The following is a 111,652-nucleotide window of genomic DNA, read 5'->3' as shown; positions in this document are numbered from 1 at the left end:
CCATGCGAGCCCCCCGGATGCGGTCCCGTTCCCGTCCCGGTTGGTGCATGGGGACGCCGAAAGCCGTGAACCTTCCCCCCGCCACCCGCACCCCAGGAGGCAGGACACCGAACAGGGCCTGCGCCAGCAGGCTCTTGCCGGACCCGCTCTCTCCCACCAGACCCAGGCGGTCACCGGGGGTCAGGTGGAGGTCCAGCGGCCCGAGCAGGCGGACCCCGTCCACCCGTTCCAGGAGCAGCGCGTCGATGGCCAGGGACATGGCCTGAGAATGGCATGGAAGTGATGGAAGTCAACGGGTTCCATAGAGCCCCCGATTGCCCCTTGACGCCTCCCGGGGGGGTCCTACCCTTGGGCCACCTGATCACCCTGCGGGCCCGGCAGAGGCCCGCCCAGGCAAGGAGGATTCATGGATTTCCTGCGCCCAGATCTCCAGGAGCGCCTGATGAAGGAGCACTTCGAATTCCGCAAGCTTATGGAAGAGCACAGAGCCGCTGACACGCGCCTCTGCGATCTCCAGAGGAAACCTACCCTCTCCGCCAAGGAATCTCTCGAAGAGGTGGAGCTCAAGAAGACCAAACTCCGCGCCAAGGAACGCATCTACTCCATCGTGCAGGAGGCCTCAAGGCACGCCGAACAGTAGGCCTTCCGCACTCGCAGGAGAAGCCCCGGGAATCGGCCCGGGGCTTCGTTATTTGTAGAACCGCGAAATGTGCGAATGCCCTTCGGGCATGCGAAATAAGAAATCTGCATTTGGCGTTCTTTCGCGTCTTTCGCGGTTCATGCTTCCTTCAGGCCAGGAACCTTGGCCGGTAGGGCTCTCCGACCCAGTAGATCAGCTCCAGCATGTCGTCCACGTCCCAGAGCAGCACCTCAGCCCGGGCGCCGGGGTGGAGGTGGCCCAGATCCTCGCGGCGGAGGCTGCGGGCCGGGTGCAGCGTCATGGCCGTGAAGGCCTCCTCGAAGGTCATGCGGAGCTGCAGGCAGCCCAGGCGAAGGATGGTGAGCGGATCCAGGCAGGGGCAGGAACCGGGGTTGAAGTCCGTGGCCAGGGCCACGCGGCAGCCGGCTTCGATCATCTTCCTGGCCGGCGCCCAGTCCCGCATGCCGAGGAACAGCGTGGTCCCGGGCAGCAGCACGGGCGTGACGTTCGAGGCGGCCATGGCCTTCATGCCGGCCTCGCTGCAGAACATGAGGTGGTCGGCGCTGGCGGCCCCCAGCTCCGCCGCCAGCTCGGCGCCGCCGGTCCAGGAGAGCTCGTCCGCATGGACGCGGGGGATCAGCCCCAGGCGCTTCCCGGCCTCGAAGATGCGGCGACCCTGATCGGCGGTGTAGACGCCCGTCTCCACGAACACATCGCAGAATCGCGCCACGCCGGGGTGGTGGCGCACCAGCTCCGGCAGCCACTCGTCCGCCACGGCCCGGGCGTTGGCTTCGGCATCGCCGTTGAACTCCGGCGCCAGGTCGTGGGCCGGGAGCAGGGTCACGTCCAGGTTCCATCCGCGCGCCTTGAGCTGGGCGTAGGCGGCCGTGAGGCGGGATTCCGTCTCCAGCTCCAGGCCGTAGCCGGTCTTGCATTCGAGGTGGACGACGCCGCGCTCGCGGAAGGCTTTCAGCCGCGCCTCACCGGAGGCCACCAGCTCATCGACCGTGGCGTCCCGCGTGGCGCGGACGGTCTCCCGGATGCCGCCGCCTTCCGCCGCGATCTGCTGGTAGCTGACGCCGTGGAGGCGCCGGTTGAACTCGCTGGAGCGGTTGCCCCCGAAGAGCAGGTGAGTGTGCGGGTCCACGAAGCCCGGCGTGGCCCAGGCGCCGCCGCCATCCACCTTGGGCGCGCCCTGCCATTCCACCGGGAGATCCGCCGCCCGACCCAGCCAGGCCACCCGGCCGCCGTCCAGGGCCAGCGCCGCGTCGGGAATGCGATCCACCGCCCAAGCCCGGGCGGGATCGGGGGTCAGCAGGCCCCGAAGGTTCACGAGCACGCGGCGGTCCGACATGGGTCCAGTCTGCCAGCAAAAAATTCCCAAGAGGTCCCTTGCGCCGGGTCGCCAGCTTGATAGCATCGCTCGACACCGGAGGTTCCAGTGCGGGGCAGGGGGCGTGGCATGAGGCGACTCGCGCAGAGTCTGTGTGTGCTTGGAGCGGTCCTGGTGCCTGTGTCGGCCCAGGAAAGCGTGCCGGCCTGGGCCAGGGAGTACGCGGCGCACTGGTCCACCTACCGCACGGATGCCCGTGGCCAGCGGAATTGGCAGGCCGTTCCCTTCGCCCAGATGACTCAGGGCGAGCAGTGGGCGCAGTTCATGGAGCACCTCAAGCAGGGCGGAAAGGCCCAGCGCGCGGCGCTGGCCTTCCTCAGTCAGCGGACGCCCTCGGTCTGGGCCTCGGAGGGATTGAAGACCGGCGATCCGGAAGTCGCCCTTGCCCTGCATCGCCTCGGCTTCCGCCAATCCGGGAGCGATCCATTCGCCTACCTCGGGACGCCGGACCGCGTGGACCGCCCTTGGACCCATGGGCTGGGCCTGCACCTGGACAAGGCCGGATGGCGGTTCCAGTGGATCCCCAGCCCGGCGCTCTTCACCCAGGGTGGGAACGCGGTGTTGCCGAAGGGGCTGGGGCGGGCCGCCCAGCCTGGTGTGCTCATCCACCTGAAGCAGCTGCGCCCCGGCCTCGAGAAGCTGGTGGCCCTCGGCGGCGGTACAGGCCCCGACGCGCAGGGTATCCTGCCGAGGCTGGCTCAGGGCAGCCGGCTGGGCTTCACAGCGCGCCACCTGGAGCCCTGGCTGAAGAAAGCCTCGCCGGCCCTGGAACCTCTGGCGAACCGCGAGGCCTGGGTGCTGCACTATGGCACCGCGCGCCCCGGTGCGGACGAGATCCAGGGAACGCTGGTCTTCATCCCCGGGGACCTGCCGGCGCGCACCCAGCTGACGATGGCCCTGTTGCGCCTGAATCCCTCGAGCTCCGGCGCGCGGTCCCGGATAGTGAAATGGACGGGCCCTGGCGCATCCACGGATGTCCAGCAGCTGCGCGGTTCCGGCGGTGTCTTCCACCTGATCCAGATGGCCGAGGGTACCTGGATCAGCGATCGCGAAGCTCCTCTCCGGGCCCTGCTGTTTCCGGGCCCTGTGCCCACCCTGGGGGAACGCCCGGAATGGGCCCGCGTGGCCCTGTCAGCCATGGCGCCGGACACGGAGCTCTCCTTCTGGCTGGCGCCGCGCATCGGCGCGGATGCGGCCTTCGAGGTCCAGGCCCTCCGTCGCCGACAGGCGAACGCCCAGCAGGGCACCTGGCCCAACCCCTTCATTGCCAAGGCCGCGCCCCGCACCGGGGCCCTGGCGGTCGCCCTGGGCGCCGGGCCCACCGAGAAGCTGATGGAGGCGATCCTCCGCGTGGACGATGCCACGGAATTCCGGATGCCCCAGATGCCCGCATTCGCGGACGGCGGCCGGGCCCTGAGCCCGGACCAGATGAAGGCCTACCAGGAGGCGCTCGCGGCCGCGCAGGAGCGTCAGCGCCAGCGGACGGCCCTGCGCCAGGACGCCCTGGCCCTCCAGGCCTGCCTTGATCTCCGGGGCGCGGCGTTCTTCTGGAACGGCTGGGTGACGGCGCCGTCGCTGACGGGCACGGAAAAGGCGGCCCTGACCGAGCTGGCCAGGCTGCGGCGCGAGGACCCCTGGCGGGCCATGCGGCTCCAGCAGGAGGGGAAGGTGACCGCCTTCGGGGGCTTCGGCGAGCCCGGCATGGCCCCGAGCGTGGCCCTGGCCCTCCCCGTGCAGCCCGCCCGGCGGACGCAGGCCGAGAACCTCCTGAAGAAGGTGCTGCCGCGGCTCTTCAAGGGCCAGAACCAGAAGCAGGCCTTTGGATCGGCGGAGCTGCACCGCATCCTCACGGCCCAGGCCTTCCGCCCGGCCTGGACCCTGGTGGCCGACACGCTGGTGCTGGGCACGGACGAGGGCGCGGTGAAGGCCGTCGCCGCTGGCCTCCAGGGCCAGGCGCCCACCCTGGCGGACCGCGACTCCCGGGCCTGGGCCCGCATGGAAGTGGATGGCGCCCGAGCCTCCTCCGAGCTGGAGAATCTGCTGCTGGCCTTCCTCCGCAGCCGCAGCGGCGGGGGGTGGTGGATCGGCGAAGCTTCGAGCCAGGACGATGCGGCGGCGGAGCTGGCGGCCAGCCTCGGGCCCTTCCTGGGCGCCTTGAAGGCCCTGGGGCCGGTGCGCATCGAGTGGGACTGGACCGCAGCGGGTCTGGAGGGGCGCCCGCGATGACGTCGATCCGCCTTCTGTCCGCGGCTCTGGCCGCGGGGGCCGCGGCCTTTCTGGCCCTGGCCCCGGTGCGTCACCGGGCGTTCCTGGAGGCGGATCCCTCGAACCCCATCGCGAGGATCCGCCTGGACAGCCGCTCCCTGCTGGGCCTGCGCCGGCCGGCCTGGGGCGCGCGGGTGGACGGGGCGGCGGCCTGGGGCGACAGCCGGGACGGCTTCTTCCTTCGCGCGACGGCTCCTGCCCAGGCCGTCATCCACGCCTGGCCGGGATTCCGACAGTCTCTGTCCATTCCAAGGGCCGATGACGGTTCCCTCGCTCTCCTGGATGAAGGTGATCGTGAAGCCTTCCGGGACTGGTTCGTGGCGCTCCTGGAGCAGCAGGTGGAGGCGCCCAGCCCCGCCTGGGAGCCCGCCCAGCGGGACTGCGCCGGCCTGCTGCGGTTCGCCTTCCGGGAGGCCCTGACTCCCCACACCGCGGAGTGGCGGGCGCGGGTGGCCTTCACGGACGGCGCCCCGGGGCAGGATCCCTCGCCGGCCTTCGCGGGGGCCTGGCGCCAGGGGTTCCCCACGCCGGGAGGGCCCCGTCCCTTCGCCAAGGGCGCCTTCCTCCGGCAGCTGTCCTGCGTGCCGCTGGGTCGCGACCTGGCCCAGGCGAAGCCGGGGGACCTGCTCTTCTTCGCCCGGGGCGGGGCCCACGCCCAGCCCGACCACGCCATGGCCTTCGTGCGGCCCGATGTGGATGGCACGCCCATGCTGCTCTACCACACGGGCCCCGAAGGCAGCGGCGCCTCCCGGCAGCCCGGCGAGGTCCGCCGGGCGCGCCTCGACGACCTGATGCACCATCCCGATCCCGACTTCCGTCCCCTGCCCGAGAACCCCGCGTTCCTGGGCCTCTTCCGCTGGCGGGTGCTGGCGGTGGCGGCCTCCGAACCTCTCCCTCCCAGGTCCTGACATGCGCTGGTTCCGTCCGCTCCTCACCCTGCTGCTGCCCGCGATCCTGCTGCTGCCCACCACGGGCACGGCCCAGAAGCGCGGCGCCGAGGCCCCCTGGCGGGAGGGCGGATGGACCGGCGCCTTCGCCAACCTGAGGCCCACGCTGCCCGGGAAACCGGGCCAGCTGGAGGCGGCCGGGCCCATCCCGGCCGAGGCGCGCATCCGCATCTACCGCGTGGAGGATCCCGAATCCCTCCTGAAGAAGGTGCTGGCGGATCGGGGCCGCGCCGTGGCCGAAGGCGGCCGGGGCGTCCAGGATCCCCTCGACCTGCTGCGCGAGGCTGTCCTGTGGGGCGGGCGGCGCGCCTTCGTCACCGTCCACCGGACGGCCACCCAGGCCCTGCGGGATGCCGCCAAGCAGACGGATCGCCTGCGCTCGGCCCGCACCTCGCCGGATCGGATCCGCGAAGGCGTTGCCCTGCCCATCGAAGGCCAGCCGGGGGTCACCTTCGTCACGGAGCTCGTGCCTCGCATCAGCGAGGACGTCGCCGGGAAGAAGGGGCACCCGGACGACGAATCCGGGGACGACGGCTTCCTCAGCCGGGTGGATCTGCCCGCCCAGGCCGCCGGCCTGTACCTGGTGGAAGTGCTGCGAGGCAGCGATGCGGCCTACGTGCCGTGGCTCGTCACGGACCTGGCTCTGCTGGCGGAGCAGGACGGCTCCCGGATCCGCGTGCAGGCGGTGGACGCGCGGGACGGCTCGGGCAAGGCCGGTGTGTCGGGCCAGATCCTCGAGGGTCCCAAGGCCCAGCCCCTGGCCTTCGATGGCACGGGAATGGCCGAGGCCGCGGCCACGCCCGGCGTGCGCCGGGTGGTGGTGGCCCGCAGCGGCGCCAGCTTCGCCCTGCTGGCCAGCGAAGGGCAGGGCTCCGCGGCCGTGCGCCAGCGCCTCTACGCCTTCACCGAGCGGCCTCTCTACCGCCCGGGCCAGGAGGTCTTCGCCAAGGCCATCCTCCGCCGGGTGGAGGACGGCGAGAACCGCGTGGCGGGCGGCGCTGCGGACCTCCCCTTCACGGTGCTCGATCCCGAGGACACGAAGGTGGCAGAGGGCCGCGCCAAGCTGCTGAGCGCCGAGACGGGCACCTACGCCGCCCAGTTCACCCTGCCGGGGGCAGGCCGCCTGGGCCTCTACCGCCTCGTCTTCCAGGGGCCGCAGGGGCCGGGCCAGGCCGAGTTCAAGGTGGAGCAGTTCGTGAAGCCGGCCTTCGAGGTCAAGGTCACGGCTGAGAAGGCCAAGGTGGGCCTGGGCGACACGCTGGCGTTCCATGCCGCTGCCCGCTACTTCTACGGCGCCGCCGTGCGCGGGGCCAAGGCGGACTGGTTCCTCTACAAGGTGGTGCCGCCGAAGTCCCGCTGGATCTGGGATGACGAGGATGCCGGCCCGGCACCCGAGCTGATGGAGAGTGGCCAACTGGAGCTGGACGAGGAGGGCCAGGCGGACCTGCCCACCTTCAAGGCCGAGAGCGACGGCCTCTGGCGCATGGTGGTGAAGGTGGCGGACGCCTCGGGCCAGCGGAACAGCGGGCAGGCCCAGGTACGGGCCGCCGCCGGCGATCTGGTGCTGATGATCGCCTCGGACCGCCAGGTGGCCCTGCCCGGCAAGCCCTTCCAGGTCACGGCCCGGGCGCTGGACCTGGATGGCAAGGAGGTGCCGGGCGTGGCCATCTCCCTGCGCGCCGCCCGCATCGTGGCACAGAAGGACACCGCGTACTGGTGGTCCCGTCCCAACGCCCTGAAGCCCGGCGAGACCGTCGCCTCCGCGCAGGGTCCCCAGGCCATGCTGAGCATCCCGGAAGGCGGCGCCTTCCTGCTGGTGGCCGAGGCCCGCGATTCCAAGGGCCGGCCCGTGACCGCCCAGCGTCAGATCACCGTGGCAGCCGAGGGCACGCCGCTGCCGGCGGTGCCGGATCTCCGCGCGGCCGCGGACAAGCCCGAGTACCAGCCGGGCGACACGGCCCGGGTCCTCGTGCAGCTGCCCCGGCCCCGGCTGACCCTGCACTGGACTCTGGAGCATGAGGACCTCGGCCGGCACCAGAGCCGGATCGTCCAGGGCACCACCGCCCTGATCGAGATCCCCATCACCGCCGCCATGCAGCCCAACGCCTGGGCCGTCTTCGAGATCGTGAGCGAAGGCCGCCGCCAGATGGTGGAAGTGCCGCTCCGCGTGCCGAAGCGGGACCGCCGCCTCCAGGTGGCCGTCACGACCGACAAGGAGCGCTACCAGCCCGGCCAGCCCATGAAGGTGTCCGTGGAAGTGAAAGACTTCGCCGGGAAGCCCTCCGCCGCGGACCTCAGCGTCGGCGTGGTGGACGAGGCCATCTATGCCCTGAGCCAGGAGCTGAATCCCGATCCCGTGCGCTTCTTCCACCCCACGCGCCGCCACGGCGTGCTGCGGTCGGGTTCCACGGACTGGAGCTTCCACGACCTGCTGCGCCGCCAGCGGCCCGTGTGGAGCCTCAAGCAGACGAAGCGGGGCGACTTCAAGGCCGATGACGACGAGAAGGTGCGCCAGAACTTCAAGGACACCGCCCACTGGGCGCCCTTCGTGGCCGCCGGGCGGGACGGGAAGGCCAGCGTGGACCTGGTGCTGCCGGACAACCTCACGGCCTGGCGGGCCACGGCCACGGCCATCACCGCCGACACCAAGGTCGGTGTGGGTCGGGCCTCCAAGCCCGCCTCCAAGCCCCTGCAGGTGGCCCTCACGCTGCCGCGGACGCTGAGCGTGGGCGAGGAGGCCCGGGCCATCGCCCTGGTGCGGAACCTCTCGGGCCAGCCCATCCAGGGCCGGATCCGCATGGAGGTGCAGAACGGCCGCTTCTCGGGAACGCCCGAAGGCACCTTCACCCTGCAGGACCAGGGCGAGTACCGCTTCGCCCTCCCGCTGTTCTCGGACAAGACCGGCCCGCTGACGGTCACGGCCCGCGTGGAGGGCGGCGGCCTGAAGGACGCCGAGCGGCAGAAGGTCACGGTGCTGGACCAGCTGGTGCCGGCCTCCCTGTCAGGCTCCATCCTGCTGGATGGCGGCAGCCAGACGGTCACGATCCCGGCGCCGCCCTCCGCGAAGGGGGAGGCGGCCCTGGTGCTCACGCCCGTAGGCAACCTGGAGCACTTGGCTGCGCCCTCGCTGCCCTACCTCATCGGCTACCCCTACGGCTGCGTGGAGCAGACGCTGTCCAGCTTCGTGCCCAACCTGCTGGTGGCCGACCTGGTGAAGCAGGGCGCCATGCCGGATCTGGACTGGAAGCAGCTCACCAACCTGGATCGCAACATCCGGGACGGCGTGTTCAAGGTGTACGGCTACCAGCAGCCCAACGGCGGCTGGGGCTGGTACGCGCCCAACGACTTCGGCCTGGATGCCAACCCCCACACCACCGGCTACGCCATTCAGAGCTTCGCCACCATGAAGCGCCTGGGCTATGCCGTGGATGAGGGCGTCTACCGCCGGGGCCGCCTGGCCGCCATGAACCTCTTCCAGCAGGTGGCGCGGCAGGCGGATCAGGCCACGGCTGCCCAGCGCCAGCGGAACAGCCACGGGCAGACCGCCGATCCCCAGGCGGATGCGGCCTTCCTGCTGGCCTCCCTGGCCCAGACCGGCGAGCCCATCGCCGGCCTGGTGGACAGCGCCGCGGACAAGGTGCTGAAGGGCCAGTGGTCCGGTGACCACGTGCTGGCCATGGTGGCCCTGGCCGCCGCTCAGGCCAAGCACCCGAAGGCTGGCGTCCTGGCTGAGCGCCTGGAGCAGCGGGCCGTGGTGAAGGGCGGCCTAGCCCGCTGGGAGGGGCGGCGCGACGTCTGGTGGGGCTACGCCTCCGGCGACGTGGTGCCCACGGTGATGGCGCTGAAGGCCCTCTGCCTGGTGCGCCCACAATCGCCGCTGATCCGCCAGGGCGAGACGTTCCTGGCCTCGGAGTACCGCGGCTATGGCTGGTATTCCACCTGGAGCACGGGCCAGATCGTGGACCTGCTGCCCTACCTGCTGAAGACCCGCAAGCTGGACTGGGGAGCGCTCGCGATCCAGGCCTCGGTGCAGGGGGGCCCCACCTGGGACTTCAAGGAGCGGCCGCAGGCCCGTCGCTGGAATGCCCGGGAAGCCCGGGCTGGCACCTTCGCCATGGCCGAGCCGAAGCCCGTCACGGTCAGCGCCAGCGGCAGGGGACTGCTCGTGTGGACCTACGCCTACCAGGTCCCCGGCAGCGCCGCGGGCGTGTCCAAGGGCGACGCGTCCACGGCGCTGCGCATGTCCGTGACCCGCGACCTCTGGCGCCTGAGGACGCCCCAGGAGACCGGCAACGCCAGCCAGGGCTGGATCCGCCAGCCCTGGACCGGGACGATGAAGGCCGGCGAGGAGGCCTGGATGCAGGTGTCCTTCCGCACGGACCGCGACGCGGACTACGTGATGCTGGAGGTGCCGATCCCCGGCGGCCTCAATCCCACCGTGAAGCTGGAGGGTTTCGTGCTCGAAGGGAAGCCCTTCACGGAGGAAGGGGCCTCGGATCGCTGGGTGAAACCGCGGATCGAGGTGCACGCGGACAAAGTGACGTTCCTGTTCCCCCACACCTGGAGCTGGGATACGCAGACCGTCCGGATCCTCCTGCGGGCGGGTATGGCTGGCCACTACCGGCTCAGGCCCGCCAAGCTGAGCCTCATGTCGAACGAAGGGCAGTGGGTCACCAGCGATGGCCTTGACCTGAAGGTGGTGGATGGAGGTGCGCGATGAAGGCCGGGCTGATTCTCTCCCTGCTGCTGTCGACCCCCTTCCTCGGGGCGCAGAAACCGCCCCCGGCCAAAGCTCCCGCCGCGGCCTACGTGCCGGACCTGAAGCTCTGGCGGATGGAGGTGTCGCCGGCCCTGGGCGGCTGGTCCGGCGACCGCACCGTGGCGCTGAAGGTGAAGCTGGTGGACCCCAAGGATCCGAACCCGCCCAAGGACGAGCCCCAGCCGCGCTTCTTCGAGGAAGAGGACGAGGGCGGCTACGAGCCGCCGGCCGAGGACACCCGCACCGCCGATCAGCTGCGCCGGGAGCGGCTGGCGCGGGAGGCGGAGGCCGCTCGCAACGCCTGGCGCTCGCGCACCCTGCTGGTATGGTTCAATGGCGCCTCGATGCGCTGGCAGGCCAGCGTGGGCGCCACTCTGAACATGGAGCTCACCGCCCAGAACGGCGAGAACCGGCTGGAGATCCTGGAGCCGGATTCGGGCTTGAAGGTCGTGCGGAGCTGGTGGGTGTCCACCACCCGCACGCGGCTCCGCGTGGTGAGCCTCCAGGTCAACGACGAGTACGCCAGCGGCAGCCTCCAGGTGCAGGAACCGGACGGGGCCCTGGCGCAGGGCGGTCGCCGTACGCCCTCGGGTGGCATGCTGCGCTGGTCCGGCGAGTACACCCACGACACGCCGCCGCCGGGCACCTACGCGCTGAAGTGGACCGGGGGCTGGCGGGGCGGCAAGCCCGCCCGCATCCACGTGGAGGCGGTGCTCGATGGCGGCACGGACCAGGAGCGCCGCTGGACCTGGGAACGCCTGATCCTGCCGGGTTCCGGCCCTGTCATGCTGGGGACCTTCGATGTGGAACCCTAGGTTGATCGGCCTCCTGCTCGCATCCTGCCTGCTGGCTGCCCAGCCGGCGCCGGAGGCCGGGCCCACGCCCGCGGTGGTGGCCGCCGCCCGGGCACCCATCCTCCGGCCCGGCGAAGGCTTCGCCATCACCCTGGGGGATGGCGAGGTGCATGCCTATGGCGAGGCGCGCAGGGAAGCCCCCATGGGCAGCCTGGCCAAGCTGATCTGGATGAAACTGGAAGGGAGTGAGTGGTCCACCTCCGGCGTCCAGTACCGCTGCAAAGGCGCCGATGGGCCCTTCGTCTGCTGGAACCGCGAGGGCCATGGCCGCGTGGACCTGGCCCGGGCTCTCCAGGAGAGCTGCAACCTCGCCTTCCTGGCCTGGATCGCGGGTTCCCGCGAACGCTGGGTGGAGGACTACGGTCCGGATGCGGCCAGGGCCCGGCTCGAGGAGGCCTTCGAGCCCTTCCTCGGGCGCCGGATGCCACCGGGCGAGGGGCTCCCGCCGCTGACGGCGGCCTGGGTGGGTGATGGCGACCTTCTGCGCACCAGCCCCGAGGCCTTCCTGCGCTGGCTCATGGACCCAAGCCAGGCGGAGGTCGTCACCTTCGGCAAGCGCTATCTGGCGGGTTTCTGGGTGGAGGTGAAGGACCTGTTCGGCAAAGAGGACTGGTGGTTCAAGACCGGCACGGGCCCGGTGCCCGGCGATCCGTCCGCCACCAGCGCCTGGGTGGCGGGCGGCCGGCGTTCCGTGTTGGTGGTGCTCCACCTGCCGCGGGGACGCGGCAAGCAGGAAGGCATGACGCGCATCCGGGAGATCCTGGGGCTGAAGCCTTGATCCTGCTGGTCGCCCCGCCGCCCGCGCCGCCGTTCACGCCACCGTTGATCGAGGGAGATGGGGCCGACCATGGCGCGCTGGAGGAGGCCCTGCGGACGGCCTTCGCGTCCACGGTGGGTTTCGGCCCCTGGCCCGCGGGGCCCTGGCGGGTCCGCATCCACCCGGACGCGGCCGCCTTCGAGAAGGCCACGGGCGCACCTCCCGGCCGTAGCGGCCAGTGGCTGGGAGACACCCTCCACCTGCGCCCCTGGGAGCAGCTGCGACGGCGGGACCTCGGGGTCATCCTGCGCCATGAACTGACCCACCAGCGCCTTCGGGACGCGCGCCTCCGGCGCTGGGTGGAGGAGGCGCGGTGCCTGTGGGCGGAAGGCCATGCCAAACCGCCCAAGACCTGGCCCGCCGCGCCGCCGGCAGGCGTCCAGGCGCGCCTGGACCGGGCCCTGGCGGCAGGCGCCACCCGCGAGCAGGTCTGGGCCTACCGCTGGCTGCGAGCCTGGCTGCGCGGCGGCGCCCTGCCGCAGCCGCCAGGCCGGACCGGTGTCGCCGCGGAACGCTGGGTCAAGGAAGCCCCCATCCTGGCCGAGACCGTCACGGTGGTCTGGCCCGCGGAGCGCCTGCGTGGGCCCATGGTCGTGAATGGACATCGCCTGTCGCATCACCTGGGGAAGGCGTGGCGGTTTCGCGGGACCGTCCGTTTCCAGCCGGGCTTCCCCGTCGGAATCCTCCGGGGCACCGTGTGGCTCCGGGCTGAGCGGCAGGGTTGGCGCCTGGCGTGGACGGCCCCCCGGACCGCCTGGATCGCCGCGGCCACGGAGGGGGAACTTGGCGCCGACTCGCCCTACGAGGCCCGGCGCGCCCTGGCCGCGGTGCTGAGCCGCTGGCTGGACGGCCATCCCCGGCAGCACCCGGGCGGCGTCCTCTGCCCGCTGACCCATTGCGCGGTGGTGCGGGGCGGGGCCGTGCTGGGCACGGTCCAGGCCGCGGAGGCGGCTCCGGCCCTGGATCTGGATCCCCACTGGGCCTTCTTCACGGGTTCCGCCGGTGGGCATCCACTGAGTCCCCGGGAAGTCTGGGGCGACGGACCGGCCGAGGTCGGCGCGGCCTTGGAAGTGCCCGAGGATCGCTGGCTGGCCTGGGAACGCACCCTGGATGCCACGCAGGTCGCGGCCCTGAAGCGGGATGTGGTCCTCGGCCTGAGGCCGGGGCAACTCGGGGTGAAGCTCGGCGCCTCCGGGCCCTTCGCGGTGGAGGCGCTGCGCCTCGCCGCGGGACGGCGGTACGGCTGGACTGCGTGGCCCAGCAATGCCTGCGAAGCCGAGACGCTACCGGACGGATCCCTCCGCCTGAAGGGGCGGGGCTGGGGCCACAATGTGGGCCTCTGCCTCAGCACGGCCCGCTTCCGTGCGGCTCATGGCGCCACGGCGGAACAGATCCTCGCCGAGGCCTTTCCGCCTTCGTGGCGGATGCCATGACCTGGTGGGTGTACCTGCTCCAGTGTGGTGATGGCACCCTCTACTGCGGCATCGCCCTCGACGTGGCGGCGCGGCTGAAGCAGCACCAGGAGGGCCGCGGGGCGAAGTACACCCGCGGCCGGGGTCCCCTGGAGCTGGCCTACTGTGAGGTCTGCGCCTCGAAGGCCGAGGCGCTGCGACGGGAGCGGGAAGTCAAGCGCCTGAGGCGCGGCGCCAAGGAGGCGCTGATCGCTAAAGGAAGACCGTGATCGCGAGGCGGATGCCCGGATAGCGGGGATTGACCAGGTAGTAGCCGTCGCCGTAGTAGTCGATGTACACGCGATCGGCCAGGTACCAGTCATCCACCCAGAACTCCGGCCAGGGATCCACGATGAGGAACCAGTAGCCCCCGCAGCGGAACCGGGGATACCCCTGGTAGATCACCGGCCGGCTGCCGATGAAGAAGGGATGGTTCCCCCCGAAACGGGAGACGAACTGCGGCTCGGGGATGCGATAGCCGCCATAGCCCCCGCGCTGGGCCCAGGTGCGGTGGTCGCGCTCCCAGTGCTGGGCGCGATGCTCACGCCAGCTGGACCGGGCCGGCCAGGCGTCGCGGCGCCAGGTGTCCCGGGACTGCCAGGCGCGGGCGGTCTCGGCGGCGCGCGGAGAGGGGCGCACGTCCCGGCCCTGGGGGCGGGAGGGCTCCCGGCGGTCGGTGGGGGGCCTCATGGCACCGGGGGCCTCGCGCCGGTCCATGCGTCCTTCGGGGCGTCCTTCTGAGCGCCCCTCGGGCCGGGAGAAGCGTTCCGCCCGCTCCTGCCGCTCGGGCCGGGCCTGGCGTTCGGGTCCAGGCATGGGGCGGGCCCGCTCCATGTCTCGCGAGGGGCGGGGCGCCTGGGGCACGGCCCGCATGGGGGACGGCTGCTCCCGACCTCGATCGGGACCTCGCTCAGGGCCTCGTTCGGGGGCGCGGCCCTCGCGCGGGCGATCAGGCCGGGGGCCTTCCTCCCGGCGGTCGTGTTGGGCCGAGGCCGGCATGGCCAGGACTGCCAGAAGCGATAGAACCAAGGTGCTGGACGTTCGATGGCGCGTCATGGGCTCCTCCTTTCCACGTCCTCGATGGAGGCACTGGATAAGATGCGGGAAAAGCAGGATCAGTGCCAGCCCATGCTGCACCATCCTCCGGCCGGGGTGTTCCGGTCCTTTGGAGATCGGTTTTCGCCGGGCCGGAATCAGTGCTGCAGCAGGTTCCGCAGCTCGTCCATCTGGGCTTTCGATGCCAGCGGACGGGCGGGCTGGGCACCATCGATGGGCACCGCGAGCACCTCCGCCGATTCAGCCTTCCGCGCCTCGCTCCGGGTCTCTACGACCAGGTAGGCCGTTCGGCGGAGGCTGTCGTACTGCCAATTGGCGCATGTGGTTCCCGCGGCGGTGACCGCGCGCAGATTCCGGCCCGATGCGTCGCAGAGCCAGATCCGGGCTTCGTCGCCTTCGTCGAGGCGGCCATTCCCGTTCGTGTCCGTATCGACGATGCTCACCAGAAGGCCATCGACCCGGGCGCTCCTGCCCTCTTCCCCATCCTCGAGGGTGTCGTAGCGGAGGATGAGGCTCTTCCGGGCGAGCAGGGGCCGGGAGGCCAGCGTCTTCGCATCCACGAAGAGGAGGTTGAAGAGCGGGACGTTGGGGGCGCCCTTGCTGTAGCTCCCGATGCCTCGGGGCTCCTCGGATTCCTGCGGGAGTCCCTCCACGGGAACGAGCAGGGTGTCCGTGCCCTTCAGGGGCTTCGGGAGGCCCAGGCGCAGGATGGCGGCCCGGGAGGGAGCGTCCGCGGTGGTCGCCGGGACGCCGGCCGGAAGGCTCTGCCCCCGGTCGCGGGAGGGCCAGAGCGCAGTGAGGCCCGTGATCAGCAGAACGATCAGGCCCGCCAGCAGGAGCGTTCCGTTCACGGCCCAGAGCAGGCGGTTGTAGCGCTGAAGGTCGAGACTCATGCCTGCCGCCCGGTGGCCATTTCGTGCAGCAGACCCGCCACGGCGGCCTTCGGATCCTCAGCCTTGAACACGGCGTTGCCGGCCACCAGGCAATCGGCTCCGGCGCGGATGAGGTCCGCGGCGTTCTTCAGGCTCACGCCCCCGTCCACCTGGATGAAGAAGGGCACGCCCCGCTCGGCCCGCAGGGCATCCAGGCGCTTCACTTTGTCGAGCACACGGGGGATGAAGCTCTGGCCGCCGAAGCCGGGGTTCACGCTCATGAGCAGCACGAAGTCGAAGTCGCCCACCAGGTCGACGAGCGTCTCCACGGGCGTGCCGGGATTCAGCACCACGCCGGCCTGGCCGCCCGCCTGCCGGATGGCGGCCAGGGTGCGGTGCAGGTGGGGATCGGCCTCCTGGTGGATGCTCACCCAGCCGGCGCCCGCCTTCACGAAGTCGGCGGCATAGCGCAGGGGCTCCACGATCATCAGGTGGCAGTCCAGGGGCAGGGAGGTGGCCTTCCGCAGGCTCTCCACCACGGGCAGGCCGATGGTGATGTTGGGCACGAAGCGCCCGTCCATGACATCCACATGCACCACCTGGGCGCCCGCGGCGGCGATCATCCCCAGCTCCTCGCCCAGCCGCGTGAAGTCCGCGGAGAGGAGGGACGGGGCCAGCAGGGGGGACGCGGGGCGGAGGCTCATGGTTCCAGTATTCCAGAGGCGGTCTTCATCGAGGTTAAAGACCTCCACGAAGGGCACAAAGGGAAATCCAAGAGCATGAAGATCCATCCATTCGTGCCCTTTGTGCCCTTCATGCCTTGCTTCGTGTCCTTCGTGGAGATCCTTGTTTCAGTGTCCGAGCGGCACTTCCACCCCGTTCACCCACAGCCGAGCGGGCTTCACTTTCCGGAGCGCCTCGGGCGTGAGGGAGCCCAGGGGCACCTGCACCCACAGCAGGTCGGCCACGGCACCCTTCTGGAGCGTGCCCAGCTCCTTGGCATGGCCCAGGGCCGCGGCATTGCCGCTGGTGTAGGCGCGAAGCGCTTCGGCACGCGTGAGGCGCTGCGCGGGCAGGAAACCGCCAGGCGGATCGCCCGCTGGGTCCTGGCGCGTCTCCGCGGCCGCGAGGCTCACGAAGGGATCAGGGTCTTCCACCGGGGCATCGCTTCCGAAGGCCAGCAGGGCCCCGCCGTTCGCAAGGGTCCGCCAGGGGAAGGCCTCGCTCACGCGGTCGGGACCCAGGCGGGCGGGGGTCCAGCTGTGATCGGAGGTGCAGTGGACGGGCTGGATGCTGGCCACGACGCCGAGCTTCCCGAAGCGGGCTGCGTCCTCGGCGGTGACGATCTGGGCATGCTCGATGCGCGGGGGCAGGGCGCCTCTTCCCTTTTTCATGGCCTGGGCGATCAGGTCCAGGGCCGCCCGGTTCGCGGCATCGCCGATGGCGTGGATGGCCGGCTGGAATCCGGCGCGCAGGGTGATCGAGACGTCCAGCGCGACCTTGGCGGGGTCCGTGACCCAGAGCCCGCGGGTCGCGGGCTCGTCCGCGTAGGGTGCCAGGAGACGCGCCCCGCGGCTGCCGAGGGCGCCGTCCAGGTAGAACTTCACGCCCTGCACCTGGAAGAAGGACAGGGACTTCGCGCGGCCCTGCCTGAGCTCGCGGAGCATCAGGGCATGGTCGTGGTTCATGTACGCGAACACGCGGATGGGCAGGGCCCCCGCGGCGGCCAGGCGCCGGTAGGCGGCCAGCTCCCGGGCGCCCACGCCCATGTCGGCCACGGCCGTGAAGCCGTCGGCGCGCAGGGCGGTGAGGCCCGCCTTGAGCCGCGCTTCCAGTTCGGCGGAGCTGGGTTCGGGAATGTGCTTCTCCACGAGCTGCACGGCCGCGTCCAGGAGGACGCCTGTGGGCTGTCCGCTAGCGTCCTTCAGGATGCGCCCGCCCTCGGGATCCGGCGTCTTGGGGCCGATGCCCGCCAGGGCCAGCGCGGCACTGTTCACCCAGGCCGCGTGGCCATCCACCCGCTGGAGGAAGGCTGGCCGGGAACCCGCGATGGCGTCCAGGTCGGCGGCCCTGGGGAAGGCCTTGCCCGGCCACCGGTTCTGGTCCCAGCCCCGTCCCAGCACCCAGCCCTTGGGATGGGCGGCGGCCCAGGCCCGGATGCGCTCCAGCGTGCCGGGCAGGTCCGCCGGCCCTGTGAGATCCGCCTTCCGGCTGAGGGCGCCCAGCCCTCCTACGTGGGCATGGCCTTCGATGAACCCGGGCAGGAGGGTGCCGCCCGGAAGCTCGACCCGCTGCGCCTGGGGATGGGCCTTGGCAAGCACGTCCACGGGACCGACCGCCAGGATCCTCCCCTTCCGGATGACCACGGCTTGGCCGTGCTGCTGGCCCTGGCCAGTCCACAGATCGGCGCCCTGGATCAGGCGATAGGAAACGGGGGGGGTGGAGGGTGGCATCGGCATGAGTGGGTCCCTCGGGGTTTCTGGAAGCATAGCTTCGCGAAGATTCGCCCAGGAGGGGCGTGGAGGAAGGCGTGCCGGAAGGGGGGCGGGAGGACCGGCCGGCCCGGGCGCGAATTGGTATAAAAATGCGATAATTGAGTTATAAAAATTTATATTACACGTATTTAGGCGTATTGGCCGGGTGACGGCAATCACTGACGGTCCCGCCGGGATCGTAGACAGTTGACCATTGGGTAATGAATAAGGAGGCCCGTGCCACCCTGGACCGAAACCGCAGATTGGCTGAAGACCGATTCGGGCGCCTTCCTGGCGGCCGGGCGGATGCCCCTCGGGACCACCCCTTGGACCGACCAGGAAACCCGCGCGAGGCTGGTGGCCATGGCCCGCTGGATCCTGCTGGCGATCATCGGCGCCTATGGGCTTTTCGCCGGCGGCATCCTTTCCGTCAGCGCCTACAGGGTCTTCCTCACCCAAGCCCAGCTGGCCTTTCTGGCGGGCGCCGTGGCGTCCGTGGCTGCCTACAGCCTGGTCCTCCAACAAGGCTGGTTCGGAGTGAGGGGCTTCCGGTACTCGGACCACGCCCAGATCCTGCTGGACCTCTTCTTCATCACGGTCCTGATCCACTTCAGCGGAGGGCCGTCCAGCTGGTTCTGGCCGGCCTACCTGATCGCCACCATGGAGGCGGCCTTCCTGCTGCCCCGTCCGCGAGAGGTCTGGGCCGTCGGCGCCATCGGCGGGACCATGCACGGCCTCATGCTGGCGGGGCACTATTTCCGCCTGCTGCCACCGGTGGCCATGCCGTTCACCTCGGAAGGCCTTGGCGCCAATCCGCTCTACCTGTGCTTGGCCTGGTCCTGGGCCGCGATCCTGAACGCGGCGGTGGCCTTCATCACGGCCCGCCTCATGGGAGTCATCCGGTGGGAGCACCGGGCCCTGAAGACCCGCGAGGCCCAGCTGCAGCAGTTCGTGGACACGGCGAACGACCTGATCGTCTGCCTCACGCCCGAAGGCCGGTTCCTTTACGCAAACCCCCTCTGGACGAGAACTCTCGGGTACGGCCTCCAGGATCTGGAGACCACCACCTTCTTCGATCTCATCGACCTCGACCACCGGGCCCGCCTGCTGAAGGAATTCGGGCGGGCCATGAAGGAGGCGCGGGGGACCGTCATGGAGGCTGACGTCCTGGCCAGGAGCGGGGCCCGCATCTCCGTCGAGGGGAACCTCGCCCCGACCCTCAAGGACGGGCGCCCGGGAATGGTCTGGTGCATCTGTCGCGACGTGACCGCGCGGCGCCAGGCCGAGGAGCAGCTCTTCCGGATGGCCCACTTCGACGGCCTGACGGGCCTGCCCAACCGGGCCTCCCTGCTGGAGAAGCTGAACGGGGCCCAGGAGGCGGCCCGGAGGTCCGGTCGGAGCCTGGCGGTGCTGTTCGTGGACCTGGACCGCTTCAAGCTGATCAACGACACCCTGGGCCACGCGGTGGGCGACGAGCTCCTGCGCCAAGCCGCGCAGCGGATGAAGGCCGCGATCCGAGAAAGCGACACGGTCAGCCGCATCGGGGGCGACGAGTTCATCGTGACCCTGAACGATATGCAGGATCCCAAGGAGGCCTCGGCCCTGGCGGGGAGGCTTCTCAGGCCGCTGGCGCGGCCTTTCCACATCGGCGGCCAGGAGATCTTCGTGACGGCCAGCGTCGGCATCAGCCTCTTCCCGGAGGATGGCGAGGGCGGCGAAGCCCTGGTGAAGAAGGCCGACAGCGCGATGTATCACGCCAAGAGCCGGGGCAGGAACAACTACCAGTTCTACCATCCGGGGATGGACCAGGACGCCGAGCGGAGGCTCGTGCTGTCCACCGGGCTCCGCCACGCCCTGGAGGCTGGCGAATTCCGCGTGCTCTACCAGCCGAAGGTCGAGGTGGACACGGGCCGGATGACCGCCATCGAGGCCCTGGTCCGCTGGGAGCATCCCGACCTCGGCCTTCTCTCCCCCTCCGAGTTCATTCCGCTGGCCGAGGAGACCGGGCTCATCCTCCCCATCGGTGAGTGGGTGCTGCGCGAGGCGTGCAGCCAGGGCGCCCGGTGGCAGGTCCAGGGGCTTCGTCCCATGCGCATCGGCGTGAACCTCTCCGGCTACCAGCTCCAGCAGACCGGCATGGCGGCCACGGTGCGGAGGATCCTGGAGGAGACGGGGCTGGATCCTCAGTGGCTGGAGCTGGAGATCACGGAGACGGTGGTCATGCAGAACCCGGCGCTGGCCGTGGCCGTGCTGGATGAGGTGAAGGCCCTGGGCATCCACGTCTCCATCGACGATTTCGGGACGGGCTACTCTTCCCTCGCGCAGCTCAAGCGCTTCTCCGTCAGCACCCTCAAGATCGACAAGTCGTTCATCCGCGATCTGGAGCACAACCCCACCGACGCCGCCATCGCCACGGCCATCATCGCCATGGGTGCCTGCCTCAACCTGCAGGTGGTCGCCGAGGGCGTGGAGACCGAGGGACAGCTGGCCTTCCTCCGGGAGCGCCAGTGCCACGGCGCCCAGGGGTTCCTGTTCGGCCAGGCGGTGCCAGCCGAGGAAATTGCCAGCGTCCTGGAACAGGAGGACCGGGAATCCCAGATCGTGATGGTGACCTAGGACCCGCCAGGGGCCGCAGTCCCGATGCTATCGTGGACTCCACGGAGGCCCCATGTATCAGAAGGATTTCCTGGACCAGGTGCGCGCGCAGCTCACGGTGGTGGAAGATCCCGCGAAACTCCGCGAACGGGCCTTCGAGACCAGTTCGGGCATCCCGCTGAAGAACAGCTACACGCCCGCGGATCTCGCCGGTCATGATCCCCTGCGCGACCTGGGCGCGCCCGGGAAGTTCCCCTTCACGCGGCATGTGCAGCCCACGGGGTACCGCGGCCGGCTCTGGACGATGCGCCAGTACGCCGGCTTCGCCACCGCCGAGGAGAGCAACGCCCGCTACCGCTACCTGCTGGAGCAGGGCACCACCGGCCTTTCCGTGGCCTTCGACCTGCCCACGCAGATCGGCATGGACCCCGACCATCCCATGGCCCTGGGCGAGGTGGGCAAGGTGGGCGTGAGCATCAGCTCCATCCACGACATGCGGACGCTGTTCCGGGACATCCCGCTGGACAAGGTCAGCACGAGCATGACCATCAACGCCCCGGCCTCGGTGCTGCTGGCCCTCTACCTGGCCGTGGCGGACGAGCAGGGGGTTTCCTGGGACAAGGTGAGCGGCACCATCCAGAACGACATCCTCAAGGAGTACATGGCCCGCGGAACCTACATCTTCCCGCCGCGCCACAGCCTTCGCCTCATCACAGACATCTTCGCCTTCTGCGCGGACCAGGTGCCCAACTGGAACACCATCTCCATTTCCGGCTACCACATCCGCGAGGCGGGCTGCACCGCGGCCCAGGAAATCGCGTTCACGCTGGGCGACGGCATCGCCTATGTGCAGGCGGCCCTGGATGCGGGCCTGAAGCTGGAAGCCTTCGCGCCGCGCCTCAGCTTCTTCTTCAACGCTCACAACCAGTTCTTCGAGGAGGTGGCCAAGTTCCGCGCCGCCCGCCGCCTCTGGGCGCGGATCATGAAGGAACGTTTCAAGACGACCGATGCAAAAAGCCAGATGTTGCGTTTTCACACGCAGACGGCGGGCAGCACGCTGACGGCGCAGCAGCCGGACAACAACATCGTGCGCACCACCGTGCAGGCCATGGCCGCGGTCTGCGGCGGGACCCAGAGCCTGCACACCAACAGCCGGGACGAGGCCCTGGCCCTGCCCACGGAGCAGAGCGCCATGATCGCCCTGCGCACCCAGCAGATCCTGGCCCATGAGTCCCGCGTGGCGGACGTGGTGGATCCCTTCGCGGGCAGCTATCTCATCGAATCCCTGACGGATGAGCTGGAAGCCCGGGCCTCGGCGCTGTTGGCCAAGGTGGACGAGCTGGGTGGCATGGTCGCCGCCATCGAGAAGGGCCTGCCCCAGCGGGAGATCCAGAACGCCGCCTATGCCTACCAGAAGGCCGTGGAGAAGGGCACCCAGGTCGTGGTCGGCGTGAACCGCTTCGCCATCAGCGGCGAGGCCGCTCCGGACCTCCTGCGGGTGGACGAGGCCCTGGGCGGAACCCGGCGGGGCCAGGTGGCCGCCGTGCGGGCAGGCCGGGACCAGGCCGCCACCGCCGCGCGGCTGGCGGAGCTGTCCGCCGCGGCCAAGGGCACGGAGAACCTCATGCCGCGCATCCTGGCCGCCGTGAAGGCCGAGGCGACGGTGGGAGAAATCTGCGACGCGCTCCGGGCCGTCTTCGGGGAGTACCAGGAGCATCTGGTGCTCTAGGTCACATCAGAAGGCCGGAGTGTCGCTTGAAGGGGTGGTCCAGGCATCCGAATTGCAATATCGTGACCAACCCGTCCCGCTCCTGCGGGACCCATCCCGGAGGCATCATGCGTATCGCCATCCTCACCGCCGCTGCGGCGCTGCTCCTCGCTCTTCCCGCCCAGGCCAAGATGCCCTTCGTCAAGAAGGCCCAGGAACTGGGTTTCACCGACGTCAAGGACTGCAAGGCCTGCCACGTGGGCGCCGCCAAGAAGGGTGGCGAGATGACCGCGCGCGGCAAGTTCCTCGAGGAGACCAAGGCCAAGAAGAAGGCCGCCGAGGTCGACCTGAACTGGCTCAAGGATTACAAGGGCAAGTGAGCCGCTGACGCGGGCTCGCGATCTCGCCGGGCGGGTCTCCCGCCCGGTTTTTTCTGTACTCCGGGGGGTGTCCTGTCAATGAATTCCGACATCTGTAGCGACATGTAACTAAGAACATACAAGGATTTCGGATCTGGAATCGGTCCGTGATCTAAATCACCATCAGGTATCTTATTGGGAGGTAACCGCGCTAGGGTGATAGCCGACATGTGAGGTAGCTATGCGTCTGCTGCTCGCTGGATTGCTCTCCGCCTTCCTCGCCGCCGCTCCCCCTTCAGCCAATGACTGTGTCGCCTGCCATGACATCGATCTGGCGAAATTCGCGACCACCAAGCACGGAAGCATGGGCTGCACGGACTGCCACAGCAGCATCACCAAGTTGCCCCACGCGGACAAACCCGCGCCGGTGAACTGTGCGGACTGCCACGCGGACCAGGTCAAGGCCTACAAGAAGAGCGTCCACGGCGTCGCCAAGCAGAACGGGATGACCGACGCGGCCACGTGCGCTTCCTGCCATGGACCGGCCCACGGCATTCTCGGCGCGAGCGATCCCGCCTCGAAGGTGGCCAAGAAGAACCTCGCCGACACCTGCGGCTCCTGCCACTCCAACCCGGATTTCCTCTCCAAGCACCAGATCCCCTTCGTCAAGCCGGTGGAGGCCTATCGTCTGAGCGTCCATGGGCGCGAGGTGGCCAAGGGGAACGCCGCCGCGGCTTCCTGTTCCGACTGCCATGGCAGCCACGACATCCTCGCCTCGCGGGATCCCCAGGCGAAGGTGAACCGGGCCAACGTCGCGGACACCTGCGGCGTCTGCCACAGCGACATCCAGACCATCTACGCCGACAGTGTCCACGGCCTGGCCCTGAAGCGCGGTTCCAAGGACTCCCCCACCTGCACGGGATGCCACGGCGAGCATGAGATCCTGGCGCCCTCGGAGCCCGGCTCCCTGGTGAACTCTGCGCGCGTGTCCACCAGCACCTGCGGCCGCTGCCACGGCGACGAGCGGCTGAACACCCGCTACGGGTTCGGCGACAAGGTCCCCGCCTACCAGGACAGCTTCCACGGCCTCGCGGTCCGCGGCGGAGGGAAGTCCGCCGCCAACTGCGCATCCTGCCACGGGGTGCACAACATCCTGCCCTCGGCGGATTCCAGGTCCACGGTGAATCCGGCCAACCTGGCCCAGACCTGCGGGAAGTGTCATCCGGGCGCCGGGGCTAAGCTGGCGGCAGCCCCCATCCACGTGCGCACAGCCACCATGACGGAGCATGTCTCCGTGCGCTGGATCCGGCTGGCCTACATGGCCCTCATCCCGCTGACCATCGGGTTCATGCTGCTTCACAACTTCCTCGACTGGCTGGCCAAACTGCGGCGCGGACCGCACCACGGGGCCACCCACGAGGGCTTCCCGCGCATGAACCTGACGTTCCGGATCACGCACGGCATGGTGATCGTGAGCTTCATCTCCCTTGTCGTCACGGGCTTTGCCCTGAAGTTCCCGGAATCGGCCTGGGTGAAGCTCTTCCAGTCCTTCGATCCGACCTCCAGCCTCCGCGGCGTGGTCCATCGCATCGCGGCCGTGGTGATGATGGCGGGCACGGTGTTCCACTTCGTCCACCTCGCCCTGTCGAAGCGGGACCGCATCATCCTCGTGGAGCTGCTCCCCTCCTGGCAGGACGCCAAGGACATCTTCAACATGTTCCGGTTCAACCTGGGCCTGATCAAGGAACGTCCCACCTTCGGCATGTTCGGCTACCCCGAGAAGATGGAGTACTGGGCATTCATGTGGGGCACCGTGGTGATGGCCGTGACGGGCGTCCTGCTGTGGGCCGAGAACTGGAGCCTGCGCCACTTCCCGAAGTGGATCCTGGACGCGGCCACGGCGGCCCACTGGTACGAAGCGATCCTGGCCACGCTCTCCATCCTTGTCTGGCACTGGTACCTGGTGATCTTCGATCCCGATGTCTACCCCATGGACCTGGCCTGGCTGAACGGCAAGGCCTCCGCGGACCACATGCGCGAGACCCGGCCCGAGTACTACCGGAAGACGATCGAGAAGCACGGAACCGAACACCACGACGCCTGATGCCACCCCCTTTAGCGCATCACTGACCCCTCCCCACCCCATAGGAACCAACCCCATGACCTGGACTTCTACCGATACTCAGGCTCCCGTCGCCGCCAGGCGACGCGGCGGAAGCCTGCTGCTGGCCTTCGTCGCCGGCCTGCTCCTCGCCTCGGCACCCCTGCATGCCGCTCCTGCCAAGGCGGCCGCCAAGGAAAGCTGCTTCGACTGCCACAGCGATAAGGACATGACCAAGGATGTGAATGGCACGAAGCAATCGCTCTTCGTGGACGGGCAGCGGTTCGCAGCCTCGGTACACGCCTCCCTATCCTGCCGGGACTGCCACGTCAAACTCACGGACAAGCACCAGGAAGGTACTGAGACCTACACAGATGTGAACTGCGATGGATGCCATGCCGAGCAGGCCAAGCACTACGCGGGCAGTATCCATGGCGTGAGCCAGACCCTTGGGGCGACGGCAGCGGCTTATTGCCATGACTGCCATGGGAACCACTACATCGTGCCCGTGAAGCAGACGGACTCGCCGGTCTACAAGATGAACCTGTCGACGACCTGCGCGAAGTGCCACGCCAACAAGAACCTCACCGATGAATACAAGATGAAGTATCCGGCGGTGGCCTCCCAGTACCAGGAGAGCATCCACGGCAAGGCTCTGCTGGTGAAGGGGCTCATCGTGGCGCCGAGCTGCAATGACTGTCATGGCGTCCACGACATCAAGCGGAGCGTGGACCGCAGCTCGCCCATCAACCATGCCAACGTCGCCAAGACCTGCGGCCGCTGCCACGTGAAGGTCGAGGAGGTCTACAACCAGAGCATCCACGGCCAGCTGCTGGCCAAGGGCGATCCCCGCGGGCCGGTCTGCATCCAGTGCCACTCCGCCCACCAGATCGAGACGCCGGTGAGCGGCCACTTCAAGGCCGGCAGCGACATGGTCTGCGGCAAGTGCCACGCCGACCGGCTCGAGCACTACCGCGACACCTACCACGGCAAGGCCATGGCCCTGGGCAAGGCCAACACCGCCAGCGCCGTGGCCGCCTGCTACGACTGCCATGGCCACCATGATGTCCTGCGGGCCGCGGATCCCAACTCCCGCCTCTCCCCCGCGAACATCGTCAACACCTGCAAGCAGTGCCATGCCAATGCCTCGGCCAGCTTCGCGAAGTACGCGCCCCATGCGAACCCCATGGACCGCAAGAACTACCCGGTGCTGCACTACGTGTTCCTGGTCATGACGACGCTGCTGGTGTGCACCTTCTCCCTGTTCGGCGCCCACACGCTCCTGTGGCTGTTCCGGTCCGTCTGGCTCTACCGTCACGACTCCAAGCAGTTCCGGGAGGCCAAGATCAAGATCCAGGAAGACGACGAGCAGTTCACCCGGTTCCAGCCCTTCGAGCGCTTCCTTCACATCCTGGTGGTGACGAGCTTCCTGCTGCTGACGATCACCGGCATGCCGCTGAAGTTCTACTACACCGACTGGGCCAAGGCGATCTTCCGGTTCTTCGGAGGGGCTGATGTCGCCCGCACCCTCCACCACTTCGGGGCGGTGATCACCTTCACCTACTTCGCGCTGCACGTGGGCACCACCCTGGGCCATTTCTGGCGGAACCGGGGCTTCCTGAAGGATCCCGAGACCGGCGCCGTCCGCCTGAACCGGATCTTCAAGGCCATGGCCCATCCCGATTCCATGATCCCCACCAAGCAGGATGTGAAGGATTTCGTGGCCCACAACCGCTGGTTCTTCGGCAAGGGCCCGCGTCCCGAGTTCGACCGCTGGACCTACTTCGAGAAGTTCGACTACCTGGCCGTGTTCTGGGGCGTCTTCGCCATCGGCGTCTCGGGCCTGATCATGTGGTTCCCCGAGTTCTTCAGCAAGTTCATGCCCGGCTGGATGATCAACGTCTCGCTGATCGTGCACTCCGACGAGGCCCTGCTGGCGGCCGGGTTCATCTTCACGGTCCACTTCTTCAACACCCATTTCCGGCTGGAGAAGTTCCCCATGGATACGGTCATCTTCTCGGGCCGCATCTCGAAGTCCGAAATGCTCCACGAGCGGAAGCGCTGGTATGACCGCCTGGTGGCCGAAGGCCGCCTGGACAGCTTCCGCGTCAAGGATGAGTGGGAAGCCTGGAAGGGCATCGCCCGCAGCGCCGGCTACATCTTCTTCGGCGTGGGCCTCGTGCTGCTCTTCCTGATCATCTACGCCATGACCTCCCGCCTCGCGCACTGAGACCGCTCAGCGCCGGAGCCAACCGCTCTTTGGCATACCACGACCACGCAGATCCGCGCCTCGCCCTCCCAGGCGGGGCCGGGTGGTCGCGACCGGAACTCCGGCCGCCCATCTGCCTCTCTCCCCTCACCCTGATCCCCTGCGGATCGGATCACCACCCCTATGAAGGAGCTGACATGCGCCGCATCACCCTCCTCACCACCGCCCTCATCCTCGCGGCCGCCCCGGCGGCCATGGCGAAGATGACCACCGTGAAGGGCGCCAAGTGCACCGCCTGCCACGAGGGCGCGCCGAAGGACAAGAAGTTCAATGCCGCGACCACCAAGATGCTCGCCAAGTACAAGGAAGCCCAGTGCAAGGACTGCCACGGCTGGGCCGAGGGCAAGCTGACCACCTTCAAGAAGAAGTAGTTCTCCTGCTCCTTAAAAGGGCGGCGCCGGGTTCGGCGCCGCCCTTTTTATGGAGGTGATCAAAGGCCGAGCAGGGAACGGGCCTCGGCCTCCAGGCGGTCCAGCTGGGCAGCCTCACCGCGCCCCTGGAGGTAGACCTTCAGCTTGGGTTCGGTGCCGCTGGGGCGGAACGCGGCGAAGGCGCCGCTCTCCAGGCGGAACTTGAGGACGTTGCTCCGGGAGATGGGCAAGGCCACCGCGCGCTGGTCAGGGCGGTCGAGGATGGGTTCCGTGCGGCCGTCGCCATGCCAGAGGCCGGTCTGGAAGTCCTCCCAGCTGACGACCTTCTCGCCACCGAGCGAAGCCAGCCCCGCGGCGCGGATGCGGCCCATGGCCTCGGCGAAGCGCTTGGCGCCGCCGGGCCGGGGATCCTCCAGGTTCACCAGGCGGTTGTGGAAGGTGCCCACCCGCGTCATGAGGGCCTCCACAGCCTGGAACAGGGTCTGCCCCTTGGCCTTGTAGTGCCCGGCCATCTCGGCCACCACGAGCGCCGCGGTGACGCCGTCCTTGTCGCGCAGGTCCGGCGGCAGCAGCATGCCGTAGCTCTCCTCGGCGCCGAAGGCATAGGGCTCGCCCAGCTCCAGCAGGCGGTCCATGCACACGGCGATGTTCTTGAAGCCCGTGAGGGTCCATACGACGGGCAGGCCATGGTGGCGGGCCACCTCGGCCATGAAGTCGGAGGTGACCACCGTGCTCACCACAGCGCCCTTGCGGCCCTTCTGGGTGCAGAGGTACTCCAAGGTGAGGCCCGCCAGGTCATTGCCGGACATGAGCTCCCAGGCGCCGTCGCGCTTGGCCACCACGCCGATGCGATCCGCATCCGGGTCGTTGGCGAGGATCACCTCAGCCCCCATGGCCTCGGCTTCCTTCAGGGGCGCGGCGTAGGCGGCGAGCTCCTCGGGATTGGGGCGCGGGGCGGTGGGGAAGGTGCCGTCCTGGATGCCCTGGCTGGGGCTGAGAGTGAGCGGGATCCCGGCCCGCTCGAAGAGGGCGGGCACGAAGGCCACGCCGGTGCCATGGAAGGGCGTGTAGAGGATGCGGGCGGCCTCGAAGGTCTCGGGGTGCTGGAGCAGGTCCTGGCCCATGGCGAGGTAGGCTTCCTCGACTTCTGCGGGAATGGGCTGGATGCGGCCGGCCGGCGCCACCGGCGGCTCGGGCACCAGGGGCAGGGTGGCCATGTGGGCCTCCACCTCCGTATCCCAGGGCTCCACCACCTGGCCGCCCAGGTCGTTGTATGCCTTGAAGCCGTTGTACTCCTTGGGATTGTGGCTGGCGGTGAGGATCACGCCACAGGCCGAGCCCAGGCGGCGCATGGCGAAGCACAGGAAGGGCGTGGGCAGGGGGCGCGTGCCGAGGAACACCTGGTAGCCCGCGGCCGCCAGCACGGCGGCGCTCTCGGAGGCGAAGACATCCGAGTTGATGCGGGTGTCGTAGCCCACCACGGCCACCTTCTTCCCGGGGGCCCGTCGCTGGGTCACGGCGGCCAGGGCCAGGGTGGCCCGGCGCACGTTGGGACGGTTCATGCGCCGCAGGCCCGCGGCCATGAAGCCCCGCAGGCCGCCGGTGCCGAAGGCGAGGGGCTCGGAGAACCGGTCTTCCAGCTCGGCCGCCGCCTTGGCATCCCCGGCCTCGGCAGCCTTGAGCATGGGCTCCAGCTCTGCCCGGAGTTCCGGCTCCAGGTGGGGAAAGGCGAGGTAGGCGCGGGCGGAATCCAGGCTCATGGAAGGTCCTTAGGCAACATTTCAGGATTGCAGATCAGGTCTGGAAGGTCACGCGGTGGGCTTGCGGGCCACCACCTGCACCACGGCTCCGAGGCCCTGATGGTGGGCACCTTCGCGGATGTCCCGCAGCAGCTCCCGGCCCACCTCCAGCTCCAGGCCAGGTAGGAGGCTCCGCAGCTCGTCGAGGGTTCCGAGCAGATCCGGTTCCTTCGGTCCGCCGGTGCCGTATTCCAGCTGACGTGGTGTGTAGCCTTCCAGGATGAAGACTCCGCCGGGGGCGAGGGCCGCGGCGCAGCGTGGGTACAGATCGCGCCGAAGGACCGACGGCAGATGGCAGAAGATGGAGATGATGCCGCTCCAAGGCGCCGACCCCATGTCGAACTCCGCCAGGTCGGCGACCACGGTGGAGAGGGTCACACCTCTGCTGGTGGCCAGTTCCCGGGCGCGGGCCAAGCCGACCGGCGACTGGTCCACGGCCGTGACCGCATGGCCCAGCGTGGCCAGGTACACGGCGTTGCGACCCTGGCCCTCGCCCAGCCCCAGCACGGGGCCGGGCGGGATGCGCGGCGCCATCTCCTTCAGGAAATCGTTGGGCTCGGCGCCGTAAATCAGCTCGGCTTCCGAATAGCGCGTGTCCCAGAATTCGCGTCCCATCAGGCGCCTCCCAGGGCGATGTCCTCCAGCAGGAGGCTCAGCCCCGCGCTGCCGCCGTACCAGCGGAGATCGCTGCCCAGGGCCACGATGCGGGTGAGGAAGTCGCGGAGGTTGCCGGCGAAGGTGAGCTTGTCCACGGGCTCGGCGAGCACCCCATCGCGGATGCGGAGGCCCGAGGCACCCACGCTGAGGTCGCCGCTGACCGGGTCCACCGTGTGCAGGCCCATGATCTCGGTGATGAGCACACCGTTTCCGGCCATGCGGTACAAGGCGTCAGGAGCCGTGTCCCCGGCCAAGGGGAAGAGGTTGAAGGTGGTGGCGCCCGGCTGGCTGCCGAAGCCGCGGCCGGCGCTGGCCGTGGGCGCCTGGCCGAGCTCGGCTGCGGTCTTGAGGGTGTGGAGGTAGGTCTTCAGGGTGCCGCCCTCGATGAGGACGTTGCGCCGCGTGGGCAGACCCTCCGCATCCCATGGCTCTGTGCCGAGGGCAGGGCGGCCAGGAGCTTCGGCCAGCCTGCCGTCATCCACCAGGGTGAGCAGAGGCGAGGCGATGGGTTCACCCAGCTTGCCGGCGAAGAGGCTGCGGCCCTTGATCACGGACTCGGCGTCGAGCGTGCCGGCCACGATGCCGAGCAGGTCCACGGCCACCTCCGGGTGGAGCACCACGGGGTACTTCCCGGCAGGTAGCCGCTGGGGATGGAGCTTCCGTTCGCCCTTGAGGGCCGCTTCGGCGCCGATGGCGGCGAGATCAAGACCCGGCCGGCGGGCCACATCCCAGTGCCAGGCCGCTTGCCGCTCGTCTCCATCGGCCACGGCCAGCTCGATGGCCGCGGAGCAGCTGGACCACGCGTCCGGCGTCCGAACTCCCTTCTGCGTGAGCAGCAGGCTGGCGCCGGAGCCGTCGCTCCAGGCCGACTCCCGCACGGCGGCGACCTTCGGGGAGGCCTTCCGGGCTTCGGCTTCGAGCTCCAGCGCCCAGGCGATGCGCTGCTCGGGCGTGAGGGCTTCGACGGCCGCATCGAACCGGCTGGGGAGATCGTCCGTGCCCTCGGGATCGGCCTGCCGCAGCCAGGGATCCTCGTCCCCCAGGGCGCTCAGCTCCCAGGCCTGGGCGAAGAGTTCCCGGAAATCCGCCGCGGCCAGGTCCGTGGTGGTGGCCAGGCCGGTTCGGAAGCCCTGGCCGCCGGCCCGGATCACGCGCACCCCCAGGCCCCCGCGCTTGCTGGTGGTGAGGTCCTCGAGCGCGCCGTTCTGCACCTTGGCCTTGCGGCCGCGGGACACGGAGACGAAGGCCTCGGCCCCCTCGGCGCCCAGCTTCAGGGCGTGCTGGATGCCGTCCTGGAGGCGCGCTTCGAGGGACTCGGGAATGAAGGTGCGGAACGGATCGGTCATGTCAGGCTTCCTTCTTGAGGGCGGGCTGCAGGATCGCCAGCGCCGGGCCATCGAAGGCCACGAGGGTGATGGTCTGTGGGAGATCGTGGGCCGCCAGCCACTCGCGGCAGACCCTGATGGCGATGCCGGCGGCACGGTCCGCGGGGAACCCGTAGATGCCGGTGCTGATGGCGGGGAAGGCCACGGTGCGGCATCCCTGTGCCTCGGCCAGGCGGAGGCTCTCGTGGTAGCAGGATGCGAGCAGGTCGTCCTCGCCGGAGTCCCCGTCCTGCCAGACAGGCCCGACCGTGTGGATCACGAACGTCGCGGGCAGACGGTGACCACCCGTGATGACAGCCCGTCCCGTTCTGCACCCGCCCTGGCGGTTCCGGATGGCCTGGCACTCCTCCAGCAGCCCCGGTCCCGCGGCGCGGTGGATGGCCCCGTCCACGCCGCCGCCGCCCAGGAGGCTGCTGTTCGCGGCGTTCACGATGGCATCCACGGCAAGGGTGGTGATGTCGGCCTGCACCACCCGCAGGCGCGCTTCCGTCAAATCACGCTCGGCAGGGGCTCGGCGGTGCCGCCAACCACGAGGGAAGGGCAGAGGATGGTGGGCAGCGCGTCGCTCACGGGCACGCCCTGGCCGTCCTTGCCGCAGGTGCCGATGTCGAAGTGGTGGAGGTCGCTGCCGATGCGGGTGAGCTGCTTCAGCACTTCGGGGCCGCAGCCGCTGAGGGTGGCGTTCTTCACGGGATACCTGGGTTCGCCGTTCTCCACCCAGTAGCCTTCCGTCACCTGGAATACGAAGTTGCCCGTGACGGTATCCACCTGGCCTCCGCCCATGTGCTTCACCAGCAGGCCGCGGTCCAGGTCGCGCAGGATGGCTTCGGGCGCCTCGCTTCCCGCGGCCAGGAAGGTGTTGCGCATGCGGGGGATGGGCAGGTGGCGGTAGCTCTCCCGGCGGCCGTTGCCCGTGGGCTCCGTGGTCATCTTCCGCGAGGTCTTGCGGGACTGCAGGTAGGCCTTCAGCACGCCGTTCTCGATGAGGACCACGCGGCTGACGGGGTTGCCCTCGTCGTCGATGGCCTGGCTGCCGCGCTTGTGGGGCAGGGTGCCGTCGTCGATGATCGTCACGCCGTCGGCGGCCACCTTCTGGCCCAGCTTGCCGGCGAAGGCGCTCATGCCCGCGAGCGCGAGATCAGCCTCCAGGCCATGCCCGCAGGCTTCGTGGATCATGGTGCCGCCGGCGCTGCTGCTGAGCACCACGGGGAAGGTGCCCGCAGGCGCGGGCTGGGCGTCGAGGGCCTGGATGGCCAGGCGCACGGCCTCCTTCATGGTGCGGGCCACTGCCTCGTCCGTGAACAGCTCGAAGCCCCGCGTCTCGCCCAGGGCCTGGTAGCCGGTCTGGAGCTGGCTGCCATCGCCGGCGGTGACATTGGCCCGCAGGACGCCCTGGGTGCGATGGTCTTCAGTTAGGCGGCCGGTCCAGACGCCGTCATTGCGCTCTGCCGCGGCGATCCACACCCGCTGGGTGTTGTCGCCGTAGCCCACGGACACCTGCTTCAGCGCGCCGGGACGCAGAGCCTCGGCCTCCGTCCGTGCCTGGGCCTCGGCGCGGCGCACCAGGGCCACCTTCTCGTCGAGGGGCACCATATCGGGATCCCGCTCCACGGGGCTGGGGGTGGGATGGATCTTCAACGCCAGGGCGGGGAGGTCTGCAGACGAACCGATGCCCGGCGCCGCCAGGGTCCGAGCGGCCTCCACCAACTCCTCGAAGGCGGGGGCGATGAGATCCGCGAAGCGGGTGGTCTCGCCGTCCATCAGACGCAGGCTGGCGCCGAAGGTCTCGGAGGAGAGCACGTCCTCCATGCGGCCGTCGTCCATGCCCAGGGCGTGGGCCCGACGCCGTTCCACGAAGACCTCGGCGTAGTCGCCGCCCCTGTGGAGCAGGGCCGTGAGGACCTCGCGGAGCTGGTCGGCGGTGAAGGGTGCGGGCATCGGCGATCTCCAGGTCCGCGCGCGGCGGATCTTCCAGTTTGACAGAAGGGAGGCCTCGGCTCCTGTGAGGATCTCCGCGAGATCCCTGCCGTCGTTGGGGATCACCAGGTCCGCATGGAGCGCGCGCTCCGGTGCCGAGGCCTGGGCCCGAAGCCGGGCCAGGGCCGCCTCCCGGGGCATGCCGTCCCGGGCCAGGAGGCGCGCCAGCCGCAGGTCTTCCGGAGCGTCCACGGCCCAGAAGGCGTCGAAGTGGTGGGCCCGGCCCCGCTCCACCCACAGCGCCGCGTCCAGCACCGCGCCGCGGGTGCCGGGAGGGAGCGCCAGGAGGCGTTCCGCCAGGAGGGCCTCGATGCGGGGATGGAGGATGGCGTTCAGCCGGGCCCGCGCCCCGTCGTCCGCGAACACATGGACGGCCATCCAGGCGCGGTCCAGGGTGCCGTCGGCCTGGAGGCAGCCGGGCCCGAAAGCCGCCACGACGGCCGCCAGCCCGTCGCTTCTGGGCCGCACCGCCTCCCGGGCGAGCGCGTCGGCATCGATCACGGCCCAGCCCCGATCTGCCATCTGCCTTGCCACGAAGCTCTTGCCCGCCGCGATGCCGCCGGTGAGGCCAAGGAGGGGAAAGGGTGACGTCAGCATGGCGGCTCCCCCCTGATTCTGCGCTCAACCGCCCCGGAACGGCACGGAGCCTGAATCCGGAGTCTCGGCTACACTGGTTCGTTCCTCTTCTTGACCCGAGGTCACATGAAAGACGCGACACCCGAACAGGCCATGGATCTCTCGCAGCTGGAAAAGCCGGTGCTCGAGCTGGAGGCCCAGATCCGGGCCATGGAGATGGACCCCTCCCAGTCGAAAGAACGGGAAAAGCTGCAGAAGAAGCTGGACAAGCTGAAGGCCGAGCTGTTCACGAACCTCACGGACTGGCAGCGGGCCCAGCTCGCCCGCCACCCCAAGCGCCCCTACACGCTCGACTACCTGGAACGCATCTGCGAGCGCTTCGAAGAATTGCACGGCGACCGGCGCTTCGGCGACGACGCCGCCATCGTGGGTGGCATGGGCTGGATCGAGGGCAACCCCGTCATGATCATCGGCCAGCAGAAGGGCCGGGACACCAAGCAGAAGATCCTTCGCAACTTCGGCATGCCCAAGCCCGAGGGCTACCGCAAGGCGCTGCGCCTCATGAAGCTGGCCGAGAAGTTCCAGCGGCCCGTCCTCTGCCTCATCGACACGCCGGGCGCCTACCCGGGCGTCGACGCCGAGGAGCGCGGCCAGGCCGAGGCCATCGCGCGCAACCTGCTGGAGATGGCCAAGCTCGAAGTGCCCGTGGTGGCCATCGTCCTGGGCGAGGGCGGCAGCGGCGGGGCCCTGGCCCTAGGCGTGGCGGACCGCGTGCTCATGATGGAGAACGCCATCTATTCGGTGATCTCGCCCGAGGGCTGCGCCTCCATCCTCTGGAAGGACGCGAGCCAGGCTTCCAAGGCCGCCGAGGCCCTCAAGCTCACGGCCCCGCACCTGCTGGAGCTGGGTGTCATCGACGGCATCGTGAAGGAGCCCCTGGGCGGCGCCCACTCGGATTTCGACGCCGCGGCCGCGGCTCTCAAGGAGGCGGTCATCGAGGCCTTCTCCGAGCTGTCCGAGCTGTCCGCCGAGCAGTTGGTGGAGGAGCGGTACCAGAAGTTCGCCCGCATGGGCAGCGTGGGCTGAGATGGATGCCAAGATCTGGGCTCTCCGGCGGGAGATCCCGGCGGGGCCGTCGCCCTGGAAGGCCCTGGCCGCGGCCTGGAACCTGGAGCCGCGCCTGGCGCGGCTGGCCTGGTTGCGGGGCGTGGACCGGCCCGAGGACCTGGGCTGGCGGCTGGACCCTTCCTGGGCGCGGAGCACCGATCCGCACCTGCTGCCGGGTGTGGATGCGGCCGTGGCGCGCATCCGTCGCGCCGTGGAGGCCCGCGAGCGCATCGTAGTCTACGGCGACTACGACGTGGACGGCGTCACGGCCACGGCCCTGCTGGTGCGGGCCCTGGAGCGGATCGGTGCCGAGGTCTCCTTCTTCATCCCCAACCGGTTCTCGGATGGCTACGGTCTGCACATGGACTGCATCCGGGAGCTGAAGGAGGCCCGGGACCCCGGGCTCATCGTCTCCGTGGACTGCGGCGTGCGCAGCGTGGCGGAGGTGACGGCCAGCGCGAAGCTGGGCCTGGACTGGGTGATCACGGACCACCATGCCCTGGGCCCGGAGCTGCCGCCGGCCTGCGCCGTGGTGCATCCCCACCTCGACGGTTACGCCAACCCCTTCCTGGCGGGCGTGGGCGTGGCCTTCAAGCTGGCCCAGGCCCTGCTCGGCGCCGTGCCCCATCCCACGGGCGCCGACGCGGCCTTCCTGGATGGGATGCTCAAGCTGGTGGCCATCGGCACCGTGGCGGACGTGATGCCGCTGCGGGACGAGAACGCCCTGCTGGTGCGCCGGGGACTTGATTCCCTGGGCGGGAAGAACGGCCCCGGCCTGGCGGCCCTGCTGCGGGCCGCGAAGAAGGAAGGCGCCCTGGGCGGGCAGGACATCGCCTTCGGCCTGGCGCCGCGGCTCAATGCCGTGGGTCGCATGGGTGGGGCCGAAGATGCCGTGCGTCTCCTGCTCACGCGGGACGCCGCCGAGGCCGAGGTGCTGATGGCCCGGGTGGAAGCCCTCAACCAGGAGCGCCGGGCCATCCAGGAGGAACTGGCCTCCCGCCTGCCGCCTCCGGACGGTGTGGCGTTCGACTTGGCGCTGGATCCCACCGCCCACAAGGGTGTCATCGGCATCGTGGCGGGCCACCGCATGCGCGCCACGGGCCGGCCCGCGGGCGTCTGCACGGTGATCGACGGCGTGGCGCACTGCAGCCTGCGGGCTCCGGAAGGCTATGACCTCGGCGAGCTGCTGGTCCTGGCCCAGCCTTTCATCCTGGGCGGCGGCGGCCACCGCGCGGCTGCGGGCCTCAGCTTCGAAGCCTCGCGGCTGGCCTTCGTCCGCCAGGCCCTGGAGCGGGGCGCCCAGTCCCAGGCTGCGCAGGCCCAGGCCGGAGGGCGAATGATTCAGCCGCTCCTGGTGGATGGCGCGCCCGGGGACCTCCCGGACGATGCGGATCTGGCCCGCCTGGAGCCCTTCGGCCAGGGGTTCGCGCCGCCCCTGGCAAGGCTGGAGGGTCCGGTGGCCTCCTCGTCCTCGTTCGGGGCCGATCACTGGAAGCTGCGCCTGGCGGGTCTGGCGGATCCCGTCACCTGGTTCGCCGGCCACGCGCGCCCTGCGCAGCCACGGGTGGGGGATCGGCTCTGCGTGTCCGCCACCCCCCAGGGCAGCGCCCGCTGGGGCCGCTCCTGGCTGGTGGACGCCCCGCTCGGGGAGATGGCGCCATGAAGGTCCGGGCTCTGCTCCAGGATCTCCCCCCGGCGCGGCACCCGCTTTGGCGTGGCCTCGGCTGGGCCCTGGCGGTGGGGACCCTGGGCTTCACCCTGCGCTTCCTCATGGTGGGCAACGAAGGCATGCCCGGACGGACCGCGAGCGGCGATCCCCTCTTCGGCGCGGGCACCAAGGGCACCCTGGGGACGCTCACGGAGCAGCTGGGACCCAACCGAATGGTGCTGACCTACCGGACCATCGAAGGGTCGGAAGAGGATCTGCACCTGGAGACGGTGACCGGCCGCCTGGATGAGCAGACCGGACAGTGGCGCATGTTGTCGCCCAAGGCTCATCGTCAGGCGGGGGTGTGGACGCTCGAGGGTCCACTGGACCTGGAAGTGGCCGACCCGGCCACCAAGGCGCTCCTGGGCAAGGGCCGCGTGGAGAACGCCGGCCCCGCCCTGCGCTGGGTCGGAGGGGAATGGGAGGGCCTGGCGCCCCTGCGCTGGGAAGCTCTGGAGGGCTCCGCCCGGGGCGTCTGGAACCTGCCCGCCGGGTGGCGGCGCGAGGCGGACGGCCGCTTCCGCGTGGACCAGGGCCCCGTGCGCTGGCAGGCCCCTCCAGCCGGGGCCGGGCCGGCCACCCTCCAAGCCATGGAGGCTGAGCGGCTCTGGGCCATGCCTGGCTTCCAGACGGGCCATCTGGAGGGCGTCAAGGCCCGCCTGACCGAAGGATCACTCCAGGCCTCGGTAGCCGACCTGACCCCGGACACGGTCACCTGGCCGGGTCCCCTGTCCTTCGAACGCTCCGATGGCTGGCACGGCGACGCCAAGGGCGGCGTGGCGCCCCGGCCCGCGCCGGGGGCGACCTTCCAGCAGGTGGAGTTCCGCACCTTCCGGGCCCGGCGCGCGGGGCCCGAGGGCGAGGAGCTCCTCTCCACGGAGGGCGCGAGGTGGACGCCCGCCGGGCTGCGCCTGGAAGGCAATGTGGTGTGGGACCAGCCCATGGATGGCCAGCGCCTCGTGCTGCGGGCCCCGCGGGTGCTCATGCGGGAAAAGCCGGGCGGTGATCTTCCTGAGTCCCTGCCCGTGGGCCACGCCGTGGCGGAGGGGCATCCGATCCTCACCTGGGGACGGCGGAACTTGTCCTCCCCCCGCATCTCCGTGGAGCGGGCCACCCGGCGCTGGAAGCTCCAGGCTCCGGTGCTGGGCCGGGGCGAGGACGGGACCTTCAGCGGCGGGGCGGGACAGGGCGATCCCCGCTCCTGGACCATTGAAGGGCCGGTGCAGGTGAACCTGTTCTCTGGAGGCAATCTGCGGGGGGCGCGGCTTGTCTGGGAAGACACGCTCTGGACGCTCACGGGGCGGCCCGCGGCCTGGAGCCGCCTGCGGGAGCGCCTGTCCGGTCCGCGCATCCTCAGGAAGGGCGAGACAGTGGCCTTCCCCGAAGGCCTGAACGGCACCCTGGCCGCGGCGGACGGGGACCTGTACCTGCGCGCCGAGCAGGGACAGAGCGAAGGCCAGAAGATCCTGCTCAGCGGTGGCGTGGAGTGCCAGGGGCAAGGCTGGCGGCTGGCGGCGGACAGGGTGACGGTCGTCGTGGGGCCGGACCGCACGGCGAAGCTGGTCCAGGCCCAGGGTGCCGTCACGCTCAAGGGCCGCCTCGGCGAAGGGCAGGGCGAGGCCCTCGATCTCGAGCCTGGAACCCAGACGGCCAAATGGCAGGGCCGCGTGCGCGGCAAGGGCGCGGGACCCGGGTGGTGAATCCCTGGCCGGTCTCGGGCATGATGGGTTAGACATCGTATTAGGAGGCACCATGAACCGGTTCCGGTCCCTGCCATCCCTGGCCCTTCTTCTGGCGGTCGTGCCGGTGCTGGCGGCCCCGCCGTCCAAGGCCGCGCAGGCCCGGAAGGACTCGCCCCTGGTGGATATGCCCCTCCGGAACCTGGGGCCGGCGGTCACGTCGGGACGGGTGTCGGACATCGCCGTCGATCCCCACAGGCCGGACACCTGGTACGTGGCCGTGGCCTCCGGCGGGGTCTGGAAGACCGTGAACGCCGGCGCCACCTGGACGCCCCTCTTCGACAAAGAAGGTTCTTTCTCCATCGGGTGCGTGACCGTGGACCCTCATGACCCGAACACGGTGTGGGTGGGCACCGGTGAGAACAACTCCCAACGCTCGGTGGCCTACGGCGACGGCGTGTACCGCAGCCTCGACGGAGGGAAGCACTGGGAGAACATGGGGCTCAAGACCAGCGAGCACATCGCGAAGATCCTCGTGGATCCGCGCAACAGCCAGGTGGTCTTCGTGGCTGCGCAGGGGCCCCTCTGGAACGACGGCGGGGAGCGTGGGCTCTACAAGACCACCGACGGCGGCAAGACCTGGAAGGCCGTGCTGACGGTCGACGCGCACACGGGCGTCACCGACGTGGTGATGGACCCGCGGCATCCTGACGTCCTCTACGCGGCCACCTACCAGCGGCGGCGCCACGTTTGGGGCATGATCGACGGTGGCCCGGGCAGCGGCATCCACAAGAGCCTGGATGGCGGCCAGACCTGGACCCGGCTCAAGGACGGCCTGCCCAAGGAGGACATGGGCCGCATCGGCCTGGCGGTTCCCGAAGGCGAGCCGGACACGGTCTACGCCACCATCGAGGCCGCCAACAAGGCCGGGGGCTTCTTCCGGAGCAAGGATGGGGGCCGCACCTGGGAGCGCCGTAACGAGCAGGTCTCCGGCAGCGCGCAGTACTACCAGGAACTCTTCTGCGACCCGAAGGATCCCCAGCGCGTGTATTCCATGGACACCTGGATGCAGGTGACCGAGGACGGCGGCAAGACCTGGCGCCGCGTGGGGGAGAAGCACAAGCACGTGGACAACCACGCGCTGTGGATCGACCCAGCGAACAGCGACCACTTGCTCGCCGGATGCGACGGCGGCCTGTACGAGAGCCGGGACCGGGGCGCCACCTGGGTCTTCACCGCCAACCTGCCGGTCATCCAGTACTACCGGGTGGCCGTCGACAACGCGAAGCCCTTCTACACCATCTACGGCGGCACCCAGGACAACTTCTCCATGGGCGGACCCAGCCGCACGCGGAATCTGCACGGCTCCACCAACCAGGACTGGTTCGTGACCCAGGGCGGGGATGGGTTCTACAGCCAGGTGGATCCGGACGATCCGAACACCGTGTACTCCGAAAGCCAGTACGGCGGCCTGGCCCGCTTCGATCGCCGCACGGGCGAGCGGGTGGAGCTCCAACCCCAGCCCGCACCCGGCGAGGAGCCCTTCCGCTGGAACTGGGATGCCCCGCTGCTGATCAGTCCCCACAGCGGGAAGCGCCTCTACTTCGCCGCCCAGAAGCTCTTCCGCAGCGACGACCGGGGAGACAACTGGGCCGCCGTGAGCCCGGACCTGACGCGGAAGATCGACCGCAGCCGCCTCAAGATCATGGACAAGGTGTGGGGCGTGGACGCCGTGGCCCGCAATACCTCCACCAGCTTCTTCGGCAACATCGTTTCGCTGGCGGAGAGCCCCAAAGCGGAGGGCCTGCTCTACGTGGGCACGGACGATGGCCTGCTCCAGGTCAGCGAAGACGGCGGCAAGGCCTGGCACAAGACGGACCGGTTTCCCGGCGTGCCCGACCTGACCTACGTGTCCTGCCTGTCGGCGAGTCCCCATCAGGCCGGCACTGTGTACGCGGCCTTCGACAACCACAAGACCGGCGACTTCCGGCCCTACCTGCTGCGTTCTCGGGACCGCGGGCGCACCTGGGAATCCATTGCCGCCGGGCTCCCCGAGCGGGGCAGCGTCTACACCGTGCGCGAGGACCCGGCCCGGGAGGGCCTGCTCTACTGCGGCACGGAGTTCGGCCTCTTCTTCAGCCTCGACGCCGGCAAGTCCTGGTCGAAGTTCTCCAAGCTTCCGAGCATCGCCGTGAAGGATCTGGCCATCCAGGAGCGGGAGGGTGATCTGGTGGTGGCCACGTTCGGGCGCGGCTTCTTCATCCTTGATGACCTGACCGCCCTGCGCGAGGCCAAGCCGGAGGACTTCGCGACCGAAGCGCACCTCTACAACCTGAGGCCCGCCCAGGCCTACATCCCCGCTGTCCCGTTCGGCGGGCCCGGGAAATCCTTCCAGGGCGACTCGCTTTTCCTCTCGCCCAATCCGCCCTTCGGTGCCGTCTTCACCTACCACGTGAAGGAGGAGCCGAAGGCCCTGAAGAACCAGCGCCACGAGAAGGAGAAGGAGGCCGCCAAGGCCGGCCAGGATCCCGCCATTCCCGCCTGGGACGCGCTCCGCGCCGAGGACAGGGAGATCCCGCCCGCGGTGGTGCTGACCATCGCCGCGGGCGACGGGCAGGTCGTCCGGCGCCTCGCCGCAGAGCCTGAGAAGGGGCTTCACCGCCTGGCGTGGGACCTCCGCCTCCAGGACCCGTCTCCCATCCGCCTGAAGGCCGCGGGCGACCGGGATCCCTGGGACTACGGCGATCATGGCGCCCTCGCGGCGCCGGGGCGCTACCAGGCCACCCTCTCTTTCCAGGTGGATGGCGTGCTGAAGCCCGTGGCAGGTCCCGTCGCGTTCGACGTGAAACCCCTCGACGCCGACCGCCTCACCGCAGCCCAGTGGACTGAATACAGCGCCTTCTGTGCTCGCATGGGCGAGGCCCAGCGCCGAGCCATGGGCGCTTCCGAGCGGCTGAGCGAGATCCAGACCCGCCTCGATTTTATCCGGAAGGCGCTGCTGGAGACGCCCACCGCCGACGCGACGCGGCTGGAGCAGGCGAGGAAGCTCCATGGGGAGCTGAAGGACCTGCGCACCCTCCTCAGTGGAGACGCCACCGTGGCCAGGTACCAGGAACCCACGGCCCCGGGCATCGTGGGTCGCATCCGCGAGGTGACCGGCAGCGTATGGGCCACCACGCAGCTTCCCACCGGCACCCAGCGCCAGAACCTGGCCTGGGCCGAGGATGGCTTGAAGGCCTTCCAGAGCCGGTTCGACACAGCGCAGGCGGCACTCAGGACTCTGGAAGAGAGCCTGGATGCCGCCAAGGCCCCATACACCCCCGGCCGCGCCCTCCGCTGAAGCTTATCCCTTCCGCGCGCCGGCCCCGGCGCGCGCCTTCGGCGCCATCAGGCGGGGCAGTATGTTCTGATAGAACCATGACAGAGCCCACCCCCTGCCTCGAGGCCGTGAACCTCCAGAAGCGATATGGCGACCGCACCGTGGTGCGGGACGTGAGCCTCTGTGTGGGCATGGGCGAAGTGGTGGGACTGCTGGGGCCGAACGGCGCGGGCAAGACGACGACCTTCTACATGGTGGTGGGTGTGGAGGCCCCGGACCGCGGGGACATCCGGTGGCTGGGCCAGGACGTGACGGCGTTGCCCATGCACCGGCGGGCGCGGCTGGGCATCGGCTACCTGGCTCAGGAATCCAGCGTGTTCCGGGGTTTGACGGTGTGGGAAAATCTCATGGCGCTGGCGGAATTGCAGCCCATCCCGAAGGCGGAGCAGAAGGACCGCTGTGAGCGGCTTCTGGCCGATTTTCACCTGGGCAAGGTGCGCGACACGCTGGGCATGAGCCTCTCCGGCGGCGAGCGACGGCGCTGCGAGCTGGCACGCGCCCTCGTGACCGAACCCCGGATCATGCTCCTGGACGAGCCCTTCGCCGGCGTGGATCCCAAGTCCGTGCTGGAGATCCAGGGCCTCATCGATGACCTCAAGGCGCGAGGCATTGGCGTTCTCATCACGGATCACAATGTCCGCGAGACCTTGCAGATCGCCGACAGGGCCTATATCTTGGCGGACGGGATGATCATGAAACACGGCTTGCCCAGCGAGATCGCAGAGGATCCGGACATCCGCCGGGTCTACCTGGGCGACCGGTTCAGGTTGGACTGATGGCGGCGGGCCCCTACCTCTCCCAGCGGCTGGCCCAGAGCCAGACCCTTGCGCTGACGCCCGCCATGCAGCTGAAGCTCAAGCTGTGGCAGATGAACCTGCAGGAGCTGTCGCAGACCATCGAGCGCGAGCTCGAGGACAACCCGCTGCTGGAGTTGGCCGACGACAGCGACGAAGTGCCAACCCTCGAGGCCATCGAGGAAGGGCGCGATTCGGATGTGACGGAAGCCACCTCCGACCAGGCCGCCGAGGGCGTGGAACTGCCCGAAGGGGTGGACACCATGGATCTGGGACCGATCCTGGATGCGGCGGGTGAGATGAACCCCGAGAGCGACCTGGAGAAGTTCACGGAAGAGGGCGTGGCCCAGGTCCAGGAGACCGAGCTGGGCGCGGAGAACAGCTGGGACCAGGATCTCCCGCGCACCAGCAACCTGCCGGAGGAAGATCGCCTCTCCTGGGAGGACCGCCTCAGCGCCAATGAATCGCTCCAGGACCATCTGGTGGGTCAGCTCTACGAAACCCTGGAACACGAGGATCCCCGCGCAGCCCTGGTGGAGCGCCTGATCGACCGTCTGGACCCCAAAGGTTTCCTGCGCCTGGATCCGGATCAACCCTCCGTGGAGACCACGCCCGCCGCATTGGCGGCGGACATGGGCGTCACGGAAGAGGCCCTGCGCGGAGCCCTCGACGTGCTCCAGGAGTTCGATCCCTCGGGCATCGGCTGTTTCACCGTGCAGGAGAGCCTGCTGCTCCAGCTCCGTCACGCCGGCGCCGAGCCCGACGACCTGGCGGTGCGCATCATCCACGACCACTCCGCCCTGCTGGCCCAGCGGGACAGCGCCAAGCTGCGCCGAGCCCTGGCTTGCACGGACGCGGAGCTGTGCGTGGCCATGGACCAGCTCAAGCACCTCAACCCCTCGCCGGGACGGGCCTTCGATCCCGAGGGCGAGCGGGTGGTGAAGCCCGACGTGGTGGTGCTCAAGGGCGAGGACGGGAACTGGAAGATCTACCTCAACGATGAGGGCCTCCCCCGCCTGCGCGTGAACGGCGACTACCAGCGGTTCCTGGCCTCCAGCGAGGCCAAGTCCGACAAGGATTTCATCCGCGAGCGCTTCCGCAGCGCGCGGGACTTCATCCGGGGCGTGGAGGATCGCAACCGCACCGTGCTGCGGGTCTCCGCGCAGATCGTGGAACTCCAGAAGGAATTCCTCGAGCACGGCATCGAGAGCCTGCGCCCCATGGTGCTGCGCGACGTGGCCGAGGCCACGGGCTTCCACGAGAGCACCATCAGCCGGGTGGTGAAGGCGAAGACCATCCACACGCCCCAGGGCCTCTACGACCTGAACTACTTCTTCTCGGCGCGCCCGAAGGATTCGGACATCTCCGCCACCGTGGTCAAACATCGCATCAAGGCGTTCGTGCAGGCCGAGGACCCTGCCAAGCCGCTGTCCGACGAGGCCATCGCCGGCCTGCTCGAGCGGGACGGCATCAAGGTGGCCCGCCGCACGGTGAACAAGTACCGCGAGGAACTCAAGATTCCTCCGGCCTCCCAGCGTCGACGCCGGTAGCGGGCCGCGGCCCCTCCTGCGCCGGTTCCATGATTCCCGGGCCGCCCGGCCCCTTTCAGGAGTGTCCCATGAAGGTCCACTACACCGGCCGTCACGTGGAGCTCACCGAGCCCCTCAAGCAGTTCACCAAAGAGCGGCTGGATAAGATGGCCACCTATCTGGACGACATCATCGACGTCCATGTGATCCTGGGTGTGGAGAAGCACCGTCATGAGGCGGAGATCACGCTGAAAACCCGCGCCAACGCCTTTGTGGCCTCGGCCACGACCGCTGACATGTATGCCAGCATCACGCAGGCCATCGAGAAGCTCGACGTGCAGGCGCACAAGCACCAAGGCAAGCGCAACGACCGGCCCCACGAAAGCGCCAAGGCCGGCGCCGTCGAAGAGTAGCCATTCCCGCGTTTCCGAATCAAAGGCGGTCCTCCGGGACCGCCTTTGATATCCTGGAGGTTCCGGAGTCCGCCATGCCCGATCCCACCCATCTCTACGCCCCGAAGACCACCACCGAGCCCACCCAGATCTGCGAGAAGTGCCGCAATCCCTACACGCTGGAGCACTTCCAGCACGGCGTCCCTGGTCAGGAGTGCGTCTGCCGCCGCTGCCTCCAGGTCATGGGGTACCAGGTCTAGGCATGCTGAAGACCCTCGATACCCCCGAGGCGATCCTGGAGGGCGTCCTCCAGGGCCGTCGCGTGTCCGCCGCAGAAGCCCTGGTGCTCATGGAGCGGGCGGAACTGCCCGATCTGGCCGTGGCCGCCACCGCCGCCCGGGATCGCCACAACGATCCCCGTCGCGTGAGCTATGTCATCGACCGCAACGTGAACTACACGGACGTCTGCAACGTCTACTGCACGTTCTGCGCCTTCTACCACAAGCCCGGGGACAGCCGCGGCTACGTGCTCACCAAGGAACAACTCAAGCAGAAGGCGGAGGAGACCCAGGCCATCGGCGGCACCGGCTTTCTGCTGCAGGGCGGCGTGAACCCCGACCTGCCCTGGGACTACTACCTGGACCTGGTGCGCTACCTCCACCACGACCTGGGCATCTGGGTCCACGGCTTCTCGCCGGTGGAGATCCAGATGATGGCGAAGCTGAGCGGCCAAACCCTGGGCAAGACCATCGCGGACTTGCGCGAGGCGGGCCTCGGCTCCATCCCCGGCGGCGGTGCCGAGATCCTGGTGGACCGCATCCGCAAGAAGATCGCGCCCCTCAAGGGCGGCCGCGACAAGTGGCTGGAGGTGATGGAGGCGGCCCACGAGGAGGGCGTGAAGACCACGGGCACCATGATGTTCGGCATCACGGAGACGATGGCTGAGCGCATCGAGCACCTGGAGGCCCTGCGCGACCAGCAGGACCGGGCTCTGGCACGGAACAATGGCGGCGGCTACACGGCCTTCGCCGCCTGGCCCTTCCAGAGCGGCCACACGCCCTGGGAAGGCAAGGTACCCAAGCCCACGGACGTGGAGTACCTCCGCACCATCGCCGTGGCGCGCATCTTCCTCGACAACTTCGCGCACATCCAGAGCAGCTGGGTCACCATGGGCCGCAAGACCGGCCAGGTGGCCCTGCACTACGGCTGCGACGACATGGGCAGCCTCATGCTCGAGGAGAACGTCGTCAGCGCGGCGGGCACCTGCTACAGCGTGAACAAGGACGAGATGACCCGCATGATCCGCGCCGCCGGCTACGAGCCCTGGCAGCGGGACAACATCTACGGCGAAGTCCAGGGCTGAGCCCGCCCCCGTGATCAGCTCCGGGGGGCGGGAGCCAGGTCCTCCACGGCGTCCAGGCGCGCCACATCCATCTCGGTCATGCCGTCCGGCCCGATGAAGGCCATGGGCCTGAACCGGGCCGTCCAGCGGACCTCGTCGGCGGTGTATGACGTCCGGGCGTAGATGGTCTGTGAGAAGGTGTCGTCGAAGGCCTTGATGAGGACGATGAATTCCGCCTTGGCATGGCGGAGGTCCGCCTCGGTCATGCCGAACAGGGGGCTGGCCTCATCGATGGGGTGCACGACCGTCCAGCTGGAGGGGAACAGGTGGATCTTCGGACGTTCCAGAGGCAGCAGCATGAAGCGCCGCGTGGTCGAGGCCGGATCCTGGAGAGACAGGCTCACCGTGGCCTCCACCTCGATGAGCTCGTTGCTGCGCATGTTCACGAGACGGAACATGAAGCCGGCGAAGTCCTGGTAGGGGGCCATCACAGCGAGGTTGCTGAACCGCAGGCACGCCTGGGGTCGGGAGAACCGTCCGTAGAGGAGGCCCGTGGCCAGGGCGAAGCTCAGGAGGCCCAGGAGCGATTCCAGCGCGGCGACCGCGTTGGCGAGGAACCCGTGGGGGCTGATGTGGCCGTAACCCACCGTGGTGAGGGTCTGGGCGCTGAAGAAGAATGCGTCCTGCAGCCGCTCCCGGAATGCCATGCCCCCCTGGCGGGTGAACTGTTCCATGCCGATGCCCAGGTAGATCAAGGCGAAGATGGCATTGGTGACGAGGAAGGCCAGGAACAGCAGCCCCAGGAAACGCCCCCAGCCCATGGTGATGAGGTGGTGGTAGAGGTCGTAGGGGCGGAAGCGTGGCAGGCCCATGCGGCGGACGTTGAAGGAGCCGTCCTTGTTGACCCCGCGTTCGCGGCCGGCCTGGAGGCCTAGGCCCAGGTCGTCATCGATGGGCGTTCGGCGGAGGTGGGAGTCCATGGTGTCCTGAATGGGAAATCCCTGAGTGTAGCCTCCGGAACCGGTTCTGGGCCTCCGGGGCTTGATCTGGTCCGGCCGCAGGACTCACCATGGGCTGCGACCTTCCAGGGACGCACCCCTGGATGCCCTTCCCAACTGATTTCAGAGCAACACGGTGAATCGAGCCTTCATCAAGGATCCGGATGACACGGGGCGCCCCGAGGTCCTGCCCGACCGACCCCAGAGCCCCCACACGAACTACGTGACGCCCGCCGGGCTCCGACAGCTGCAGGGCCTGAAGGAGGGCCTGGAGGCGCGCCAGAGCCGGCTGCTGGCGGAGGGCAAGCTGGCCAACCCCCAGGAGCTGGCCATCGTCCAGCGCGACCTGCGCTACTACCAGGAACGCTTGAACCGCGCCGTCCTGGTGACCCCCGACGGCAAGTCGAGGGACCGGGTGCACTTCGGGGCCACCGTGGAGGTCTGCGACGAAGCCGGCGTCATCACGACGTACACCCTTGTCGGTGAGGACGAAGCCGATCCTTCCCGGGGGAAGGTCAGCTGGGTCTCGCCGCTGGGCGAGGCTCTGCTGAACGCGGAATCCGGCGACGAGGTCGTGTGGCGGCGACCTGCCGGGACGATGCGCCTGGAGATCCTCAGCGTCCGTCCGGGTGCATCGGAGTGATCTGCGCCAGATCTAGGGCTTAGCCTTCAGCGCCCCGAGCAGCATCTCCGCCAGGGGACGGATGCGGCCGGGCTCGCTGAGGTAGGCGCCGCGGGCGGCCACGAGGCGGGCGGAGGAGTGGCCGAGGATGGCGGTTTCCACGAGGCCGTGGGCCTTGAGGGTGCCGCCGGTCTGCACCAGGTCCACGATGGCGTCCGCCAGGCCCAGCAGGGGCGCCAGCTCGGCGCTGCTGCTGAGGGGCACCAGCTCGGCGGTGAGGTCCTCGCGGGCCAGCCAGGTCTCCGTGGCCTTGGGGAACTTGGTGGCCAGGCGCAGGTGGGGCTTGGCCCGCAGGTCCTCCAGGCTGACACCCGCCTTGGCGCACAGCGACAGGCGGCAGGCGCCGAAGCCCAGGTCCGCCAGCTCCAGCAGGTCCATGTCCATCTCGTCCAGCGTGTCCGAGCCTACGATGCCCAGCGAAGCCACGCCGGCGGCCACGTAGCGGGGCAGGTCCGCGCCCTTGAGCAGCAGGGCCGCCACGCCGGAGGTGGCCGTGGGGATGCGCAGGACGCGGGACTTCAGCGCCGCCGCATCGAGGGCCAGAGGCGTGCCCGCCAGCAGGGGTACCAGCTCGTCGCCGAGCCGGCCCTTGGGGAAGGCGATGAGCAGGGTCTGGTTCATCGGGGTTCCTCGAAGAGGTCGGGGCGGGTGGCGGCCAGGTCGAGCAGGCGGGACAGGCGAACACAGAAGCCCGCAGCCTGCCAGGGGCGGCCCAGTCCCGGGAAGAGGCGGTCGTAGCGGCCGCCCGCGGCGAGTTCCTGCTGGGCGCCGGGGGCCCACAGCCGCAGGGTGGGACCGGTGTAGAAGCCGAGTCCGGCCACGTCCGCCAGGTCCACGCGAAGCTCCAGGTTGGGCGGGAGGATGGGCAGCAGAGCCTGGAGGGCACGGTCCATGTGGTGCATTTCCTCCTCCAGCAGGGTCGCATAGGGGCTGGAGGCCAGGGCGCCCAGGGTTCCGGGGCCGTCGAGCTCAGAGAGCAGGGCTTCGGCGTGGGCCGTCAGCCGTGCGGCAGAAGGATGGCCGTCCAGGGCCTCCCGCACGCGGTGGGGCGCGCGGCGGGAGAGGGCCGCCACCACAGCATCCGCCAGCTCGCCGAACAGGCCCTCGGCTTCCAGGGGGCGGCGCACCAGGGCCGCGTTGCCCAGGTGGAGGATGGCGCTCTTCAGGCCCAGGAGGCCGGGCACGGCCATGAGCATGCGGGCCAGCTCCACGTCCGCTTCCGCCGAAGGCTCGCCCTCGGGCTGGATGCGCTCGCAGCCCACCTCGAAACGCTCCACCGCCTCCCAGGGCTGCACGGGCCGCCGGAACACGGCGCCGGCATAGGTCACGCGGTCCGGCGGCGCGGGGAAAGTGCGGGTGAGGAGGCCTGCCAGGGCCACGGTGAAGTCCCAGCGCAGGGCCACCAGCTCGTCGCCGTCGAAGAAGCGTAGGGCGCCTTCGGGCACCGCTTCGCGCAGGACGAGGGAGGGATGCAGCTCGCGGTAGCCGTGGGCCGCGAAGTGGCCCATGAGGGTGCCTTCCCAGCGGCGGAGCCGGGCGGCGGAGTTGAAGAGGAGGTCGGGGAAGTGGGGCGTGCGGACGGCCATCAGGCGGGCCCTCCCGTGCGGTCGGCGTGGCGGCGGTGGAGCACCTCCACCACGTCCAGCAGGCTCGCGCCGCGCTCGAGCAGCAGCATGTCGAGGTGGAACAGCAGGTCCGCGGCCTCGCCGAGGAACTCGCCGCGGTCGTCGTTCTTGGCGGCGATGACCACCTCGCCGGCCTCCTCCACCACCTTCTTGGCAATGCGGTCCACGCCCTGGGCGAAGAGCCTCTGGGTGTAGCTGCCGTCCACATCCGCCAGCGCCTTGCGGGAGGTCAGCAGAGCTTCGAGGCGTCCAAGCCAGGGAAGGGTGGCGGGCCACGGGCCGGGGGCCTGGCCTCCTTCGGGAGCGGCATCGAAGCAGCTGCGGGTGCCGCGATGGCAGCTCGGGCCCTCGGGCTCCGCGAGGATGAGCAGGGCATCCGAATCGCAGTCCGGGCGGATCTGGACCACCTGGAGCCTGTTCCCGCTGCTTTCGCCCTTCACCCAGAGGGCCTGGCGGGAGCGGCTCCAGAAGGTGACGAAGCCGGTGTCGAGGGTGAGCTGAAGGGACTCGCGGTTGAGCCAGGCCACCATGCGCACCTCGCCGGCGCGGTCCTGCACGATGCCGGGGATGAGGCCTTGGGAATCGTAGCGGAGCGTATCGAGGTCCATGTCAGATCCGGATGGAGAGGCCCTGCTGGGCGAGGTAGGCCTTGAGGCGGGGGATGGGCAGGATGCCCTCGTGGAAGAGCGTGGCGGCCAGCACGGCGTCAGCGCCGTGTGCCAGAGCCTCCAGGAAGTGGGATTCCTGCCCCGCGCCGCCGGAGGCGATGAGGGGGATGGGCAGGTCCGAGGCCAGGTCCAGCAGCGGCAGGTCGAAGCCGTCGCCGGTGCCGTCCCGATCCATGGAGGTGAGCAGGATCTCGCCCGCGCCCAGGTCGTTGAGCTCCCAGAGCCAGTCCACGGCGGAGCGCTCCGTGGGCGCGGAGCCGCCCTTCAGGTAGACGCGCCACCCGAGGTCGGCGTCACGCTTCACGTCCACGGCCGCCACCACGCACTGGGCCCCGAAGGCGTCCGCGAGCTCGGCCACGAGCTCCGGGCGCAGGGCGGCGGCCGTGTTCACGGCCACCTTGTCGGCGCCGGCGCGCAGCAGGCTGCGGGCGTCGTCCACGCTGGACACGCCGCCGCCCACGGTGAAGGGGATGCTCAGCTCCCGGGCCACGTCGCGGACCCAGGCTTCCCGCGTGCCGCGGTTCTCCAGGGAGGCGGCGATGTCGAGGAAGACCAGCTCGTCCGCGCTCTCCTGGTCGTAGCGCCGGGCCAGCTCTACGGGATGGCCCAGGTCGCGGAGCTGCTTGAACTGGATGCCCTTCACGACGCGGCCGTTCTTCACGTCGAGGCAGGGGATGACGCGCTTGGCGGGCATCAGGCGCCTCCTGCCAGGGCGGCGCGGGTGCGCGGGTCGTCGAGCGGGATGAAGCCCTCCATGAGCGCCTTGCCGCTGATGGCGCCCACCACGCCCGGCAGCGCAGCCAACGCAGGCAGGTCCGAGAGGTCCTTCACGCCGCCGGAGGCCTGCACTCGGAAGCCCTCCCGGGCCACCCAGGCCGCGGCCTCCAGGCCCGGCCCCTCCAGCGTGCCGTCACGGCTCACGTCCGTGACCAGGGCCCGGTCGAAGCCCAGGGTGAGCAGCGCCTCGAAGACGTCCGTGGACTCGCAGGCGCTGGGGGCCTGCCAGCCCCGGGTGACGATACGCTGGCCCTTGAGGTCCAGGGCCGCCACGATGCGGTCGCCCGGGAGGCCCTTCAGGGCCGAGGGCTGCTCCACGGCCAGGGTGCCCACCACGGCATCGAAGCCCAGGGCCAGCACCGCCTCGATGGCGGCGCGATCCCGCAGGCCGCCCCCCAGCTGGAAGCGGACCTGCGGAAAGCGGGCGGGGAAGCTCGTGAAGGCGCCCTGGCGGGGGCCGCCGAAGGCGCCGTCGAGGTCCACCAGGTGGATGCGCCGGGCGCCGGCCGCGACGAGGCGCTCCACCCAGGCTTCGGGCGTGAAGTCGTAGAAGGTGGCCTGGCTGCGGTCGCCGTGCCGCAGCCGCACCAGGCGACCCTCCATCAGGTCCAGGCTCGGGATCAGCTGCATGACGCCTCCTGAGCGGCTGCACCCATCCAGGCGAGCGCAGCGCGGAGCAGCCGCAGGCCGTCGGGCCCGGACTTCTCCGGGTGGGGCTGGAAGCCCATCACCCGGCCTCGGACCTCGGCCGCCGTGAAGGGGCGGCCGTGCTCGGCGACCAGCAGGGTGTCATCCGCGGGTTCCAGGGCGTAGCTGTGCACGAAGTAGAGCCAGGCCCCATCGGGATCCGGGAGGGCTGGGTGCGGACGGGCCTGGCGCACCTGGCCCCAGCCCATGTGGGGGACCTTCACGCCGGGGCCCAGCCGCCGGACGAGGCCGGGGATGAGGCCCAGTCCGGGGATGCCGGGGGCTTCTTCGCTGCCTTCGGCCAGCAGCTGGAGCCCCAGGCAGATGCCCAGCAGGGGCCGGCCGTCGGCCACCAGTCCCGGCAGCGCGGACCACCAGCCCCGGTCCCGGAGGGAGCGCTGGGCGGCCTCGAAGTGCCCCACGCCAGGCAGGACGATGGGGCCCGCTTCCGCGGCCTGATCCGGAGAGGCGGCGCGGACGAAGGGGAAGCCCAGGCGCTCCAGGGCACCCTCCAGGGACGCGAGGTTCCCCGCGTCATAGTCGATGAGGGTGAGGGAGCTCATGCGGACAGGGTCCCCTTGGTAGAGGGCACGCCCGAGCCTTCGGCGCGGGTGGCCTGGCGCAGGGCCCTGGCCAGGGCCTTGAAGAGGGCCTCGACCTTGTGGTGAGTGTTCACGCCGCGGATCAGGTCCGCGTGGATGGCTAGGCCGCCGCGCATGGCGAGCGCGATGAAGAACTCCCGGACCATCTCCACCTGGAAGCCGTCGCCGAGGATCACGGGCGGAAGGTCCGCGTGGAACTCGCACCAGGGCCGTCCCGAGAGGTCCACCACCACCCGGGCCAGGGCCTCGTCCAGGGGCACGTAGGCGTGAGCGAAGCGCGCGAGGCCGGCCCGGTCGCCCAGGGCCGTCTTCAGGGCCTCGCCAAGGCAGAGGCCCACGTCCTCCACCAGGTGGTGGCTGTCCACGGGCAGGTCGCCAGAGGCTTCCACCTCGAGGCCGAAGCCCCCGTGCTTCGCGAGCTGCATCAGCATGTGGTCGAAGTAGCCCAGACCGGTGCGGATGCGGGCTTCGCCTCCATCGAGAGAGAGGCTGAGCTTCACCTGGGTCTCGGCGGTGGCGCGGGTCAGGCTGGCGGTTCTCATGGCTGCTCCTGAGTCAGGGTGGGCAGGATGTCGCGGAGGGTTCCGGATTGGACATCCCCTGTCGCAGCGAAACGGGCGCGATCGGGACCGAGGGCCGCGAAGCGCCAGGCCACCTCGGGCTTCAAGGCCACAGCGGCGCGCAGGCAGCGGGCATCATCGATGGTGTCTCCCGCGAAGACGACCTCTTCGGCCCGGTACGCGTCCGCCAGCTGCAGGAGGCCCGCGGGCTCGGGCTTCCGCAGGTGGGGCGCGGCGTCGCAGACCGCGGGCAGCGAGAAGCCCAGCACCTTCCAGGCCAGGTCCAGCTCTTCGGGTGGTCGCCCCGTGAGTACCGCCAGCTCCCAGCCCGTGGCCTGCAGTTCGGCCAAGTCCACCAAGGGGCGCTCCAGGCGGATAGTGTCGGCGTAGTGCTTCTGCACCAGGACCTGCGCCGAGGGCTCCAGGGTCTCAGTGCGCGCATCCAGCTCCGGGAAGCCGCAGCCGTCCGCTGCTTCGATCACGGGCTGGAGGTCCACGTCGCCATACACCTCGGCCAGGGCCAGGGCGCCGGCTGCGAGGCGGAAGTCGTTGTTATAGCCGCCCAGGCGCTTGAAGGCGCGGTAGGCCCCGTCGGACCAGGGCAGGGCCGGCCGCAGCTCCGCCAGGGCCCGGGCCACGGCCTCCAGGAAGCTGCGGTCGGCGTCGATGAGCACGCCGTCGATGTCCAGGACCAGCAGGCGGCGGCGCGGCTGCGGCGCGGGCTTCGGCAGCGGCGTGCTCAGGATCGCGGCCACGCGGGCCGTGTCCGGTTCCGTGCCGATGGTGAGCCGCGCGGCACCGGTGCCGGGCAGACGGCGCACCTTGATGCCCTCGGCTTCCAGCGTGTCCGAGGGATCCGGCGTCACGTGGATGAAGTTGCCGGCGCTGGGGGCGACGCGGTGCGCGGGCAGGGTCGTCGCCAGGGACGTCGCCAGTCGGTCGCGCCGCTCCGGCAGGGCCCGCACGGCGGGCTCGAAGGCCGGTGCGAAGTCCAGGGCCACGTCCAGGGCCTCCAGGCTGGCGGCGGGGATGGAGTAGGGCAGCTGCAGCGTGGCCAGCTTCGATACCAGGGCAGGGTTGCCCAAGAGGTAGCCCAGGCGCCAGGAGGCGGAGGCCAGCGCCTTGCTGAAGGTGCGCAGCAGCACCACGTTCGGGTAGCGGTCCACGGCCAGGCGGTGGGTGGCCGGGGCGAACTCGGCATAGGCCTCGTCCATCACCACCAGGGGCGGCTCGGGACGGGCCGCGGCGGCGGCCAGCAGAGGTTCCAGTTCCGTCGGAGACACCCAGGCGCCGGTGGGGTTGTTGGGCAGCGTGAGCCAGATCTGCCGGCAGTCGAGGGCCTCGAACCAGGGTTCCAGCGGAAAGCCCGTACCCTGGGGCACCTTGCGCACCTGGCCGCCGTTCCGGCGCACCAGCATGGGGTAGAGGCTGAAGCCCGGATCCGGGATGGCCACCGTGTCGCCGAAGCTCAGGCCAGCCATGGCCACGTGGTCCAGCAGGGCGCCGCTGGAGGGGCCGAGGAGCAGGCCGCCTTCGGGCGCGCCCACGCGCTTCCGCAGGCGCTCGGTGAGCTCTTCCTGGCGCTCGGGGTAGAGGTTGAAGGGCATGGACTGGAGCCGCGCCAGCAGCGCTTCGCGGGCCTCGGCCGGCCAGTCGGACCCGGCCTCGTTCATGTGCAGGCGGAGGCCCGTGGGCGGCTCGGGAGGCCGCCGGTAGGCGGGCAGGTCGGCAAGGTCAGGTCGGAGGAAGGACATGGGCAGCTCGGGATGAGGGTAGGAGGAAACCAGGCCTCTTGGGAGAAGAAGCGGAACGGAGCGCTCGGCGAGGAGGCGCTCCCTAGGGGTGGTGATGGCCGCGCAGGCCGGCGCTGCGGCCGTGGTGGACCAGACCCTCGGCCTCGGCGAGCCGCTCGACCCAGGGGGCCATGGCGGCCGCGTCGGCGGCGGAGAGGCGCAGCAGGCTCTGGCGCTTGAGGAAGGTGGCCACGCCCAGGGGGCTGGTGTAGCGGGCACTGCGGTCCGTGGGCAGCACGTGGTTGGGCCCGGCGCCGTAGTCGCCGAAGGCCTCGGCGCTGGCGCTGCCGATGAAGACGGCTCCGGCGGTGGTCAGCGCGGGCAGCCACGCTTCCGGATCGCGGACGCAGAGCTCGAGGTGCTCGGGTGCCCAGGCCTGGGCCAGGGCGATGGCCAGCTCGCGCTCGGCGCAGACCAGTCGCCCGTGGGCGCCCAGGCTCTGCTCGAGGATGGCGTGGCGGGGCGAGGCCTCCACGCGGGCCCGGAGCTCGGTCTCCACGGCCTTGAGCAGGGCGCGGTCGGCGCTCACCAGCACGGCGGCGGCGTCGGGGTCGTGCTCGGCTTGGGCCATGAGGTCTTCGGCCAGCCAGGCGGGATCGGCGCTGGCGTCGGCCAGCACCAGCAGCTCTGTGGGGCCCGCCAGGGCATCGATGCCGCAGGTGCCGATGAGCTGGCGCTTGGCCTCGGCCACGAAGCGGTTGCCGGGACCGGCGACGAGGTCCACGGCGGGCTCCCCGAAGGCCAGCCAGCCCAGGGCCTGGGCGCCGCCGAAGGGATAGAGTTCCGTGAGGCCCAGCTCCGCGGCGCAGGCCAGCACCAGCGGATCCACACCCCAGGCGCCGGGCAGGGTGGGTTGCTGCTTGGGGGGCGTGACGCCCACGATGCGGCCCACGCCGGCCACCTGGGCGGGGATGACGGTCATGGCGAGGGTGGACGGATAGAAGGCCCGCCCGCCGGGGATGTAGACGCCCGCGGTCTTCAAGGGGCACCAGCGCTCGCCCACGGTACCGCCGCCGGGCAGGGGCAGCTCCAGGTCGTTCAGGCAGCCGCGCTGGCCCTCCGCGAACCGGCGGACATTGGCGATCATCTCCCGCAGGGCGGCCATGAGGTCCGGCTGGCGGCGGTCCAGGTCCGCGCGGGCGGCCTGGAGGGTCGCCTCGGGAATGCGCAGGGCGGCGGGGTCGAGGGCCACGCCATCAAGACGCAACGTCCAGTCGAGTACGGCCTTCATGCCATCCCGGCGCACGTCCGCCAGGATGGCCTTGACGGCCTCCCGCGTGTCCTCTTCCATCTCCCCGTTCCGCGCCAGCGCGGCCACCCAGTCGCTCACCTGCCCGGGCGCGTCTGCCCGGTTCGTCAGGTCACTGAAGGAGATGAAGTAACACCTATGCACCTCTCGGGTGAAGGGAACAGGCTGACAGGTCCCTGTCGTGGGCCGCAACCGTAAATCGGTTCAGGCAGGCTGCGCTGCGGCGGTGAGCCCTGCGGGTTGGAAGAAGAAGCGCACGTTGGCGGGTTCGGCTTCCTCGGTCCACTCCCAGGAGCCGGGTGCCGCGAGGATGGCCTGGGCCAAGGCGACATGTAGTGCGTGGCCGGCCGCGTGGGCCTCCACCAGGCCCAGCAGGGGCGCGCCGAGCAGGGCCAGATCGCCCACCAGATCCAGCATCTTGTGGCGGACGGCTTCGTCCTCGTAGCGCAGGGACTCGTTCAGGGGTCCGTCGGCGCCGAATACCACGGCGTTGTCCAGGCTGCCGCCCAGGGCCAGGCCGCGGGCGCGCATCATGTCGATCTCCTGGGCCAGGCAGAAGGTGCGGGCGGCGCCCAGCTCCCGGCGGTACTTGTCGGGGGTGAGGCTCAGCTCGCGGCTCTGGCGGCCCAGGGCGGGAATGGGGAAGTCGATGACGTAGCGCAGGCGGAGGCCATCGTAGGGGAGGGCGCGAATCCAGCGGTCGCCGTTCCGGACTTCGATGGGCTGGGTGATCTTCATGAACCGGCGACGGCCTTCCAGGCCCTTCACGCCCGCCTGCAGGATGGCCTCTACCCAGGGGGCGGCGCTGCCGTCCAGGATGGGCAGCTCCTCAGCGTCCACCTCGATGCGGAGGTGCTCCACTTCCAGGCCCATGAGCGCCGACAGCAGGTGCTCGATGGTCTGGAGGCGCACGCCATCCTTCACCAGGGTGGTGGCCAGCACCAGATCGCCGGCCAGATCCGCCTTGGCGGGGATCACGGTGCCGGTGGGCGTGTGGACGAACACGATGCCCGTGGGCTCGGCCACGGGGACCAGGCGCACGGAACAGGGGCGGTTGCCATGCAGGCCATGGCCCGAGATGGTGATCTCGCGGCTCAGGGTCTGGGGCGTGGTGCTGCGGGGCATGGTTCGTCCTCGCAGACTGATAAGCCATTTCTGTGCCGTTATCCTAGTCAAATCATTTCACGATTTGACTAGTTATGACAAAGGAGTGGATGTGGGTCCATCCACCACACCCCGTGGTCAACCTGGCCGGGTGCGCTCCCAGTCTTCGGGGGTGGTGAGCTTCAGGTTGGAGCTGGGGCTGGGGATCAGCTTCACCGCCAGACCCAGGCGCTCGAGCAGGGCGACGTCATCCGTGGCGTTGAAGCCCGAGGCGTCGGCGGCACGGAAGGCATTGAGCCAAGTGCCCAGGCGCGCGATCTGGGGGGTCTGGGCCCGGAAGAAGGCCTCCCGAGGTTCGGTGCCGAGCACCCGGCCGTTCTCGTCCACCCGCTTGAGGGTGTCGGTGGAAGGTTCGCCGAGCAGGACGCCGTCGAACTGATTCAGGGCGTCCAGGGCCTCCCACAGGGGCGCCACTGGAGGGAAGGGCCGGACGGCGTCGTGGATCATGACCGGGGCGAGGGGCTGGTCGGGCAGGGCCCGGAGGGCAGCCCACACGGAGGCCTGCCGGGTGTCGCCGCCCGGCACCACCCAGCAGGGCGCGCTGAAGGACCAGGAGCGGGTTTCCTCCAGGTGGCTTTCAGGCACGGCCAGGGCGATGCCGGCGAGGTGAGGCATGCCCGGCGCCAGGAACGCTTCCACCGTGGCCTGGAGCAGGGGGCGGCCGCCCCAATCGCGGAACTGCTTGGGCAGGCCACCGCCCATGCGCAGACCCCGCCCACCGGCAGGAATGACCAGGTAGGGGCGCAGGGGATCAGACGTGGTGAGCGGGCTTGGCCCGGGCACCACGTGGGGGGTCCCGGAGGGGACATCGCGAGCGGAGCGAGCAGGCGGTCCCCCCAGGACCATGTCAGCGCTGACGGGTGATGAAGGGTTCGACACCGCGATCCTTCATGAGCTTGGCGAGTCGCTCGGCCGCCTGCTCGGCGTCCTGGCGGCTGGTGTAGCTGCCCACCCGGACCCGCTTCACGGCCACGCCGCCGCGGGTGGTGGCGCTCTGGAGCGTCACGACACCGAAGGTGTTTTCAAGTTCACGTGTAAGTGACTCGATGTTCTTGGGATCCGAAAGAGCTGCCACCTGCACCACGAAGGGGTCCGCATGGTCGACGGCCGGATCCAGCGCCGTGGGAAGGCCCATGGCATCCACGGACCGCAGGCGGACGCGGGCGGTCCCATGGCCCAGGAACCCCAGGTCCTTGGCCCCCTGCTTGGAGAGGTCCAACACCCTTCCCTTGATGAAGGGACCGCGATCATTCACCCGGAAGACGGCGCGCTTCCGGTTCTCCAGGTTCTCGACTTCCACGAAGCTGCCTAGGGGAAGGGTCCGGTGGGCGCAGGTGTACTGCTCCGGATCGAATATTTCCCCGCTGGCCGTCTGCCGGCCTGCGAATCCGTCGTCATCCCCGCCGTACCAGCTGGCCACACCCTCCTCCACGTAGGCCTGGCCATCCGCTGGCTGGGCGCCATTGCGGGAGCCGGCGGAGGAGGAGGCATAGGTCGCCGGGGGACGGGTGCAGTGGAGGGTGAAGCTGAGGGCGACCAGCGTGGCCACCCTAGGGGTGCTCCAGCGCATGACTCTGAGGAACCCGCCTTTGCCTGGGTCCACCGGCGTCGGAGGGTCGAAGGCGACATGGATCTCGTGGATCCAGAGCGCACAGGCCTTGCTCCAATTGGTGGGATGGAAGGGTGACAGCATCGGGCTCCACAAACAAAGATCAACAGGTCACGTTTAATGGACCAGTTCGTATACATATAAAGTATGGCGAAGCCTAGCCCTTTTGTAAAGGACTGCAAATTGGAATAGGAATATGTGCAGCGAAACCGCTGCTTATGCCTATTGCCGACTGGGGATCTGGTCCACCTTGAACGGCTTTGGACGGTTCCCCTCGGTCAGGAAGGGAGGCGGAAGGCGACGGGCTGCCGCCAGAGCCGCGGCCTCTGATTCGTAGGTGCCGAGGAAGATCTGATGGCAGGTGCGGCCGTTCCGCATGGTCATGGGCAGGAGGAAGAGGTCCGGAGTCTGACCCTTCAGGAGGCTGGCCGCGCGCTGGACCGTATCACCCTGGCACGCGATTTCCAGGCGCAGGGTCCACTTGCCCTGGTTGGCGGCGCATAGGGTTAAACCCTGATTGTGAGCCAACTTCCAGTTGCCCGCCTGGATGGCCTTCAGGCGCTCGGCCTGGGAGGAAACCGAGGGCCTGGGAGCGGGCTTCGACTGGGCCGGAGGAACCACCTTGGGCGCCCGGGCCGGTTCGGAAACCGGTTTCGCGTCGGGTCTGGGGGCGGCTTGGGCCTCAGGCCTGGGCTCTGATTTCACCTCGGGCACGGAGCTGGCCTCGGGGAGGGGTTGCTCCGGCTTTGGTGCCGGCGTGGGAGGGTTCAGCGGAGAAGGCTGGGCAAGTTTCGGAAGAATGATGGGGTTTCGTTGGTACCACCGCAGACCGCCCCACAGGCCCGCAACCAGCAGAAGAATCCCGAACAGGAAGAGGGGACGTCGGGAGGTTCTCTTAGGTTCAAGAGATTCGAAATCAGGAGGTTCCGTGCTGCCTGCGGCGGTCTGATGGATGGGCAGGGAGCGTTCCGGCGAGAGCGGAGGCTGGAGGCCACCCTGGCCGGGCTCCTCCCATTCGTCCTCTGCGCCCAGCTGGTCCAGGGCTTCGGAAAGGTGCTCCAGGTTCGTGGTGGGGACCTGGCTGGCTTCGATGGCCTGGATCAGGGAGGGGACGGCCGGAGAAGGCGGCGGAACCGGCAACGTCACGGGGGGCGCCACAGGCGGCGCGATCAGGATGGGTTCCGGTTCCAGGGCCAGGGGAACTCCCAGGGACGACGGCGCCATCTGCAGGCGGGCCCAGCCCATCTCCCGCAGGTACAGCACGAAGGCCCCAAGGCGGAAGGGCTCGACCCCGGCCTCGCGGCTCAAGTCCAGGAGGGTCCGCTGGCCGCCCAGGAGGCCGGGGAGACGGACCAGGTCGGGGGGGAGGTTGAGCTCGGGAAGACGCGGAACCTCCAGGGCCACCACCTGGTCCAGGGGACCCAGCTCCGCCAGCAGGGGCTCGCGGTCCTGGAGGTTCAGTACGCCCGCCAGCAGCATGCCCGGGGTATCGAAGGGGAGACGGACCGTGGAGGCATCGAGGGCCTTGGCCTCGAAGGCCGGACGTTCCATGGTTTCCGCCATGACCGCCCAGACCACCCGCTCCACCTGGGCCCGGGCCACGTCCAGCAGGTCCCGCTGGGTGATGAACCCCATTTCAATGAGGTTCCGCCCGATGGACATGGTCGGATTGAGGTTCGCCATGGCGTAGTCGAGCTGGACCTGGGTGAGCTTGCCGCGTTCCACCAGCAGGTGGGTCAGGCGGTCCTGGGGGTGGCTGCTGGCGGCGAACACCACGTTCCCGCCTTCGAAGTAGACGATCCGGTTGGGTTCCTGGCCCAGGCGCCAGAGGCCGGTGGCTCCTGTCCGATGCCGGGCGAAGAGGTCCTTGAGGGCCGGAAGGCTCATGAGATCATCCAGCGCTCGAGCTTGAGCTTGCCCACCTTGACCAGGAGGGACTGGCCGGAACTCAGCGCCAGCCGTAAGGCTGGATCCCCGGCCTTCTGGCCATCCAGGCTGACGGCGCCCTGGCCGATGAGACGCTCGGCCTCCTTGCGGCTGGCGGCCAGGCCGCGATCCACCAGCAGGCGGCTGAGGGGGACCTCGCCTTCCGTGGGGGCCATGGCGACCTCGGGAGCCTCTTCCTGACTGCGCTCGGAGAACCGGCGCACCCAGCGCTCCTCGGCCTCGCGGCCAGCGGCGGCGCCGTGGAAATCCGACACGATCTGCCGGGCCAGCGCCTTCTTGGCATCCATCGGATGGCCCTGCCTGAGAAGCTCGATTTCCGCGGGAAGCTTATCCGTCAGCAGCAGGTACCAGTCCCACATGAGGCTGTCGCTGGCGCTCATGGCCTTGCCGAACTGGGTGTCCGGATCCTCCATGAAGCCGATGTAGTTGCCGAGGGACTTCGACATCTTCTCCACGCCGTCCAGACCGAGCAGCAGGGGGACCGTGAGCACCACTTGGGGCTTCTGGCCCGACGCCTCCTGGAGGATGCGGCCCTGCATGAGGTTGAAGAGCTGATCATTGCCGCCCAGCTCGACATCCGCCTGGAGAGCCACGGAATCGTAGGCCTGGGTGAGGGGGTAGAGCAGCTCGTGGAGGGAGATGGGCTCGCGGGCCTCCATGCGCTTGGCGAAATCGTTGCGCTCCAGCATCTGCGCCACGGTGAAGCGCGAGGCCAGGCGGATCCACTGCTCGCCGTGCAAGGGGCCAAGCCACTCGCTGTTGAAGCGGACCTTGGTCTTTTCGGGATCGAGGATCTTGAAGACCTGGGCCTTGTAGGTCTCCGCGTTGGCCAGCACCTCCTCGCGGGACAGGGGCGGACGCGTGGCCTTCTTGCCCGTGGGATCGCCGATGAGGCCGGTGAAGTCCCCGATGAGGAACGTCACTTCGTGGCCCAGCTTCTGGAACTGGGCCATCTTGCGGATGAGCACGCCGTGGCCCAGATGCAGGTCGGGCGCCGTGGGATCGAAGCCGGCCTTGATCCGCAGGGGCCGCCCCTCCTTCAGCTTCGCTTCCAGCTGTTCCACCTTGTGGCAGGTCACGGTGCCCTTCATGAGCAGGGCGAGGGCGTCAGATACGGATCCGAAAGCGGCGGTCATGCTTGAATCTTGGCGGAAAACCTGCTGATCCTCAATCCGGAACGGTCAGAGGGTTTCAGCGGATCCGATCAGCGCACATCCACTTCGAGCACGCGACGAGGTCCCTTGTCCCCGGGATTCCGCGCGCTTTCGAAGGTGACGTAGACAGCCCGCCCGGATTTCGGGCTCCAGCCCACTTCCACCTTGCCGCCCAGATCCCGGTGGATGCGGAGGCCCTGGTGCTCCATCAGGTCCGGCGTGAGATCCGGAACCGGGGCAAGGTCCTTCTGCCACTTGGACGCGGATTGGAGAAAGTCGGATTCGGTGGGCCAGGTCTTCGCCAGGCTGGGGCTGGCCGCATAGAGGGCCCGGCAGCCCTCGGGCGTGCGGAGCTGATCCACCACGACGCGGAAGTCCTCCCAATCAGGGCGGATCTTGTCGAGCGCGAAGCCCATGACCTTGTTCTTGAAGCCTTCGGGATCCTTCTTGGCCTTGTTGGCCACATAGGCCACGCCGCCCACGCAGGTCACGAGGGCCACCAGGAAGGCGATGCCGCAGCCCATGGCGACCTTCGCCCAGAGGGGCAGGCCGGGTTTGAGGGGGACGCCGTGTCCGCCGTTGTCCCAGGAGGAATCTGCCATATGGGGCTCCTAGAGCAGGTTGCTCGCCAATTCTGCCAGCTTGCTGCGCTCACCCTTCATCAGGGTGACGTGGCCGGATACATCGAGATGCTTGAAGTGATCCGCGAGGAAGCTGAGGCCGTTGGTGCTGGAATCCACGTAGGGGTTGTCGATCTGGTACGGATCGCCCGTGAAGATCACCTTGGTGCCTTCCCCGGCGCGCGTGAGGATGGTCTTCACCTCATGGGGCGTGAGGTTCTGGGCCTCGTCGACCACGAGGTACTGCTTGGGGATGCTGCGGCCCCGGATGTAGGTGAGAGGTTCCACACTGAGGTAGCCCGCCTCCTCCAGCTGGCCGGCGGTCATGGTGCTGCGGCGCCGGGCCTCGGTGTTGGCGGCCACGATGAACTCGAGGTTGTCGTAGATGGGCTGCATGTAGGGCCGCAGCTTCTCGCCCACGTCCCCGGGCAGGTAGCCCAGGTCGCGTCCCATGGGCATGACAGGCCGGCTGACCAGGATCTTGTCGTAGGCCTCGTCATCCACCACCTGCTGGAGGCCCGCGGCGATGGCCAGCAGGGTCTTGCCGGTGCCGGCCTTGCCCACCAGGGTGACCACCTGGACCGTGGGATCCAGCAGGAGCTCCATGGCGAACTGCTGTTCGCGGTTGCGGGGCTTGATCCCCCAGGGATAGGCCTCGACGCGGCGCATGGGCCGGAGAAGGGCTTCGCCGGCCATGAAGCGGGCCAGCGCGGTGTGACTGGGGTTGGAGCGGTCCACCAGGGTGACGAACTGGTTGGGCTGGAGGTGCAGTTCCGGGTCAGGTGGGAGGCCACCGTCGTAGAGGAGGTCCACCTGGGCCGGATCCACCTCCCAGCTCTTGTGGCCTGAGTAGAGCTCATCCATCTCCACCCGGTCCGTGGTGTAGTCCTCGGCCAGGATGCCGATGGCATCGGCCTTGATGCGGAGGTTGGTGTCCTTGGTGACGAGGACCACCTTCTCCTTGGACGTGCCGAGGAGCTGCTTGGCGCAGGCCAGGATCTGGTTGTCGGCCTTGTGCTTGTCCTCGCGGAGGATGCCGAGGTCCAGGGGGTGGCTCTCCACATCCACCTTCAGGGATCCGCCGTCGCCCAGAGGCACGCCGCGGCTGAGGCTGCCGCTGGCCCTGAGCTTGTCCAGCATGCGGGAGATCGTCCGGGCGTTGCGGCCGATCTCGGTCTGGTCCTTCTTGAAGTGGTCGATCTCTTCAATGACGACGATGGGCAGCACCACATCGTGTTCCTGGAAGTGGAGGATCGAGTTCGGATCGTGCAGGAGGACGTTCGTATCCAGGACGAAGACTTTCTTGCTGGATGGTGGGACCAAAGAGACCTCCAGGGCTGGCCGGAGCCTACCACCAAGCGGCCAGCCATGCACGGCTGGGAATGGGCCTTTCGTTGGTGGGAGAATGTCAGCCCGTTTGGAGACCACCGCATGAGGATCCTCCCCATGGCCCTCGCCATCACCACTGCCCTATCCGCCCAGACCCCCCTGACTTATCCGCCCACCCGGAAAGGTGACGTGGTGGATGATTTCTTCGGCACCAAGGTGGCCGATCCCTACCGCTGGCTGGAGGACGACAACAGCGCCGAGACCAAGGCCTGGGTGGAAGCCCAGAACAAGGTCACCTTCGCCTACCTCGCCCAGATTCCCCAGCGGGCGACGATCCGGGAGCGCATGACCCGCCTCTGGGACTTCGAGAAGTTCAGCGCCCCCTTCAAGCGGGGCGGTCGCTATTTCTACTCCTACAACACCGGCCTCCAGAACCAGTCGGTCCTGTACGTGACGGAGGACCCCAAGGCAAAGGGAAGGGTGCTCCTTGACCCCAACACCTTGAGCAAGGACGGCACCGTGGCCCTCAGCGGCGCGAGCTTCACCGAGGATGGGGGCCTCATGGCCTATTCCGTCTCCGTGGCTGGCTCGGACTGGCAGACCTGGAAGGTGCGCGACGTGGCCACCGGGAAGGATCTCTACGACGAGATCCGCTGGTCCAAGGCCAGCGGCGCCTCCTGGCTGAAGGATGGCAGCGGCTTCTTCTACAGCCGCTACGAGGCCCCGAAGGAAGGCGGAGCGCTCACGGGCGTGAACAACAACCACCTGCTGTACTTCCACAAGCTGGGCACCCCCCAGTCCGAGGACGCGCTCATCTATCAGCGCCCGGACCAGCCCGAGTGGTACCTTGGCGGCACGGTCACGGACGACGGCCACTGGCTCGTCATCACGGGGAACAAGGGCACCAACCCCGAGACCAGCCTGTTCCTCAAGGACCTCACGAAGCCCGGCAGCCCCGTGGAGCCCTTCCTGGACCGCATGGACGCCACCTACGGCGTGGTCGACAACGAAGGAGACCGCTTCTTCGTCGTCACCAACCAGGGCGCGCCCCGCAACCGCCTGGTGGCCATCCGGAAAGGCCAGACCGAACCCGCCGACTGGACTGAGATCATTCCCCAGGCCAAGGGCCGGGATGTCCTGGAATCCGTCTCCCTCGTGGGGAACCGCTTCGTGACCACCTGGATGCGCGATGCCCATTCCGCCGTGGAGTTCTATGACGTGAAGGGGAAGAAGGCCGGAGCGCTGACCCTGCCCACCCTGGGAACGGTCACCGGCTTCGGCGGGCGGCGCGAGGACACCGAGACCTTCTACACCTTCGGCAGCTTCGCCTACCCCGGAACCATCTACCGTCTGGACCTGAAGACCGCCAAGAGCACCGTCTTCCGCGCGCCGAAGGTCGCCTTCAAGCCCGCGGATTACGAGGTGGAGCAGGTCTTCTACCCCAGCAAGGACGGCACGAAGGTCCCCATGTTCCTGGTGCACAAGAAGGGGATCAAGCTCGACGGCCAGAACCCGACCCTGCTGTACGGCTACGGCGGCTTCAACGTGTCGCTGACGCCCGCCTTCTCCGTCTCGCGGATGGTCTGGCTGGAGATGGGCGGCGTCTACGCCATGCCGAACCTCCGCGGCGGCGGGGAGTACGGCCTCGAGTGGTACGACGCGGGCCGGAAGGAGAAGAAGCAGAACGTCTTCGACGACTTCATCGCCGCGGCCGAGTGGCTCATCGCCCACAAGATCACCTCCACGCCCAAGCTCGCCATCAACGGCGGCAGCAACGGCGGCCTGCTGGTGGGCGCCTGCCTCACCCAGCGCCCGGACCTCTTCGGCGCCGCGGTGCCGGAAGTGGGTGTCATGGACATGCTGCGCTTCCACAAGTTCACCCTGGGCTGGGGATGGAAGAGCGACTATGGCAGCAGCGAGACAAAGGAGGGCTTCGAGACCCTCATGAAGTACTCGCCCCTGCACACCATCAAGCCCGGCGTGAAATACCCGCCGACGCTCATCACCACCGGTGACCACGACGACCGCGTGGTGCCTGCCCACAGCCACAAGTTCACGGCCACGCTCCAGGTGGCCCAGGCGGGTCCGGCGCCCATCCTCACCCGCATCGAGACCAGTGCGGGGCATGGCGCAGGCAAGCCCACGGCCAAGGTCATCGAAGAGCGGGCCGATGTGCTGGCCTTCCTCGTGAAGAACCTGGGCATGAAGACGCCCTGATACGCGTTTCCCGATGCGTTTTCCGATGCAAACATAGTGATGCGAGGTATCCTGGGGACCTCCCCATGTTTCCGGAGGTTCCCAGATGATCTGCATCCGATCCCGCGCGTGCGCGCTGGCCCTGGCGGCGACCGCCCTCATGGCCCAAACGCCGCTGACCTACCCCGCCACCCGCAAGGCAGACGTGGTGGACGACTACTTCGGCACCAAGGTGACCGACCCCTATCGCTGGCTGGAGGACGACCACTCCGCGGAGACCGCGGCCTGGGTTGCGGCCCAGAACCAGGTGACCCAGGCCTACCTGGCGCAGATCCCCGAGCGCAAGGCCATCGAGGCCCGGATGACCCGCCTCTGGAACTACGAGAAGTACGGCGCACCCAGCAAGCACGGGAAGTACTACGTCTACTCCTACAACTCCGGCCTCCAGAACCAGGCGGTGGTCTACCTCACGGAGCGCCTGGAGGAGAAGGGCCGCGTGCTCTTCGATCCCAACGCCCTGAGCCAGGATGGCACCGTGGCCCTGGGTGGCCTGCGCTTCAGCGAGGACGGGACCTTCGTGGCCTACAGCTTGTCCAAGGGCGGCTCCGACGTGAGCACCTGGAAGGTTCGTAACGTGGCCACCGGCGCGGATCTTCCTGACGCCTTCCCGGCCGGGCGCATGGCCGTCAACGACTGGGCGAAGGATGGCAGCGGGTTCTACTACACGGACTATCCCAAGGTGGCAGCCGGCAAGGCCCTGACCGCCGTCTACAAGAACCAGAAGCTGTTCTTCCACAAGCTGGGCGATCCCGTCGAGAAGGACGCGGTGGTCTATGAGCGTCCCGATCAGCCGGACTGGGGCTTCGGCGCCCAGGTTACCGACGACGGCCACTGGCTGGTTATCTCCCAGCGCCAGGGCACCGAGCGGAAGAATCGCGTCTTCCTGAAGGACCTCCGCAAGGCCGGCAGTCCCGTGGTGCCGCTCTTCGACAAGTACGACGGGTCCTATTCCATCCTCGGCAATGACGGCGACATCTTCTATGTGCACACCGACGCCGGCGCGCCGCGCCATCGCATCGTGGCCGTGGAGCTGAAGGACCCGAGCCCGAAGGCCTGGCGGGACATCGTCCCCGAAGGGAAGGGGCGGGACGTCCTGGCGGGAGCCGATCTGTTCGGCGACACCCTGGCCATCACCTGGAAGGTGGATGCCCTCAATGTCGTGAAGCTCTATGACCTGAAGGGCCGCTTCCTCAAGGAGATCAAGCCCGAGGGGCTGGGCAACCTCAGCGGCTTCAACGGCCGCCGCCAGGACACCGAGACCTTCTACACCTTCACCTCCTATAACCAGCCGCCCACGCTCTACCGCTACGACCTGAAGACCGGCAAGAGCACCGTGTTCCGCCAGCCGAAGGTGGACATCAAGCCCGCCGAGTACGAGGTGAAGGAAGTCTTCTATCCCAGCAAGGACGGGACGAAGGTGCCGATGTTCCTCGCCTACAAGAAGGGGCTGAAGCTGGATGGCACCAACCCCACGCTCCTCTATGCCTACGGCGGCTTCAACATCGCCCAGTCCCCCGGCTACTCACCCATTTCCCAGGTCTGGATGGAGATGGGCGGCGTCTACGCCGTGGCCTGCCTGCGGGGAGGCAGCGAGTACGGCAAGGAGTGGTGGGAGGCCGGCAAGCGGGAGAAGAAGCAGAACGTCTTCGACGACTTCATCGCCGCCGCCGAGTGGCTCATCAAGGAGAAGTACACCAGCACCCCCCGGCTGGCCATTCAGGGCGGCTCCAACGGCGGCCTGCTGGTGGGCGCCTGCATGACCCAGCGCCCGGATCTCTTCGGCGCCGCCCTGCCCGCCGTGGGCGTCATGGACATGCTGCGGTACCACACCTTCACCATCGGGTGGATGTGGAAGAGCGACTACATGTCCAGCGACACGTCGCAAGGCTTCGCCAATCTCATCAAGTACTCGCCGCTTCACAACCTGAAGCCCGGCGTGAAGTACCCCCCGACGCTGGTGACCACCGGCGACCACGACGACCGCGTGGTGCCCGCCCACAGCCACAAGTTCATCGCCACCCTCCAGGCCGACCAGGCCGGCCCGGCCCCGGTCCTCACCCGCATCGAGACCAACGCGGGCCACGGCGCCGGCAAGCCCACCGCCAAGCTCATCGCCGAGCGCGCCGACCTGTGGGCCTTCCTCGTCAGGAACCTCCACATGAAGCTGCCCGTCAGCTTCGCCCAGTAGTTGATTCAAACGACCTCCCAGGGCAAACTGGGAGGCCAGCGCCAACTTAGCTCAGCTGGTAGAGCAGCTGATTCGTAATCAGCAGGTCGCAGGTTCGAATCCTGTAGTTGGCTCCAGAGAAAAGGGCCCCCCGCACGCGGGGGGCCCTTTTCTCTGGAGTAATCCCTTCGGGATTCGAACCTGCCCTCGCGGCGCATGCGCCGCGAGGATCTTGGGTCGAGTGGGACCGCCCGAGGCGCGACTAGATGTCGCGCCGCAGAAGGCCGGCACCCGGCGAAGCCGGGCGCGGTTCGAATCCCGCTGGCATGGGTCGGCGCCCAACCTCGAATCCTCGATGAATCCTCGATAGAAACCCAGACGAGCCCCCCATGGACTACCCCCTCCAACCCGGTGACCGCGTGCGGCTCAGCCGCGCGGGTGTGGTGTGCTACGGGGGCGCTTGGCCGCACTTCGTCCCCCAGGCCCAGGGCGGCGGTACGACCGGGACGGTCCTGTTCGCCGGGGAGCGCCCCCACCGGCCTGGGGCGGCCCCCCGACCCTACTACGTCCGCTGGGACAACGGGACCGAGAACAGCTATCGGATGGAGGACCTGGAGTCCGCCCCGGACGGCACGACCGAAGGCCCGGCCAACGTGGTGCCCTTCCGAAAGCCTGACTGAGTACGCCTCAGCTTTCCGCCTCCCGCCCCCACCGCCAGAACAGCCACGCCGCGATCAGCCCATTGAAGATGAGTCCGAAGAGCCCCTCGCCGTTGAAGATCCGGACCTGTCCCCCGAAGAGGCCGGCATGGCCGGTGTAGACATTGCCCAGCAGGATGGGATTCCAGAGGTTCCAGCTGAAGTGGAGGACGGCGCAGGGCCAGACGGAGCGCCCCCAGCGGTACAGCGCCGCGAAAGGCACGGCGGCGACGGCGATGGAGAGCAGGAACACGCTGTTCAGGATCGGGTGGCCCTTCTGGGCCGAGGAGAAAACGATGGGCAGGTGGAAGCTCGCCCAGACCGGCATGGTGATGGCCGCGGCCACGGCAGGGCGGTCCATCCACCGCCGGACCAGGTACCCCCGCCAGCCAAGTTCCTCGCCGAGTTCCCCGGGGAAGATCCCGTGGGTGAGGAAGGTCGGCACGAAAAGGAGAATCCGGAAGGCGTGATGGAGCCAGGCCCACCCTGCGGGCAGGGTGGCGCGCAGGCGCTCAGGCCACTGCCAGCGGTAGGCGGCGGCCACGAGCAGCCAGGGCAGCAGGAACGCCAGCCAGAGGCCGCCGTAGAAGGCGAAGACGAGGGGCCCGTGGAGGACGCGGGTCCGGCTCATGTGCACGCTGACCGCCTCAGGCTGGAAGCGGATGAAGTCCGCCTGGCCCGAAACTGCCCGCCATCCGTAGGCCAGGACCGCACAGAACAGGGCCATGGCCAGGGGATAGAGCAGGGCCAGCAGCCAGGGCTTCCAGCCCGTGAAGGTGAACCCCGCCGCCCGCGGGAGTTCCCGGCGGAACACCCAGGCGCAACCGATCCCGACGAGGGCGGGGACGCACATCAGAAGCCGGATAAGGATGGTCCGGCGCTCATCCAGCAGCCACCAGGCACCGACCCCCCAGCTGAGAAGCAAGGCGAGGACGATGAACCAGATGGTTTCCTTGCGGGTGGGCATGGGGACTCCCTGGAGGTTCTGAGTAGCCTACGCAGGACCGGCCCAGGGGATCAGCTCCCGGCCAAGTTTTCCGCCGGTGGAATCCAGGGGCGGCATCCAAGCCCCGGATGGCCTATATTGCTCCCAAGGAGTGGAACCCGAGATGGACCGACGGACCAGCCAGAGTTCCTGGGCCTACGACCGCGACGCCGGGACGGAGCGCCGCGCGCTGAGATCCCGAGGCGACCGCCGCCGGCACAGCCCCGCGCTCCGGATCTTCTTCATCCCCCTGGGCATGCTGGTGCACAAGCTGCGCACTCGCACCCTGGTTGTCTTCTGAACGACGGGTCCTAGGACTTCACGACCCCGTCGACGTACACCCAGCGGCCGTTCTCCCGGGCGAAGGTGCTGGTCTCGATGTGGAGGGTGCGGCGGCCGTTGGCTTGGAGGCTGGCGTGGAAGGTGACCACGCCGGTGTCGTCGCCCTTGGCACCCTTCTCCCTGCTGATGATCTTGAGTCCCACGCAGCTCACGGACTTGCAGTACTGCAGCAGCTCGTCGCGGTTCTCTTCGGCCCGCTTGGCCTCGGGCCGGGTGGCGATCAGGTAGTCCACCTTGCCCAGGGCGTAGGCGGAGAAGCGGGAGCGCATCAGGGCCTCCGCCGTCTCCGGCGCGGCCGTGCCCGCATGGAAGGGGCCGCAGCAGCGGTCATAGGGCTTCTTGGAGGTGCAGGGGCAGGGACGGGACATGGTCAGCCCTTCATGGGGATGTGCAGGCCGATGGCTTCGGCGTGGTCGCGGGCGCTCTCGTAGCCGGCGTCAGCGTGGCGGAAGACGCCCATGGCGGGGTCGTTCCAGAGGACACGGCTGATGCAGCGGTCGGCGCGCTCAGTGCCGTCGGCCACGATGACCACGCCGCTGTGCTGGCTGTAGCCCATGCCCACGCCGCCGCCGTGGTGGAAGCTCACCCAGGAGGCGCCGCCGCCCACGGCCGTCATGGCGTTCAGCAGCGGCCAGTCTGAAACGGCATCGGAGCCGTCCTTCATGGCTTCGGTCTCGCGGTTGGGGCTGGCCACGGATCCGCTGTCCAGGTGATCGCGGCCGATGACGATGGGCGCCTTCACCTTGCCGGTGCGGACCAGCTCGTTGAACTTGAGGCCGGCCAGGTGGCGCTCGCCGGCGCCGATCCAGCAGATGCGCGCGGGCAGGCCCTGGAAGGCGATCTTCTCCTTGGCGGCCTTGAGCCAGCGGATCATGCCCTCGTTCTGGGGGAACAACTCCATCATGGCGGCGTCGGTGACCGCGATGTCCTCGGGATCGCCCGAGAGGGCCGCCCAGCGGAAGGGGCCGATGCCCTTGCAGAAGAGGGGGCGGATGAAGGCGGGCACGAAGCCGGGGAAGGCGAAGGCGTTCTCGCAGCCGGCCCTCTGGGCCTGGGCGCGGATGTTGTTGCCGTAGTCGAAGGTTACCGAACCGCGGCGCTGGAACTCGATCATGGCCTCCACGTGGGCGCGCATGGACTGGAGCGCCCGCTGCACGTAGGCCTCCGGCTGGTCCTTCCGCATCACGGCCGCCTGATCGAGGCTGAGACCCGCGGGGATGTAGCCGTTGTACTCGTCGTGGGCGCTGGTCTGGTCCGTGACGAGGTCCGGCTGGAAACCGCGCTTCAGGATCTCGGGCAGCACCTCGGCGGCGTTGCCCAGCAGGCCGATGCTGCGGGCCTCGTGGGCGTCCACGTACTGCTGGACCAGGGCCAGCGCGGTGTCGAGGTTGTCCGTCCATTCGTCCAGGTAGCGGGTGTCCAGGCGCTTCTGGATGCGCGTCTGGTCCACTTCGACGCAGAGGGCCACGCCGCCGTTCATGGTGACGGCCAGGGGCTGGGCGCCGCCCATGCCGCCCAGGCCGGCGGTCAGCGTCCAGGTGCCCGCGAGGGTGCCGTTGAAGTGCTGGCGGGCGGCCTCGGCGAAGGTCTCGTACGTGCCCTGCACGATGCCCTGGCTGCCGATGTAGATCCAGCTCCCGGCGGTCATCTGGCCGTACATCATCAAGCCCTTCTGATCCAGCTCGCGGAAGTGCTCCCAGGTGGCCCACTTGGGCACCAGGTTGGAGTTGGCGATGAGGACACGTGGCGCATCCGGGTGGGTCTTCACCACGCCCACGGGCTTGCCGCTCTGCACCAGCAGCGTCTCGTCGTCGTTCAGGTGCTTCAGTTCCTTCACGATGGCGTGGAAGCAATCCCAGTTGCGGGCCGCCTTGCCCAGGCCGCCGTAGACCACCAGGTCCTCGGGGCGCTCGGCCACCTCCGGATCCAGGTTGTTCATGAGCATGCGCAGGGCCGCCTCCTGCACCCAGCCCTTGCAGTGGAGGTGGGAGCCGCGGGGCGCGGAGAGGACGGGGGCATCGGATGCGGTGGTCATGGGGGACTCCGGCGGAGGGCCCCTAGTGTCCCACGGCGCGCCCGGGACGGCGATCAAGAGCGTCGGAGGAGACCCAGGGCCCGTCGCAGGTCGGCCCTCATGGCCGCGGGGGAATCCGCGTGGTGGATGCTTCCGTGTCCCGGCAGCACCCAGGCGAAATCGAAGGCGAGCAGCCTTTCCAAACTGTCAAGCTGCCGCGCCCAGCTGTGCCAGTTGTAGGTGCGGGAGGCGGAGAGGCGCCCCTGGACCGGATTCCACCACAGGTGGTCGCCCGTGAAGAGGACGTCCCGGTACAGCAGGCAGACGCTCCCGGCCGTGTGGCCCGGCGTGGGGATGAGAAGCAGGTCCTCCGCCAGCGAGATGGGCTCGTCGCCTTCCACCAGGCGCTCCAGTCCGGTGAAGCCGTCCGCCACGTGCATGATCCGTTCGCACTGGAACCGGGCGTGGTAGGCCGCATGGTCCGCCACATCATCCCGGTGGCTGAGGACCATGGTTGCGACGCCACCCAGGGTCTCCAGGTTCTTCATGAGCACCTCGGAGGCCCGGGGGGAGTCCACCAGCACATTGCCCCCGGGCCGCCGGATCAGGTAGCTCCAGGCCCCGAAGCTCTTCTCGCTGGTGTAGCCGCAGAAATAGACATCTTCCGCCACGGGATGCGGGAAGGCCTTCGTCGCAGCGGGAACGTCGGTCCGGTCGTCGGTCCCGATGGACCCCACCGGGCAGGCCACCAGGGCCATGGCGGCCCGCAGGCGTGCCTGGGCATCGCCGGGCTGCGCATGCACCCGCGCGCGGTCCTCGCCGCCCTCGAAGGTCTCCGGGGCGAACTGGTAGCAGGTGCCGCAGTCGATGCAGGTGCGGTCCACGAAAAAGGGGCCTGGGACATTGTCAGCTGGGACATCCGTACGGCGGGCCATGGCGCCTCCCGTGTCCTTGGATGCTAGCGGCCCACCAGACGCATCATCGATTCGGGGTAGCGGGCCCCCGCGGCGGCGCCCGGCGGGAAGAGGCCGCCGAGTTCCACGAGCTCGCCGGGGCAGAGCACGTGGTCCAGGGCTCCCAGGTTCTCGTCCAGGCGATCCCGCCGCTTGGTGCCGGGGATGGGCACGACGTCGCCCCCCTGGCCCAGCACCCAGGCCAGCGCCAGCTGGGAGGCAGTGCAGCCCCGGGCGGTGGCCATGTCCTGGAGGCGGGCCACCAGGTCCAGGTTCTTCTGGAAGTTCTCGCCCTGGAAGCGGGGCGAATTCCGGCGGTAGTCGTCCGGCTCGAAGTCCTCGAAGCGCTTGATCTGGCCCGTGAGAAAGCCTCGGCCCAGGGGGCTGTAGGGCACGAGACCCACGCCCAGCTCCCGGCAGGCCTGGAGCAGCCCGCCTTCGGGATCGCGGGTCCACAGTGAATACTCGGATTGCACGGCGCTGATGGGGTGCACCGCGTGGGCCCGCCGCAGGGTGGCGGGGCTCACCTCGGACAGGCCCAGGAAGCGGACCTTCCCGGCCTTCACGAGCTCTGCCATGGCGCCCACGGTGTCCTCCACGGGGACCTCGGGATCCTGCCGATGCTGGTAGTAGAGATCGATGACCTCCACGCCCAGGCGCTTCAGGCTGGCGTCGCAGGAGCTGCGGACGTAGTCGGGGCGCCCGCAGACACCTCGCGCGGTGGGATTGGCCGGGTCGCGCACGATGCCGAACTTGGTGGCGAGGACCACCTTGCTCCGCACCGGAGCGAGGGCCCTACCCACCAGGACCTCGTTGGTGTGGGGGCCGTATACGTCGGCCGTATCGAAGAGGGTGATGCCCCGGTCGACGGCGTGGCGGAGGGTGGCCGTGGATTCGGCATCATCGCGGTGGCCGTAGAAGTCCGACATGCCCATGCAGCCGAGGCCGAGGGCCGACACCGTGAGTCCCTGGGTTCCGAGGGCGCGGGTGAGCATGAGGACCTCCTTGGATGCGGCTGGAAAGCCGCGAAGAAGAAATACTCTCGCAGAGAAAAGAATGAGAAGGCAGAGGCCGCAGCGGAAGGTTATTCCTTCGCCTCTGCATCCTCCGCCCTCTCGGCGACCCTCTGCGAGCGCTTTTGTTTGCCCGCTCAGCGGTGTTCGACGACGTCCTTGGCTTCGAACCGCACCTTGGGGGTGGCGGCGTACTTGTCGTCCGCCGCGCGGTAGCCCAGGGGGCAGGCGCTGATGGTGGTGTAGCCGGTGCCCTTGAGGCCCAGGATCTCGTCGTACTTGGCGGGCTCGATGCCCTCGAAGGGGCAGGCGTCCACGCCCAGCAGGGCGGCGGAGGTCAGCAGGTTGCCCATGGCGATGTAGGTCTGGCGGGCGGCCCATTCCTGGATGACGGCGTGGCGGGGGCCCTTCACCAGGTCGCCCACCATGTAGCCCTTGTAGCCGGCCAGGCTCTCGGTGGAGACGCCACGCACCTCGGCGATGCGAGCCACGAAGCGGTCCACGTCGGCCTCGGTGATGTCCTGCTTGGCGGTGAGGACCACCAGATGGCTGCAGTCCTCGACCTGGGACTGGTTCCAGGAGGCGGGACGCAGCTTGGCCTTGAGGGCTGGGTCGGTGACCACGATGAACTTCCAGGGCTGGAGGCCGTAGCTGGAGGGCGTAAGGATCAGAGCCTCTTCGAGGCTCGCCCAGTCTGCGGGAGAGATCTTCCTGGCAGGGTCGAACTTCTTGGTGGCGTACCGCCAGTTCAGCTGTTGGAGCAGGCTATCGCCTGGAATGATGCTCACGGTTACCTCGGATTCAGATGTGGGAATGAGCTTCAGATGGACCGCTGGATGCGGGTCCGCAGCTGGTCGATGGGCATGGAGCCCACGATCCGGTCGATCGGTTCGCCATCCTTGAAGATCACCAGGGTCGGCATGCTGAGGACGTCGTACTGCTCGGAGAGGGGGGTGAAATCGTCCACGTTCAGCTTGGCGAAACGGACCTTGCCCGCGAGCTCCGCGGCCAGAGTCTCGGTGAGGGGAGCCAGCTCGCGGCAGGGTGCGCACCAGGGGGCCCAGAAGTCCACCACCGTGTAGCCATGGGCGACGCCCTCGGTGAAGGTCTGGTCGGTCAGGTGCTGGATGAGATCGGACATTCGGAGGCTCCTGCGGAACCCCTCCAGGTTAACGGATCTGGAGGGGTTCCCGGTCATGACAATCGCTTCGGCCTCGCCGTGGCCTTCGTCAGGCGCCCTTGGCCCAGCGCACGGAGGCCTCGGCCAGGCGCTGGCCCAGGCGCATCGCGCTCCTGCGGTCCGCCTCATTGGGCTCGACCTCAGGGGCCACCTGGCCGGCCTGGGCCATGAGGCCACTGAAGCTGCCCAGGCGGTTGATGCCCTCCTCGCTGCCGGGCAGGTCCGCCGTGCCGATCCACACCATGCCGTGCTGCATGGCGAAGATCATCAGCGACTGGAGGGTGTTCAGCTTGTCGCCGCTGGGGCTGCCGCTGATGGTGAATCCGGCCGCCAGCTTGTCCTTCCACTTGCGCTCGTACCAAGGCTTGGAGCTGGCGTCCATGAAGGTCTTGAAGGGGCCGCTCACGTTGCCCATGTAGGTGGGGCTGCCGAAGGCGATGGCATCCGCCGCCTCCAGGTCCCCCCAGTGCGCCTCGATGTCCTCGACGGGGATGAGTGTGGCCTTGGCGCCAGGCACAGTCTCGGCGCCGGCCTTGACCTGCTCGGCCAGCACCTTGGTGTGGCCGTAGCCGCTGTGGAACACGATGGAGATCTGGGTCATCTTTGGCTCCTATCTGGACGATTGCATTCAATCCGCCCGTGACCCAAACTTAGGGAGCTTACATTCCAAAAGAAAGTAGGCACTATTTCGGAAGGTAGGAACCTCATGGTTCGTAAAGCCTGCTCCCTCGAACCCAATGTCCTCAGCGCCCAGTGCCCCACGCGGCAAGCTCTGGACCTCATCGCGGACAAGTGGACCACGCTGCTCATCTACCTGCTCGCGAAGGGGAAGCAGCGCTACGGCGACCTGCACCGCCAGGTGGGCGGCATTAGCCAGAAGATGCTGACGCAGACCTTGCGGAAGCTCGAGCGGGACGGACTCGTGTCCCGGCATGTCTATCCAGAGGTGCCGCCCCGTACGGAGTACGAGCTGACAAAGCTGGGTCACACGCTGATCGGGCCCCTCGGTGCCCTGTGCGAGTGGGCCGGCACGCACCTGTCCGAGCTGGAGCAGGCGCGCAAGCGTTACGACCACCTGCAGAAGAAGCCCCCACTCAGCGCCTGATGCTGTCCGGGGGGGAGGCTCCGCCCCTGCGAGCCGCGCAGCGGAAGCAGGCGCCTCGCGGGAGCGAGGCACCAGGCGGAGGCCTGCTCGCTTCGCTCGCGATGTCCCCCCGGGCCCCCGCGCTTCGGCCGGGCGAGGCCCGCCCTCAGCGCCTGACGCTGTCCGGGGGAAGATCCTCCGGGGAGTCCAGGTCGTGGGCGCCCTCGGGGAAGGGGAGGCTCCGTGCGGCTTCGCGCAGGAGGATGGCCTTGGCCCCCGCGTCTCCCCGCAGCGCGAGGAGCTCGGGGAAGCAGCGCCTGGGCAGCACGGCCGGAATGCCGAGGGTGCCCGCGTAGGCGCAGGCGGCGGGGCGGTCGGTATCGGCAATGGCCAGGGCGATGAGGCGGCGCAGGAGGGCGACGTCCACAGCGGGCTGGTCCACCGTGAGGACCAGGACGGCCGGAGCCTCCGGCGGCAGGGCGGCGATGCCCGCCCGGATGGAGCTGGCCATGCCTTCCGCGGCCTCGGGGTTGATGACGGGCAGCACGGCGAGGTCCTCGAGCCCCGGGTTCCAGTCCCCCACCACGGCGATCACCGGGCTGCACCCGGCCTCCAGGGCGACCCGCGCGGCGCGGCGCAGGAGGGTTTCGCCTTCGTAGGGCAGCAGTGCCTTGGGGCCACCCATGCGGCGGCCCGCGCCGGCGGCGAGGATGATGGCGGCGGTCACTGGGCCGACACGGTGGTGCGCGTGGCGCGCAAGGAGCCGCCGGTGCGGCCCTGGAAGGAGGCCTGGATCTCTGCCAGCACCGCCAGGGCGATGGTCTCGGGATCCTCCGCACCCAGGTCCAGGCCCACGGGACTGTGCAGGCGGTCTCCGGGGAAGATCCCTTCCGCGGCGAGTTCCTCGCGGATCTTCGCGCTGCGGGCGCGGCTGCCCATGAGGCCGAGGTAGCCGGCTCCGGAGGCCGCCAGCGCGCGCAGGGCCTCCAGGTCTTTCAGGTAGTTGTGGGTCATGAGGACCACGGCGCTGCGCGCATCCAGTCCCAGCCCAGGGATCCGCTGGGTCGGGTGGCCCGACAGGACCGCGTCCGCCTCGGGGAAGCGCTCAGGCCGCGCGAAGGCGGGGCGGTGGTCCAGCAGGCCCACGCTCCAACCCAGCTCCTTGGCCATCCGCACCAGGGGCCGGCTGTCGTCGCTGGCGCCCAGGATCCAGAGGGCGATCGCCGGAGTGAAGGTTTCGGTGAAGCCGGACGCCGGCGCGTCCGGCTGGGTGGGGATGCTGCGCATCCCCAAGTGATCGGGGGTCAGGTCGGTGTGGAGGGTGAGGGGGGTTCGCGAGCCTCGGGCCTGCTCGACCCAGGCCAGCCACTCGGGCGGCGCGGCGGGATCGATGCGCTCCACCAGGACGTCCAGCAGGCCCTCGCAGCCGCTGCCGCTGCCCCAGACGAGGTCGGCGTCGCCCCGCAGGTCGTAGCGGAGCAGGCGGGGCCGGCCATCGGTCAGGGTCTCCCGGGCACGGGCCATGACCTCGCCTTCCAGGCAGCCGCCGCTGAGGGAGCCGCGCAGCACCTCCTGCCCGTCCGTGAGCAACCGGGAGCCGGGGCGGCGGTAGCTGGAGCCTTCGACGCGGACGAGCGTGGCTAGGGCCACGGGTGTTCCGCGGTCCCGGACGAGCGCCAGGATGTCCTGGAGTTCCTTGTGCATGAGGGGATTATGCCTTGCCGGGCGAAGATCAAGCCTTGCGCAGCGCTGGAGGGAGGAGCGGCAGGCTGCGCAGGCGCTTACCGGTGGCCGCGAACACCGCGTTGGCCACGGCGGGCGCCAGGGGCGGCAGGCCCGGCTCGCCCACGCCGCCGGGCGGCAGGTCGCTGGGCACGATATGGACCTCCACCTTGGGCATGGACGGCAGCAGCAGGATGGGATGCTCCGCGAAGCTGGAGGCGGTCACGCGGCCATCCTTGAGGGTGATCTCGTCGTAGAGGGCCGCGCTGAGGCCGAAGGCGATGCCGCCCTCCATCTGGGCTTTGACGTTTCCGGGGTTCAGCGCCATGCCGCAGTCCACGGCGCAGACCACGCGATGGACGCGGATGCCGCCGTCCGCTTTGGCTTCCACCTCCGCCACCTGGGCCACATAGGTGCCGCAGTCCAGGTAGGCGTGGGCCGCGATGCCATGCCCCCATCCCTTGGGCATTTTCCGCTTCCGCCACCCGGCCTGGGCCGCGGCCAGTTCCAGCACGGCGCGGTAGCGGGCGGGGTCGAAGGTGTGCTGGCCCAGCTTCAGGGACGCCTTCGGAAGGTGCGCCAGCCGGAAGGCCAGGGGGTCCTTGCCGGCCGCGTGGGCCAGCTCGTCCAGGAAGCACTCGGTGACGAAGGGGTTGAAGCTCGCGGGCACGGCGCGCCAGAACCAGATGGGTACGGGCGTGTCGCTCTGGCCCCACTCCACGTGCAGGTTCGGGATGTCGTAGGGCAGGTCCGCGGCGCCCGCCAGCTCCACGGCTTCCGGGGGCCAGGGGAAGTGGTTCGAGGCGGCGATGGAGGGCCCCGCGAACCGGTGCATCCAGGCCACCGGGCGGCCCTTGGCATCCAGGCCCGCCTCCAGCTCGTGCAGGGTGGCGGGGCGGTAGCCGTCGTGCTGGAAATCGTCGGGCCGGGTCCACTGCACCTTCACGGGGGCGCCGACGGCCTTGGAGCAGGCCACCGCGTCCGCGATGAAGTCCGCCATGGCCCGGCGGCCGAAGCCGCCGCCCGCTAGCATGACCTGGATCTCGATCTGGTCGGCCTTCAGGCCCGTGATCTGCTCGACGGCGGGCAGGGCCATGCCCGGGGCCTGGGTGGGTGCCCAGATCATGCAGCGGCCGGACTTCACGTCGGCCACGGCCACCATGGGCTCCATGGTCGCGTGGGCCAGGAACGGCGCATCGTAGGTGGCCTTGATCCGTTTGGCGGCCTTCGGCAGGGCCTGGGACGCGTCGCCCACCTGGCGCACCACCTTGCCGGGCCTCTTGAGCCGCGTCTCGTACTGCCGGCGGATGGAGGCGCTGTCCAGCTTGGCAGCCGGCCCTTCGTCCCACTGCACCTTCAGCGCCTCGCGGCCTGCGAAGGCCGCCCAGGTGTCCTCGCCGAAGACCGCCACGCCGCTGGGCACCTCCAGTACCTGCTTCACGCCGGGTACCTTCAGGGTCGCCGAGGCGTCGAAGGACTTCACCTTCCCGCCGAACACCGGGCAGCGCTCGATGCTGGCCACGAGCATGCCGGGCAGGTGGAGGTCCGTGGCGAACTGAGCCTTGCCTGTGACGATATCCGGGCCGTCCAGGCGCCGGGTATTTTTGCCGAGGATCCGGAAGTCCTTGGGGGCCTTCAGGGGCGGCTCCGGCGGCGGCGTGAGCTTGCCAGCCCGGGCCGCCAGGTCGCCATAGGCCAGGCTCCGCTTCGTGGGTGGGTGCTGGATGTGGCCGTCCCGGGCGAGGCACTCGGACTTGGCCACGCCCCAGGTGTCCGCGGCGGCCTGGAGGAGCATCTCCCGGGCCTGGGCGCCCACCTTGCGCAGGGCCTGGGTGGTGGAGAGCGTGGTCTGGCTGCCTCCGGTGACGCCGAGATCGCCGAATCTCGGTGCGGTGGAGGCCTGGAGGATCTTCACGCGAGACCAGTCCGCCTCGAGCTCTTCGGCGATGGCCATGGTCATGCTGGTGCGGACGCCCTGGCCCATCTCAGTGCGCGTGGCCCAGACGGTGACGGTGCCGTCCGGGTCGATGCGGAGCATGCCGCTGGGCTGGAAGGCGGATTCCGGGGCCTGGGCCGTCGCGCCCTTCAGCCGCACGGGCAGGGCGAAGGCCAGGGTCAGGGCCCCGGTGGTCTTGAGGAAATCACGGCGGGTGGTGCTCATGGGGCCACCTCCTTCCGCTGGCCCGCGGCCCGGTGGATGGCCTCTCGGATCCGCAGGTAGGTGCCACAGCGGCAGACGTTCTCGCCCATGGCCTGGTCGATGTCCTTGTCCGTGGGCTTCGGATGCCTGGCCAGCAGGGCCGCGGCGGTCATGATCTGGCCCGTCTGGCAGTAGCCGCACTGGGCGACGTCCACCTCGATCCAGGCCTTCTGAAGGGGATGGGCGCCATGAGGATCCAGGCCCTCGATGGTGGTGATGCGCTTCGCGCCGACGTCGCTCACCGGCGTCACGCAGGACCGCACTGCCTCTCCGCCCAGGTGGACGGTGCAGGCGCCACAGAGGCCCTGCCCGCACCCGAACTTGGTGCCCGTGAGCTTGATGCGGTCGCGGAGCACCCACAGCAGGGGCATGTCCGGGGATGCTTCAACCGTATGGGATTGGCCGTTGATCGAGAGCGTGTACTCCGCCATGGGCACCTCCATCTGGGATGGCGGCCCCCATGCTACGCCTGTTTGATGGCGAGGGTGCGATATGAAAAACTAGATCAATCCATCCTCAATGGGAACTTTCCGGATCCGCTTTCCCGTGGCCGCGAAGACCGCGTTCAGTACCGCCGGGATGGCCACCGGCACCGGGGGCTCGCCCATGCCGGATGGGGCTTCGGCGCTGGGGATCACGTGGGTCTCGACGAGGGGCATGTCCGCCATGTGGAGCACGGGGAAGTCGTGGTAGCCGGTCTGCACCGTGCGGCCCTTCGCCCAGGTGATCTGGGAGAACAAGGCGGAGAGGCCGAAGGCGATGCCGCCCTCCACCTGGGCCTCCAGCCCGGCGGGGTTCACCACCAGGCCGCAGTCCACGGCGCAGGTCACCTTGTGGACCTTGAGCCGGCCCTTCACCACCGAGACCTCCGCCACCTCGGCGGCGTAGGTGCGGCCGTCGTAGGCGTGGCAGGCGAGGCCCAGGCCGTGGCCCGCGGACAGCTTGCGGCCCCAGCCGGCCTTGGCGGCAGCCACCTCCAGCACCTTCTTCAGGCGCCGGATGTCGGCCTCGTCCCGGCCGAACTTGACGATGCTCCGGTCGCCCAGCAGGTCCAGTCGGAAACGGAGTGGGTCTTTGCCGAGCGCGTGGGCCACTTCGTCCAGGAAGCACTCCCGGGCGAAGACGTTGGGCACGATCTGGATGCCGCGCCACCAGCCCAGGGGCGTGGGCGCCTCCACCTCCGCGAAATCCACCGCGACGGCGGGGATGGCGTAGGGGATGTCGTAGGCGCCGTTGGTCTCCGTGGTGGCCTGCGAGGGCGCCTTCTGGCCTCCCAGCCAGGACCGCAGCACCGCCGGGCCGGCGATGCGGTGGGTCCAGGCCGCGAGGGCACCCGCGCCGTCGATCCCAGCCTTGAGGCGATGGAGCGTCGCGGGGTGGTGGAGGTCGTGGCGCAGATCGTCCTCCCGGTCCCACACCACCTGGATGGGCCCGCCCCCGGCGGCCTGCGCCACCTGGGCGGCCTCGGTGCTGAAGTCCGTGCCGAGCCGGCGCCCGAAGCCGCCGCCGATGAGGGCGACGTTCAACTTCAGCTGCTCCGGCTTGAGGCCCAGGGCGGTGGCGGCCCGCTCCTGGGCCCGGTTCGGCGACTGGCTGCCCATCCACATCTCTGCCGCCCCCTCGCTCAGGGCGGTCGTGGCGTTCATGGGCTCCACAGTGGCGTGGGCCTGGTAGGGGAAGCTGTACTCCGCCTCCAGCACTTTGGCCGCGGCGGCCAGGGCCTTGGCGGGATCGCCTTCGCGGCGGGCGTCGTCGGCGGGGCCCGTGAGGGCGGCTCGCATCTTGGCCTCGAGCGCAGGGGAGCTGAAGTCCCGCGCGGCGCCCTCTTCCCAGGTGGTCGTGGCGGCCAGGGCATCCCGGCCCTTGAAGGCGGCCCAGGTGCTGTCCGCGATGACGGCCAGGCCCGTGGGCACCTTCACCACGGCCTTCACGCCACGCACAGCCTTGGCCTTGGCTTCATCCCAGGCCTTCGGCTGCCCTCCGATCACGGCGCAGCGCAGCACAGCGGCGAAGCGCTGGCCCGGGCGGCGCACATCGAGGCCGAAGACGGCCTTGCCGGTGACGATGGCCGGGCCGTCGAAACGGGGCGTGCGCTTGCCGACCAGGCGGTAGTCCGCGGCCTTCTTCAGCGGGGCGTCCTTCGGCACGGGCAGCTTCGCCGCGGCTTCGGCGAGGTCGCCATAGCCAAGCTTCTTCCCGTCAGGTCCCAGCACGAACCCCTTCTCTGTGCGGCACTGGGCGGCTTCCACCTTCCACCGGGCGGCGGCGGCGGCCTTGAGCATCTCGCGGGCGGCTGCTCCGGCTTTGCGCAGGGGCGTCCAGGTGGTGCTCACGCTGGTGCTCCCGCCGGTCTGCATGGACTTGAAATCCGGGCCGGGCTGGCCGGTGACGACCTCGACCTTGGACCAGTCGAGGTCCAGTTCCTCGGCCACGGCCAGGGGCAGGGCCGTGCGCACACCCTGGCCCATCTCCGTCTTGGGCACAGTGATCTGCGCCGTGCCATCGGGGCGGATGGCCAGGAAGGCGTTGGGATGGAAGACGGTCTTGGCGGCCTCTCCAGGCCGGGGCTTGGCTTCGAGGTGGAGGCCCAGCACGAGGCCCGCGCCCGCGGCGCCGGTCACCTTCAGGAAGTCGCGGCGGCTGGTCATTTCACACCTCCGGCGGCGCGCTTCACGGCTTTGCGGATGCGGAGGTAGGTCCCGCAGCGGCAGACATGGTCGGCGAAGGCCTCGTCGATGTCATGGTCCGAGGGGTGAGCCTTGCGCTTGAGCAGGGCGGCGGCGCTCATGATCATGCCTGGCTGGCAGTAGCCGCACTGGGCCACGTCTTCGGCGATCCAGGCCTTCTGCACGGGATGGGAGCCATCCTTCGACAGGCCCTCCACGGTGACGATGGTGCGCCCGGCGGCCTCCTTCAGGGGCGTCTGGCAGGACTTCACGGCCTGGCCGTCCAGGTGCACGGTGCAGGCGCCGCAGACGCCCTGGCCGCACCCGAACTTGGTGCCGGTGAGTCCGAGGTTGTCCCGGAGGACCCAGAGAAGCGGCGTGTCGGCGTCGACGTCCACGGTGCGGACGCGGTTGTTCACGGTGAGCTGGTAGGCGGGCATGGCAGCTCCCTCAAATATCGTGTGGCGAGGCTTCCACCCTACGCCGCCGGAGGCTCCGCCGCAACGGCTGGCAGGTCCTCTGGCGCACCCGGGGCCTCGTGACGCTATGCTGGGGAACCCCCCCTGGAGAACCCCTGATGCGACCCTTGATCGCCGCCCTCCTGTCCTTCGCCACCATGGCCCTGAGCGCGGGCCCCAAGCCCCAGGTAAAGCTCACCACGTCCATGGGCGTGATCGTGATGGAACTGGAGCCGCAGGCGGCGCCCCGGACCGTGGATAACTTCCTGAAGTACGTGAAGAAGGGTCAGTACAACGGCACGATCTTCCACCGCGTCATCCCCGGGTTCATGATCCAGGGCGGCGGCTACGTGGACTACCTCGGGAAGAAGCGCACGGATGCCTCCATCCCCAACGAGGCCGACCGCGCCCTGGCGGCGGGGCTCAAGAACAAGCGGGGCACCGTGGCCATGGCGCGGACGCCGGATCCCCACAGCGCCGCCGCGGAGTTCTTCATCAACGTCGTGGACAACCCCTCGCTGGACTTCAAGGGCAAGGCCAACGACAAGACCTGGGGCTACTGCGTGTTTGGCCGGGTCATCAAGGGCATGGACGTGGTGGACCGCATCAAGGCCGTGAAGACCAGCAACAAGCGCAGCGACTTCCTGAACCTGCCCGTGAAGCCTGTGCTCATCAAGGAAGCGGTGCAGATCCAATGACGGCCAGGGCCTCCGCGGGCGCACTCAGCTTCCGCAGGCTGCGTTCGAGCCGTCGGCGGTAGCGGGGCCGCAAGTCGGTGCCTGAGGGCTCGAATTGGGCCCGATCCCAATCGAGGACCAGGGCACCGCCGCCGGGAGGCAGGAGGATGTTGGTGGCGTTCAGATCGGGTGACCACAGGCCCCACTCACCAAGCGCGGCGATGGCTCGCCGGATGTCCTCGGCCCGCTCGAGGCTCAGGTCCCACCGGCGCGGCCAGGCTTCGCCTTCGGCCAACCGCGTGAAGAGCACACCTTCCACTCCGAGTCCGCTGGGGCGCCACGCATAGCCAAGCGGCTCCACGGTGGGGAAGCCAGCCTCCCAGAGGCCGCGATGAACCGCGTGCTCCGCGGCGAACCGGAGGTGGGTGCGGTAGGTCCGTTCGTTCAGGTGGCGCAGCAGGCCGCCGCGGCGGTAGGGACGCATCACCAGGTCGCCGACGCGCAGGATCCCCCCGCGGCCGAAGGCGCCCTCCAGGGGGACGGCCTCGCCGGTGATGAGCTGTCCACCCGGCGTGCAGATGCGCCAGCCGCCGCCCAGACCGGGCAAGTCGAGGTTGATGCGGCAGCCCAGAGGCTTGAGCGGCTTGCCGGGTTCGTACGGCCACGAGGCCGGCAGGGGAGGGACGATGTAGGGGTCATGGATCATGTGGATTCCAGCTTGGCGGGTCCGCAGGTGGAAGGCAAAGGATGTGTCTTGATGACGGTCGGAACGAGCCCGACGACAGCTGTCAACTGGCACCGCAGGCGGGAACCTGCCACCAAAAATCAGCACGGACCCAAGTGGCTTGAGATGGAAGGAATTCTCCCGGATTGCAGTCGCGCTTCCCACAAAGGATGTGGAAATCCCATCACCTCTTCACGGTAACGCGGTGAACCCTTTCTCGATTTCTGCACGCCCATCCAGATGGGGTTTCATCGGCGCATCCGGGTCGGCGTCACTATTCTGGAGTCGTGGACCCGCGCACTCACCATCCCTCCATCCCCGCCGAGGCCTTGGCCCGGCAGGTTCGGCTCTCGGCGCTTCTGGCCGCCATGGAGCAGAGATCAGCAAGCCGCGAGCCATCCGCTCTCCGCGCTCTCCAGAATGCCTTGCGCGGAGCTCACGCCGATCCGACGACCCTCGTCCAATCTCTGGTGGAAGAGGACCTGATCGAAGAAGGTGCCTGCCTGGTTCGGGCCGATCGGCAGCTTGCAGACCCGCAATACCTCCAGCAGATCTCCGCGCTCCTGGCGCCCCTGGCGACCCGGGCCCAGAAGCGGCGTGAAGCGACATGGCAACTCGATACCCGGCGCGCCTGTGTGCGCGTGGGCTATGCGAAAGAGGGTGAGGCCATCGACTTCGATGAGGGCGAGGTGCATGTGATCCTCCTCCAGTCCTTCCGCCTGGAGGGAATCCGGCTGGCGCTGGATCTCGGCAAGCGGCCCCGCCCCGCGCTGCATCTCGAACTGCCGCTCCCCTCCGGGGCCGGCGGTCTCTGCGAATGGGCAGAGGCGGTCTTCCGGGTGGAACCCGCGGGTTCGCCCGAGGCTCTGATGTCAGCCCTGAACGAACGCCTTCCGGGAGGCCTGCGGATCCACCGCTGGGAGTCCCATCCCCCGTACGCTTCGTCGCTGGCAGATCTTGCCGAGGCTTCCCATTGGCGCTGGCCCTGTCCGGCGGACCAGGCGGACGACGCCAGGAAGCGGACCGGGGCCTTCCTGTCCGCGACGGAATGGCTCTGGGAGAAAGAGGGACGGATCGAGGGCCGCAAGCAGGTCAAGCCGTTGGATCTGCGGCCGCTTGTGACGGGGCTCCGATGGGAGGGGGACGTCCTTGTCAGCACGACCCGTACCAGGAGTTCCGAATCAGGCAACCCGCTGAAGATCCATGCGGCCATCCTGGGGCTCGAACCGGCCGCCCTCCGGGGTCTCATGCGTCAGACCCTGGACCTGAAACCTGACCCGCGCCTGGCGCAGGCCGACCGTTTCGAGCCCAAGCTCAAGAATATGTACGAGGACGCGGTGCTGCTCGGTGGCGGCTCCAACATCACCCTGGTGGACGAGGATGATGACGAGCCGATCCGGCTAGGCTGAACCGGCCTCCTTGCTGATGGCCAGCAGCAGCCCCAGGCAGACCAGGCTGGCGATGAGGCTGTTGGGGCCGAAGGAGATGAAGGGCAGGGGGATGCCCTTGTTGGGGGCCAGGGACAGCACCACGCTCATGTTCATCAGGGCCTGCACCACCAGCAGCAGCACGAAGCCCATGGCGCACAACTTCAGGAACGGGTCATTCACGCGCCGGGCGATGCGGTGGCCGCGCCAGAGGATCGCGAGGAAGAGCGCGAGGATCGCCACGGTCCCGATCAGGCCGGCCTCCTCGGCGATCACCGCGTAGATGAAATCCGTGTGCGCCTCGGGCAGGAAGAAGAGCTTCTGCTTGCCGCCGCCGAGTCCCACGCCCATGAAGCCGCCGTTGCCGACGGCCACGAGACTCTGGAGCGCCTGGTGCCCCTTGCCCAGGGGATCGGCGGCGGGGTTGAGGAAGCTCGTCACCCGGGCCAGACGGTAGGGCGACAGCACCACGAAGGCGGTCCCCAGCGCGCCCAGGATGGGGATGGCCACGGCGAAGATCCACTTGGGGGCACCGCCAAGGAACACCACCATCAACGTCACGAAGACGATGAGGAACGACGTCCCGAAGTCAGGCTCGCGCAGGATGAGGGCCAGGGGGACCAGCATGATGCCGGCCAGGCCCAGGAGCTTGGGCAGGGCATCGCGATGGCTCGACCAGGCCTCGCGGTGGCGCACCATCCAACCGGCGGCGAGGAGCACGGACAGGGGCTTGAACAGCTCCGAGGGCTGGAGGCTCATGGCCCCCAGGCGGATCCAGCGGTGGGCGCCGTTGACCTTGGGGCCGAAGAGGAGCACCGCCACCAGCAGGAGCACCAGGATCCCGTAGGTGATCTGGAGCGGGCGGGAATGGTCCTGGAGCGGCGCCAGGTCCACCTGGGAGAGCGCCAGCATGAAAGCGATGCCGATGACGCCGCCCATGAGCTGGCGGGTCAGAAAGGCGGTGGCCGCTGCGTGATTCTGGGATGCCTTGATGGCGGAGGCGGAATAGATCCACACCATGCCGACCGCGACCAGGGCCAGCGCGAAGAGCACCAGCCAGCGGTCGACGGGGCGGCGGACATCCGGGGCCATGTCCGCTCCTAGGCCAGAGCCAGGTCGCGGCGGGCGGCGGTCTCGAGCTCGTGGAGGGCTTGGTCCACCCAGGCGGCCTCCTGGGCTTCCACCATGAGGCGGAGCTTGGGCTCCGTCCCGGACCAGCGCACCACCTGGCGCACCCCCTCGCCCCAGCGCGCATCGATGGCGGCCATGGCGGACATCAGGTCCGGGCAGGATTCCACCGACCGGCGGTCCTTCGCGATCACGTTCACCAGGCGCTGGGGCCAAGGACGGAAGGCCCAGGCCCATCGACGATCCGCGGGCCGATGCAGGAGCGCGCGGAGGATGCCGAGGGCGGCGGCCATGCCGTCACCGCTGGGGCCCACGCGCTTCTGGATGAGGTGTCCCGAAGCCTCCGCGGCCAGATCCCAGCCACGCTTCGCCATCTCCCTCAGCAGGAACTTGTCCCCCACGGGGGTGCGGACGAAGGGGATCTCCGCGCCGGCCAGGGCCTGAGCCAGGCCGCCGTTGGTCATCACGGTGCCCACCACGCCTGGCGGCGCGTCTCCGCTGGCCTTGCGGTCCTGGGCGAGCAGCCACACCATCTGGTCGCCGTCCACCAGGTCGCCCTGACCATCCACCAGCAGGCAGCGATCCCCGTCACCGTCGAAGGCGATGCCCAGCTGGGCGCCGTGCGCCACCACGGCTGCGGACAGGGCGTTGAGATGCGTGGAACCCACGCCCACGTTGATGGAAGGGCCATCGGCGGGCACGCCGATCCAGTGGATGGCAGGACCCCGGAAGAGCTCCTGGGCTGCCTCCGCCGTGGCTCCATGGGCGCAGTCGATGACCACGCCGAAGTTCCGGGGCAGGTCGATGCCGCCCAGGTGCCTCAGGTACGGCCTGAGGTCCAGATGCTCCGGGGGGATCGAGATGGTGGTCGGCTCGGGGATGGCCTCGAAGGCGGCCTCGATGGCCTGTTCCTGATCCTCCTCCAGCTTCTCGCCCAGTTCATTGAAGCCCTTGAGGCCATTGTCTTCGGGCGGGTTGTGGCTGGCGGAGATCATGAGACCCCAGGTCTTGGGGCCCTCCGCGCTCAGTTGGGCCACGGTCCAGGCCACGGCCGGGGTCGGGACCATGCCGAGGACCAGCACCTTCAGGCCCATCCCGAGGCCCAGGATGAAAGCCTCGGACATGGGGCCGGAGCTGGATCGGGGATCCCAGCCGATCACCATCCGCTTCACGCCGGCTTCCCGGGCCACTTGGGCCCAGGCGGCGCCCCAGCGGGAGACTTCCTCCAGGGTGAGGGGGGAGCGCAGGGCGACCCCGCGGATGCCGTCGGTTCCGAAGTAGCAGAGACTCATGCCGGAAGTTTACCTGATGGCGTGCGTCCTGAAGACTTTGTATCCCCACCCCGCGGCCTCGGCATGGGCGGCGGCCGTGAGGCCATCCCGCTGGTCCGGGGCGAGGGACCTACCGGCGCGGGTCGCGAGGAAGCGCTTGCGGGAGATGCCGATGCAGATCCGGGCGGCGGGCCAGGCCAACGCCTCCGGCAGTCGGGGCAGGGCGTTCCAGAGGGCCAGGTCCTCGGCGAAGGTGGTGCCGAAGCCGAAGCCGGGATCCAGCAGCAGACGCTGATCCGCGATGCCGGCCGCCCGCAGGCGATCGCGGACCTCGATCAGCTCCGCGATCGCCAGGGAGGCGTCCTTCGGGGCGGGATCGTCGTAGGGGGGCATGAGGAAGCCCTCGCCCTGGCGCCGACTGCGCATGGCGATGAGGCCGCAGGTGGAACCGGCGGCCACCTCCAGCATGGCCGGATCGGCCAGACCGGCCACATCGTTGATGACGGTGATTCCCGCGTCCAGACCCTTCGCGGCCACGGCTGCGTGCCGGGTGTCCAGGCTGAGGGGGATGCCCGGCAGAGCCTCCTGCAGCGCCGTCAGTGCAGGTTCCAAGCGGCCCCATTCCGTGGCGGCGTCCACGGCCGCGGATCCGGGGCGGGTGCTTTCGGCGCCCAGGTCGAGCATGCGGGCTCCTGCGGCCACGAGGTGCCGGGCCTGGGCCAGGGCCGCCGAGGGATCCAGGTAACGCCCCCCGTCGCTGAAGGAGTCTGGGGTCAGATTGAGGATGCCAAGGAAAAGGGGACCACCCTCAAGGAGTGGTCCCCATTGAAACGGTACGGGCCTCACGCGGGCTTGAGGGCGGGGTTCAGGCCGGGATCGGTCTTGGGCCCTTCCACGGTGGCCGGGGCGGAGGGCGTGCCACCGCCCTTGGCCGGGGGCAGCGTGCCACCCTTCATGAGGATGTCGATGTCCTCGCCGTCGAGGGTCTCGCGCACCAGGAGGGCCTCGGCGATGGCCACCAGCTTGTCGCGGTGGGCCTCGATGGCGGCCTTGGCCCGGCGGTAGTTGCGCAGCACGAACTCCTGCACCTCCACGTCGATGAGGCGGGCAGTGTCCTCGGAGATCTCCCGGTGCTGGGCGAAGTCACGGCCCAGGAAGACCTCGTGCTGGCCGCCGCCGAAGTTCAGCGGGCCCAGCTTGTCGCTCATGCCGTACTCCGTGACCATCGACCGGGCCATCTCGGTGGCCTGCTGGATGTCGTTGGCGGCGCCGGTGCTGAGCTGGTTGAAGAAGATCTCCTCGGCGATGCGGCCGCCCATGGCGATGGCGATGCGGCTCTCCATGTAGTCCCGCGTGGTGTTGTAGCGGTCCGTCACCGGGAGCTGCCAGGTGACGCCCAGGGCCCGGCCGCGGGGAATGATTGTGACCTTGTGGAGCGGGTCGCTGTCGGGTACGACGTGGGCGACGACCGTGTGGCCGGCCTCGTGGTAGGCGGTGATGCGCTTGTCCGCCTCGGTCATGACGAGGCTGCGGCGCTCGGCGCCCATGTAGACCTTGTCCTTGGCGTTCTCGAAATCGACCATCTCCACCCACTTCTTGCTGCCGCGGGCCGCGGTGAGGGCGGCCTCGTTGCAGAGGTTGGCCAGGTCGGCGCCGGCGAAGCCGGGCGTGCCGCGGGCGATGACTTCCAGGTCCACGTCGGGGCTGAGGGGGATCTTGTCGGTGGTGTGCACCTTCAGGATCTCGTGGCGGCCCTTCACGTCGGGGCGGTCCACCACCACGCGCCGGTCGAAGCGGCCGGGGCGGAGCAGGGCGGGATCGAGCACGTCGGGGCGGTTGGTGGCGGCGATGAGGATGACGCCTTCGTTGCCCTCGAAGCCATCCATCTCCACCAGCAGCTGGTTCAGGGTCTGCTCGCGCTCGTCGTGGCCACCGCCCAGGCCGGCGCCGCGGTGGCGGCCCACGGCATCGATCTCATCGATGAACACGATGCAGGGGGCGCTCTTCTTGGCCTGCTCGAAGAGGTCGCGCACGCGGCTGGCGCCCACGCCCACGAACATTTCCACGAAGTCGGAGCCGGAGATGGAGAAGAACTGCACCTTGGCCTCGCCGGCGATGGCGCGGGCCAGCAGGGTCTTGCCGGTCCCCGGAGGACCCATGAGCAGCACACCCTTGGGGATCTTGCCGCCCAGCTTCACGAACTTGGCGGGGTCCTTCAGGAATTCCACGATCTCCTTCAGCTCCTCCTTGGCCTCGTCGCAGCCGGCCACGTCGGCGAAGGTGACGCGCTTGGCGCTGCTGGACAGGCCCTTGGCCCGGGCCTTGCCGAAGCTCAGGGCCTTGTTGCCGCCCATCTGGGCCTGGCGCATGAAGACGAACCAGAGCACCACGAAGACGAGCAGGGGCGCCCAGAACATCAGCACGTAGGCGAAGTTGTTCTCGCTGGGCTTGGCGGCCTTGAACTCATCGAGCTGGCCTTCGGTTTTCCAGCTGAGGATGACCTTGCCCAGATCCTGCATGGGAGGGGCCACCGTGCGGAACTTCTCGATGACCTCGCCGGTCTTGGGGTTCTTGTCGGGCTGCTTGTAGGTGCCTTCGACATCGAAGCCGGAGAGCGTCACGGACTTGTACTTGCCGCCGACGCCCTCGGTGTAGAAGGTCGAGAAGGGGATCTCGATCTGGCGGCTGTTCTGGGGGATCTGGCGGAAGGCCAGCACCAAGAGGGCGATGATGCCCAGCCAGACCAGCACGCTCTTCATCATGGAATTCAAAGGGTCACTCCTTCGGGCCTTCGCCCAAGTGTCCTTCCAGTGTACTAGGCCCCGGAAGGCGGCTGAACCTAAGATGCACGTAATCGCCATCTGGTTCGGGATCCAGATGGAAAATCCCCCAGGAGGAAGGCTTGCGGCCTTTCTCGAGGCGCGTGGCGAGCCATGGCGCGAGGCCTCGCAACAGGGCCGCCTCCCGCGGCCAGTCGAGACGGCGGAAGGCGCATTCCAGCGTCCAGCGCAGTTCCGGTTCGGCCCACGCGCCTCGCCGGAAGGTGATTCCATGATCGGCAATGGACCAGCGGATGCCCTCCCAACCGGCGATGAGCAGACCCGCCAGGTGCCTGGCCTCCTCAGCCTGGAGATGGGTCTCGAACAGATGGCGGTCCAGGTCGGGCGCCTCACGCCGCAGGGTGTCGAGGAGGGGCCGCCAGCGGTTCCGCGCCGTGAAGGGTTCGGCGTTGCTGGCGTCTTCCCGCCAGGGGATGCCCCGGGTCGCCAGGTAGGACCTCAGATCGGCGCGGCGGATCTCCGCCAGGGGCGACCAGCGGAGGCCCTGGCGTGGCGCCAGAGGCTGCAGGCAGCCCAGGCCGCCGCCCCGGGCCAGGCGCAGGAAGACGGTCTCCGTGTGGTCGTCCAGGGTGTGGCCCGTGACCACGGCTGCCGCGCCGCTCTGCCTGGCTTCCTGGCGGAACCAATCCCACCGGAGGGCCCGGGCGGCCATCTCGAGCCCGAGCCGGTGGGCATCCGCGTGGGCCCTGACGCCGAGGGTGGCTTCCGCGAGATCCAGGTTGAGGGCGCGGCAGAGCTGGCGCACGAAGTCCGCATCCTCTCCCGACTCCGCCCTCAGGCCGTGGTCCGCGTGGAGCACGGCCAGATCCAGGTCCAGGCTCTTCCGGAGCGTCCACAGGAGCACGAGGAGCGCGGTCGAATCCCCGCCGCCCGAGCAGGCCACCAGTACACGACCATGGACGCCATCCCCCCGGCGCTGGATCTGGGCGAGCAGGTCGGATTCAAACCGGTTCATGCGGGTGGTTCCAGCCGGGCCAGGACCTCCAGCAGCGCCTTCGGCACGGGCATGTCGCACCAGAGCGCCTCGGCCCATTCGCACATCCGCAGGGAGCCCCAGTGCATGGCCCGGCCCACCACACCGCGGCGGAAGGCGGGGTGGGCGATCCGCGTGACGGGCTGGGAGGGGTCCTGGTTGAATTGGCTCCCGAAGGCGTCGAAGGCGGCCATGCGACGGTCCCACACGGCGCTCACGTCCACCAGCAGGTTCGGCTGGGCCGGATTCTCGCCACCGGCCCAGGCCACCGCCTCTGGTCGCCAGGGCGTCCCGGGGCAGGGGTAGTTCTTCAGACCTGCGTAGTAGGCGGCTTCCCGGGCCAGGCGATGGGCCCGGCGGTGGTCGGGGTGGCGGTCGTCCGGAGCGGGGAGGAGCAGCACCCGGGGCCGCATCCGGCGGATCTCCGCCATGAGGCGGATCCGGAAGACCTCATCCTCCGTGAACCGCCCGTCGGGGAAATCGAGGACCGTGCGGGTCACGCCGAGGATCCGTGCCGCTTCCTGGGCCTCGGTGCGGCGGGTCTCCGCGGTGCCGCGGGTGCCGAGGTCGCCGCTGGTGAGATCCAGGATGGCCGCCTTCATCCCCCGATCCGAGGCCAGGGCCAGGATCCCGCCCACGTGGACTTCCACGTCGTCAGGGTGGGCGCCCAGGGCAAGCAGGTCCAGATCGTGGCTCATGGCTCCTCCACCAAGATCACGGGGGCGCCGTCCATGCGCGCCAGGACGGCTTCCAGCAGGGCTTCGTTCCTCAGCCAGGTGAGGCCGGGAATGACCCGCTCCTGAGGGGTGCCGAAGGGGAAGAGGGCCTGGCGCAGCCGTTCGGGGTCACCGCCCAACATGGTCGCGGCCGCTTCCCGGTGCAGGCGCCGATCCAGCTTCGCCAGTCGCTGTCGCGTCCGCTCCTGCTCCTGCCGGAAGCGGGTCTGGAGGGGGGCCGGCCAGCTTTCGTCCGCCTCCGTGGTCCGGAACCGGGAACTCGGGAGCTCGCCTGGCCAGGCGGCGAGGCGGTCCCAGGCGCCCAGGCGCAGGGCCTCCATGTGGCCCGGCGTGGCATGGAAGCCCTTCGGCACCACGTAGACGCTGGGTCGCGGAAGGATCTTCGGCGCCGGGAGGTCCACGCGTTCCCAGAGAGGCTCGCAGAGCCGCCAGTAGGCACGTTCGGATGGCCCCAGGACCACGGCGGCCACGGGCATCAGCAGGGACTGCATCAGGGGGCGGATGGCCGCCCCAGGGCTGAGCCAGCGGCCCGCGGGCAGGGGCTGGCCCGGGTCCAGGCGCTCGCGGAATCCCGTGCGGGGATCCAGCGAGAACCAGGCCGCCTGCACCCGGGGATCCAGCGGCAGGGGTGCGCCCTCTGCCTCCAGCCGCCCCGCCTGCCGGACCAGATCGGCTTCCAGGCCAAGGCCCCGCCAGCGCTCCAGCTCCGCCTGGATGGGCTGGCGCACGGCGGGATTCGTGGGGGAGAAGGGACGGAGGCCTCGATTCCAGAGAGCCCGGCCCAGGGCCAGGACATGGCCGCGCAGGGTGGGCTCATCGGGCTTCGGCACGGGCCCCCAGAGGGCCTCCGCCTCGGCCTGGTGGACGGACGTCCAGGGCAGCCAGCCGGTGGCGGTGCCCAGCCTTGCATCGAAACGGAAGCGGTGGCGCGCGAGGCGGCCCCCGGACACGCCGACGACGGACGCCACCTCGGCCCGATCGTGGTCTTCGTCGGCCAGCCAATAGACTGCCTCCGCCCCGGTCCGGCGGGCTTCAGCCAGGGCGGCGAGGGCCTTGGCCACGGACAGGGCGGGGCTCCAGCCGGCGCCGATCTGCTGGCCGGTGGCGATGACGGGCTTGGGATTCACGGCCTTCCCCCTCTGCTCATCTCGGGCCTTCTCAATCGGCGCGTCGTAACCCATGGGCCCAGCCTAACCGATCTGCCATGCTCGACGGCATGTGGAGCGTGGAACCCTGGATTCCCCCTGCCTCGCCGGATCTCGGGGCGCTGGCCATGGAGGCGGCGGACGCGACCGGTGTGGCTTCCTTGAGGGCTTGGCCGGAGATCCGCAAGGGCGGCATCGGGTTCGGCAACCTTCCCCCCTTCCTGTGCTGGCGCGGGAAGGAGGAGGGCCGGTGGCACCTGGTGCTGGTCCAGGCCCGGGAGGTCGGCGCACGGGTGCCAGGCGCCCGCATCGCGCCGCTGCCGGAGGGCTGGCTTGAGGAGCTGGATCTCGAGTCCCTGGCCCGCCCTCTCAGCCTGCATCCGGATTTCCCGGGTGGTGCCTCGGTCCATGTGGTCCACCTCCCCGGCGCGGACCAGTTCCGGGTCCGGAGCCTCGGTCCGGGAGCTCCCGGCCTGGTCTCCGAAGTCCTGAAACGCATCAGTCACATCCAAACCTGGCATCCCGCCGATTAGAGACCAACGGGAGCGCACCATGCTGACCCTCGACTTCTCCACCCTGAAGGAAGCCATCATGGCCGCCGCCCTTGGCCTGATGATGGGGCTGGAGCGGGAGAGCAGCGGCTTCGAGCGGAGCCGTGAGAGCCACGAGGCGCTGAACCGCCGCGAGACCGACCGCATCGAGGGCCTTCAGGGCGCCCTGGGGGCGCGCACCTTCGCCCTGCTGACCCTTCTGGGCTGGATTTCGGTGAAGGTGGGGGGCGGAAGCCTGGCCATGCCCATCGCCGTCCAGGCCTTCGCGGCGATCCTGATCGGCCTCTTCTATTTCCGGACCAGTTCGCCGGATCGCGGGCTGACCACCGAGGTCGCCGCCCTGGCCGCGCCGCTGCTGGGCATGCTCCTCACCCGGGACGCGCTGCTGGCGGTGGCGCTGGCTGTGATCATGACCCTGCTCCTGCTGTCCAAGCCCTGGATCCGAGCCTGGATCCCCCGGCTCCATCGTGAAGACCTGATCGCGGCGATGCAGCTGCTCCTCGTCTTCGCCATCCTTCTGCCTCTGCTGCCGTCCCGGGTGCTGGATCCGTGGGGCGTGCTCTCGCCGCAGAAGGTGGGGTGGATGGTGGCTCTGGTGGCGTCCGTGGATTTTCTCGGGTACGCCCTCAGCCGCGTGCTCGGATCCAGGCGGGGGGCCGCGCTGACGGGCCTGGTGGGCGGGATGGTCAGTTCGACGGTGGTGGCCGTCACCATGTCCAGGCAGGCCCGGGAGCACCCCTCGATGCGGAGCGCCGGCCAGGTGGCCGTGATGCTGGCCTGCGCCACCATGGCGGTTCGCGTGGCCTTCCTCGCGGGAGTCGTCGGGGGGGGGAGTCTCCTCCGTCCGCTCCTGCTGCCCATGGCGGCCATGGTGGTGACCCTGCTGGCTGCGACCTGGTGGATGTACCGGTCCGGCGAGGGCCTCGGCGTTGGTACGGACGACATGCCCCTGCGCAACCCCTTCCACTTGAAACGCGCCCTGGCCTGGGGCCTGGCCCTGGCCACGGTCCTACTCCTGTCGGCTGCGGCCCGCGCGTGGTTCGGAGATCGGGGACTGCTCGTGACGGCGGGGATTTCGGGGCTGGCTGACGTGACCCCCATCACCCTGGCCGTGAGCAGCCAGGTCCACTCGATCGGCCTGGATTCCCGGACGGCGGTCCTGGCCATCGTTCTGGCCATCGGCGCGAACACCCTCGCCAAGGCCGGATTCTCGTGGATCTCCGGCGGCCGTGCCTTCGGCATGCGCCTGACGGCCATGCTGGCCGCCTCGCTGGTGGCGGCCCTGGCGATGGTGGTGCTCTGAAGCCTGCGCCCGCCGGCGCTATTTCCCGCGGTTGCTCATGCGCGTGTGGGCGACGCTGCTCTTGCCCTGGGGGCGGGCGGAGGCCTTGACCACGGGTTTGGGGTGGGCATCGGCCTTCGGCTTTCCGGCGCTGGCCACCTGAACCGGCTTGTCCGCGGCCTGGACCTGCTTGAGGAGATCGGCGGGGACGAGTGGCTTGGTCATGGGAGTGCTCCTGCCCCGATTCTAGCGCAGCCTGCCAAGGTCCCGCTGGCGCGGATGTGACCGCCCTCAAATCGCCGGCCCCCCGGCCGGGGGTAATCTGGAGCGCGACGGGGCGCGGCTTGGGCCTTTCCTGGAGGATCGACCATGGTGACAGCGGCGGGGGAACGCATGGTGGAAGCGGCCCTGAGCTCCTTTGAAGCCTGGCGGGCCACCTCTCGCCTGGAGCGGAGGCGGCTCATCGATGCCTGGTTCGACGAGCTGGGTCACAGGCGAGAGGACCTTGCGCGTCTCCTCACGCAGGAGACCGGCAAGCCCATCACCCTGGCGCGGGGCGAGGTCGGCCGGGCCGAGGCGACCCTGCGGGCCACGGCCGAGGCGATCGGAACCTTCGGGGAAGAGGCGGTGCCCTACGACCTGATGGCCGGCGCGGACGGCTGCCGGGCGTTTCTCCGCCGGTTTCCCGTGGGTCCCGTCCTGGCCATCACCCCCTTCAACTTTCCGGTGAACCTGGCGATCCACAAGCTTGGACCGGCCCTGGCCGCAGGCTGCAGCGCCATCTGGAAGCCGTGCCCCCAGGCGCCTCTCACCTCGAAGCAGCTCTGGGACACGTTCGAGGCGGCCCGCCGGGTCATCGGAGCACCCGATGGCCTGCTCCAGCTGGCGCCCTCGGATCCGGTCGCGGCCGAGGCCCTGGCGAAGGATCCGCGCATCGCGGCGGTGAGCTTCACGGGCTCCGAGCGGGTGGGGCGGCACCTGGAGCAGATCCTGGCCGGCAAGCGGCTGCTGCTGGAGCTGGGCGGCAACGGCGCCGTGGTGGTGGATGAAGGCGTGGACGCGGTGGCCGTGGCTCGCGCGCTGGCACCCGCCGCCGTGGCCGGGGCGGGGCAGAGCTGTTCCAAGGCCCAGCGGATCTATGTGCACCGGAACCTCTGGAAGGCCTTCGCCCCGGCCTTCGTGGCGGCCGTGACGGCCCTGCCCGTGGGCGATCCCATGGATCCCGCCACCGTGGTCGGTCCCCTCATCGACGAGGCCACGGCCCGTCGCATGGACGGGGGCCTCGACCGGGCGGTGGCCGCGGGCGCCGAGGTGCTCCTGCGCGGATCCCGGCAGGGGGCGCTGCTTCCGCCCGCCATCCTCGCGGGCCTGCCCGAGGACGACCCCTTCCAATGCGAGGAGACTTTCTCCCCCATCACGGTGCTCACGCCCGTGGACAGCTTCGAGGAGGGCCTCGATCGGGCAGCCGCCACGCGCTATGGCCTGCGGGCCAGCGCCTACAGCCGGGACCAGCGGCACCTCCGTCTGGCGGAGGCGAGGCTGCAGGCCGGCGGCGTCCTGCTGAACCTGCCGCCCACCTTCCGCCTGGACGCCGCCCCGTTCGGCGGCGTGCGGGCCAGCGGCAACGGCTTCGAAGGTCCCCGATGGGCGATGGAGGGCTTCACCGAAGGCCGCCTCATCGTCGAAGGTCCGGCCCTGTAAGAATCGATCTGGAGCCGACCCATGCCCCTGTCCATGCCCTTCCGTTCCGGCGATCTCGTGGTGGTGGTACTGCACTCCCCGCGAGAGCGGGTGTGGGGCAGGCTCCTGGGGCTCGAGGCCGCGGGCATCGCCATCCGGGGCGTCGACCTCGCGCCCTGGACGGAGGTCCTCACCCTGGTCCGCACGGGCCAGGCCGACCAGGTGGCCCTCAGCACCCGTTTCCTGCCCATGCACCGCGTCGAAACCGTGTACCTCGACGAGCCCAGCTCTGGCGCGCCCAGCCTGGCGGACACGTTCTGCGACCGGACGGGCCAGGACCCGCATCTCTTCCTGGCGGACCCGCCCTCACCCAAACCCTCCACCCGACACCGGAGACTCCCATGAGCCACGCCAATCACGCCCGCTGGATGGCGCGCTTCCGCGATCGCGCCAAGGTCCTCAAGCGTCACATCGTCCTGCCCGAGGGCCGGGATGACCGGACCCTCCAGGCCGCCCAGCTGCTGCTCGACCAGGGACTCTGCCGCATCACCCTGCTGGGTGATCCCGCCGACATGGCGAAGCGGGGCGGGGCCCAGGGCCTCTCCCTGAAGGGGGCGGCGATGGTGGATCCCCTCGCCAGTCCCCTGTTGCCCGAGCTGGCCGGGGCCTACTTCGAGCGCCGGAAGTCCAAGGGCATCACGGAGGCCCAGGCGCTGGAGGCCGTGAAGAACCCGCTCTGGTTCGGCGCCATGATGGTGCAGGCGGGCTCCTGCAACGGCATGGTGGCGGGCGCCCTGAACACCACCGCGGAAACGGTGCGGGCCTGCCTCCAGGCCATCGGCGCCGCGCCCGGCATCAAGACCGTCTCCAGCTTCTTCCTGATGATCCATCCCGATACCGCCTTTGGTGAGCAGGGCGCCATGATCTTCGCGGATTGCGCCGTGGTGCCGGATCCGACGCCCGAGCAGCTGGCGGACATCGCCCTGGCTTCCGCGGAGAATGCCCGCCGGGTGCTGGACGTGGAGCCCCGCGTGGCCCTGCTGAGCTTCTCCACCCGCGGCTCCGCCGAGCATGCCCGGGTGGACAAGGTGCGCGCCGCGCTAGCCCTCATCAAGGAGCGGGCACCGAACCTGGCCGTGGACGGCGAGCTGCAGGCGGACGCCGCGCTCCTGGCCTCCGTGGGCCAGCGGAAGGCGCCAGGCTCCCCGGTGGCGGGTCGGGCCAACGTCCTGGTGTTCCCCGATCTGGATGCGGGGAACATCTCCTACAAGCTCACCGAGCGCCTGGGCGGCGCCGTGGCCCTGGGCCCGCTGCTCCAGGGGCTGGCCCGCCCGGCCAACGACCTCAGCCGCGGCTGCAGCCCCCAGGACATCGCGGATGTGGCCGTGCTGACGGCCCTCCAGTGAAGCGGATCGCGCTCTTCATCTCCGGGACCGGCGGCAACGCTCTGAACCTGCTCAGGGCCTGCCAGGAGGGCCGCGTGCCCGCCGTTCCGGTCCTGGGCCTCGCCTCCACCGCCAAGGCCGGGGGCATCCCCCGGCTCGAGGCGGAGGGGTTGCCCACGGTCTCAGTCGTCCGGAAGGACTTCGACTCGGACGAGGCCTTTTCGGAGGCCTGCTACCGGGAGGCGGAAAGGGCCGGCGCGGAGGTCATCTGCCTCTGCGGCTGGCTGAAGAAGTTGACGGTGCCCCGGCGCTGGGAGGGGCGGATCCTCAACATCCACCCGGGGCTGCTGCCCCGGTTTGGCGGGCCCGGCATGTACGGCATGAACGTCCACCGGGCCGTGCTGGAAGCCGGTGAAGCCGAGTCCGGAGCCACCGTGCACCTGGTGGATGCCGAGTACGACCACGGCCGGATCCTGGACCAGATGCGCGTCCCCGTCCTCCCGGGCGACACCCCCGAGGATCTCCAGAGGCGGGTCTATGCGGCGGAGATGGAACTCTATCCGAAGGCACTCCGGGCATATCTGGCTGAAGAGCCTTAGACTGCTCCCATGATCCCCCTCCTCACCGCCGACGACATGCGGGCCGCGGAGTGCCAGGCCATCGAAGGCTGGGGCATCCCGTCCCTGGTGCTCCAGGAGCATGCGGCCCTCGGAGCGCTGGCCCTGATCCCCGCAGGCGAACCCGTGCATGTGCTGGCGGGTCCGGGCAACAACGGCGGCGATGCCCTGGCCCTGGCCCGCCTCGCGCGCCTGGAGGGCCGGGATGTGTCCGTGTGGTCCCCCTCGGCCCAGCCGGGGTGGCGCGGCGACGCGGCCCACCAGGCCCGCCTCTGGAAGGGGCTCGGGGGCGAGATCCGCACCTCGGCGGCCCCCACCGAGGCCATGCAGCTCTGGCGGGGATGGGTGGTGGATGGGCTCTTCGGCCTGGGCACCACACGGCCCCTGGAGGGAGCGGCCCTGACCTGGGCGCGCGCCCTGAACGCTTCCGGCCTTCCGGTGCTCGCCCTGGACCTGCCTTCCGGTCTGGACCCAAGCTCCGCGGAGATCCCGGGCGAAGCCATCCGCGCGACACGGACGGCCTGCTTCGGGCACCGCAAGGTCTGCCATGGCCTGATGCCCGCGCGGGAGGCCTGCGGCGACATCACCGTGGTGCCCATCCCACTCGACCGTGCGCCCAGGGCCGCCCTGCACCTTCTGGAGCGCCCCGCGCTTCCTCCGCGCGCCTGGGACGCCCACAAGGGCAGCTTCGGGCACGTGGCCATCCGCGCGGGCAGCCTGGGCATGAGCGGCGCCGCGGTGCTCTCGGCCCTGGGGGCGCTGCGCGTGGGCGCGGGCCTCGTGACTGTATTGACGGATCCCGAGGTTCGGGCCGAGGTGGCCGCCCAGGTGCCCGAGGCCATGGTGCGGCCCTGGCAGGGGAGCGCGCCGCCCGAGGCCGATGTCCTCCTCGCCGGTCCAGGCGGCATCTCCCAGGTGCCCGACTGGGACGGGCCCCTGGTGCTGGATGCGTCTGCCCTCAAGGAAGGCGAAGGAGGGCGCTGGATGGAACGCCCCGGCACGGCCATCACGCCCCATCCCGGCGAGTTCGCGCGCCTGTTCCGGCTGCCCCGGCCGATGCTGATGGACGAGCGCCTGACCCAGGCCCGCCAGGTGGCCGCCGGCAAGCCCGGCGTCCTGCTGCTCAAGGGCGCTCAGAGCGTGCTGGCCGGCGGCGCCAGCGAGGATCTGTGGATCAATCCCACGGGCCATCCGGGTCTGGCCACCGGAGGCAGCGGCGACCTGCTGGCGGGCATGGTGGCGGGCTTCCGCGCCCAGGGCCTGCCCATGCGGGAGGCCGTGGCCGCCGCCGCCTGGTTCCATGGCGCTGCCGCCGATCTCCTTCCCGGGGCGGGCCTGCTGCCGCGGGATCTGGCCGACCGGCTGCCGGAGCTGCTGCGTGGCTGAGCGCTACCTCGCCGACGATGCCGCCACCGAGGCCCTGGGCGAGACCTTGGCCGGGATCACGCCGCCTGGCGGAACTTGGCTGCTGCGGGGCGAGCTCGGCGCAGGCAAGACCACCTGGACCCGGGGCTTCCTGCGGGGGCTGGGCGGTGATCCGGACGAGGTGGCCTCGCCCACCTATGCCGTGCTCCACCGCTACGGTCTGCCGGAAGGGCGCCTCTTCCACCTGGATCTCTACCGGCCGGGCCCCGAAGGCGCCTGGTCCCTGGGGCTCGAGGAGACCATCGGGCCAGAGGACCGGCTGGTGGTCGAGTGGGCGGGCCAGGAGGGCCCCTGGCCTACGGATTGGGTGGCCGAGCTGTTGCTAGTCCCCGAGGGCGAAGGGCGCCGGGCCGAATGGACACTCCCTGGCGGATCCAGCGGACGATGATGGGGCATGAGCCTTTCCCTCGCCCTCTCCCTCCTCGCGTGTCTGGCCGCCCTCTTCGCCGCGTGGTCGGCCATGCGCCGGGCACCCGTGGACCCCGCACCCTTCGAAGCCCTGCGGCGCCACGCCGAGGAGCTGGCTTCCAGGGACCGTGCCGAATCGCACCAAGCCCTCGCGGCCCAGATCCGGCCCCTGCTGGCGGAGCTCGGGGAACTCCGGACGGCTCAGGCCGAAAAGCTGGCGGAGGGGTTCCGTCAGCTTTCGGCCACGATCCAGGAGGCCCTGCGGTCCTCCCGCGCTGAGCAGGCGGCCCAGCTCGGGCAGGTCCAGCAGCAGGTTCAGGAGCGCCTCGACGCCATCCAGGCGGCCAATGAGGCGAAGCTCGAGCAGATGCGCCGCACCGTGGACGAGAAGCTGCACGAGGCCCTGGAGAAGCGCCTGGGCGAGAGCTTCAACCTGGTGGCCCAGCGGCTGGAGCAGGTGCAGCGCGGCCTAGGCGAGATGCAGGGGCTGGCCCAGGACGTGGGCGGGCTCAAGCGCGCCCTGACCAACGTGAAGGCCCGCGGCGTGCTGGGCGAGGCGCAGCTGGGGGCCCTGCTGGAGCAGTTCCTGTCCCCGGGGCAGTACCAGGCCAATGTCCACATCCGCCCGAGATCCCCGGAGGTGGTCGAGTTCGCGGTGAAGCTGCCGGGGCCCGACGAGAATGGCCCCGTCTGGCTTCCCATCGACGCCAAGTTCCCCCTGGAGGACTACCAGCGCCTCATGGAGGCCTACGAGGCGGGTGACCTGGTGGCCGTGGAGGCCGCCGGAAGGGCCCTGGAGACCCGCCTGCTCTCCCAGGCCCGCGACATCCGCGACAAGTACATCGCGCCGCCGAGCAGCACGGACTTCGGGCTGCTCTTCCTTCCCTTCGAGGGGCTCTACGCCGAAGTCCTCCGTCGTCCGGGCCTCTTCGAGCGGTTGCAGCGGGAATGCAAGGTCATCCTGGTGGGTCCCACGACCCTCACGGCCTTCCTCAACAGCCTCCAGGTGGGTTTCAAGACCCTGGCCATCAGCCGGCAGACCAGCGAGATCTGGAAGGTGCTCGGCCAGGTGAAGGCGGAGTTCGGCCGCTTCGGCGGGGCCCTCGCGGCGGTCCAGAGGAAGCTGGAAGAAGCCAGCGGCAAGCTGGGGGATGTCGCGGCCCGGCGGGACCAGATGGAAAAGAAGCTTGCCAGCGTGGAGGCGGCCCCGGAGGTCGGTCCTGCGGGCCTGTCACTGGAGCTCGAGGATTCATCTATGCCTGATTTATCCAATCAATCAGAATAATTCACTTCACAAATCAGAGGAATGCCTTAGGATACGGCCCAATCCGGGGGTGTGATGCTGAAGGGCCGGGAACGTCACGGGGCAGGTGAGGTGATTGCCGTCGACCGGAACTATGTCCCGATGCAGGAAGTGAGCCGGAGGCGCGCCCTCTGCGCCGTGGTGGCGGGCCGCGCCCACGTGCTCAACCCAGCCACCTTCGAGCGGCACAGGAGCCTGGAGGGGAGTCTCGAACTCATCATCTTTCCGAACGTGCAGGCCTGCAGCGATTCCAAGCTTCTCATCGGGCGGTTGGAGCGCCGTGTCCTGCGCCGGGATCACTATCTCTGTCAGTACGAAGGCTGCCAGCGGAAAGCCACGACCGTGGACCACGTCGTCCCCCTGTGCCAGGGCGGCTCCACCACCTGGCAGAACCTGGTGGGGTGCTGTCTCATCTGCAACCAGAACAAGGGGGGACGCACCCCCGATCAGGCGGGCATGGTCCTCAAGCGCCAGCCCAAGGGCCCCCGGGCCCACCTCTTCGAGCGCTTCGAAGAGCTGCTGAAGCGGGCCAGCGCCGCCTGAGGTGAGCTCCCCTCCGCAATGAAAAGCCTCCACGAAGGGCACGAAGGGCCCTGCGGGCTGGGAAAGTTCACGAATGGACCCAGGTGGTCCTGTGGCGGCTGAAGGTCTCGGCGGCTCTTGCGGGCTTCCTTCGTGGCCTTGTCGTGAATGTTCTTCGCGTCCTTCGTGGAGATCTTTTCCTTCTTTGGATCTGGCAGCACGTTCACCCCCTGATTGCCCGGGTTTTCAGGTGAAGCTCCGCCCACTCGCGGGCCGGATCACTGCGCCGGGTGATGCCTCCTCCGGCCCAGTAGGTGAGGGCGTCGCCGCGGATCTGGGCGGTCCGGATGGGCAGGGCGAGGTCGAGGTCGCCGTTGGGGGCGATCCACCCGAGGGCCCCGCAATAGAACCCCCGGGGCGCCGCCTCGGCCTGGGCCAGATGCGCACAGACGGCCCGCTTGGGAGCTCCCGTGACGCTGCCGCCGGGGAGGATCGACCGGAGCAGGTCGGCCAGGCCCAACCCTGGACGGGCTTCGGCCTCCACTGTGCTCACGAGGTGCTGGACGGTGGGGTAGCGCTCCACATGCATGGCCCGGCTCACGGTGACGGTGCCGGTCCGCGCCACGCGGCCCAGGTCGTTGCGCACCAGGTCCACGATCATCGTGTGCTCGGCCCGCTCCTTGGGATCCGCCGCCAGGGCCTCCGCGGCGAGCCGGTCCTGCGCCGCATCGCCAGTCAGGGGAACGCTGCCTTTGATGGGCTGGGACCAGATCCGCTCCCCACGGCGGGACAGGAGCCCCTCCATGCTCAAGGAGAGGAGTCGGAGGCCGTCCAGGTCCAGCAGGGCGCCGAAGGGCGGGCGGGCCCGCCTGAAGGTCCCCAGGGCCAGGTCCACGGGATCTCCCGGATAGATGGAATCAAAGGGAACACAGAGGTTGGCCACATAGAAGCCACCATCGAGGATGCGCTCTCGGATTGTTTCCACCGCGGCCCGATGCTCGACCTCGGTCCAGCGGGCCTGGAGGCTCAAGGGCGATGCCTGGGGAGGGGCTCCCGGCCGGAGAAGGGACGTCCAGGTCTCCGGATCCGGAGGTACCTCGCTCCAGGACCACAGCTCGGCTTCTCCGTTCTGGACGTGCAGCGCCTGTTGGATGCCCTGCCAATGCTGACCCAGGGTGCCGGGAGTGCACTCCTGGCGGGGCAGCGAAGCCTCGTCGCAGGCCAGCTCGAAGGAGGCCGCGCCGATCCATGGCCCGGGGTGTTCCGGGAGCGCCGCTTCCAGGGCCTGCCAGGGTGATCCCGCCCAGGGCCTGCCCTCCAGGAGGCTGGTCCAGGCGGCGCCCGACCACCGGGAGGCCAGGATTGGCCCCCCCGGCAGGCCGAGGAGCCCATCCCCGGTGCTGCCGGTATGGAGCCATGCGGCCCCGCGCTCCAGCAGGCCCCGCGCGCAGTCGGGCCAGGGCCCGGGGAGAGGGAAGGGCCGGCGGTGCCGGGGGGCGAGATCCATGCAGGACATCATCCCACCAGAGGCTGGAATTCCTTCTAATGGCTAGTGTTGAAAAAGTTGCAGCTAATAAATCAGATGTTCATGACAAATAATGATGAAAAACAGGCTTTTCTTTTTTCCGATCAGGACCTAGGCTCTTGGGCCAGGAGGAACCTCCATGCCTTCAGTGGATATCAGCTCTCAGACGGGTAAGGACTTCGCGGGAGACGCCTTGATCGTCCCCGTGTTCTCCGGGCGCGAACGCCATCGCCTGCCACTTGCCATCAGCAAGGTCGCGCGCCAGGTGATGGATGAAGAGGATTTCAAGGCGGACTATCTCGAAGTTGTGCCGCTTCATCACCCCAATGGCGTCAAGGAGAGCCGCTGGATGGTGCTTGTCGGCCTCGGTGACGAAGAGAAGGTCACGCTCAACAAGATCCGCAAGGCGGTGGGAACCGCGGGCCGCTTCTGCCTCAAGAAGAAGTGGAAGAAGATCGGCGTGCTCTCGCCGTCCACTTCCACCCTGGACCACGATGCTGTGCAGGCCGCGGTGGCCGAGGGCACGCTGCTCGCGAACTACGACCTCGTGACGTTCAAGGGCGGGAAACAGGACCCGAAGCAGTTCTCCTCCATCGAGATCTTCACCAACGGCGACGATACCCGGAAGGCCCGCCGCAAGCTCCCCGCCATCGAGGCCGGCGTGGCCGCCTGCCATCGCGTCCGGGACCTGGCCAACACCCCCGCGGGAGATCTCTATCCGGAAGTGTTCGCCGAAATGGCCGTGAAATTGGCCAAGCAGCACAAGCTCCATTGCGAGGTGCTGGATGTCCCCGCTCTGGAAAAGGGTGGCTTCCGTTCGGTGCTGGCGGTCGGACAGGGGAGCCCGCGCGCTCCGCGGGTGGTGAAACTCGAGTACAAGCCCAAGGAGAAGCCCAAGAAGCATGTGGTGCTGGTGGGCAAGGGCGTCTGCTTCGACTCCGGCGGCCTGTCCCTCAAGGACGCCTCGGGCATGGAGACCATGAAGGACGACATGACCGGCGCGGCCATCGTGCTCGCGACCATGGCCGCCTGCGCCCAGCTGGAGATCCCCGTCCAGGTGACTGGTCTCATGGGCCTGGTGGAGAACATGCCCTCGGGCACCAGCTACAAGCCCGGCGACGTCCTTCGCAGCCGCAGCGGCAAGACCATCGAGGTCCTCAACACGGATGCCGAGGGCCGGCTCGTCTTGGCAGACCTGCTCCATTACGCCGGAGAACTGGGCGCGGACCACGTGGTGGATCTGGCCACCCTCACGGGGGCGGCCCTGGTGGCCATGGGCGACGGCGTCTCCGCGGTCATGGGCACGGACCAGAAGCTGGTGGACCGCCTGCTGGATGCCGGCAGCGCCGCGGGTGAGCATCTCTGGCAGCTGCCCCTGGTGGAGGAGTATGCCGAGCTGCTGAAGAGCCCGCTGGCCGACCTGAAGAACATCACCGGCATCCGGTGGGGCGGCACCATCACCGCCGGTCTCTTCCTCCGGGAGTTCGTGGGCGACGCTTCCTGGGCCCATGTGGATCTCGCCGGCAGCTGGTCGGGCAAGGAACGGGACTACCGGACCCACGGCGCCAGCGGCGAGGGCCCCCGGTTCCTTCTCGAATGGCTCATGGACTGATCGGCCGGATGGCTTGGCCAAAGGGGGGCATCGCCCCCCTTTTTTTCAAATGGGTGAGGATATCCCTCTTGACCGGAAGGCATGGATGGGGATTTATTGAGGACTGCCTTCAAGCCACCTGAGCCCTCACCCCCTTCGGAGTTCCCATGGAAGCGATGGAGACCCTCACCAAAGCTGACCTCTCCCGGCACTTGATGGAGCGGCTCGAACTGGGAAAGAAGGATGCGGATCTCCTGGTCAACACGTTCCTGGAGAGCATCATCGAGTCCCTCCGGACCGGCGAAGGGGTGGAACTCCGCGGGTTCGGCAGCTTCCGCCTGAGGGACCGGCGGGCCCGGCAGGGCCGGAACCCCCGCAGCGGCGAGAGCATCCAGGTGCCGCCGAAGCGCGTGGTCTATTTCAAGCTCGGCAAGGAGCTTCGCAGCAAGCTGATCGACGAGTAGCCAACTACCCCCCACCCTCGGAGTCCCCATGCGCTTCCGCAAGCTGCTCCTGGCCTTGTTGGCCGCCCTGGCTGTCGCCACGCCGGCCCTTGCCCAGAAGAAACTCTCCAAGGAAGAGAAGGCCAAGCTGCCCCGCATCGCCATTCTCGAATTCAAGGCCGCGCCGGACGCCTGGCACGGCTGGCGTTTCGGCGGCTGGGGCAACCAGATGGGCACGATCTCCAATCAGCTCCGCGACCTCTTCACCACGGAGATCATGGAGAAGGGCCGGGGCAAGATCCGCGTCATCGAGCGCGAGCGGCTCTCCGAGATCCGAGAGGAGCTCAACTTCCAGCAGAGCGGCGAGGTGGACACGAGCACGGTCCAGAAGATCGGCAAGCTGCTGGGCGTGAAGTACGTGATGACCGGCAAGGTCACCCGCTTCGCCTACAAGGAGGGCGGCTTCGGCACCGGCTGGGGCGTGGGCGCCCTGGTGGGCAAGCTCACGGGCGACAGCACGGCTGGCGCGGTGGCCGGTAGTGTGAACGTGAAGAAGGCCTCGTTCACGGGTCGCCTGGATATCCGCCTCATCGAAGTGGAGACCGGCGAGATCCTGGGTGCCTGGAAGGACGAGGACAAGGTCAACGACACCAGCGTGAAGGTGGCGGGGACCGGCGCCGAGGTCCAGTACGACGAGGAGCTGGTGAACAAGGTCTTCGAGCCCATCGTCCAGCGCATCACGCCCAAGCTGCTGCGCGCCACGGTCGCGGCCCACGAGGAGGACTAGCCCCTCCATTGGTCGCGACCTGGAAGGGGGCCCTCAGCGGCCCCCTTCCTCGTTCCGGAACCAGGCGTCCGTGGCCTCGCGGATGGCTCCGGCATACCGGGGACCCAGCACCTCGGAGCAGTGGAGGTGCCAGGTGGGAACCTCGATCACCTGGCTGGTGATGAAGTGGGCGGCCATGGTCCGCTGCACCTCGGGTGGGGCCAGGCGGTCCTGGGTGGCGAGGAAGCAGAGGCTGGGTGTGGCGAAGCGCAGGCCCGCGGTCTGGCGCAGCAGATCCGTGTCGGCAGGATCGTAGCCGCCCATGCGGCCGGCGGCCCGGCTGGCCAGGGCCCCGATGGGGGGAGCCAGAAGGTGCCACCACCGGTCCACGGGCCCGCGCACCAGGCGCTCCGCGAAGCTGCGGCTGCTGGCGGGGGCGCCTTCCCACACCAGGCCGGCGAGGGGCCCGCGGCCCTCCCGCTCCAGGTCCGCCAGGGCCAGCAGGCCCACGGAGGCGCCCAGGCTCCGGCCCATGAGGAGGATCCTCCGGCGGGGGATGCCTGAGGCCTCCAGATGGTGGACCATGCGGACCACGTCCTGCGATTCCGCCACGCCAAAGGTCACGGCGGGGGCTGCGCCGCCACTCCGCAGGGCGTCATCCCGCCGCCGGTAGGTGAAGATCGCCGCATCGAGTTCGGGGAACCACTTCAGGGCCGGGCTCGTGCCCCAGCGGTCATCGCCGAATCCGTGGAGGAGCAGCACGATGCCGGGGGAGGGCGCGCGTCGATGGAGACGCCAGAGCTGGAGGCCGTCCACCTCCTCGGAGGACCAGGCGCCGCCGGGGTCTCCATCGCCGCCCGCGGCGAGTTCCTGGTAGGTGGCCTCCACCCGCGACAGGGGTTGGGGATGGTAGAAAGGCGGGTCCACCAGCTCCCTGGCGACCGCCCTTGATTTCCACGCCATGAAGCCTCCCACGGCCAGGAGGGGCAGGACGCCCAGGGAGAACCAGGCCCCGCGCTTCACCAGTAGCCCGTGGTGGCCAGGACCTCGGCGGCCGGATCCGTGACCTGGCACTGGCAGCTGAGCCGCTGGTCTGGCCCGGCTTCGTTGCGCGCCAGCGTCTGGGATTCATGGGGGCGGGGCGGCGTCAGGTAGGCGGCGCCGGCCAGGATCGTGACCACGCACCGGGCGCAGGCTCCCCGGCCCGAGCAGGCCGAAGCCACGGGCAGGCCCGCAGCCAGGAATCGGCCCATCAGGGTTCCCCGCCCTCCGATGATGAGGTCTGTGGTGAGGTTCGCCCGACGGGTGCGGGCCACCAGCGCCATTGTTACTTGGCGAGGGCTGCGGTCACACCGGGGAGCCCTTCGGCGGTGGGCAGGGGGTCCGGCTTGCCGTAGAGGACGGCATCCAGCTTCTGGACCAGCGTGATCTGGTAGAGGCCCTTGTCTCCGGCCATGTCCAGCTCTCCGAGATCGGGGCTGAAGGTCTCGCGCTGGCTGGTGAGGAAGAACCGGTGCTTGCCGGCGGCGAGGCCCTTCACGATGAGGCTGGTGGCCCCTTTGGGCAGCTGCTGGACCGGGATGCGGGCTCCGTCGAGGCTCAGCTCCACCGGACCCTGCACCTTCCGTGTGAAGCGGAACACGACCGTTCCCGCGGGGATGGGCGTCTTGGGCGTCAGGGGCATCTTGCGGCAACCCAGGAAAGAGACGGATCCCAGCAGCACGAGGGCGGGAACGAGGGGATGGAGCTTCATGAAACCTCCGGAACCTTTGATGATATGCGATCAACGGGCCCGAGGTCTCAGGGCAGCTCGGCCCAGATGGAGCCGCGCCAGGTGGCATTCCTGGGCTTCCGGCCGATGACGCCGGTCAGCGGACCGGAGCAGGCCAGCTCCAGCCGTCCCCCACTGTGGTCTTCCAGCCGCGTGAACCACACCCGGGTCTTCCCCGTGGCGGCCCAGGAGTCGGGGTAACCGCCAGACTTCTGGCGCACCACGCGCAGCAGGTAGAGGGTGCCGTTCTTGAGGACGCTCAGCTCCAGATCGAAGGCGCGGGCGGGTTCCTCCGGGACCAGGCGGCCGGTCAGGCGGACCAGGGGCGGCAAGCCCGACCGGGCCGGGATGGAGGCCACGGAGGCCAGCTTCAGGCGATAGGAGATCCCATCCAGGGTGAGGTCCCCGCCGCCGCGGACCACGGCCTCGAGCCCCGGGGCCTGGGCCTGGAGACTGAAGGCCAGGAAGAGGCAGGGCAGGGCGCGCAGGAAGTTCATGCTGACTCCGGGGGATCCGCCTTCTATTCTGGTGGTTTGACGCAGAGAGGTGAACCATGACCCGCGTGCTGTTCCAGACCGACAAGGGCGACATCAACCTGGAGCTCTTCCCCAAGGAGGCCCCCGGCACCGTGGCCAACTTCGTGAAGCTCATCGAGTCCGGCTTCTACGATGGCCTGGCCTTCCATCGCGTCATCCCCGACTTCGTCATCCAGGGCGGCTGCCCCAACACCCGCGCCGGCGCCACGGGCATGCCCGGCACTGGCGGCCCCGGCTGGAAGATCAAGTGCGAGACCGCCGGCAACCCCCACCAGCACAAGCTGGGTGCCCTCTCCATGGCCCACGCCGGCAAGGACACAGGCGGCAGCCAGTTCTTCGTGGTGAACGGCGACCGCCGCAACGTCCAGCACCTCGATGGCGTGCACACGGTCTTCGGCCAGTGCGCCTCCGACGCCGACATCAAGGTCGTGCAGGCCATCCGCGCCAACGACCGCATCATCAAGGCAACGGTGGTGGAGGCTTAAGCTTCCTGAGGTTCATGCGAAGAACAGGGCGGCGCTGCCGCCCTGTTCTTCGTAGGGGAGGGACGAAGACATGGACGGGAAGATTCGCTGTGGGTGGTGCGGCTCAGACCCGCTCTACATGGCCTATCACGACGAGGAGTGGGGCGTTCCCCAGCACGATGACCGCCGCCTCTTCGAGAAGCTGGTGCTGGAGGGAGCCCAGGCGGGGCTGAGCTGGATCACGGTCCTCCGCAAGCGGGAGGCCTACCGGAGGCTCTTCCACGGCTTCGAGCCGGCGAAGGTCGCGGCCATGACCGACGCCGAGCTGGAGGCCGTCCTCCAGGACCCGGGGATCGTCAGGAACCGCCTGAAGGTCTTCTCGGCCCGGAAGAATGCCCGGGCTTTCCTGGCCGTGCAGAAGGAATTCGGCAGCTTCGACGCCTTCCTGTGGGCCTTCGTGGGCGGGAAGACGAAGGCGAACCATCCGAAGACCCTGGCGGAGGTGCCCGCCGTGAGCCCCGAGGCCGAGGCCCTGTCCAAGGCCCTCAAGAAGCGGGGCTTCACCTTTGTGGGGCCCACGATCATGTACGCCTACCTGCAGTCCATGGGCCTGGTGGACGACCATGTGGCCACCTGCTGGAAGGGCCGACGGGCCTGACTCGCCGAGCAGGGCCGGGGCCGGTAGACTGGAAGGCTCGGAGTTGCCGTGTCCAAGCCCTTCTACATCACCACGCCCATCTACTACGTGAATGACCGGCCCCACATCGGCCACACCTACACCACGGTGCTGGCGGACGTGATCGCGCGGTTCCACCGCATGCGTGGCGAGGAGGTGTACTTCCTCACGGGCACGGACGAGCACGGCCAGAAGGTGGAGAAGGCCGCCGCCGCCCGGGGCATCACGCCCAAGCAGCTGGCAGACGAGGTGGTGGCCAACTATACGGACCTCTGGCAGCGCATGAGCATGACCCACTTCCGCTTCATCCGCACCACGGACGAGGACCACAAGGCCCAGGTACAGCGCCTCTTCAAGCGCCTGCTGGACAAGGGAGACATCTACAAGGCCACCTACAAGGGGCTGTATTCGGTCAGCGACGAGGCCTATGTCACCGAGACCCAGGCCAAGGAGCTGCAGGCCCAGGGCCTCGCCCACCAGCTGGTGGAGCTGGAGGAGGAGACCTACTTCTTCCGCCTCAGCGCCTACCAGGATCGTCTCCTGAAGCTGTACGAGGAGCGCCCGGAGTTCGTGCAGCCGGACTTCCGTTTCAACGAGGTGAAGCGGTTCGTGGAGGGCGGCCTTCAGGACCTCTCCATCAGCCGGACCAGCATCACCTGGGGCATCCCCGTGCCCGGCGACGAGAAGCATGTCATCTACGTGTGGTTCGACGCGCTGCTCAACTACCTCACGGGCTGTCCGGCCAACACCTGGCCGCCGGACCTCCAGCTCGTGGGCAAGGACATCCTCCGCTTCCACGCCGTGTACTGGCCGGCCTTCCTCATGGCCGCGGGCATGTTCCAGCCCACCACCATCCTGGCCCACGGCTGGTGGCTCATGGGCGAGGACAAGATGTCCAAGAGCAAGGGCAACGTGGTGCGTCCCGACACGCTCCTGCGCTTCGGCAACGACGCGCTGCGCTTCTACTTCATGCGCGACATGCAGGTGGGCCACGACCGCGGCTTCAGCTACGAGGGGTTCATGGACCGCCTCAACGCGGACCTGGCCAACGGCCTGGGCAACCTGGCCTCGCGCACCCTCAGCATGATCCAGCGCTACCGGGGCGGCGTGGTGCCCATGCCCACCGCGATGGACGACCTCGACCGGGACATGGCCCAGCAGCTCCTCGCGGTCTTCCCCGAGTATCTGGAGCAGGCGCGGGCGAACAACTTCCACGGCGCCCTGGACGCGCTATGGACCTACCTGCGCGCCCTGGACGGCTACATCGTGAAGGCCGAGCCCTGGAAGCTGGCCAAGGATCCCGCCAAGGATCCCAAGCTGGACGCGGT

The 111,652-nt window shown here is 69.2% G+C and carries 103 protein-coding genes and 1 tRNA gene (2 of these 104 cut by a window edge); 48 read left to right on the top strand and 56 right to left on the bottom strand.

From position 1 onward, the window contains the following. Positions 1-259 carry the 5' end (the start) of an oligopeptide/dipeptide ABC transporter ATP-binding protein gene (locus MLG87_RS03755; protein ID WP_243293869.1) on the bottom strand. The gene continues 680 nt to the left of window position 1, outside the view, so the window shows 259 of its 939 coding nt (coding positions 1-259); the start codon lies at positions 257-259; the stop codon falls past the left edge of the window. 147 nt (positions 260-406) lie between these two features. Here MLG87_RS03755 and MLG87_RS03750 point away from each other — a divergent pair, with 147 nt between their 5' ends. Next, a complete protein-coding gene (locus tag MLG87_RS03750; RefSeq protein ID WP_243293868.1) occupies positions 407-640 on the top strand; it encodes an HP1242/YdcH family protein in 234 nt (77 codons plus the stop codon). Between the two features lie 148 nt (positions 641-788). On the opposite strand, the gene hutI is transcribed toward MLG87_RS03750, so the two are convergent. Next, positions 789-1,994, bottom strand: a complete 1,206-nt coding sequence (gene hutI / locus MLG87_RS03745) for an imidazolonepropionase (RefSeq protein WP_243293867.1) — start codon at positions 1,992-1,994, stop codon at positions 789-791. Positions 1,995-2,147: 153 nt separating this feature from the next. Between hutI and MLG87_RS03740 the strand changes: the two genes are divergently transcribed. Genes MLG87_RS03740 through MLG87_RS03710 form a run of 7 tightly spaced genes read left to right on the top strand, consistent with a single transcriptional unit; the run spans position 2,148 to position 13,356 of the window. Continuing rightward, complete coding sequence (locus tag MLG87_RS03740) at positions 2,148-4,259, top strand: hypothetical protein (protein WP_243293866.1); 2,112 nt, start codon at positions 2,148-2,150, stop codon at positions 4,257-4,259. After that, positions 4,256-5,206, top strand: a complete 951-nt coding sequence (locus MLG87_RS03735; protein WP_243293865.1) for a DUF1175 family protein — start codon at positions 4,256-4,258, stop codon at positions 5,204-5,206. Before MLG87_RS03740 ends, MLG87_RS03735 begins: the two co-directional genes overlap by 4 nt. 1 nt (position 5,207) lies before the next feature. Next, on the top strand, positions 5,208-9,965 hold the full coding sequence (locus MLG87_RS03730; protein ID WP_243293864.1) for an alpha-2-macroglobulin family protein: 4,758 nt from the start codon (positions 5,208-5,210) through the stop codon (positions 9,963-9,965). After that, complete coding sequence (locus MLG87_RS03725) at positions 9,962-10,819, top strand: hypothetical protein (RefSeq protein WP_243293863.1); 858 nt, start codon at positions 9,962-9,964, stop codon at positions 10,817-10,819. The genes MLG87_RS03730 and MLG87_RS03725 overlap by 4 nt, the downstream gene beginning before the upstream one ends. Before the next feature lies 1 nt (position 10,820). Then, positions 10,821-11,636 carry a hypothetical protein gene (locus MLG87_RS03720; protein ID WP_243293862.1) on the top strand — a complete coding sequence of 272 codons (816 nt, stop codon included), beginning with the start codon at positions 10,821-10,823 and terminating at the stop codon, positions 11,634-11,636. Next, positions 11,633-13,108 carry a hypothetical protein gene (locus MLG87_RS03715; RefSeq protein ID WP_243293861.1) on the top strand — a complete coding sequence of 492 codons (1,476 nt, stop codon included), beginning with the start codon at positions 11,633-11,635 and terminating at the stop codon, positions 13,106-13,108. Before MLG87_RS03720 ends, MLG87_RS03715 begins: the two co-directional genes overlap by 4 nt. Continuing rightward, a complete protein-coding gene (locus MLG87_RS03710) occupies positions 13,105-13,356 on the top strand; it encodes a GIY-YIG nuclease family protein (protein WP_243293860.1) in 252 nt (83 codons plus the stop codon). The genes MLG87_RS03715 and MLG87_RS03710 overlap by 4 nt, the downstream gene beginning before the upstream one ends. Here the strand turns inward: MLG87_RS03710 and MLG87_RS03705 are convergent. From MLG87_RS03705 to MLG87_RS03690, 4 genes are all read right to left on the bottom strand, one after another. Beyond that, complete coding sequence (locus MLG87_RS03705; protein ID WP_243294567.1) at positions 13,340-13,942, bottom strand: hypothetical protein; 603 nt, start codon at positions 13,940-13,942, stop codon at positions 13,340-13,342. The genes MLG87_RS03710 and MLG87_RS03705 overlap by 17 nt on opposite strands. 377 nt (positions 13,943-14,319) lie before the next feature. Then, positions 14,320-15,075, bottom strand: a complete 756-nt coding sequence (locus MLG87_RS03700; RefSeq protein WP_243293859.1) for a hypothetical protein — start codon at positions 15,073-15,075, stop codon at positions 14,320-14,322. Beyond that, complete coding sequence (rpe, locus tag MLG87_RS03695; RefSeq protein WP_243293858.1) at positions 15,072-15,758, bottom strand: ribulose-phosphate 3-epimerase; 687 nt, start codon at positions 15,756-15,758, stop codon at positions 15,072-15,074. Before rpe ends, MLG87_RS03700 begins: the two co-directional genes overlap by 4 nt. A gap of 147 nt (positions 15,759-15,905) precedes the next feature. After that, positions 15,906-17,513: an amidohydrolase gene (locus tag MLG87_RS03690; RefSeq protein WP_243293857.1), complete on the bottom strand. Its 1,608-nt coding sequence runs from the start codon at positions 17,511-17,513 to the stop codon at positions 15,906-15,908. Between the two features lie 252 nt (positions 17,514-17,765). On the opposite strand from MLG87_RS03690, the gene MLG87_RS03685 reads away from it, so the two are divergent. From MLG87_RS03685 to MLG87_RS03660, 6 genes are all read left to right on the top strand, one after another. Further along, positions 17,766-20,144, top strand: coding sequence for a putative bifunctional diguanylate cyclase/phosphodiesterase (locus MLG87_RS03685; protein ID WP_243293856.1), 2,379 nt, complete (start codon positions 17,766-17,768; stop codon positions 20,142-20,144). A gap of 52 nt (positions 20,145-20,196) precedes the next feature. Then, complete coding sequence (locus tag MLG87_RS03680) at positions 20,197-21,852, top strand: acyl-CoA mutase large subunit family protein (protein WP_243293855.1); 1,656 nt, start codon at positions 20,197-20,199, stop codon at positions 21,850-21,852. A gap of 107 nt (positions 21,853-21,959) precedes the next feature. Then, positions 21,960-22,211 (top strand): hypothetical protein, encoded by a 252-nt coding sequence (locus MLG87_RS03675; protein ID WP_243293854.1) that lies wholly within the window; start codon positions 21,960-21,962, stop codon positions 22,209-22,211. A 220-nt stretch (positions 22,212-22,431) separates the two neighbouring features. After that, positions 22,432-24,294: a cytochrome b/b6 domain-containing protein gene (locus tag MLG87_RS03670; protein WP_243293853.1), complete on the top strand. Its 1,863-nt coding sequence runs from the start codon at positions 22,432-22,434 to the stop codon at positions 24,292-24,294. Between the two features lie 55 nt (positions 24,295-24,349). Next, entirely contained in the window at positions 24,350-26,521 is a 2,172-nt protein-coding gene (locus MLG87_RS03665; protein ID WP_243293852.1) for a cytochrome b/b6 domain-containing protein, read from the top strand. 176 nt (positions 26,522-26,697) lie between these two features. Beyond that, positions 26,698-26,931: a cytochrome c3 family protein gene (locus MLG87_RS03660; protein ID WP_243285998.1), complete on the top strand. Its 234-nt coding sequence runs from the start codon at positions 26,698-26,700 to the stop codon at positions 26,929-26,931. A gap of 59 nt (positions 26,932-26,990) precedes the next feature. On the opposite strand, the gene MLG87_RS03655 is transcribed toward MLG87_RS03660, so the two are convergent. From MLG87_RS03655 to coaE, 5 genes are read right to left on the bottom strand one after another with little or no spacing between them, the layout of a single operon-like run. After that, on the bottom strand, positions 26,991-28,691 hold the full coding sequence (locus MLG87_RS03655; protein WP_243293851.1) for a phospho-sugar mutase: 1,701 nt from the start codon (positions 28,689-28,691) through the stop codon (positions 26,991-26,993). A gap of 48 nt (positions 28,692-28,739) precedes the next feature. Beyond that, positions 28,740-29,345 carry a class I SAM-dependent methyltransferase gene (locus tag MLG87_RS03650; RefSeq protein WP_243293850.1) on the bottom strand — a complete coding sequence of 202 codons (606 nt, stop codon included), beginning with the start codon at positions 29,343-29,345 and terminating at the stop codon, positions 28,740-28,742. Then, positions 29,345-30,733, bottom strand: a complete 1,389-nt coding sequence (locus tag MLG87_RS03645) for a TldD/PmbA family protein (protein ID WP_243293849.1) — start codon at positions 30,731-30,733, stop codon at positions 29,345-29,347. The genes MLG87_RS03650 and MLG87_RS03645 overlap by 1 nt, the downstream gene beginning before the upstream one ends. A gap of 1 nt (position 30,734) precedes the next feature. After that, positions 30,735-31,265 carry an O-acetyl-ADP-ribose deacetylase gene (locus MLG87_RS03640; RefSeq protein ID WP_243293848.1) on the bottom strand — a complete coding sequence of 177 codons (531 nt, stop codon included), beginning with the start codon at positions 31,263-31,265 and terminating at the stop codon, positions 30,735-30,737. Then, positions 31,262-33,346 (bottom strand): dephospho-CoA kinase, encoded by a 2,085-nt coding sequence (gene coaE, locus MLG87_RS03635; RefSeq protein WP_243293847.1) that lies wholly within the window; start codon positions 33,344-33,346, stop codon positions 31,262-31,264. The genes MLG87_RS03640 and coaE overlap by 4 nt, the downstream gene beginning before the upstream one ends. Before the next feature lie 105 nt (positions 33,347-33,451). On the opposite strand from coaE, the gene MLG87_RS03630 reads away from it, so the two are divergent. From MLG87_RS03630 to MLG87_RS03590, 9 genes are all read left to right on the top strand, one after another. Further along, positions 33,452-34,411 (top strand): acetyl-CoA carboxylase carboxyltransferase subunit alpha, encoded by a 960-nt coding sequence (locus tag MLG87_RS03630; RefSeq protein WP_243293846.1) that lies wholly within the window; start codon positions 33,452-33,454, stop codon positions 34,409-34,411. 1 nt (position 34,412) lies between these two features. Further along, on the top strand, positions 34,413-36,095 hold the full coding sequence (locus tag MLG87_RS03625; RefSeq protein ID WP_243293845.1) for a single-stranded-DNA-specific exonuclease RecJ: 1,683 nt from the start codon (positions 34,413-34,415) through the stop codon (positions 36,093-36,095). Further along, positions 36,092-37,840, top strand: coding sequence for a hypothetical protein (locus MLG87_RS03620; protein ID WP_243293844.1), 1,749 nt, complete (start codon positions 36,092-36,094; stop codon positions 37,838-37,840). The genes MLG87_RS03625 and MLG87_RS03620 overlap by 4 nt, the downstream gene beginning before the upstream one ends. A gap of 52 nt (positions 37,841-37,892) precedes the next feature. Further along, the gene (locus MLG87_RS03615; RefSeq protein ID WP_243293843.1) at positions 37,893-41,159 is read left to right on the top strand and encodes a sialidase family protein; all 3,267 of its coding nucleotides are present in this window, start codon (positions 37,893-37,895) and stop codon (positions 41,157-41,159) included. Between the two features lie 77 nt (positions 41,160-41,236). Further along, positions 41,237-41,974, top strand: coding sequence for an LPS export ABC transporter ATP-binding protein (lptB, locus tag MLG87_RS03610; protein ID WP_243286008.1), 738 nt, complete (start codon positions 41,237-41,239; stop codon positions 41,972-41,974). Beyond that, positions 41,974-43,542: an RNA polymerase factor sigma-54 gene (rpoN, locus tag MLG87_RS03605; protein WP_243293842.1), complete on the top strand. Its 1,569-nt coding sequence runs from the start codon at positions 41,974-41,976 to the stop codon at positions 43,540-43,542. Before lptB ends, rpoN begins: the two co-directional genes overlap by 1 nt. A gap of 68 nt (positions 43,543-43,610) precedes the next feature. Further along, positions 43,611-43,934 carry a ribosome hibernation-promoting factor, HPF/YfiA family gene (gene hpf, locus MLG87_RS03600; RefSeq protein WP_243286010.1) on the top strand — a complete coding sequence of 108 codons (324 nt, stop codon included), beginning with the start codon at positions 43,611-43,613 and terminating at the stop codon, positions 43,932-43,934. A 74-nt stretch (positions 43,935-44,008) separates the two neighbouring features. Then, positions 44,009-44,173, top strand: a complete 165-nt coding sequence (locus MLG87_RS03595) for a hypothetical protein (RefSeq protein WP_243293841.1) — start codon at positions 44,009-44,011, stop codon at positions 44,171-44,173. A gap of 2 nt (positions 44,174-44,175) precedes the next feature. Beyond that, positions 44,176-45,276, top strand: coding sequence for a CofH family radical SAM protein (locus MLG87_RS03590; protein WP_243293840.1), 1,101 nt, complete (start codon positions 44,176-44,178; stop codon positions 45,274-45,276). Positions 45,277-45,290: 14 nt separating this feature from the next. On the opposite strand, the gene MLG87_RS03585 is transcribed toward MLG87_RS03590, so the two are convergent. Further along, entirely contained in the window at positions 45,291-46,235 is a 945-nt protein-coding gene (locus MLG87_RS03585) for an ion channel (protein ID WP_243293839.1), read from the bottom strand. A 154-nt stretch (positions 46,236-46,389) separates the two neighbouring features. Here MLG87_RS03585 and MLG87_RS16270 point away from each other — a divergent pair, with 154 nt between their 5' ends. Beyond that, complete coding sequence (locus tag MLG87_RS16270; protein WP_243293838.1) at positions 46,390-46,896, top strand: GreA/GreB family elongation factor; 507 nt, start codon at positions 46,390-46,392, stop codon at positions 46,894-46,896. A 12-nt stretch (positions 46,897-46,908) separates the two neighbouring features. Here MLG87_RS16270 and hisG read toward each other — a convergent pair whose 3' ends face one another. From hisG to MLG87_RS03500, 16 genes are all read right to left on the bottom strand, one after another. Continuing rightward, a complete protein-coding gene (hisG, locus tag MLG87_RS03575) occupies positions 46,909-47,556 on the bottom strand; it encodes an ATP phosphoribosyltransferase (protein ID WP_243293837.1) in 648 nt (215 codons plus the stop codon). Then, positions 47,553-48,521 (bottom strand): ATP phosphoribosyltransferase regulatory subunit, encoded by a 969-nt coding sequence (locus MLG87_RS03570; protein ID WP_243293836.1) that lies wholly within the window; start codon positions 48,519-48,521, stop codon positions 47,553-47,555. Before MLG87_RS03570 ends, hisG begins: the two co-directional genes overlap by 4 nt. Beyond that, on the bottom strand, positions 48,521-49,168 hold the full coding sequence (gene hisIE, locus MLG87_RS03565; RefSeq protein WP_243293835.1) for a bifunctional phosphoribosyl-AMP cyclohydrolase/phosphoribosyl-ATP diphosphatase HisIE: 648 nt from the start codon (positions 49,166-49,168) through the stop codon (positions 48,521-48,523). Before hisIE ends, MLG87_RS03570 begins: the two co-directional genes overlap by 1 nt. Position 49,169: 1 nt before the next feature. Continuing rightward, complete coding sequence (hisF, locus tag MLG87_RS03560; RefSeq protein WP_243293834.1) at positions 49,170-49,922, bottom strand: imidazole glycerol phosphate synthase subunit HisF; 753 nt, start codon at positions 49,920-49,922, stop codon at positions 49,170-49,172. Further along, positions 49,922-50,635, bottom strand: coding sequence for a 1-(5-phosphoribosyl)-5-[(5-phosphoribosylamino)methylideneamino] imidazole-4-carboxamide isomerase (locus tag MLG87_RS03555; protein ID WP_243293833.1), 714 nt, complete (start codon positions 50,633-50,635; stop codon positions 49,922-49,924). Before MLG87_RS03555 ends, hisF begins: the two co-directional genes overlap by 1 nt. After that, a complete protein-coding gene (gene hisH / locus MLG87_RS03550) occupies positions 50,626-51,255 on the bottom strand; it encodes an imidazole glycerol phosphate synthase subunit HisH (protein WP_243293832.1) in 630 nt (209 codons plus the stop codon). Before hisH ends, MLG87_RS03555 begins: the two co-directional genes overlap by 10 nt. Then, entirely contained in the window at positions 51,252-51,836 is a 585-nt protein-coding gene (gene hisB / locus MLG87_RS03545) for an imidazoleglycerol-phosphate dehydratase HisB (protein ID WP_243293831.1), read from the bottom strand. Before hisB ends, hisH begins: the two co-directional genes overlap by 4 nt. Continuing rightward, positions 51,833-53,608, bottom strand: coding sequence for an aminotransferase class I/II-fold pyridoxal phosphate-dependent enzyme (locus tag MLG87_RS03540; RefSeq protein ID WP_243293830.1), 1,776 nt, complete (start codon positions 53,606-53,608; stop codon positions 51,833-51,835). Before MLG87_RS03540 ends, hisB begins: the two co-directional genes overlap by 4 nt. 82 nt (positions 53,609-53,690) lie before the next feature. Next, positions 53,691-55,040, bottom strand: a complete 1,350-nt coding sequence (hisD, locus tag MLG87_RS03535) for a histidinol dehydrogenase (protein ID WP_243293829.1) — start codon at positions 55,038-55,040, stop codon at positions 53,691-53,693. Between the two features lie 60 nt (positions 55,041-55,100). After that, a complete protein-coding gene (gene lpxC, locus MLG87_RS03530; protein WP_243293828.1) occupies positions 55,101-56,021 on the bottom strand; it encodes a UDP-3-O-acyl-N-acetylglucosamine deacetylase in 921 nt (306 codons plus the stop codon). Between the two features lie 117 nt (positions 56,022-56,138). Further along, on the bottom strand, positions 56,139-56,846 hold the full coding sequence (locus tag MLG87_RS03525) for an IspD/TarI family cytidylyltransferase (RefSeq protein WP_243286025.1): 708 nt from the start codon (positions 56,844-56,846) through the stop codon (positions 56,139-56,141). A 61-nt stretch (positions 56,847-56,907) separates the two neighbouring features. Then, positions 56,908-57,753: a septal ring lytic transglycosylase RlpA family protein gene (locus MLG87_RS03520; protein WP_243293827.1), complete on the bottom strand. Its 846-nt coding sequence runs from the start codon at positions 57,751-57,753 to the stop codon at positions 56,908-56,910. 138 nt (positions 57,754-57,891) lie between these two features. After that, positions 57,892-59,556 carry a DUF4388 domain-containing protein gene (locus MLG87_RS03515; protein ID WP_243293826.1) on the bottom strand — a complete coding sequence of 555 codons (1,665 nt, stop codon included), beginning with the start codon at positions 59,554-59,556 and terminating at the stop codon, positions 57,892-57,894. Further along, on the bottom strand, positions 59,553-60,752 hold the full coding sequence (gene tyrS, locus MLG87_RS03510; protein WP_243293825.1) for a tyrosine--tRNA ligase: 1,200 nt from the start codon (positions 60,750-60,752) through the stop codon (positions 59,553-59,555). Before tyrS ends, MLG87_RS03515 begins: the two co-directional genes overlap by 4 nt. A gap of 68 nt (positions 60,753-60,820) precedes the next feature. Next, on the bottom strand, positions 60,821-61,372 hold the full coding sequence (locus tag MLG87_RS03505) for a hypothetical protein (RefSeq protein ID WP_243293824.1): 552 nt from the start codon (positions 61,370-61,372) through the stop codon (positions 60,821-60,823). 9 nt (positions 61,373-61,381) lie between these two features. Then, complete coding sequence (locus tag MLG87_RS03500; protein ID WP_243293823.1) at positions 61,382-62,713, bottom strand: PhoH family protein; 1,332 nt, start codon at positions 62,711-62,713, stop codon at positions 61,382-61,384. A 108-nt stretch (positions 62,714-62,821) separates the two neighbouring features. Between MLG87_RS03500 and MLG87_RS03495 the strand changes: the two genes are divergently transcribed. The 4 genes from MLG87_RS03495 (at position 62,822) to MLG87_RS03480 (ending at position 67,822) form a co-directional block, all read left to right on the top strand. After that, positions 62,822-64,936, top strand: a complete 2,115-nt coding sequence (locus tag MLG87_RS03495; protein ID WP_243293822.1) for a prolyl oligopeptidase family serine peptidase — start codon at positions 62,822-62,824, stop codon at positions 64,934-64,936. An 85-nt stretch (positions 64,937-65,021) separates the two neighbouring features. Continuing rightward, positions 65,022-67,163, top strand: a complete 2,142-nt coding sequence (locus MLG87_RS03490; RefSeq protein WP_243293821.1) for a prolyl oligopeptidase family serine peptidase — start codon at positions 65,022-65,024, stop codon at positions 67,161-67,163. 40 nt (positions 67,164-67,203) lie between these two features. Next, positions 67,204-67,279, top strand: a tRNA-Thr gene (locus MLG87_RS03485). Positions 67,280-67,531: 252 nt separating this feature from the next. After that, on the top strand, positions 67,532-67,822 hold the full coding sequence (locus MLG87_RS03480; RefSeq protein WP_243293820.1) for a hypothetical protein: 291 nt from the start codon (positions 67,532-67,534) through the stop codon (positions 67,820-67,822). Between the two features lie 7 nt (positions 67,823-67,829). On the opposite strand, the gene MLG87_RS03475 is transcribed toward MLG87_RS03480, so the two are convergent. Next, entirely contained in the window at positions 67,830-68,807 is a 978-nt protein-coding gene (locus MLG87_RS03475; protein ID WP_243293819.1) for a CPBP family intramembrane glutamic endopeptidase, read from the bottom strand. A 142-nt stretch (positions 68,808-68,949) separates the two neighbouring features. Here MLG87_RS03475 and MLG87_RS03470 point away from each other — a divergent pair, with 142 nt between their 5' ends. Beyond that, the gene (locus tag MLG87_RS03470) at positions 68,950-69,126 is read left to right on the top strand and encodes a hypothetical protein (RefSeq protein ID WP_243293818.1); all 177 of its coding nucleotides are present in this window, start codon (positions 68,950-68,952) and stop codon (positions 69,124-69,126) included. Positions 69,127-69,136: 10 nt separating this feature from the next. On the opposite strand, the gene MLG87_RS03465 is transcribed toward MLG87_RS03470, so the two are convergent. The 7 genes from MLG87_RS03465 to MLG87_RS03435 all read right to left on the bottom strand — a co-directional run bounded on the left by MLG87_RS03465 (position 69,137) and on the right by MLG87_RS03435 (position 74,928). Then, positions 69,137-69,535 (bottom strand): YchJ family protein, encoded by a 399-nt coding sequence (locus MLG87_RS03465; RefSeq protein WP_243293817.1) that lies wholly within the window; start codon positions 69,533-69,535, stop codon positions 69,137-69,139. 2 nt (positions 69,536-69,537) lie between these two features. Then, complete coding sequence (gene hutU, locus MLG87_RS03460) at positions 69,538-71,202, bottom strand: urocanate hydratase (protein WP_243293816.1); 1,665 nt, start codon at positions 71,200-71,202, stop codon at positions 69,538-69,540. Positions 71,203-71,255: 53 nt separating this feature from the next. Beyond that, a complete protein-coding gene (locus tag MLG87_RS03455; protein WP_243293815.1) occupies positions 71,256-72,116 on the bottom strand; it encodes an MBL fold metallo-hydrolase in 861 nt (286 codons plus the stop codon). Between the two features lie 23 nt (positions 72,117-72,139). Further along, the gene (locus MLG87_RS03450; protein ID WP_243293814.1) at positions 72,140-73,129 is read right to left on the bottom strand and encodes an aldo/keto reductase; all 990 of its coding nucleotides are present in this window, start codon (positions 73,127-73,129) and stop codon (positions 72,140-72,142) included. Between the two features lie 155 nt (positions 73,130-73,284). Then, on the bottom strand, positions 73,285-73,935 hold the full coding sequence (locus MLG87_RS03445; protein ID WP_243293813.1) for an NAD(P)H-dependent oxidoreductase: 651 nt from the start codon (positions 73,933-73,935) through the stop codon (positions 73,285-73,287). Between the two features lie 32 nt (positions 73,936-73,967). Beyond that, positions 73,968-74,288, bottom strand: a complete 321-nt coding sequence (trxA, locus tag MLG87_RS03440; protein ID WP_243286053.1) for a thioredoxin — start codon at positions 74,286-74,288, stop codon at positions 73,968-73,970. Between the two features lie 88 nt (positions 74,289-74,376). Next, complete coding sequence (locus tag MLG87_RS03435) at positions 74,377-74,928, bottom strand: flavodoxin family protein (protein WP_243293812.1); 552 nt, start codon at positions 74,926-74,928, stop codon at positions 74,377-74,379. 105 nt (positions 74,929-75,033) lie between these two features. On the opposite strand from MLG87_RS03435, the gene MLG87_RS03430 reads away from it, so the two are divergent. Continuing rightward, entirely contained in the window at positions 75,034-75,432 is a 399-nt protein-coding gene (locus tag MLG87_RS03430) for a winged helix-turn-helix transcriptional regulator (RefSeq protein WP_243293811.1), read from the top strand. A 145-nt stretch (positions 75,433-75,577) separates the two neighbouring features. Here the strand turns inward: MLG87_RS03430 and MLG87_RS03425 are convergent, their stop codons facing one another. The 6 genes from MLG87_RS03425 to MLG87_RS03400 form a co-directional block, all read right to left on the bottom strand. Next, a complete protein-coding gene (locus MLG87_RS03425; protein WP_243293810.1) occupies positions 75,578-76,138 on the bottom strand; it encodes a nucleotidyltransferase family protein in 561 nt (186 codons plus the stop codon). After that, positions 76,135-77,115, bottom strand: a complete 981-nt coding sequence (locus tag MLG87_RS03420) for an XdhC family protein (protein WP_243293809.1) — start codon at positions 77,113-77,115, stop codon at positions 76,135-76,137. The genes MLG87_RS03425 and MLG87_RS03420 overlap by 4 nt, the downstream gene beginning before the upstream one ends. A 28-nt stretch (positions 77,116-77,143) precedes the next feature. Beyond that, on the bottom strand, positions 77,144-79,294 hold the full coding sequence (locus tag MLG87_RS03415) for a xanthine dehydrogenase family protein molybdopterin-binding subunit (RefSeq protein WP_243293808.1): 2,151 nt from the start codon (positions 79,292-79,294) through the stop codon (positions 77,144-77,146). After that, positions 79,291-79,764, bottom strand: coding sequence for a (2Fe-2S)-binding protein (locus MLG87_RS03410; protein ID WP_243293807.1), 474 nt, complete (start codon positions 79,762-79,764; stop codon positions 79,291-79,293). Before MLG87_RS03410 ends, MLG87_RS03415 begins: the two co-directional genes overlap by 4 nt. A gap of 69 nt (positions 79,765-79,833) precedes the next feature. Then, positions 79,834-81,981: a xanthine dehydrogenase family protein molybdopterin-binding subunit gene (locus MLG87_RS03405; RefSeq protein WP_243293806.1), complete on the bottom strand. Its 2,148-nt coding sequence runs from the start codon at positions 81,979-81,981 to the stop codon at positions 79,834-79,836. Then, entirely contained in the window at positions 81,978-82,439 is a 462-nt protein-coding gene (locus MLG87_RS03400) for a (2Fe-2S)-binding protein (RefSeq protein ID WP_243293805.1), read from the bottom strand. Before MLG87_RS03400 ends, MLG87_RS03405 begins: the two co-directional genes overlap by 4 nt. A gap of 137 nt (positions 82,440-82,576) precedes the next feature. Between MLG87_RS03400 and MLG87_RS03395 the strand changes: the two genes are divergently transcribed. Further along, positions 82,577-83,155, top strand: coding sequence for a peptidylprolyl isomerase (locus MLG87_RS03395; RefSeq protein ID WP_341848571.1), 579 nt, complete (start codon positions 82,577-82,579; stop codon positions 83,153-83,155). Here MLG87_RS03395 and MLG87_RS03390 read toward each other — a convergent pair. Further along, positions 83,130-83,840 carry a lipopolysaccharide kinase InaA family protein gene (locus MLG87_RS03390; protein ID WP_243293804.1) on the bottom strand — a complete coding sequence of 237 codons (711 nt, stop codon included), beginning with the start codon at positions 83,838-83,840 and terminating at the stop codon, positions 83,130-83,132. The two genes, MLG87_RS03395 and MLG87_RS03390, sit on opposite strands and share 26 nt — an antisense overlap. Before the next feature lie 305 nt (positions 83,841-84,145). On the opposite strand from MLG87_RS03390, the gene MLG87_RS03385 reads away from it, so the two are divergent. Then, a complete protein-coding gene (locus MLG87_RS03385) occupies positions 84,146-85,267 on the top strand; it encodes a TIGR03936 family radical SAM-associated protein (RefSeq protein ID WP_243293803.1) in 1,122 nt (373 codons plus the stop codon). On the opposite strand, the gene ftsW is transcribed toward MLG87_RS03385, so the two are convergent. The 7 genes from ftsW to bshC are packed head-to-tail and all read right to left on the bottom strand — an operon-like array spanning position 85,259 to position 93,361. Beyond that, positions 85,259-86,377: a putative lipid II flippase FtsW gene (gene ftsW, locus MLG87_RS03380; protein ID WP_243293802.1), complete on the bottom strand. Its 1,119-nt coding sequence runs from the start codon at positions 86,375-86,377 to the stop codon at positions 85,259-85,261. The two genes, MLG87_RS03385 and ftsW, sit on opposite strands and share 9 nt — an antisense overlap. Positions 86,378-86,385: 8 nt before the next feature. Further along, complete coding sequence (locus tag MLG87_RS03375) at positions 86,386-87,705, bottom strand: phosphohexomutase domain-containing protein (RefSeq protein ID WP_243293801.1); 1,320 nt, start codon at positions 87,703-87,705, stop codon at positions 86,386-86,388. Between the two features lie 9 nt (positions 87,706-87,714). After that, complete coding sequence (gene folP / locus MLG87_RS03370) at positions 87,715-88,530, bottom strand: dihydropteroate synthase (RefSeq protein WP_243293800.1); 816 nt, start codon at positions 88,528-88,530, stop codon at positions 87,715-87,717. Continuing rightward, positions 88,527-90,455 carry an ATP-dependent zinc metalloprotease FtsH gene (gene ftsH, locus MLG87_RS03365; RefSeq protein WP_425250873.1) on the bottom strand — a complete coding sequence of 643 codons (1,929 nt, stop codon included), beginning with the start codon at positions 90,453-90,455 and terminating at the stop codon, positions 88,527-88,529. Before ftsH ends, folP begins: the two co-directional genes overlap by 4 nt. 4 nt (positions 90,456-90,459) lie before the next feature. Then, a complete protein-coding gene (gene tilS / locus MLG87_RS03360; protein WP_243293799.1) occupies positions 90,460-91,479 on the bottom strand; it encodes a tRNA lysidine(34) synthetase TilS in 1,020 nt (339 codons plus the stop codon). Continuing rightward, complete coding sequence (gene bshB1 / locus MLG87_RS03355) at positions 91,476-92,195, bottom strand: bacillithiol biosynthesis deacetylase BshB1 (RefSeq protein ID WP_243293798.1); 720 nt, start codon at positions 92,193-92,195, stop codon at positions 91,476-91,478. The genes tilS and bshB1 overlap by 4 nt, the downstream gene beginning before the upstream one ends. Beyond that, positions 92,192-93,361, bottom strand: coding sequence for a bacillithiol biosynthesis protein BshC (bshC, locus tag MLG87_RS03350; RefSeq protein WP_243293797.1), 1,170 nt, complete (start codon positions 93,359-93,361; stop codon positions 92,192-92,194). The genes bshB1 and bshC overlap by 4 nt, the downstream gene beginning before the upstream one ends. 77 nt (positions 93,362-93,438) lie before the next feature. Here bshC and MLG87_RS03345 point away from each other — a divergent pair, with 77 nt between their 5' ends. Next, positions 93,439-93,912, top strand: a complete 474-nt coding sequence (locus MLG87_RS03345; RefSeq protein ID WP_243293796.1) for a hypothetical protein — start codon at positions 93,439-93,441, stop codon at positions 93,910-93,912. A gap of 19 nt (positions 93,913-93,931) precedes the next feature. Then, positions 93,932-95,233, top strand: a complete 1,302-nt coding sequence (locus MLG87_RS03340; RefSeq protein ID WP_243293795.1) for an MgtC/SapB family protein — start codon at positions 93,932-93,934, stop codon at positions 95,231-95,233. A gap of 18 nt (positions 95,234-95,251) precedes the next feature. Here the strand turns inward: MLG87_RS03340 and MLG87_RS03335 are convergent, their stop codons facing one another. Next, the gene (locus MLG87_RS03335; RefSeq protein WP_243293794.1) at positions 95,252-95,437 is read right to left on the bottom strand and encodes a hypothetical protein; all 186 of its coding nucleotides are present in this window, start codon (positions 95,435-95,437) and stop codon (positions 95,252-95,254) included. Positions 95,438-95,581: 144 nt separating this feature from the next. Between MLG87_RS03335 and MLG87_RS03330 the strand changes: the two genes are divergently transcribed. From MLG87_RS03330 to MLG87_RS03295, 8 genes are all read left to right on the top strand, one after another. Beyond that, positions 95,582-96,913, top strand: a complete 1,332-nt coding sequence (locus MLG87_RS03330; protein WP_243293793.1) for an aldehyde dehydrogenase family protein — start codon at positions 95,582-95,584, stop codon at positions 96,911-96,913. A gap of 21 nt (positions 96,914-96,934) precedes the next feature. After that, positions 96,935-97,297, top strand: a complete 363-nt coding sequence (locus tag MLG87_RS03325; protein ID WP_243293792.1) for a hypothetical protein — start codon at positions 96,935-96,937, stop codon at positions 97,295-97,297. Continuing rightward, positions 97,294-98,298: a phosphate acetyltransferase gene (gene pta, locus MLG87_RS03320; protein WP_243293791.1), complete on the top strand. Its 1,005-nt coding sequence runs from the start codon at positions 97,294-97,296 to the stop codon at positions 98,296-98,298. Before MLG87_RS03325 ends, pta begins: the two co-directional genes overlap by 4 nt. Further along, positions 98,295-98,876 (top strand): phosphoribosylglycinamide formyltransferase, encoded by a 582-nt coding sequence (gene purN, locus MLG87_RS03315; RefSeq protein WP_243293790.1) that lies wholly within the window; start codon positions 98,295-98,297, stop codon positions 98,874-98,876. The genes pta and purN overlap by 4 nt, the downstream gene beginning before the upstream one ends. Before the next feature lie 9 nt (positions 98,877-98,885). Beyond that, positions 98,886-100,280: an NAD(P)H-hydrate dehydratase gene (locus MLG87_RS03310; protein ID WP_243293789.1), complete on the top strand. Its 1,395-nt coding sequence runs from the start codon at positions 98,886-98,888 to the stop codon at positions 100,278-100,280. Continuing rightward, positions 100,273-100,707, top strand: coding sequence for a tRNA (adenosine(37)-N6)-threonylcarbamoyltransferase complex ATPase subunit type 1 TsaE (gene tsaE, locus MLG87_RS03305; RefSeq protein WP_243293788.1), 435 nt, complete (start codon positions 100,273-100,275; stop codon positions 100,705-100,707). Before MLG87_RS03310 ends, tsaE begins: the two co-directional genes overlap by 8 nt. A gap of 6 nt (positions 100,708-100,713) precedes the next feature. Beyond that, positions 100,714-102,012, top strand: a complete 1,299-nt coding sequence (locus MLG87_RS03300; protein WP_243293787.1) for a DNA recombination protein RmuC — start codon at positions 100,714-100,716, stop codon at positions 102,010-102,012. A gap of 129 nt (positions 102,013-102,141) precedes the next feature. Beyond that, the gene (locus MLG87_RS03295; RefSeq protein WP_243293786.1) at positions 102,142-102,573 is read left to right on the top strand and encodes an HNH endonuclease; all 432 of its coding nucleotides are present in this window, start codon (positions 102,142-102,144) and stop codon (positions 102,571-102,573) included. 202 nt (positions 102,574-102,775) lie between these two features. Here MLG87_RS03295 and MLG87_RS03290 read toward each other — a convergent pair whose 3' ends face one another. Then, entirely contained in the window at positions 102,776-104,059 is a 1,284-nt protein-coding gene (locus tag MLG87_RS03290) for a chorismate-binding protein (protein ID WP_243293785.1), read from the bottom strand. A 157-nt stretch (positions 104,060-104,216) separates the two neighbouring features. On the opposite strand from MLG87_RS03290, the gene MLG87_RS03285 reads away from it, so the two are divergent. The 3 genes from MLG87_RS03285 (at position 104,217) to MLG87_RS03275 (ending at position 106,898) form a co-directional block, all read left to right on the top strand. Next, a complete protein-coding gene (locus MLG87_RS03285) occupies positions 104,217-105,689 on the top strand; it encodes a leucyl aminopeptidase (RefSeq protein WP_243293784.1) in 1,473 nt (490 codons plus the stop codon). A gap of 146 nt (positions 105,690-105,835) precedes the next feature. Beyond that, complete coding sequence (locus MLG87_RS03280; RefSeq protein ID WP_279341050.1) at positions 105,836-106,132, top strand: HU family DNA-binding protein; 297 nt, start codon at positions 105,836-105,838, stop codon at positions 106,130-106,132. Between the two features lie 28 nt (positions 106,133-106,160). After that, complete coding sequence (locus MLG87_RS03275; protein ID WP_243293783.1) at positions 106,161-106,898, top strand: CsgG/HfaB family protein; 738 nt, start codon at positions 106,161-106,163, stop codon at positions 106,896-106,898. A 33-nt stretch (positions 106,899-106,931) separates the two neighbouring features. Here MLG87_RS03275 and MLG87_RS03270 read toward each other — a convergent pair whose 3' ends face one another. The 4 genes from MLG87_RS03270 to MLG87_RS03255 all read right to left on the bottom strand — a co-directional run bounded on the left by MLG87_RS03270 (position 106,932) and on the right by MLG87_RS03255 (position 109,145). Beyond that, complete coding sequence (locus MLG87_RS03270; protein WP_243293782.1) at positions 106,932-107,900, bottom strand: alpha/beta hydrolase; 969 nt, start codon at positions 107,898-107,900, stop codon at positions 106,932-106,934. Continuing rightward, complete coding sequence (locus tag MLG87_RS03265; protein WP_243293781.1) at positions 107,897-108,130, bottom strand: 2Fe-2S iron-sulfur cluster-binding protein; 234 nt, start codon at positions 108,128-108,130, stop codon at positions 107,897-107,899. The genes MLG87_RS03270 and MLG87_RS03265 overlap by 4 nt, the downstream gene beginning before the upstream one ends. Positions 108,131-108,204: 74 nt before the next feature. Continuing rightward, the gene (locus MLG87_RS03260) at positions 108,205-108,630 is read right to left on the bottom strand and encodes a hypothetical protein (RefSeq protein WP_243293780.1); all 426 of its coding nucleotides are present in this window, start codon (positions 108,628-108,630) and stop codon (positions 108,205-108,207) included. A gap of 47 nt (positions 108,631-108,677) precedes the next feature. Further along, entirely contained in the window at positions 108,678-109,145 is a 468-nt protein-coding gene (locus tag MLG87_RS03255) for a hypothetical protein (RefSeq protein WP_243293779.1), read from the bottom strand. 56 nt (positions 109,146-109,201) lie between these two features. On the opposite strand from MLG87_RS03255, the gene MLG87_RS03250 reads away from it, so the two are divergent. The 3 genes from MLG87_RS03250 to metG all read left to right on the top strand — a co-directional run. Then, positions 109,202-109,669 carry a peptidylprolyl isomerase gene (locus MLG87_RS03250; protein ID WP_243293778.1) on the top strand — a complete coding sequence of 156 codons (468 nt, stop codon included), beginning with the start codon at positions 109,202-109,204 and terminating at the stop codon, positions 109,667-109,669. Between the two features lie 70 nt (positions 109,670-109,739). Then, positions 109,740-110,306, top strand: a complete 567-nt coding sequence (locus MLG87_RS03245; protein WP_243293777.1) for a DNA-3-methyladenine glycosylase I — start codon at positions 109,740-109,742, stop codon at positions 110,304-110,306. A gap of 48 nt (positions 110,307-110,354) precedes the next feature. After that, positions 110,355-111,652, top strand: the 5' portion of a protein-coding gene (gene metG / locus MLG87_RS03240) for a methionine--tRNA ligase (protein WP_243293776.1). 604 nt of this gene lie beyond the right edge of the window; only the first 1,298 of its 1,902 coding nucleotides appear in the window; its start codon is at positions 110,355-110,357; its stop codon lies off the right edge, out of view.

It is taken from the genome of Geothrix mesophila, assembly GCF_022808835.1.
GTDB lineage: Bacteria > Acidobacteriota > Holophagae > Holophagales > Holophagaceae > Geothrix > Geothrix paludis.
This window is presented reverse-complemented; position numbering and strand designations above follow the sequence as displayed.

What these genes read in the sequence shown, in the direction of transcription:
- MLG87_RS03750 (WP_243293868.1), top strand. Translation starts at nt 407, where the DNA reads ATGGATTTCCTGCGCCCAGATCTCCAGGAGCGCCTGATGAAGGAGCAC.
- hutI (WP_243293867.1), bottom strand. Translation starts at nt 1,994, where the DNA reads ATGTCGGACCGCCGCGTGCTCGTGAACCTTCGGGGCCTGCTGACCCCC.
- MLG87_RS03735 (WP_243293865.1), top strand. Translation starts at nt 4,256, where the DNA reads ATGACGTCGATCCGCCTTCTGTCCGCGGCTCTGGCCGCGGGGGCCGCG.
- MLG87_RS03730 (WP_243293864.1), top strand. Translation starts at nt 5,208, where the DNA reads ATGCGCTGGTTCCGTCCGCTCCTCACCCTGCTGCTGCCCGCGATCCTG.
- MLG87_RS03725 (WP_243293863.1), top strand. Translation starts at nt 9,962, where the DNA reads ATGAAGGCCGGGCTGATTCTCTCCCTGCTGCTGTCGACCCCCTTCCTC.
- MLG87_RS03710 (WP_243293860.1), top strand. Translation starts at nt 13,105, where the DNA reads ATGACCTGGTGGGTGTACCTGCTCCAGTGTGGTGATGGCACCCTCTAC.
- MLG87_RS03705 (WP_243294567.1), bottom strand. Translation starts at nt 13,942, where the DNA reads ATGCCTGGACCCGAACGCCAGGCCCGGCCCGAGCGGCAGGAGCGGGCG.
- MLG87_RS03700 (WP_243293859.1), bottom strand. Translation starts at nt 15,075, where the DNA reads ATGAGTCTCGACCTTCAGCGCTACAACCGCCTGCTCTGGGCCGTGAAC.
- rpe (WP_243293858.1), bottom strand. Translation starts at nt 15,758, where the DNA reads ATGAGCCTCCGCCCCGCGTCCCCCCTGCTGGCCCCGTCCCTCCTCTCC.
- MLG87_RS03690 (WP_243293857.1), bottom strand. Translation starts at nt 17,513, where the DNA reads ATGCCGATGCCACCCTCCACCCCCCCCGTTTCCTATCGCCTGATCCAG.
- MLG87_RS03680 (WP_243293855.1), top strand. Translation starts at nt 20,197, where the DNA reads ATGTATCAGAAGGATTTCCTGGACCAGGTGCGCGCGCAGCTCACGGTG.
- MLG87_RS03675 (WP_243293854.1), top strand. Translation starts at nt 21,960, where the DNA reads ATGCGTATCGCCATCCTCACCGCCGCTGCGGCGCTGCTCCTCGCTCTT.
- MLG87_RS03670 (WP_243293853.1), top strand. Translation starts at nt 22,432, where the DNA reads ATGCGTCTGCTGCTCGCTGGATTGCTCTCCGCCTTCCTCGCCGCCGCT.
- MLG87_RS03665 (WP_243293852.1), top strand. Translation starts at nt 24,350, where the DNA reads ATGACCTGGACTTCTACCGATACTCAGGCTCCCGTCGCCGCCAGGCGA.
- MLG87_RS03660 (WP_243285998.1), top strand. Translation starts at nt 26,698, where the DNA reads ATGCGCCGCATCACCCTCCTCACCACCGCCCTCATCCTCGCGGCCGCC.
- MLG87_RS03655 (WP_243293851.1), bottom strand. Translation starts at nt 28,691, where the DNA reads ATGAGCCTGGATTCCGCCCGCGCCTACCTCGCCTTTCCCCACCTGGAG.
- MLG87_RS03650 (WP_243293850.1), bottom strand. Translation starts at nt 29,345, where the DNA reads ATGGGACGCGAATTCTGGGACACGCGCTATTCGGAAGCCGAGCTGATT.
- MLG87_RS03645 (WP_243293849.1), bottom strand. Translation starts at nt 30,733, where the DNA reads ATGACCGATCCGTTCCGCACCTTCATTCCCGAGTCCCTCGAAGCGCGC.
- coaE (WP_243293847.1), bottom strand. Translation starts at nt 33,346, where the DNA reads ATGCTGACGTCACCCTTTCCCCTCCTTGGCCTCACCGGCGGCATCGCG.
- MLG87_RS03630 (WP_243293846.1), top strand. Translation starts at nt 33,452, where the DNA reads ATGAAAGACGCGACACCCGAACAGGCCATGGATCTCTCGCAGCTGGAA.
- MLG87_RS03625 (WP_243293845.1), top strand. Translation starts at nt 34,413, where the DNA reads ATGGATGCCAAGATCTGGGCTCTCCGGCGGGAGATCCCGGCGGGGCCG.
- MLG87_RS03620 (WP_243293844.1), top strand. Translation starts at nt 36,092, where the DNA reads ATGAAGGTCCGGGCTCTGCTCCAGGATCTCCCCCCGGCGCGGCACCCG.
- MLG87_RS03615 (WP_243293843.1), top strand. Translation starts at nt 37,893, where the DNA reads ATGAACCGGTTCCGGTCCCTGCCATCCCTGGCCCTTCTTCTGGCGGTC.
- lptB (WP_243286008.1), top strand. Translation starts at nt 41,237, where the DNA reads ATGACAGAGCCCACCCCCTGCCTCGAGGCCGTGAACCTCCAGAAGCGA.
- rpoN (WP_243293842.1), top strand. Translation starts at nt 41,974, where the DNA reads ATGGCGGCGGGCCCCTACCTCTCCCAGCGGCTGGCCCAGAGCCAGACC.
- hpf (WP_243286010.1), top strand. Translation starts at nt 43,611, where the DNA reads ATGAAGGTCCACTACACCGGCCGTCACGTGGAGCTCACCGAGCCCCTC.
- MLG87_RS03595 (WP_243293841.1), top strand. Translation starts at nt 44,009, where the DNA reads ATGCCCGATCCCACCCATCTCTACGCCCCGAAGACCACCACCGAGCCC.
- MLG87_RS03590 (WP_243293840.1), top strand. Translation starts at nt 44,176, where the DNA reads ATGCTGAAGACCCTCGATACCCCCGAGGCGATCCTGGAGGGCGTCCTC.
- MLG87_RS03585 (WP_243293839.1), bottom strand. Translation starts at nt 46,235, where the DNA reads ATGGACTCCCACCTCCGCCGAACGCCCATCGATGACGACCTGGGCCTA.
- hisG (WP_243293837.1), bottom strand. Translation starts at nt 47,556, where the DNA reads ATGAACCAGACCCTGCTCATCGCCTTCCCCAAGGGCCGGCTCGGCGAC.
- MLG87_RS03570 (WP_243293836.1), bottom strand. Translation starts at nt 48,521, where the DNA reads ATGGCCGTCCGCACGCCCCACTTCCCCGACCTCCTCTTCAACTCCGCC.
- hisIE (WP_243293835.1), bottom strand. Translation starts at nt 49,168, where the DNA reads ATGGACCTCGATACGCTCCGCTACGATTCCCAAGGCCTCATCCCCGGC.
- hisF (WP_243293834.1), bottom strand. Translation starts at nt 49,922, where the DNA reads ATGCCCGCCAAGCGCGTCATCCCCTGCCTCGACGTGAAGAACGGCCGC.
- MLG87_RS03555 (WP_243293833.1), bottom strand. Translation starts at nt 50,635, where the DNA reads ATGCAGCTGATCCCGAGCCTGGACCTGATGGAGGGTCGCCTGGTGCGG.
- hisH (WP_243293832.1), bottom strand. Translation starts at nt 51,255, where the DNA reads ATGAGCTCCCTCACCCTCATCGACTATGACGCGGGGAACCTCGCGTCC.
- hisB (WP_243293831.1), bottom strand. Translation starts at nt 51,836, where the DNA reads ATGAGAACCGCCAGCCTGACCCGCGCCACCGCCGAGACCCAGGTGAAG.
- MLG87_RS03540 (WP_243293830.1), bottom strand. Translation starts at nt 53,608, where the DNA reads ATGTCCTTCCTCCGACCTGACCTTGCCGACCTGCCCGCCTACCGGCGG.
- lpxC (WP_243293828.1), bottom strand. Translation starts at nt 56,021, where the DNA reads ATGCCCCGCAGCACCACGCCCCAGACCCTGAGCCGCGAGATCACCATC.
- MLG87_RS03520 (WP_243293827.1), bottom strand. Translation starts at nt 57,753, where the DNA reads ATGCTGTCACCCTTCCATCCCACCAATTGGAGCAAGGCCTGTGCGCTC.
- MLG87_RS03515 (WP_243293826.1), bottom strand. Translation starts at nt 59,556, where the DNA reads ATGAGCCTTCCGGCCCTCAAGGACCTCTTCGCCCGGCATCGGACAGGA.
- tyrS (WP_243293825.1), bottom strand. Translation starts at nt 60,752, where the DNA reads ATGACCGCCGCTTTCGGATCCGTATCTGACGCCCTCGCCCTGCTCATG.
- MLG87_RS03505 (WP_243293824.1), bottom strand. Translation starts at nt 61,372, where the DNA reads ATGGCAGATTCCTCCTGGGACAACGGCGGACACGGCGTCCCCCTCAAA.
- MLG87_RS03495 (WP_243293822.1), top strand. Translation starts at nt 62,822, where the DNA reads ATGAGGATCCTCCCCATGGCCCTCGCCATCACCACTGCCCTATCCGCC.
- MLG87_RS03490 (WP_243293821.1), top strand. Translation starts at nt 65,022, where the DNA reads ATGATCTGCATCCGATCCCGCGCGTGCGCGCTGGCCCTGGCGGCGACC.
- MLG87_RS03480 (WP_243293820.1), top strand. Translation starts at nt 67,532, where the DNA reads ATGGACTACCCCCTCCAACCCGGTGACCGCGTGCGGCTCAGCCGCGCG.
- MLG87_RS03475 (WP_243293819.1), bottom strand. Translation starts at nt 68,807, where the DNA reads ATGCCCACCCGCAAGGAAACCATCTGGTTCATCGTCCTCGCCTTGCTT.
- MLG87_RS03470 (WP_243293818.1), top strand. Translation starts at nt 68,950, where the DNA reads ATGGACCGACGGACCAGCCAGAGTTCCTGGGCCTACGACCGCGACGCC.
- MLG87_RS03465 (WP_243293817.1), bottom strand. Translation starts at nt 69,535, where the DNA reads ATGTCCCGTCCCTGCCCCTGCACCTCCAAGAAGCCCTATGACCGCTGC.
- hutU (WP_243293816.1), bottom strand. Translation starts at nt 71,202, where the DNA reads ATGACCACCGCATCCGATGCCCCCGTCCTCTCCGCGCCCCGCGGCTCC.
- MLG87_RS03455 (WP_243293815.1), bottom strand. Translation starts at nt 72,116, where the DNA reads ATGGCCCGCCGTACGGATGTCCCAGCTGACAATGTCCCAGGCCCCTTT.
- MLG87_RS03450 (WP_243293814.1), bottom strand. Translation starts at nt 73,129, where the DNA reads ATGCTCACCCGCGCCCTCGGAACCCAGGGACTCACGGTGTCGGCCCTC.
- trxA (WP_243286053.1), bottom strand. Translation starts at nt 74,288, where the DNA reads ATGTCCGATCTCATCCAGCACCTGACCGACCAGACCTTCACCGAGGGC.
- MLG87_RS03435 (WP_243293812.1), bottom strand. Translation starts at nt 74,928, where the DNA reads ATGACCCAGATCTCCATCGTGTTCCACAGCGGCTACGGCCACACCAAG.
- MLG87_RS03430 (WP_243293811.1), top strand. Translation starts at nt 75,034, where the DNA reads ATGGTTCGTAAAGCCTGCTCCCTCGAACCCAATGTCCTCAGCGCCCAG.
- MLG87_RS03420 (WP_243293809.1), bottom strand. Translation starts at nt 77,115, where the DNA reads ATGCACAAGGAACTCCAGGACATCCTGGCGCTCGTCCGGGACCGCGGA.
- MLG87_RS03415 (WP_243293808.1), bottom strand. Translation starts at nt 79,294, where the DNA reads ATGAGCACCACCCGCCGTGATTTCCTCAAGACCACCGGGGCCCTGACC.
- MLG87_RS03410 (WP_243293807.1), bottom strand. Translation starts at nt 79,764, where the DNA reads ATGGCGGAGTACACGCTCTCGATCAACGGCCAATCCCATACGGTTGAA.
- MLG87_RS03405 (WP_243293806.1), bottom strand. Translation starts at nt 81,981, where the DNA reads ATGACCAGCCGCCGCGACTTCCTGAAGGTGACCGGCGCCGCGGGCGCG.
- MLG87_RS03400 (WP_243293805.1), bottom strand. Translation starts at nt 82,439, where the DNA reads ATGCCCGCCTACCAGCTCACCGTGAACAACCGCGTCCGCACCGTGGAC.
- MLG87_RS03395 (WP_341848571.1), top strand. Translation starts at nt 82,577, where the DNA reads ATGCGACCCTTGATCGCCGCCCTCCTGTCCTTCGCCACCATGGCCCTG.
- MLG87_RS03390 (WP_243293804.1), bottom strand. Translation starts at nt 83,840, where the DNA reads ATGATCCATGACCCCTACATCGTCCCTCCCCTGCCGGCCTCGTGGCCG.
- ftsW (WP_243293802.1), bottom strand. Translation starts at nt 86,377, where the DNA reads ATGGCCCCGGATGTCCGCCGCCCCGTCGACCGCTGGCTGGTGCTCTTC.
- MLG87_RS03375 (WP_243293801.1), bottom strand. Translation starts at nt 87,705, where the DNA reads ATGAGTCTCTGCTACTTCGGAACCGACGGCATCCGCGGGGTCGCCCTG.
- tilS (WP_243293799.1), bottom strand. Translation starts at nt 91,479, where the DNA reads ATGAACCGGTTTGAATCCGACCTGCTCGCCCAGATCCAGCGCCGGGGG.
- bshB1 (WP_243293798.1), bottom strand. Translation starts at nt 92,195, where the DNA reads ATGAGCCACGATCTGGACCTGCTTGCCCTGGGCGCCCACCCTGACGAC.
- MLG87_RS03345 (WP_243293796.1), top strand. Translation starts at nt 93,439, where the DNA reads ATGCTCGACGGCATGTGGAGCGTGGAACCCTGGATTCCCCCTGCCTCG.
- MLG87_RS03340 (WP_243293795.1), top strand. Translation starts at nt 93,932, where the DNA reads ATGCTGACCCTCGACTTCTCCACCCTGAAGGAAGCCATCATGGCCGCC.
- MLG87_RS03335 (WP_243293794.1), bottom strand. Translation starts at nt 95,437, where the DNA reads ATGACCAAGCCACTCGTCCCCGCCGATCTCCTCAAGCAGGTCCAGGCC.
- MLG87_RS03330 (WP_243293793.1), top strand. Translation starts at nt 95,582, where the DNA reads ATGGTGACAGCGGCGGGGGAACGCATGGTGGAAGCGGCCCTGAGCTCC.
- MLG87_RS03325 (WP_243293792.1), top strand. Translation starts at nt 96,935, where the DNA reads ATGCCCCTGTCCATGCCCTTCCGTTCCGGCGATCTCGTGGTGGTGGTA.
- pta (WP_243293791.1), top strand. Translation starts at nt 97,294, where the DNA reads ATGAGCCACGCCAATCACGCCCGCTGGATGGCGCGCTTCCGCGATCGC.
- MLG87_RS03310 (WP_243293789.1), top strand. Translation starts at nt 98,886, where the DNA reads ATGATCCCCCTCCTCACCGCCGACGACATGCGGGCCGCGGAGTGCCAG.
- MLG87_RS03300 (WP_243293787.1), top strand. Translation starts at nt 100,714, where the DNA reads ATGAGCCTTTCCCTCGCCCTCTCCCTCCTCGCGTGTCTGGCCGCCCTC.
- MLG87_RS03290 (WP_243293785.1), bottom strand. Translation starts at nt 104,059, where the DNA reads ATGGATCTCGCCCCCCGGCACCGCCGGCCCTTCCCTCTCCCCGGGCCC.
- MLG87_RS03285 (WP_243293784.1), top strand. Translation starts at nt 104,217, where the DNA reads ATGCCTTCAGTGGATATCAGCTCTCAGACGGGTAAGGACTTCGCGGGA.
- MLG87_RS03280 (WP_279341050.1), top strand. Translation starts at nt 105,836, where the DNA reads ATGGAAGCGATGGAGACCCTCACCAAAGCTGACCTCTCCCGGCACTTG.
- MLG87_RS03275 (WP_243293783.1), top strand. Translation starts at nt 106,161, where the DNA reads ATGCGCTTCCGCAAGCTGCTCCTGGCCTTGTTGGCCGCCCTGGCTGTC.
- MLG87_RS03265 (WP_243293781.1), bottom strand. Translation starts at nt 108,130, where the DNA reads ATGGGCCGATTCCTGGCTGCGGGCCTGCCCGTGGCTTCGGCCTGCTCG.
- MLG87_RS03260 (WP_243293780.1), bottom strand. Translation starts at nt 108,630, where the DNA reads ATGAAGCTCCATCCCCTCGTTCCCGCCCTCGTGCTGCTGGGATCCGTC.
- MLG87_RS03255 (WP_243293779.1), bottom strand. Translation starts at nt 109,145, where the DNA reads ATGAACTTCCTGCGCGCCCTGCCCTGCCTCTTCCTGGCCTTCAGTCTC.
- MLG87_RS03250 (WP_243293778.1), top strand. Translation starts at nt 109,202, where the DNA reads ATGACCCGCGTGCTGTTCCAGACCGACAAGGGCGACATCAACCTGGAG.
- MLG87_RS03245 (WP_243293777.1), top strand. Translation starts at nt 109,740, where the DNA reads ATGGACGGGAAGATTCGCTGTGGGTGGTGCGGCTCAGACCCGCTCTAC.